Source organism: Amycolatopsis cynarae (assembly GCF_026802195.1).
GTDB lineage: Bacteria > Actinomycetota > Actinomycetes > Mycobacteriales > Pseudonocardiaceae > Amycolatopsis_E > Amycolatopsis_E rhizosphaerae.
Window position 1 is genome coordinate 2,038,854 of record NZ_CP113836.1, and the last position, 115,343, is coordinate 2,154,196.

Consider the following 115,343-nt stretch of genomic DNA (forward strand, 5'->3'; position numbering starts at 1 on the left):
CGTGTCGAGACCGGAGAGGACGACCTGCCCGCCGATCGCTCCGCGGACGAGGACGCCTCGGCGGGGGACCACGGTCCGGACGCGCTGAAGACCCGCGGAATCGTCTGCGGCGCCACGAACTTCGCCGAGGGCGACCTCGTCGTCGTCGCTCTCCCCGGTTCGGTGCTGCCCGGCGGGTTCGCCATCGCGCAGCGCAAGACCTACGGCCGCGTCAGCGACGGCATGATCTGCTCGGCCCGGGAACTGGGGCTCGGCGACGACCACAACGGCATCCTGGTGCTGCCGCCCGCAACCGCCTCGCCCGGCGACGACGCCCGCGCGCTGCTCGGGCTGGACGACACCGTCCTCGACGTCGTGCCCACCCCGGACCGCGGTTACGCGCTGTCGATCCGCGGCCTTGCCCGTGAGCTCGCGTGCGCCCTCGACGTGCCGTTCGGCGACCCGGCGAGCCTGGACCTGCCGGAACCCGAGGGCGAGGCCTGGCCGGTCCGCATCGAGGACCCGAGCGGGTGCAGCCGGTTCGTGCTGCGCCGGATCACCGGTCTGGACGCCGGTGCGCCGACACCGTGGTGGATGCGCCGCCGCCTGATGCTGGCCGGGATCCGGTCCATCTCGCTGGCGGTGGACGTCACCAACTACGTCATGCTCGAACTCGGCCACCCGCTGCATGCCTTCGACACCTCCTCGGTGAAGGGGGATCTGGTGGTGCGCCGGGCCAAGCCGGGCGAGAAACTGACCCCTTTGGACGATGTCGAGCGGACACTGGACCCGGACGACATGGTCATCGCCGACGACAGCGGGGTCATCTCGCTGGCGGGCACGATGGGCGGCGCGAGCACCGAGATCACCACCGAGAGCACCGACGTGCTGATCGAGGCGGCGCACTGGGACCCCCCGTCGATCAGCCGCACCGCCCGTCGGCACAAGCTGTTCTCCGAGGCGGCCAAGCGGTTCGAGCGGTTCACCGACCCGCAGGTGTGCGCGGTGGCCGTGGAGCTCGCGGCACGACTGCTGCGCCGGTACGGCGACGGCAGCATCCAGCCGGGCCGCACCGACGTCGGCCACGTCGAGCCGAACCTCCCGGTGACCATGCCGATCGATCTGCCCGACCGCGTCGCGGGCGTGCGGTACGACCGCGGGGTCACGGTGCGGCGGCTCGGCCAGATCGGCTGCAAGGTCACCGTCGGCACCTCCGACGAGGGCATCGCGCTGGTGACCGCGGTGCCGCCGAGCTGGCGTGGCGACCTGCTCCAGTCCGCGGACCTGGTCGAGGAGGTGCTGCGGCTCGAGGGGTACGACAGCATCCCTTCGACCCTGCCGCCGGCGCCCGCGGGTGCGGGGCTCACCGACACGCAGCGCCGTCGGCGCACCGTGTCCCGCGCGCTGGCCGCGGCCGGTTACGTCGAGGTCCTGCCGTTCCCGTTCATGTCCGCCGAGACCTGGGATGCCTTCGGGCTGCCCGAGGACGACGTCCGCCGCCGCACGGTGAAGGTGCAGAACCCGTTGGAGGCGGACAAGGACCAGATGGCCAGTTCGCTGTTGCCCGGTCTGCTGGAAACTCTGCAGCGCAACGTTTCCCGCGGATTCCGGGATCTGGCGCTGTTCCACATCGGACAGGTCGTGCTGCCCGGCGCCGCCCCGGTCCGGATGCCCGAACTCGGCGTCGAGCACCGTCCCGGTGACGAGGAACTCGCTGCGCTCGAGGCCGCGGTTCCCGCCCAGCCGGTGCATGTGGCCGTGGTGCTCACCGGGCAGCGGCAGCGTTCCGGCTGGTGGGGCTCCGGGGAAGCGGCAAACTGGGCCGACGCCGTCGAAGCGGCCCGCACTGTCGGCGCGGCCGCCGGTGTCGAACTGCGAGTGCGCGCCGCCGACCTGCTGCCCTGGCATCCCGGACGCTGCGCCCAGCTCATGGTGGGCGACTGGCCGGTGGGGCATGCGGGCGAGCTGCACCCGAAGGTGATCGAGGCGCTGGGCCTGCCCAAGCGGACCGTCGCCATGGAGCTCGACCTCGACGCCATCCCGCTGCCGGACGGGCGGCCCGCACCCGCGGTCTCGCCGTTCCCTCCCGTGCTGCTGGACGTGGCGGTCGTGGTGGACGCCAAGGTTCCCGCCGCGGACCTGGCCGAGGCGATCGCCGCCGGTGCCGGGGAACTGCTGGAGGATGTCGCGCTGTTCGACGTCTACACCGGTGACCAGATCGGTGCGGGTAAGCGGTCGCTGGCGTACAAGCTGCGCTTCCGCGCCCCGGATCGCACACTCACGGTCGAAGAGGCCACCAAGGCTCGTGACGCGGCGGTCGCCGAGGCGGCGGCCCGGTTCGGCGCTGCCCTGCGCGGCTGAGCACTGTTCGAGTGGGCCTCTCCGCCAACCGCGGAGGGGCCCACTCGTGTTTGTGCGGTCCACCTGGACCATTTACCGCAGGTGTTTGAGCGCTTCGCGGACGGAGAGCGCCGAAAGACCGGGGTGATCGGCGACGAAACCACGCACCCAGGCGGGGTCGGTTCTCGCGTACTGGCGTAAGGCCCAGCCGATTCCCTTGCGCAGGAAGAAATCCCGTTCGTCGATATTCGCTTCGATCGCGTGGGTCAGCAGGTCGAGATCGGTCTCCGTCTTCGCATCGAGCTGGCAGATGACGGCCGTCCGCCGTCGCCACCGATCCGGATCGGTGACCCAGCGGTGCAGGACCGTGCCGACCGCCCGCGGCTCGGCCCGCAACAGGGGGCCGATGCGGTGCACCGCGATATCGTCCACGTAGTCCCACCAGGCACCGGTGACGATGAGCTCGTCGTACAGCGGGAGCAAAGTGGAATCCTGCCAGCATGCATAGTGCCGGTACCCGGTCAGGTCGATGGCGAGGTACCGCTCCTCGCGGAAATCCGCTTCCCGCCACAGTTTTTCGACCGCGGCGACGAACGACCCCCGGTCCGGCAGGACGAATTCGGCGAACAGGCGCCGGGTGAGCCGGCTGCGGACGGGTTTGGGCACACCGCGAAAAGGCAGGGCGGACTTCATGTAGGCCTGCATCGCCGGCGCCTTCGCCTGGTCCCCGGACTGGGCCAGCCCGGCCCTGGCCGCGGTCACCAGCCGGTCCACGACATCCACCGGGTGAGCCTACCGGCAAGTTCCGACGAAGGTCGGGTGGCGGAAACCGCCGTGATCCGAGAGGTTGTTCGGCGACACTGCCCGATTCCTCGGAAAAGTGGGGGAAATGTCGACGAAAAGGATCAAAGTGAACAAACTCTGCTCGGCGGTCGCGGTGGCCGGCGTGCTCACGGCGGGTCTCGTGGCCGCGCCGTCTGCGAGCGCTTCCCCGGGCGGGGCGGAGTTCACGCCCGTGCCCATCGCCTGGGGGGACTGCTCTTCGTCCAGGCTGCAGAAGGCGGGCGCGCAGTGCGGTTATCTCGAGGTGCCGCTCGACTACGACAACCCGTCGGGCGCCAAGATCTCGCTGGCGGTGTCCCGCGTCCAGCACACCACGCCCCAGTCCCAGGGCGTGATGCTGGTCAACCCCGGCGGTCCCGGCGGTTCCGGCCTCGGCCTTTCGGTCCTGGGCAGGTACGTGCCAGGCCACGCGGGCGATTCCTACGACTGGATCGGCTTCGATCCCCGTGGGGTCGGCGCCAGCAAGCCCTCGCTGTCCTGCGATCCCGGTTACTTCGGCTACAACCGGCCGAACTACGTGCCGTCGACGCCGCAGCTCGAACAGACCTGGCTCGCCCGTTCGAAGGGGTATGCGGGAGCCTGCGCGAAGAACGGCGCACTGCTGTCGCACATGAAGACGACCGATGTCGCGCGGGACATGGACTCGCTGCGGAAGGCACTGGGTCAGCGGCAGATCAACTACTACGGCTTCTCCTACGGCACCTACCTCGGCCAGGTGTACGCCACGCTGTTCCCGGAACGGGTGAGGCGAATGGTGCTCGACAGCAACGTCGACCCGCGGAAGGTGTGGTACCAGGCCAATCTGGACCAGGACGTGGCCTTCGACCGCAACATCAAGATCTACTTCGACTGGATCGCCAAGTACGACGACGTCTACCACCTGGGCGGCACGGGCGCGGCCGTCGAGCAGTTGTGGTACTCGGAGCAGCGGAAGCTGAACCACGAACCGGCAGGTGGCGTGATCGGGCCCGACGAGTGGAGCGACATCTTCCTGCAGGCCGGCTACTACCGCTTCGGCTGGGAGGACCTGGCGAAGGCGTTCTCCGGCTGGGTCCACAACGGTGACTGGCAGACGCTGAAAGCGCTCTACGACGACACCAACAGCCCGGGCGACGACAACGGGTTCGCGGTCTACGCGGCTGTCCAGTGCACCGACGTGCAGTGGCCGGTCAGCTGGAACAAGTGGCGTGCGGACAACTGGCGCACCTACTTCCGGGCGCCCTTCGAAACCTGGGGCAACGCCTGGTACAACGCACCGTGCCTGAACTGGCCCGCCGCCGCGGGCAAGCCGGTGGAGATCAACGGTGCCAAGGTGTCGAGCGCACTGCTGATCGACGAGGAACTGGACGCCGCCACCCCGTTCGAAGGCAGTCTCGAGGTGCGCAAGCGGTTCCCGAACTCGAGCCTGATCGCCGAGCCGGGCGGCACGACGCACGCCGATTCGCTTTCCGGTGACGCGTGCGTGGACGACCAGGTGGCCGCCTACCTGGCCACGGGCAAACTGCCGGCGCGCAAGCTGGGCAACGGCCCGGACACCACCTGTGCGCCCCTGCCGGATCCGGTCCCGGCAGGCGCGGGCCAGGCCGCCGCAGCCGCCAAGGCGGCCTCGGCGCAGCCGTTCGAACTGCGGCACGCGCTGGTGAGTGCGGTCACCCGGTACTGACGCCCCCGGCCTCGCCGCCCCCACCCGCGAACCGGGGCGGCGAGGCCATCGCTCTCGGTATCTCCGGCGCCATCCCCAGCGCCATCCCGACTGCCGTTCCCAAAACGAGTCCCGCACTTCCACCTCCTGTGGCTGTTTGTAGCCGTGTTGTGGCCGAAGGTAGCGGGAGCCACCGACAATTCCGTTCCGTCCCCGTCCGGATGCGCTGGGTCACGAAAACTGTCGGGGGGTGTCGCTAGCGTGCGGGGCATGACCATCATCGAAGAGCACCGGACGACGATCCGGGCCAGCGAGAACACCTATTCCATCGAGGTCACCGCGCTGCCGGGCGGGGACCGCACCGACCGCCTCGTGGTGAGCATCGGTGGCACCGGGCCACAGGGCGAACCGGTCGCCGAAGGCCAGCTCGAAATCTCCGCTGGCGCCGCCGAGACGTTCGGCTCCCTGCTGTCGGAGACCCTGCGGCATCACGGCGCGCTCAGCGAGCCGGGGGCGCGAAGAGGCAGGCCGCGGGCCCTGCGGCACGGCCGCCCGTGGACGAGCGAACTCGACGCCGAACTCGAGCGCCGCTGGCTGGCCGGGGAAACCGTGGAAGAGATCGCCGCGCACCTGGAGCGCATTCCCGGCGGGATCCGGGCCCGTCTGCCTCGGGTGGGCTGCGATCCGGAGCGGCCGGGCGAGTACCTGCCGGAACCTCCCAGTCGCCGATCGCCGAGCGGACCGCGCGAGGACCCGTGACGCTGCCCGGGCACCAGTGGTGACGGTCCTCGGCTAGACAGGGAAAGGAGCCGGTCAAGGGAGGATCGGGATGGCAGGACGTCGATCGGTGACCAGGACCGCCGGGGCTGCCGGGGCTGCCGGGCCTGGCAGTGCTGCCAGGGCGGCCGGGGTCGCGGGCATCCTCGCGGCCGTGGTGCTCGTGGCGTCCTGCCAGGGCAACACCGGTTCGGCCCCGCCCAGTTCCTCCCCGGCCGCCGCTCCGGCACCGGGGACCGCGTCGGCATCGACGTCCGGTCCGGCGCAGGAGATCGGCGGCATCCCGCTGTACCAGCCCGCCGAGGTGGTCAGCAAGGCGGCGGGGTCGGCCGTGCTCCGCACGGGTGATCCGGTCGAGCGGGTCAAGGAGTTCTACGACCAGGCGGTCGAGCAGGGCGGATGGCAGGTCGTGTCCAAGACCGAAGCCGGCGGCACGGCGGCCTACGTGGTCAAGAAGCAGGGGCAGGGAGCCTCGTTGTCCCTCTCGCCGGCCCCTGACGGCCAGACACTGATCTCCATCAGCACCTATCCGTCGCCATGAGGGGGCCGGGGGAAGCGAGTGGGTCCTGGGCCGACGGCCGCAGGGGACGGATCACCGGATCCACGGGGACCGCTGATCCGTTCCCCGCGGCGGGGGGTCGCCCGATTTGCTGATCGCGGCGGCGGAGCGGAGCCTGTTGCGGTAGCGGCCAATCCTCGACCCCGATTGATTGATATTGCGTGGCGGTGCATAATCATTCGTATGACGGTGAAGGTCGCGGTGGCCGGGGCGAGCGGGTATGCGGGCGGAGAGGTCCTGCGCCTGCTGCTGGGGCACCCCGAGGTGGAAATCGGTGTACTGACCGCTGCCAGCAGTGCGGGCACTCAGCTCGGGCAGCACCAACCGCATCTGGCGCCGCTGGCCGGCCGGGTGCTGCGGGAGACGACGGCGGAAACCCTCGCCGGGCACGACGTGGTCTTCCTCGCCCTGCCGCATGGTCATTCGGCGGAGATCGCGGCGCAGCTCGGCCCGGAGGTGCTCGTGGTCGACCTCGGCGCCGACCACCGGCTGGCCGATCCGGCCGACTGGCGGCGCTGGTACGGCGGTGAGCACGCCGGCACCTGGCCCTACGGTCTGCCGGAGTTGCCAGGGGCGCGCGAGAAGTTGATCGGGACCAAGCGCATCGCGGTGCCGGGCTGCTTCCCGACCGGCGGTTCGCTGGCGCTCGCGCCGGCGCTGGCGGCGGGGCTGGTCAGGCCGGAGGTCCACGTGGTCGCGGTGACCGGAACCTCCGGGGCGGGAAAGAGCCTCAAACCGCACCTGCTGGGCTCGGAGGTGATGGGTTCCGCGAGCGCCTACGGGGTCGGCGGCACACACCGCCACACGCCCGAGTTCGCGCAGAACCTCAGCGCGGTCGCCGGGGAACGGGTCACCGTCTCGTTCACCCCGGTGCTCGCGCCGATGCCTCGCGGGATCCTCACCACCGCGAGTGCCCCCTTGGCCGCCGAAACGGACACCGCGGCCGCCCGGGCCGTGTACGAGAAGGCTTACGACGCCGAACCTTTCGTGCAGGTGCTGCCCGAGGGCGTCTGGCCGGCCACGGCGGCCACGCTGGGGTCGAACAACGTGCAGATCCAGGTCGCGGTCGATGCCGACGCCGGAAGGCTGATCGTGATCACCTCGATCGACAACCTGACCAAGGGGACCGCGGGCGGCGCGATCCAGTCCATGAACCTCGCGCTCGGCCTGCCGGAAACCACCGGCCTTTCGACTGTAGGAGTAGCTCCGTGACCGTCACCGGACCGAAGGGATTCCGGGCCGCGGGCGTGGCCGCCGGGATCAAGGAATCCGGCGCCCTCGACCTCGCGCTCGTCGTCAACGACGGGCCGCAGCACACGGCCGCGGGGGTGTTCACCCGCAACGCGGTGAAGGCCGCGCCGGTGCTGTGGTCGCAGGAGGTGCTGCGGCACCAGCGGCTGCGCGCCGTGGTGCTCAACTCCGGCGGGGCGAACGCGGCGACCGGGCCGGGGGGATTCCAGGACACGCACGCCACCGCGGAGAAGGTCGCCGAAGTGCTGGGGACCGGGGCGATCGACGTGGCGGTGTGCTCCACGGGCCTGATCGGCGAGCGCCTGCCGATGGATGCCGTGCTCTCCGGCGTGGTCACCGCGGTCGGGGCACTGGATCGCACGCGCGAGGCGGGCCTTGCCGCGGCCACCGCGGTGATGACCACCGACAGCGTGCCCAAGCAGAGCTGGAAGAGTCACAGCGACGGCTGGAGCATCGGCGGTTTCGCCAAGGGAGCCGGGATGCTCGCGCCGAACCTCGCCACGATGCTCGTAGTGCTCACCACCGACGCCGTGATCGCGCCGGAGGCGCTGGACGCGGCGCTCCGGGCGGCCGCCAGGGTCACCTTCGACCGGCTGGACGTCGACGGGGGCACCTCGACCAACGACACGGTGCTGGTGTTGTCCTCGGGGGCGAGCGAGCTGTCCCCGCGCGTCGACGACTTCACCGAGCTGCTCACCGCGGTGTGCCTCGACCTCGTGTATCAGTTGCGGGCGGACTCCGAGGGGGCGACCAAGGACGTCGACGTGATCGTGCGTGGCGCGGCCAGCGAGCAGGACGCGATCAACGTGGGCCGCACCGTGGCGGAGGACAACCTGGTGAAGACCGCGCTGTTCGGTTCGGACCCGAACTGGGGCCGGATCGCGATGGCGGTCGGCCGGTCCCAGGCCGAGGTGGATCCGAACACGCTGGCCATCGCGATCAACGGCGTCACCCTGTTCGCGAGTGGGACCACCGCGGCCGACCGCACCAAGGTCGACCTCGGTGCGCGTGCGATCGAGATCGCGATCGACCTGGGCATCGGGTCGAGCACGGCCACGATCTACACCACCGACCTCTCCCACGGTTACGTCGAAGAGAACAGCGCCTACTCGTCATGACCACGTCCGAAAACCTGGTCGCGGCGGACGACCGGCTGGCCACCGCCGCCGAGAAGGCCGGTGTGCTGATCGAGGCGCTGCCCTGGCTGCAGCGGTTCCACGGGGCGACCGTGGTGGTCAAGTACGGCGGCAACGCGATGATCGACGACGAGCTCAAGCAGGCCTTCGCCCAGGACATGGTGTTCCTGCGGATGGTCGGTCTGCGTCCGGTCGTGGTGCACGGCGGCGGGCCGCAAATCACCGCGATGCTCGAGCGCGTGGGCCTCGTCGGGGAGTTCAAGGGCGGCCTGCGGGTCACCACGCCGGAGACGATGGACATCGTGCGGATGGTGCTGGTGGGCCAGGTCAGCCGTGAGCTGGTCGGCCTGATCAACAGCCACGGCCCGTACGCTGTGGGCATCTCCGGCGAGGACGCACAGCTGTTCATCGCCGAGCGCAAGCAGGCCACGGTGGACGGTAGGCCGGTCGACGTCGGGCTCGTCGGCGAGGTCGCCTCGGTCAACCCGGACGCGGTGCTGGACATCGTCAACGCCGGCCGCATCCCGGTCGTGTCCACGGTGGCCCCCGATGCCGACGGCGTGGTGCACAACGTCAACGCCGACACGGCGGCGGGAGCGCTGGCCGCGGCGCTGGGCGCCGAGAAACTGGTCGTGCTCACCGACGTCGAGGGCCTGTACGCGAACTGGCCCGACCGGTCCTCCCTGGTCGACCGGCTACGCGTCGACCGGCTCGAACAGCTGCTGCCCACGCTGGCCAGCGGCATGATCCCGAAGATGGAGGCCTGCGTGCGCGCGGTGCGCGGCGGAGTCCGCAGCGCCCACGTGATCGACGGCCGCATCGCGCATTCGGTACTGCTCGAAGTCTTCACGTCCCGCGGCATCGGCACCATGGTGCTGCCCGAAGAGGAGTCCTGATGAACCAGATGACCTCCAACGCCGACGCGCAGGAGCACTGGCGGTCCGCCCTGATGGGCAACTACGGCACTCCGCAGCTGGCGCTGGTCCGCGGTGAGGGCGCCAAGGTGTGGGACGCCGACGGCAACGAGTACCTCGACCTGCTCGGCGGCATCGCGGTGAACGCGCTCGGTCACGCGCATCCGGAAGTGGTGCGCGCGGTGACCGAGCAGATCAGCCGCATCGGCCACACCTCGAACCTCTACCTCAACCCGGTCGCGGTGGAGCTCGCGGAGACGTTGCTGGACGTCGCGGGCCTGCACGGCAACGGCAAGGTGCTGTTCGTCAACTCGGGCGCGGAGGCGAACGAGGCGGCCATCAAGATCAGCAGGCTGACCGGCCGGACCAAGATCGTCGCCTGTGAGGGGGCCTTCCACGGCCGCACCATGGGTTCGCTCGCGCTGACCGGCCAGCCGTCCAAAAAGGAGGCCTTCGAGCCGTTGATGCCGGGCGTGGTGCACGTCCCGTTCGGCGACGTGGACGCGCTGCGCAGGGTTGTCGACACCGAAACCGCCGCGCTGGTGCTCGAGCCGATCCTCGGCGAGGCGGGGGTGATCCCCGCTCCCGACGGTTACCTCCAGGCGGCCAGGGAGATCACCAAGGAGGTCGGTGCCCTGCTGATCCTGGACGAGGTGCAGACGGGCATCGGCCGCACCGGGTCCTGGTTCGCCTTCCAGCGGGCCGGGATCGTGCCGGACGTGATCACGCTCGCGAAGGGCCTCGGCGGCGGGCTCCCGCTGGGCGCCGTCATCGGGGTCGGCGCGGTGGGCGACCTGCTCAAGCCCGGCCAGCACGGCACCACCTTCGGCGGCAACCCGGTGTGCTGTGCGGCGGGACTGGCGGTGCTGCGTACGATCGCCCGCGACAACCTCGTCGACCACGTTGCCGCACTGGGCAAGGATCTCGCCCACGGGATCGAGGAGCTCGCGCATCCGCTGGTCGGCGGTGTTCGCGGGGCGGGCCTGCTGCTGGGCATCGCCTTGCGGCAGCCGGTCGCCCCGGCCGTCGCGAAGGCCGCGCAGGAGGCCGGTTACCTGGTCAACCCGGTGGCCGCCGACGCCATCCGGCTGGCGCCACCCCTGATCCTGAGCCATGAGCAGGCCGAGGGATTCCTCGCCGCGCTCCCGGGCGCACTCGACAGTGCGGCCGGCACCACCGGTAAGGAATGACATGCCACGCCACTTTCTCCGCGACGACGACCTGACGCCCGAGGAGCAGCTCGCCGTCCTCGACCTCGCCGACGAGCTCAAGCGGGACCCGCTCGGCAACCGGGCACTGGGCGGACCGAAGTCCGTCGCCGTGCTGTTCGAGAAGAACTCGACCCGGACGCGGCTGTCGTTCGAGGTGGGCATCGCCCAGCTCGGCGGCAACCCGATCATCGTGGACGGCCGCTCGATGCAGCTGGGCCGCGAGGAGACCATCGAGGACACCGCGCGGGTGCTGTCCCGGTATGTGGACGCGGTGGTCTGGCGCACCTTCGCCCAGCAGCGCATCATCGCGATGGCCTCGGCGGCGACGGTTCCGGTGGTCAACGCGCTCACCGACGAGTTCCACCCCTGCCAGGTGCTGGCGGACCTCCAGACGATCCGGGAGCGCAAGGGCAGGCTGGCCGGGCTCACCCTGACCTATCTCGGTGACGGCGGCAACAACATGGCGCACTCGCTGCTGCTCGGCGGCACCACCGCGGGCCTGCACGTGCGGGTCGTGGCGCCCGAAGGCTTCCAGCCGCTGCCCGACGTGGTGGAGGCGGCGGGCAAGCGAGCGGCCGAAACCGGCGGCAGCGTGACCGTCCTGCAGGATCCGAACGCGGCGGTGGAGGGCGCGGACGTGCTCGTCACCGACACCTGGACCTCCATGGGCCAGGAGAACGACGGCCTGGACCGCGTGACGCCGTTCAAGAAGCTTCAGATCAACACCGAGCTGCTGGCGGAGGCCGCCGCGGAGGCGATGGTGCTGCACTGCCTGCCGGCACACCGGGGCTGGGAGATCACCGACGAGGTGCTCGACGGCCCGGCGAGCGCGGTCTGGGACGAGGCGGAGAACCGGCTGCACGCGCAGAAGGCGCTGCTGGTGTGGCTGCTTTCGCGGGAGGGTGCGTAACCGCATGGCTTCGCCGATGAGCCGGGCCGCACGCCAGGCCAGGATCACCGAGCTCGTGTCCACGATGGCCATCCGCAGCCAGACCGAGCTCGCGAAGATCCTGGCGGCCGAGGGGATCGAGGTCACGCAGGCCACGCTGTCGCGCGACCTCGACGAACTGGGCGCGGTGAAGCTGCGGGGCGCGGACTCCGGGGCACCGGTGTACGTCATTCCCGAGGACGGCAGCCCGGTCCGGGGGGTGCAGGGCGGCACGTCCCGGCTCTCGCGCCTGCTGGCCGAGCTGATGGTGTCGGTGGACGCCTCGGGCAACCTCACCGTGCTGCGCACGCCGCCCGGCGCGGCGCAGTTCCTGGCCAGTGCCATCGACCGGGCGGCGCTGGAGGAGGTGGTCGGGTCGATCGCGGGCGACGACACGGTGGCGGTGATCGCCAGGGAACCGCTGTCCGGCCGGGATCTGGCCGACCGGTTCACCGCACTGGCCCGACGCTCGTCTACTTTGGACGTAAGTGGCAATGGCAGGGAGAACGGGAATGGCTGAACGGGTCGTGCTCGCCTATTCCGGTGGCCTGGACACCTCGGTCGCCATCGGCTGGATCGGCGAGGAGACGGGGGCCGAGGTGGTGGCCGTGGCCGTCGACCTCGGGCAGGGCGGCGAGGACATGGAGACGATCCGCCGCCGGGCGCTCGCCTGCGGTGCGGTGGAGGCGGTCGTGGCCGACGCGCGGGACGAGTTCGCCGACGGCTACTGCCTGCCCGCGCTCCAGGCCAATGCGCTGTACATGGACCGCTATCCGCTGGTGTCCGCGCTGTCGCGCCCGGTGATCGTCCGGCATCTGGCGAAGGCGGCGAAGGAGTTCGGCGCCACGACGGTCGCGCACGGCTGCACGGGCAAGGGCAACGACCAGGTTCGGTTCGAGGTCGGCCTGGGTGCGCTCGTCCCCGATCTGAAGGTGGTCGCGCCCGCCCGGGACTTCGCCTGGACGCGGGAGAAGGCCATCGCCTACGCGGAAGCGCGTGACCTGCCGATCGACGTGACCAAGAGGTCCCCGTTCTCCATCGACCAGAACGTGTGGGGCCGCGCCGTGGAGACCGGATTCCTCGAGGACCTGTGGAACGCGCCCACCGAGGACGTCTACGCCTACACCGAGGACCCCGCGAACCACTTCGGTTCCCCGGACGAGCTGGTGATCACCTTCGACCGCGGGGTCCCGGTCGCGATCGACGGCGAGACGGTCACCATGCTGGAGGCGATCCAGCAGCTGAACCGCCGTGCCGGGGCGCACGGCGTCGGCAGGCTGGACATGGTCGAGGACAGGCTGGTCGGCATCAAGAGCCGCGAGGTCTACGAGGCCCCCGGCGCGATCGCCCTGATCACCGCACACCAGGAACTGGAGAACGTCACCATCGAGCGTGACCTGGCCCGGTTCAAGCGCCAGGTCGAGCAGCGCTGGGGCGAACTGGTGTACGACGGCCTGTGGTTTTCCCCGCTCAAGGAGGCTTTGGACGCGTTCCTCGCGCGAAGCCAGGAGCGGGTTTCCGGCGAGATCCGGTTGCGCCTGCACGGGGGCGCCGCCGTGGTCACCGGCCGGCGCAGCGACGAGTCGCTGTACGACTTCAATCTGGCGACTTACGACGAGGGCGACACCTTCGACCAGTCCCTGGCCAAGGGATTCGTCCAGCTGTGGGGCCTGCCGAGCAAGATCGCCGCCAAACGCGACCAGAAAGGCTGAAAAGAGCGTGGGAGACACAGGGCAGCCGGTGCAGCTGTGGGGCGGCAGGTTCGCCAGCGGACCGGCCGAGGCGATGGCGAGGCTGAGCGCGTCGACGCATTTCGACTGGCGTCTGGCGCCCTACGACATCGCAGGGTCCCGCGCGCACGCCCGCGTGCTGCGGAACGCGGGCCTGCTCACCGAGGACGAACTGAACGGGATGCTGGCCGCGCTCGACCGGCTCGCCGAGGACGTCGCGTCCGGTGCGTTCACCCCGGCCCCCGGGGACGAGGACGTCCACACCGCCCTCGAACGCGGGTTGCTGGAACGGGCCGGTGCCGAACTCGGCGGCAAGCTGCGCGCGGGCCGTTCCCGGAACGACCAGGTGGCCACCCTGTTCCGGATGTGGCTGCGCGACGCGGCCCGCCGGGTCGCCTCCGGCACGCTCGACGTGGTCGATGCCCTGATGGCGCAGGCCCGGCGGCATCCGGATGCCGTCCTGCCGGGACGCACCCATCTGCAGCACGCCCAGCCGGTGCTGCTGGCGCACCATCTGCTCGCGCACGCGCACGCGTTGCTGCGGGACGTGGATCGCCTGCGGGACTGGGACGGCCGCGCGGCGGAATCGCCGTACGGCTCGGGAGCGCTGGCCGGGTCCTCCCTCGGCCTCGACCCGGAGGCGGTGGCGAAGGAACTGGGGTTCGACACCAGCGTGGAGAACTCCATCGACGGCACCGCGTCCCGGGATTTCGCCGCCGAATTCGCCTTCGTGCTGGCGATGCTCGGCGTGAACCTTTCGCGCATCGCCGAAGAGGTCATCATCTGGAACACGGCCGAATTCGGCTACGTCACGCTCGACGACGCGTGGGCTACCGGTAGTTCGATCATGCCGCAGAAGAAGAACCCGGACGTCGCCGAGCTGACGCGCGGCAAGTCCGGCAGGCTTATCGGCAACCTCACCGGACTGCTCGCCACCCTCAAGGCGATGCCGCTGGCCTACAACCGGGACCTGCAGGAGGACAAGGAGCCGGTGTTCGACTCGGTGGAGCAGCTGGAACTGCTGTTCCCCGCGATCGCCGGGATGCTGGGCACGCTCACGTTCCACACCGACCGGCTGGCGGAGCTGGCCCCGGCCGGTTTCACGCTCGCCACCGACATCGCGGAGTGGCTCGTCCGGCAGGGGGTGCCCTTCCGGGTCGCCCACGAGGCGGCGGGGGAGTGCGTCCGGGTCGCGGAGTCGCGGAATGCGGGCCTGGAGGACCTCACCGACGAGGAGCTGGAGAAGATCCACCCGGCGCTGACCCCGCGGGTGCGCGAGGTGCTCACCGTGGCGGGCTCGGTCGCCTCGCGTGCCACCCGGGGCGGCACCGCTCCCGCACGCGTTGCCGAGCAGCTCGACCGGCTCGACGGGCGGGTGGCCGTCTTCCGGAAGTGGATCTCCTGAAGGGCCCGGTGACCGCAGGGCGGCGTAGCGGGCTCGGGGGCCCGGTCGGGTACACATGGAGTCTGTGAGGCCCCGAATCGATCACCTGGTGTATGCGACACCGGATCTGGAAGAAACCGTCGCCCGGCTGACCGCCCGCGGGGTGCGGCTCGGACCTGGCGGCCCGCACGTCGGGCTCGGCACGAGGAACTTCCTGACGGCGTTCGACGACGGCACCTACCTGGAGGTGGTCGGTCCGGACGTGGACCAGCCGGAGCCGGAATCGCCCCGTCCGTTCGGCATCGCCCACCTGTCCGGCCCGTGCCTGGTCACCTGGGCGGCCCGGGTACCGGATCTGGCCAGGGCCCAGCGGGACGCGGCGGCCGCCGGATACGTGTTGTGGGGGCCGCAGCCGATGTCGCGGCGACGGCCGGACGGTGTGCTGCTTTCCTGGGAACTGGCCTTCCCGCCCGACGGGGACGGGGTGGTGCCGTTTCTCATCGACTGGCGCGACTCGCCCCATCCGGCGGCGAGTGCGGTCCGGGGCGGGCGCCTCGCCGCGTTCCGTGCCGTCCACCCCGAGCCCGCGCTCGTCGTCGGCAAGCTGGACGCGTTGGGGCTCGCCCTACGCGTGGACCCGGGGGAGCGACCGGGCCTGACGGCCGAGCTGGCCCTGCCCACCGGTGAGGTCGTGGTGCTGCGGTGAGGCTGTTCGAACGGGAGGAACTGGCCGTCGATCCGGTCGAGCTGGCGCGGCTCCTGCTCGGTGCCGTGATCGAGACCACCTCGCCCGAGGGCGTCGTCGCCGCACGCCTGGTGGAGGTGGAGGCCTACCGGGGGCAGGACGATCCGGCTTCGCACTGCTACCGCGGTCGCACGCCCCGCAACGAGGTGATGTGGGGCCCGGCCGGTCACCTGTACGTCTACTTCGTCTACGGCATGCACTTCTGCGCCAACGTGGTCGGCAGGGCGGACGGCGAAGCCGGCGCCGTGCTGCTGCGCGGGGCCGAAGTGCTGTCGGGCACCGGGCTGGCCCGCGGCCGCAGGAAGGCCTCGCGGCGCGACGAAGACCTGGCCTGCGGGCCCGCAAGGCTGACCACCGCACTGGGCATCGGCCCCCAGCACAACGGGGCCGATCTGCTCGACCCGGCCTCGCCGGTGCGCCTGCTCACCGGCGACGAGGTGGCGCCCGGCCGGATCCTCAGCGGGCCGCGGGTCGGTGTCGCCGCCGCGATGGACACCCCGTGGCGGTTCTGGGTCGACGGCTCGGGCTCGGTGTCCGCGTACCGTCGGGGTGGACGCCGGGTGCCGCCGACCCGGCCATTGACCGATTGACCTGGTACGGGAGTATTCGAGGCGTGAGCGAACACATTCTCGACGAACTGTCCTGGCGCGGGCTCATCGCGCAGTCCACCGACCTCGACGCGCTGCGGAAGGACCTGGACGCCGGTCCGCTCACCCTCTATGGCGGCTTCGACCCGACCGCGGACAGCCTGCACGCCGGGAACCTGGTCCAGTTGCTGACGCTGGCCCGGTTCCAGCGCGCCGGTCACCGGCCGATCGTGCTCGCCGGCGGGGCCACCGGGCAGATCGGCGACCCCCGGGACGTGGGGGAGCGGACCCTGGTGAGCCGGGAGGTCACCGCGCAGCGGCTGGAGCGGATCCGCGGCCAGCTGACGAAGTTCGTCACCTTCGACGACTCACCCACCGGGGCGGTCATCGAGAACAACCTCAACTGGTTCGGCGAGGTCACCGCCCTGGACTTCCTGCGGGACGTGGGCAAACACTTCTCGATCAACGTGATGCTGTCCAGGGAGACGGTGCGACGCCGGCTGGCCTCGGACGGGATGTCGTACACGGAGTTCAGCTACCTGCTCCTGCAGTCCTACGACTACCTGCGGCTGTTCCGGAAGTACGGCACGAAGCTGCAGATCGGCGGCTCCGACCAGTGGGGCAACATCGTGGGCGGGGTCGATTACATCCGCAAGGTCGACGGGGCGGGCGTGCACGCGCTCACCACCCCGCTGGTGACCGACGCGGAGGGCCGGAAGTTCGGCAAGTCCACCGGCGGCGGGAACCTGTGGCTCGATCCGGCCATGACCTCGCCGTACGCGTGGTTCCAGTACTTCGTGAACGTCGCCGACAGCGAGGTCGTCCCCTACCTGCGCATGTTCACCTTCCTCAGCCGGGAGGAGATCGAGGAGTTGGAGCGGCTCACCACCGAGAAGCCCCAGCTGCGGGCCGCGCAGCGGAGACTGGCCGAGGAGCTCACCACGCTCGTGCACGGCGCCGACCAGACGAAGCAGGTGATCGCCGCGAGCCAGGCGCTGTTCGGACGGGGCGAGCTGGGCGAGCTCGACGAGCGCACGCTCGAGGCGGTCATGAGCGAGGTGCCCACCGGTGAGGTCCGTCTGCCCGACGAGCCCACGATCGTCGATCTGCTGCTCGCTCCCGGTCTGGTCGACAGCAAGGGGGCCGCGCGACGCACCGTGAAGGAGGGCGGCGCGTACGTGAACAACGTGAAGATCAGCGACGAGAACTGGCGGCCGGAGCCGGGCGACGCCCTGCACGGCAAGTGGCTCGTCGTGCGCCGGGGCAAACGGCACGCCAGCGGCGTGCGAATGCTGCCCTGACCTGCGATTTCACCGTTTAGAGACCCCCCTGTTCGGGCCGGCTTTCCTGGCGTGTAATCTTCTCTTCGTCGCCAGGGAGACCGGGCCGGCGGGGCGAGGAGCCCCAAGGCGCGGGGTACCAGGCAGAGGGCCACGAACCAAGCTCCCAGCAAGTGTGGTAGAGTGGGTGGTCCTGACGGACGAAGTCCACACCCCCCGATGAATCTCCGGATTGCCGGTAGGGTATGGTTCGTTCGCAGAAGCAAGAAGAGCTTAGAAGCAACTGCGGTTGCGTGTTGTTTGAGAACTCAACAGTGTGCTAATGAACTAAGCCAGTAGAGCTTTGTATATTTGAACCCTTTGGGTTCCTTTGAGATTGACTGTTTGAGTCGATCGGATTTTCTGACATTGTTGGAGAGTTTGATCCTGGCTCAGGACGAACGCTGGCGGCGTGCTTAACACATGCAAGTCGAACGCTGAAGCCACTTCGGTGGTGGATGAGTGGCGAACGGGTGAGTAACACGTGGGTAATCTGTCCTGCACTCTGGGATAAGCCCTGGAAACGGGGTCTAATACCGGATACGACTTCGCACCGCATGGTGTGGGGTGGAAAGTTCCGGCGGTGCAGGGTGAGCCCGCGGCCTATCAGCTTGTTGGTGGGGTGATGGCCTACCAAGGCGACGACGGGTAGCCGGCCTGAGAGGGTGACCGGCCACACTGGGACTGAGACACGGCCCAGACTCCTACGGGAGGCAGCAGTGGGGAATATTGCACAATGGGCGAAAGCCTGATGCAGCGACGCCGCGTGAGGGATGACGGCCTTCGGGTTGTAAACCTCTTTCGCCAGGGACGAAGCGCAAGTGACGGTACCTGGAGAAGAAGCACCGGCTAACTACGTGCCAGCAGCCGCGGTAATACGTAGGGTGCGAGCGTTGTCCGGAATTATTGGGCGTAAAGAGCTCGTAGGCGGTTTGTTGCGTCGGCCGTGAAAACTGGAGGCTTAACCTTCAGCTTGCGGTCGATACGGGCAGACTTGAGTTCGGTAGGGGAGACTGGAATTCCTGGTGTAGCGGTGAAATGCGCAGATATCAGGAGGAACACCGGTGGCGAAGGCGGGTCTCTGGGCCGATACTGACGCTGAGGAGCGAAAGCGTGGGGAGCGAACAGGATTAGATACCCTGGTAGTCCACGCTGTAAACGTTGGGCGCTAGGTGTGGGCGACATCCACGTTGTCCGTGCCGTAGCTAACGCATTAAGCGCCCCGCCTGGGGAGTACGGCCGCAAGGCTAAAACTCAAAGGAATTGACGGGGGCCCGCACAAGCGGCGGAGCATGTGGATTAATTCGATGCAACGCGAAGAACCTTACCTGGGCTTGACATGCATCAGACAGCCGTAGAGATACGGTTTCCCTTGTGGTTGGTGTACAGGTGGTGCATGGCTGTCGTCAGCTCGTGTCGTGAGATGTTGGGTTAAGTCCCGCAACGAGCGCAACCCTTGTCCTGTGTTGCCAGCGCGTAATGGCGGGGACTCGCGGGAGACTGCCGGGGTCAACTCGGAGGAAGGTGGGGATGACGTCAAGTCATCATGCCCCTTATGTCCAGGGCTTCACACATGCTACAATGGCTGGTACAGAGGGCTGCGATACCGCGAGGTGGAGCGAATCCCTTAAAGCCAGTCTCAGTTCGGATCGCAGTCTGCAACTCGACTGCGTGAAGTCGGAGTCGCTAGTAATCGCAGATCAGCAACGCTGCGGTGAATACGTTCCCGGGCCTTGTACACACCGCCCGTCACGTCATGAAAGTCGGTAACACCCGAAGCCCACGGCCCAACCCGTAAGGGAGGGAGTGGTCGAAGGTGGGACTGGCGATTGGGACGAAGTCGTAACAAGGTAGCCGTACCGGAAGGTGCGGCTGGATCACCTCCTTTCTAAGGAGCACAACACATCCATCCGATCCGCTTTTGGTGGTGAGTGGTGGAGTGGCCAGGCCTAGTGTCCGAATGTGGCACTGTCTGGGCGCTCAAGGAATTGTGGAACTACTGGTTTATGCCGGCGGCAGGGTTTGCTGTCCCGCGTGAGTACTGTTTCTGCCTGTTGGTGGGGGCGTGGAAAGTGTGTGGATGGGGTTCTGTTGTTTGGTGTTTGTTGGTGCACTGTTGGGTCCTGAGGCAACACGCCTGGGCCGGTTTTGCCGGTGGGTGGTTGTTTCTGGTGTGGTGTTTGAGAACTGTAGAGTGGATGCGAGCATCTTTGTGGTCAAGTTGTTATGGGCACATGGTGGATGTCTTGGCATCAGGAGCCGATGAAGGACGTGGGAGGCTGCGATAAGCCTCGGGGAGCTGCCAACCGAGCTGTGATCCGAGGGTGTCCGAATGGGGAAACCCAGCACCTGTTATGAGGTGTTACCTGCTGGTGAATATATAGCCGGTATGGAGGGAACGCGGGGAAGTGAAACATCTCAGTACCCGTAGGAAGAGAAAACAAGTGTGATTCCGTGAGTAGTGGCGAGCGAAAGCGGAGGAGGCTAAACCGTATGCATGTGATACCTGTCAGGGGTTGTGTGTGCGGGGTTGTGGGACCTGTCTTCCCAGATCTGACAGTCTGGGCGTGATGCTGCGCGGCTAGTGGAACAGCCTGGGATGGTTGACCGGAGTGGGTGAGAGTCCCGTACGCGAAAGTCGTGTTGGTGTTGTGTGATGGTGTTCCCGAGTAGCAGCGAGCTCGTGGAATTTGCTGTGAATCTGCCGGGACCACCCGGTAAGCCTAAATACTTCCTGGTGACCGATAGCGGACTAGTACCGTGAGGGAAAGATGAAAAGTACCCCGGGAGGGGAGTGAAAGAGTACCTGAAACCGTGTGCCTACAAGCCGTCAGAGCCTTTGGGTGATGGCGTGCCTTTTGAAGAATGAGCCTGCGAGTTAGTGCTGCGTGGCGAGGTTAACCCGTGTGGGGTAGCCGTAGCGAAAGCGAGTCTGAATAGGGCGTTTGAGTCGCGTGGTCTAGACCCGAAGCGGAGTGATCTACCCATGGCCAGGGTGAAGCGCCGGTAAGACGGTGTGGAGGCCCGAACCCACCAGGGTTGAAAACCTGGGGGATGAGTTGTGGGTAGGGGTGAAAGGCCAATCAAACTCCGTGATAGCTGGTTCTCCCCGAAATGCATTTAGGTGCAGCGTCGTGTGTTTCTCTCTGGGGGTAGAGCTACTGGATGGCCTAGGGGCCTTACCGGGTTACCGAAGTCAACCAAACTCCGAATACCAGAGAGTGAGAGCGCGGCAGTGAGACGGCGGGGGATAAGCTTCGTCGTCGAGAGGGAAACAGCCCAGAACACCGGCTAAGGCCCCGAAGTGTGTGCTCAGTGGGAAAGGATGTGGGATTGCCCAGACAACCAGGAGGTTGGCTTAGAAGCAGCCACCCTTGAAAGAGTGCGTAATAGCTCACTGGTCAAGTGGTCCTGCGCCGACAATGTAGCGGGGCTTAAGCACACCGCCGAAGCCGTGTCATTGACACAATAGATCCGCGCAGCTCTTTGTGGGTTGTGTGTAGTCGTGTTGATGGGTAGGGGAGCGTCCTGCATCCAGTGAAGCCGTGACGTAAGTTAGCGGTGGAGGGTGTGGGAGTGAGAATGCAGGCATGAGTAGCGAATGCAGAGTGAGAACCTCTGCCGCCGGATGACCAAGGGTTCCTGGGTCAAGTTAATCTGCCCAGGGTGAGTCGGGACCTAAGGCGAGGCCGACAGGCGTAGTCGATGGACAACGGGTTGATATTCCCGTACCCGCGTGTGTTCGCCCATAGCGAGGCGCCGGATACTAACCACCCGAGCTGGCTGCTGATCTTCGGATTGGTGGTTGGTGAGCGTGGGGCCTGATGGTGTAGTAGTTAAGCGATGGGGTGACGCAGGAAGGTAGCTCCGCCAGTGAGTGGTTGTACTGGTGTAAGCGTGTAGGCCGGAACGTAGGTAAATCCGTGTTCCATATGGGCTGAGACGTGATGCGTAGCCGTTGAGGTGAAGTAGAGTGATCCTATGCTGCCGAGAAAAGCCTCTAGCGAGAACATGTGTGGCCCGTACCCCAAACCGACACAGGTGGTCAGGTAGAGAATACTAAGGCGATCGGGTGAACTGTGGTTAAGGAACTCGGCAAAATGCCCCCGTAACTTCGGGAGAAGGGGGGCCAAAGCACTTGAAGCCCTTCGCGGGCTAGGGTGAGTTGGCCGCAGAGACCAGCGGAAAGCGACTGTTTACTAAAAACACAGGTCCATGCGAAGTCGTAAGACGATGTATATGGACTGACGCCTGCCCGGTGCTGGAACGTTAAGAGGACCGGTTAGCCTTTCGGGGCGAAGCTGAGAATTTAAGCGCCAGTAAACGGCGGTGGTAACTATAACCATCCTAAGGTAGCGAAATTCCTTGTCGGGTAAGTTCCGACCTGCACGAATGGCGTAACGACTTTCCGGCTGTCTCAACCACAGGCCCGGCGAAATTGCATTACGAGTAAAGATGCTCGTTACGCGCGGCAGGACGGAAAGACCCCGGGACCTTTACTATAGCTTGGTATTGGTTTTCGGTTCGGTTTGTGTAGGATAGGTGGGAGACTGTGAAGCGGGGACGCTAGTTCTCGTGGAGTCGTTGTTGAAATACCACTCTGATCGGATTGGGAATCTGAACCTCGGACCGTGATCCGGTTCAGGGACAGTGCCTGGTGGGTAGTTTAACTGGGGCGGTTGCCTCCTAAAGAGTAACGGAGGCGCCCAAAGGTTCCCTCAGCCTGGTTGGCAATCAGGTGTTGAGTGTAAGTGCACAAGGGAGCTTGACTGTGAGACTGACAGGTCGAGCAGGGACGAAAGTCGGGACTAGTGATCCGGCACCTCCTGGTGGAAGGGGTGTCGCTCAACGGATAAAAGGTACCCCGGGGATAACAGGCTGATCTTGCCCAAGAGTCCATATCGACGGCATGGTTTGGCACCTCGATGTCGGCTCGTCGCATCCTGGGGCCGGAGTAGGTCCCAAGGGTTGGGCTGTTCGCCCATTAAAGCGGCACGCGAGCTGGGTTTAGAACGTCGTGAGACAGTTCGGTCCCTATCCGCCGCGCGCGTAGGAGACTTGAGGAAGGCTGTCCCTAGTACGAGAGGACCGGGACGGACGAACCTCTGGTATGCCAGTTGTCACGCCAGTGGCATGGCTGGTTGGCTACGTTCGGAAGGGATAACCGCTGAAGGCATCTAAGCGGGAAGCCTGTTCCAAGATGAGGTCTCCCACCCCTTTGTGGGTTAAGGCCCCCTAGAGACGATGGGGTTGATAGGCCAGAAATGGACGCACAGTAATGTGTTTTCGAGTTGACTGGTACTAATAGGCCGAGGACTTGTCTACAAAGGTGCTACGCATCCACTCTATGGTTCTGAAACACCACGCGACCCTGTTTATTGGATAGTGGTTGTGTGTGATCATAATGTTTCGGTGGTCATGGCGGTGGGGAAACGCCCGGTTCCATTCCGAACCCGGAAGCTAAGCCCACCAGCGCCGATGGTACTGCACTCGAAGGGGTGTGGGAGAGTAGGACACCGCCGAACACCTTTTCCAAAGGGCCCGCTAGGATAGCCGGTTGGCTGCCCTAGCGGGCCCTTTGCGCATGTGCAGCTTGAGATGTTTCGAAGTTCGGTAGGAGGAACAGTGGCGGAGTTCGGACGGCGCGACTTTGAGGGCGACGCCGCGTCCGATCGCCCGCGACGCCGTGACTCGGGTCCCGACCAGCGCCGCACCGGCGCACCGCGTGGTGACAGGCGGGGGTTCGGCAGCGGTAAATCGGGGCAGTACGACCGCGGCAACGGTGGCCGCCCGCGTCAGCAAGATCGAGACGGCGGATACGACCGCCCCGATCGCCGGCGCGGCGAAGGCAGCGACAGCGGTGACCGTGGGTTCGCTTCACGCGGAGACCACCGCTCGGCCGAGGGCCGACGGGGAGGAGACCGCGGGGACCGACCCTCGTGGAGCAAGGACCGTGACCGATCCGGCGGCGATCGCCGGGACCGGCCCGCCTGGAACAACGATCGCGGGAATCCGCGGAGTGGCCGTGACGATGACCGGCGCTCGGGTGGCTTCCGCGACGACAGCAAGCGCTTTGGTGGTCCGCGTAGCGATGACCGGCGCTCGGGTGGCTCCCGCGACGACAGCAAGCGCTTTGGTGGTCCGCGTAGCGATGACCGGCGCTCGGGTGGCTCCCGCGACGACAGCAAGCGTTTCGGTGGCCCGCGCGATGAAGACCGGCGGTCCGGGGGCTTCCGGGATGACCGGAGGTCGGCCGGTCCCCGGGACACCGACCGTCGCGGCTTCCGCGATGACGGCCCCCGCTCCGGCGGGTTCCGGCAGGACGAGCGTCGTGGTGGATTCCGGGACGGCACCAAGCGCTTCGACGGCGGCCAGGGCCAGGAACGTCGCCCTGCCCGCGAGAGCGAGCGACAGGGCGGCTTCCGGGAGCGCCGTGACGAGAACCAGCGGTCCGCCGCGGCCCGTCACAACGACCGGCGCGGCCCGCGTGAGGACAACCGCCGTGCCCCCGAGCGCCGTCCGGCGCCTCGACGGGGCCTGGAGGACTCGCCCGCGGAGCAGACGGCCGAGGACGTGGCACTGGCCCGGGAACTGCTGGAGGCACCGGAGCTGCCCGAGGACATCGACTTCGCCGACCTCGACGAGGAAGCGCGGCGGGACCTGCGCACGCTGCCCCGGGGACTGGCCGAGACCGTCGGCAAGCACCTGGTGGCGGCCGGTGGCCTGATCGACACCGACCCGGAAGCGGCACTCGTGCACGCCCGTTACGCCAAGACGAAGGCGTCCCGGGTGCCGATCGTGCGGGAGGCGCTCGGCCTCGTGTCCTATCACGCCGGTCACTGGGCCGAAGCACTGTCCGAGTTGAGGGCCGTGCGGCGGATGACCAGGACCGACCAGCACGTCGCCGTGATCGCCGACGCCGAGCGTGCTCTCGGCCGGCCGGAGCGGGCGCTGGACCTGGCCAAGGAGGTCGCGGGCCGCCCGCTGCCGCGCGAGGTGGAGGTCGAACTCCGGATCGTGGCCGCTGGTGCCCGCCGTGACCTCGGCCAGCTCGACGCCGCGGTGGTTTCCTTGCAGGGAGACGACCTCGACCCGGCCAAGCGGGATCCGTGGAGTGCACGGCTGTTCTACGCCTACGCGGACAACCTGGCGGTGGCAGGTCGCCGCGAGGAGGCCGTGCGCTGGTTCCTGGCCGCGGCCGAGGCCGACACGGACGAACAGACCGACGCGGGCGAGCGCGCCGAGGAGCTGGCGAACCCGAAGCCTGCGGACGAGCCCGTCGAAGGACAGGATGACAGTTCGGATGAGCAAGCCTGACGACCTGGTGTCGTCGCTGTACGACGCCATGCTGCTCGACCTGGACGGCACCGTCTACCACGGTGCCCGTCCCATCCCCGGCGTCGCGGAGACGGTCCGCAAGCTGCGCGAGCGCGGGAATCGGGTCCGGTTCGTCACCAACAACGCCTCCAAGGCGCCGGGTGAGGTGGCCGCGCATCTGCGCGAAATGGCCATCGACGCCGAGGCCGCGGAGGTCAGCACGAGCGCCCAGGCGGGCGCCAGGCTGCTGGCCGAGCGGCTGCCCGGCGGAACGCCGGTGCTCGTCGTCGGCGCACCCGCGCTGGTGGCGGAGGTCGAAGCGGCCGGGCTGCGCGCGGTGCGCGAGGCAGGCGATGGCGTGGCCGCCGTGGTGCAGGGCCACTGGACCGAGACCGGCTGGCGGCACCTGGCCGAGGCCTCCGTGGCGATCCGGGCGGGCGCGCTGTGGGTGGCCTGCAACGTGGACGCCACCCTGCCCACGGAGCGGGGACAGCTGCCCGGAAACGGGTCCATGGTGATGGCTCTGCGGACGGCGACGGGCGCCGAGCCCGAGGTGGCCGGAAAGCCCGCTGCCCCGCTGTTGCGTACCGCCGCGGCCTCCGCCGGGGCGGTACGCGCCCTGGTGGTCGGCGACCGCCTGGACACCGACATCGCGGGCGCCGTGGCCGCCGGGCTCGATTCCCTCGCGGTGCTCACCGGGGTGGCCACCCCGGCCGGGCTGCTCGCGGCGGGTCCCGCCGAGCGCCCGCGCTACCTCGCGGCCGACCTCACCGCCTTGATCGAACCGGCGAGCGCGCTGGCGGTGGGGCCGCGGGAAGGATGGCGGGTCACCGCGGACGGCGGACGGCTCGTCGCCGCCTCCACCGGCTCCACCGATGCGCTGGACCTGCTCCGCGCGCTGTGCGGTGTCGCGTGGGAGTCGGGACACGCCGAGGTGGGCGCGGCCGATGACCGGGCGGCCGTGGCGCTGGCGGAGCTGGGGCTCGCGTCCGGCGCCGAGGCGATCGGTTAGCGTGGAGCCGTGCAACAGCAAAGTCCGTTCAGTGGGGCACCCCGCCCGGTGCCCGGGCCGCCGCCGGCCGCGCCGCAGCAGGCCGATCCGCGAGCGGGAATCGACGAGGCGATGGCCGGGCTCGAAAACCTGGACCGCGTGTCGCTGGCCGGGCACGTGGACCGGTTCGAGGCGGTCCACACCGAGCTGACCTTCGCCCTGTCCAGCATCGACAAGGTTTGAGCGATGCCCCGTAGGGCCCGCCTCGACGCCGAACTCGTCCGCCGGGGCCTCGCCCGGTCCCGTGAACAGGCCAGTGCGCTGATCGCCGAGGGCAAGGTGACCGTGCGCGGCATGGTCGCGACCAAACCGGCCACCGGAGTGGAGACCGGCGAGGCGATCGTCGTGCGCGGCGCCGGCGAGGACCCCGGCTGGGCTTCTCGCGGCGCCCATAAGCTCTTGGGCGCCCTCGAGGAATTCGAACCGCGCGGGCTGTCCGTTGTCGGGAAGCGATGCCTGGACGCCGGGGCGTCCACCGGGGGCTTCACCGACGTCCTGCTGCGCCGTGGCGCGCGGACGGTGATCGCCGCGGATGTCGGCCGCGGACTGCTCGACTGGCGGCTGCAGACCGACGAGCGGGTCGTCGTGCTGGACCGGACCAACGTGCGCAACCTCACCCCCGAACAGCTCGGCGGCCCGGTCGAGCTCGTGGTCGGGGATCTGTCGTTCATCTCACTGCGCCTGGTGCTGCCCGCGCTGGCCGCCTGCACCGTGCCCGGGGCCGATCTGCTGCCGATGATCAAACCGCAGTTCGAGGTCGGCAAGGAACGGCTGGGCAGCGGCGGCGTGGTGCGGGACCCGGAGCTGCGGGTCCAGGCGGTGCTCGAGGTGCTCGCCGCGGCGGAGGCGCTGGGCCTGCACGCGCACGGAGTGGTGGCCAGCCCGCTGCCCGGTCCTTCGGGCAATGTCGAGTACTTCGCCTGGCTGCGCCGAGCGGGGTCCGATGTGGACAGTGTGGAGAACATGGTGCGGATCGCGGTCGGAAAGGGCCCTCAGTGAACCGAGATCGCGAGGTGCTGCTCGTCATGCACCCCGACCGGGAGACCACCCGCGAGGCGGCCCAGAAGGTCGCTGCTCGCTTCGCCGCCGCGGGCATCGGCCTGCGGGTCACCGACGAGGAGGTGCGTGAGCTCGTCGAGCAGGGCGCCGACGGTGCGCGCTGCGCACTGGTCGCACCGCACGACCATCCGGCCGCCGGTGCCGAACTGGTGCTCGTGCTCGGCGGTGACGGCACCCTGCTGCGTGCCGCGGAGATCGCGCGCCCGGCCGGGGTCCCGGTGCTCGGGGTGAACCTGGGCCGGGTGGGTTTTCTCACCGAGGCCGATTCCGACGCGCTCGAAGAGACCGTGCACCGCGTGGTCGACCGCGACTACACCGTGGAGGAGCGCATGACGATCGACGTCAGCGTCTCCGTCGACGGCGAACTGGTCGCCGAAACGTGGGCCCTCAACGAGGCCAGCGTGGAGAAGAGCTCCCGCGAGCGGATTCTCGACGCCCTGATCGAGGTCGACGGGCGTCCGGTGTCCGCCTTCGGCTGCGACGGTGTGCTGTGTGCGACCCCGACCGGCTCGACCGCGTACGCGTTTTCCGCGGGTGGTCCGATCATCTGGCCCGATGTCGAGGCGCTCCTGGTCGTGCCGAGCAACGCGCACGCGATGTTCTCCCGGCCGCTGGTGGTGTCCCGCAGTTCCGTGATCACGGTCGGGGTGGACCCGCACGGTTCGCCCGCGGTGCTCACCTGCGACGGGCTGCGGCATTTCGACCTGCCGGGCGGGGCCGCCGTGCGGGTGGTGTCGGGCCGGGTCCCGGTGCGGCTGGCCCGGCTGTCGCCCGGGCCGTTCACCGACCGCCTGGTGCACAAGTTCGCGCTGCCGGTGAAGAGCTGGCGGGAACGTCACCCACGCTGATCGCCGGATCCGCTGTCGTTCTGTCGGCGGATGCGGCTACGGTGGGGGCCGTGCTGGCCGAGATGCGCATCCAGGGCCTCGGAGTGATCGAGGACGCCCTGCTCGAACTGCACCCGGGATTCACCGTGGTCACCGGCGAGACCGGTGCGGGCAAGACGATGGTGGTCAGCGGGTTGCACCTGCTCTCCGGCGGACGCGCGGAGGCATCGAAGGTGCGGAACGGGTCCGGAAAGGCGGTGGTCGAGGGCCGGTTCGAGGGCGTGTTCGCCGGGCACGTCGCCCGGATCGTGGCGAACGCGGGCGGTGAGGCCGACGACGACGGCAGCCTGATCGCGCTGCGCTCGGTGACCGCGGACGGGCGGTCGCGAGCACACCTGGGCGGCCGTTCCGTGCCGGTGAACGTGCTGGCCGACCTGGCCGACCGGCTGCTGGCGGTGCACGGGCAGAACGACCAGCTGCGGTTGCTGCGCCCGGCCGAACAGCGTGCCGTGCTCGACCGGTTCGCCGGGGAGTCGGTGGCCGCTCCGCTGCACCAGTACCGGGAGATCCGCGAAGAGTGGCTGTCGGTGGTGGCGGAACTGGCGCAGCGGCAAAACCGCTCGCGGGAGCTGGCCCAGCAGGCGGACCTGCTGCGGCACGGGCTCGACGAGATCGCCGCGGTCGATCCGCAGGCCGGGGAGGACGGCGAGCTCGCCGAACAGGTCAAGCGGCTCGCGGCGGCCGACGAGCTGCGCACCTCGGCGGGCGCCGCGCAGGCCGCGGTGACCGGCTCGCTCGACGGGGATCCGGACCAGCCGGGGGCACTGGGGCTTCTCGGTGAGGCACGCCGAAGGCTGGCCACCGCCGAGGACCCGGTGCTGCGGGAGCTGGAGCCGCGGCTCGCCGAGGCGGCGGTACTGCTGGCGGACGTCGGTGCGGAGCTGAGCACGTATCTGGACGGCCTCGACGCCGATCCGGAACGGCTCGAGCAGGTGCTCGCCCGGCAGGCCGAGCTGAAGAAGCTGACCCGCAAGTACGCGGCGGACGTGGACGGGGTGCTCGCCTGGGCGGCGGACGCACGGGCGCGGCTGTCCACGATGGACACTTCGGAGGAGGCGCTGGCGGAGCTCGCCGCGCGGCGCGACGAGCTGGCGGCCCGGCTGGCGGAGCGGGCGACGGCGGTGTCGGCGGCGCGCACCCGGGCCGCGGCGGAACTCGCCGAGGCGGTCACCACGGAACTGGCCGGGCTCGCGATGGGGCAGGCGCAGATCGAGGTGACGGTCCAGCGGCGGCCCGCGGACGCCGCCGATCCGCAGGCGCTGACCGTGGACGGGGAACTCGTGCACGCCGGTTCCGAGGGGATCGACGAGGTGGAACTGCTGCTGCGCGCCCACGCCGCGGCGCCGGCGCTGCCGGTGCACAAGGCCGCCTCCGGCGGTGAGCTGTCCCGGGTCATGCTGGCCATCGAGGTGGTGCTCGCCCACGCCGACACCGTGCAGACCCTGGTCTTCGACGAGGTCGACGCCGGGGTGGGCGGCCGGGCCGCGGTGGAGATCGGGCGCAGGCTCGCCCGGCTCGCGCGCAGCCACCAGGTGCTGGTGGTCACCCACCTGCCGCAGGTCGCGGCGTTCGCCGACCGGCATCTGGTGGTGGACAAGGGCACCGCGGAGGGGGTGACGCGCAGCGACGTGCGCACGCTCGAACCTTCGGAGCGGGTGCGGGAACTGGCGCGGATGCTGGCCGGGATGGAGGGCACCGAGTCGGGCCGCGCCCATGCCGAAGAGCTGCTCGCGGTGGCGGAGGCGGACAAGCTCGCGGCGGAGAAGGAGAGCAAGGCCCGGTCGTCGAAGAGCGCGCGCAAGCGCGGTTCGTCGCGGTAGCGCTTTCAAGGCGACACCCCCTTCCGGGGGAGGGACCTGGGAAGATCACGCACAGAAACACCCATTGTTACGGCGTGTTGAAACCGGGGTTGCGTTCCCCGTTTGTCACCATCACTCGCATGAAGCTCACCGGACTGCTCACGCGCCACACCGAAACCCTGCCCGGGATCACCGGGGTGGCCCGGGTGGACCGGCGCACCCGCGAGCTTCTTCGCCGGGTAGGCCCCGGCGACATCGTCGTGCTCGACCAGATCGATCTCGACCGCGCCACGGCCGGCGCGCTGGTCGAGGCCGGGGTTGCGGCGGTGCTCAACGCTTCGCCCTCGATCTCCGGCCGTTTTCCCAACCTGGGGCCCGAAATCGTGGTGGGGGCGGGCATCCCGCTGGTCGACGGGGTCGGTGCCGAGGTGTTCCACCGGCTCAAGGACGGTGCCAAGGTCCGCCTGCACGAGGGCGTCCTCTACGCGGGCGAGCGGCGGATCGCCTCCGGCGCCGAGCAGACCCCGGAGAGCGTCGCCGATCAGATGATCGAGGCAAAGGCGGGGATGTCCACCCAGTTGGAAGCGTTTTCCGCGAACACCATCGAGTTCCTGCGCCGGGAGCGCACGCTGATCCTGGACGGGGTCGGCGTGCCCGAGGTCCGGGTGCCGCTGCGGGACCGGCACGTCCTGGTCGTCGCCCCGGGCAAGGGGCACGCCGCGGAACTGAAGACGCTGAAGAAGTACATCGCCGAGCATCGGCCGGTGCTGATCGGCGTGGATGCCGGGGCGGATACGCTGCGGGAGCTGGGCTACCAGCCGGACATCATCGTCGGCGATCCCAGCGGGATCGACGCCGAAACCCTGAAGGCGGGGGCCGAGGTCGTGGTGCCGGCCCAGCCCGACGGGCACGCACCGGGGCTGGCCCGCATCCAGGACCTCGGGATCGGTGCGGTGACCTTCCCCGCCTCCGGGAACCCGGAGGACCTCGCCCTGCTCATCGCCGACCGCCACGAGGCGGGGCTCGTGGTCACCGTCGGTTTCCAGGCGACCCTGCGGGAATTCCTCGACCACGGCCGGTCGGGCTCCAACCCGTCCACCTTCCTCACCAGACTCAAGCTCGGCACGAAGCTGGTCGACGGCAAGGCGGTGGCGGCCCTGCACCGCAGCCGGGTTTCGCTCCCGGCGGTGCTGCTGCTGGTACTGGCCGCGCTCGCGGTGGTCGCGGTGGCCCTGCTGACCTCGAACGTCGGGGACGTCTACCTGCACACGCTGGCCGGCTACTGGAATTCGTTCATCGGCTGGCTCAAGGGGTTCTTCGCGTGATTTCCCTCCGGTACCACATCGTTTCGGTCGCCTCGGTGTTCCTCGCGCTGGCGGTCGGGGTAGTGCTCGGTTCGACCGCGCTGAGCGGTTCGCTGCTGTCCGGGCTGTCCGGCGAAAAGGGACAGCTCGCCAGCCAGGTTTCCGATCTGCAGGCCCAGCGCAACGCGCTCGACGCGCGGTTGACGGACGCGGACTCCTTCGCCGGTGCCATGGGGCCGAAGATCGTGCAGGGCGCACTGGACCAGCGCACCGTCGTCCTGATCACCACCGACACCGCGAGCCCGGCCGACCGGGACGCGGTGCGGCAGCTGATCCAGCAGTCGGGCGCGACCGTGACCGGCGAGCTGCAGCTGACCTCGGCGTTCACCGATCCGTCCAAAGCGGACCAGTTGCGGCAACTGGTGACGCGGCTGCAGCCCGCGGGTTCCTCCTTCCCGACCGCCGGTGACCCGGGCACCCTCGCCGGGGCGCTGGCCGGGTCGGTGCTGTTGCTCGACAAGCAGACCGCGCGGCCGCAGTCGACCTCGGCCGAGCTGGCGGCGGCGATCGGCGGACTCACCGACGGCGGTTTCGTCAAGGCGACGCAGGGCCTGGGCCCGGCGCAGCTGGCCGTCGTCCTCACCAGCGGGCAGGCCGCCGGGGATGGCGCGGGGGACCGCGCCGCCACCCTCGCCCGGTTCGCCACCCAGCTGGACCGCTCGGGGGCGGGCACGGTGCTGGCCGGTGATCCCGGTTCGGCGGAGGGTAGCGGAGCCATCGGTTTCGTCCGTGCCGACACCTCGGCCACCTCGGTGTTATCCACTGTGGACAACGTGAACACGGCGGCGGGCCGGATCGCGACCATCCTCGCGCTGAAGGAACAGCTCGACGGCGGTGCGGGCCGGTACGGCATCGCGGGCAACGCCCAGGCCCCGGCGCCGGGTGTCGCGCCCGCCCGCAGCTGACCCGCGAACAGCCCCTCAGGCTTGGTGGTCGTCTTCCGCTTCCCAGTCCTCGTCCTCGCGCAACTGATCGGCGCTCTCGTCCAGCAGCCGCCGGGACTGTTCGTCGAGGAAGGGGAGCAGCGCACCGCAGTCTCGGCACGCGCGGGCGAAGGGGGCGGTGAACTCGGGCCGGGGCTTGAAGAAGCCCGGACGGCGGAACTTCAGGCGCATGAGCCCGGGGCCGTACTGCCCCGGATTCGGAACCCTCAGCTGTCCGAGGGGGCTCAACCGATCCGAACCGCACATGGGGCAACGCATGCGGTGAGCCTATCGGCCGTGACCCGGGTCAGCGGCGGGTTTCGATCTTCAGGTCGCCCTTGAGCACAGTACGGATGTGGTCACTGGCGAGCAGGTCGTGCGGAGCGCCGAGTTCGATCGCGCTGGCCTCGTCGAGACGGGCCAGCTGGGAGGGCGTGAAGTCGACCTCCAGCGCGCCCAGGTTGTCCTCCAGTTGCCCGGGGGTGCGGGCGCCGATGATCGGTGCCGTCACGCCCGGGTTCTGCAGGGTCCAGGCCAGCCCGACCTGGGCGGGTGTGCGGCCCAGTTCCGTGGCGACCTCCTTCACGACCTCGGCGATGGCGAGGTTGCGTTCGGTGAGCGTGCCCAGGGCGAAGTTGAAGCTCTTGCGGGTGCCGTCGTCGGAGGCGACGTTCGCCGCGGTCAGGTCGGCGCGGCTGTACTTGCCGGTGAGCACCCCGCCGGCCAGCGGCGAGTACGGGATCACACCCAGCCCCATCTCGCGTGCCATGGGGATCAGGTCTCGTTCCCCGGCGCGGTCGGCCAGGTTGTATTCGATCTGCAGCGCGACCAGCGGCGACCAGCCGCGCAGGTCGGCGATCGCCTGCATGCGCGACACCTGCCAGGCCGGGGCGTTGGAGATCGCCACGTACAGGACCTTGCCCTGCCGGACCAGATCGTCCATGCCGCGCAGGATCTCCTCGACCGGCGTCGTGAAATCCCACACGTGCAGGAAGAGCAGATCGATGTAGTCCGTGTTCAGCTGCCGCAGACTGGCTTCCACCGACGTGAACAGGCTCTTGCGGTGAGCGCCCCCGGAGTTCGGATCGCCCGGCCGGCGCAGCGTGGTGTATTTCGTGGCCAGCACCAGGCTTTCGCGGTTGTCGCGGGTGAATTCGCCCAGCATGCGCTCGGAGCTGCCATTGGTGTAGGTGTTGGCGGTGTCGATGAAGTTGCCGCCGCGCTCGACGTAGAGGTCGAACAACTTGCGCGCATCGTCCTGCCCGGCGCCCCAGCCCCACTCGGTGCCGAAGGTCGCCGCACCGAGCGCCAGCGGTGAGACCCGCAGCCCGGAGCGGCCCAGCAGCCGGTAGGTGTCGAGGGTGAGCGGCATCGTGCCTCCTGTGCTTGTGATCTATTGGCGAAAACAAGTCTGCGGCCGCCACGAGCCGGGGATAAGGGAAGGAAGTTCCTGGGAACACCTTTCCTACCCGGGTTGTTGGCTCGAACGTGATCACTCGCACCGTGGAGACGACACAGGAGTTGGCCGCGTTCCTGCGGACCCGGCGCGAACGCCTCGACCCACTCGATTTCGGCCTGCCGTTGCGCCGGCAGGCCCGGCGGACCCCGGGACTGCGCCGCGAAGAGGTCGCCGAACTGGCTGGGATCAGTACCGACTACATCGTGCGGCTGGAACAGGGCCGTGGCCTGCGGCCCTCGGCGGACGTGGTGGAGGCGCTGGCCAGGGCGCTGCGCCTGACTCCCGACGAACGCGCCTATCTCTTCGGCCTGGCCCGACAGCGCCCCCGCGGCGACGGCAAGCTCGCCACCACCGCGGCGCCGTCGCTGGCCCGCCTGGTGGCCGACCTGTCGCCGCTACCGGCCATGCTGATGAACCACCGCTACGACATCCTGGCCTGGAACGGCGAAATGGCGAGGCTGCTCCTGGATTTCGACGCCCTGCCGTCGTCACAGCGCAATTCGATGTGGTTGTGCCTGATGCATCCGGCGATGCGTGAGCTCTATGTCGACCGCGAACGCGTCGTGCGACAGGGGATCGCGCACCTGCGTGCCGCCTGGGCCGCGCATCCGGAGGATCAGCCGTTGACCGACCTCATCACCGAATTCATCGCTCGTGACGACGAATTCGCGCGTTGGTGGGGTGAGCGAGACGTCGAGGTCAACGGCCGCGGGCGCAAGGAGCTGCGGCATCCCGAAGCCGGTGTGATCGCCGTGGACTTCGAAGTGCTCATGCCGCTTCAGGATCAGGACCAGCGGTTGCTGATCTACCGCGCCGCGGACGACGAGAGCCGGTCGGCATTGGACCGGTTGTGCGCAGGGTGACGCCGAGGTCCACCACCTCGCCGGAGTCGGCTGAGCCTGGCCTCAGGCGAGCATCGCCCCCCAGGCGCCGGTGAAACCGGGGAAGGTCTTCCCGACCGTCGCGGGGTTCTCGACGAGCACGCCGGGCACGCGCAGGCCCAGCACCGCCGCGGCCATCACGAGCCGGTGATCCTCGTAGGTGTGGAAGACGCCGCCGTGCAGCGGGGCCGGGGTGATCTTCAGGCCGTCCTCGGTCTCGGCGACCCCGGCGCCCAGGCCGGACAGCTCGGTGGCCAGCGCGGCCAGCCGGTCGGTTTCGTGCCCGCGCAGGTGCGCCACGCCGGAGATGACGGAGGGACCCTCGGCGAAGCACAGCATCGCCGCCACCACCGGGGTCAGCTCGCCCACCTCGTGCAGGTCCAGCCGGGCCCCGGGAATGCTGCCGGTACCGGTGACGGTCAGGCCCCCGGCGTCCAGTTCGACGCCCTGGCCCAGATCGGTGAGCAGCCCCCGTAGCCAGTCACCCGGCTGGGTGGTTTCCTCGGGCCAGCCCTCCAGGCGCACCCGGCCCCCGGCCACCGCGGCCGCCACCACGAACGGCGCCGCCGTGGACAGGTCCGGTTCCACGGTGTAGTCGGGGCAGGACAGCCGGGCGGGCGGCACGTGGAACTCGGTGCCGGAGCGCTCCGGCGCGGCGCCGAACCGCCGCAGCAGGTCGAGTGTCATCGCGATGTGCGGTTCGCTGGGCGGGGCGCCGCCGATCAGGCGCACCGTGACACCCGAGCCGAAGGACGGGCCCGCCAGCAGCAGTGCCGACAGGAACTGGCTGGAGGCGCGGGAATCCAGTTCCACCTTGCCACCGGCGATGCCGCCGTGGCCCCGCACCGTGAACGGCGGGGCGCCACGGCCCCCGTCGTCGATGTCCACGCCGAGTTCGGTCAGGGCCCGCAGCAGCGGGGCGATCGGCCGCCGGCGGATCGCCTCGTCCCCGTCGAACAGCACCGGCCGCGAGCCCAGGCCCGCCAGCGCCGGGGTGAACCGCGCTACCGTTCCGGCGTTGCCGAGCGCGACCGAGACCGGATCGGTACCCGAGGGCGCCATCGGCCGGACGAGCACGTCCTCCCCGCCGGGTTCGGTGGTGGCGCCGAGCGCGGTCAGCGCGCCCAGCATGAGCCGTGCGTCCCGGGAATCCAGCGGCCTGCGCACCAGGGTGGGCTCCGCGGACAGCGCGGCCAGGACGTAGGCCCGGTTGGTGATCGACTTCGAGCCGGGGACGCGCACGCTCGCCTCCAGCGGGCCGGACGCCACCGGTGCCGACCACGTGTTCGCTGTGTTTCCGGCCACGAATGCTTCTCCTCCTCGGGGAAACCTGCCTGTCGACATCGAACTATGCCGGTGAGGCAGGCGAACGTCCGGGGCAGGGTGCGATAGGGTGGAAGCCCGTGGGACTTCAGCCGCGGACAGCCAAGTACGTCTTTGTCACCGGAGGCGTCGCCTCCTCACTGGGTAAGGGACTCACCGCCTCGAGCCTGGGTCAACTCCTTACCTCCCGTGGCCTCCGGGTCACGATGCAGAAACTGGATCCCTATCTGAACGTGGATCCGGGCACCATGAACCCCTTCCAGCACGGCGAGGTCTTCGTCACCGAGGACGGCGCCGAGACCGACCTCGACATCGGCCACTACGAGCGGTTCCTCGACCGGGACCTCTCCGGCTCGGCCAACGTCACCACCGGGCAGGTCTATTCGGAGGTCATCGCCAAGGAACGGCGCGGGGAGTACCTCGGCGACACCGTCCAGGTGATCCCGCACATCACCGACGAGATCAAGCGGCGCATCATGGCCGTCGCGGAGTCCGACGGCACGGGCCTTCGCCCCGACGTGGTCATCACCGAGGTCGGCGGCACCGTCGGCGACATCGAATCGCTGCCCTTCCTGGAGGCCTGCCGCCAGGTGCGGCACGAGATCGGCCGCGACAACTGCTTCTTCCTGCACGTGTCCCTGGTGCCCTACCTGGCACCGTCCGGCGAGTTGAAGACCAAGCCCACCCAGCACTCCGTGGCGGCCCTGCGCAACATCGGCATCCAGCCCGACGCGCTGGTCTGCCGGGCCGACCGCGACCTGCCCGAGGACCTCAAGCGCAAGATCGGGCTGATGTGCGACGTGGACAACGAGGCCGTCATCGCCTGCCCCGACGCTTCGTCCATCTACGACATCCCGAAGGTCCTGCACCGCGAGGCGCTCGACGCCTACGTCGTGCGGCGGCTCGGCCTGCCCTTCCGTGACGTCGACTGGACGGTGTGGGGCGATCTGCTCGAGCGCGTGCACAATCCCGCCGAAACGGTGCGGATCGCGCTCGTGGGCAAGTACATCGACCTCCCCGACGCCTATCTTTCGGTGACCGAAGCGCTGCGCGCCGGCGGGTTCGCGCACCGGGCCAAGGTGGAGATCGTCTGGGTCGCTTCCGACGAGGCCACCACTCCCTCCGGCGCCGCCCACGCCCTGTCCGGTGTGGACGGTGTGCTGGTGCCGGGCGGGTTCGGCGTGCGCGGGATCGAGGGCAAGATCGGGGCCATCACCTACGCGCGCACCCGCGGCATCCCGGTGCTCGGGCTGTGCCTGGGCCTGCAGTGCATGGTCATCGAGGCGGCGCGCAACCTGGCGGGCATCGAAGGTGCCAACTCCGCGGAGTTCGACGAGACCACGGAGCCGGTGATCTCCACGATGGCCGACCAGAAGGACGTCATCGCCGGGGAGCGGGACATGGGCGGCACCATGCGGCTCGGCGCCTACCCGGCGAAGCTGCTGCCGGGTTCCCAGGTGGCCAAGGCCTACGGCACCACCGAGGTGTCCGAACGGCACCGGCACCGCTACGAGGTCAACAACGCCTACCGCAAGCGGCTCTCCGAAGCGGGCCTGGTGTTCTCCGGCACCTCGCCGGACAACCGGCTGGTGGAGTTCGTGGAGCTGCCGGAGGAGGTGCACCCGTTCTTCGTGGGCACCCAGGCGCACCCCGAGCTCAAGAGCCGGCCGACCCGGCCGCACCCGCTGTTCGACGCCTTCATCGCCGCCGCGGTGAAGTACCGCACCGCGGACCGGCTGCCGGTGGAGCTGCCCGAGCCCACGGCGAGCGTGCGGTGACCGAACCCGGCGCGCACGACTTCCCCGTCGTGTCCAGCACCGATGTCCACATCGGACGTGTGGTGGGGCTGCGGGTGGACGACGTGGTCATGCCGGGCGGGACGGTGGCCCGCCGCGAGGTGGTCGAGCACCTCGGTGCGGTGGCCATCGCCGCGCTCGACGACGAGGGCTCGCTCACGCTGATCCACCAGTACCGGCACCCGCTGCGCCGCCGCATCTGGGAACTGCCCGCCGGGCTGCTCGACGCCGACGGGGAGTCCCCGGTCGAGGCGGCCCGCCGGGAGCTGGTGGAGGAGGCCGGGCTGACCGCGGCACGGTGGGACACGCTGGTCGACGTGGCGGCCTCGCCGGGGTTCACCGACGAGGTGGTGCGCGTGTTCCTCGCCCGTGAACTGTCCGTTGTGGACCGTGACCCGCTCGGTCACGACGACGAGGAGGCCGACCTGGTGGTGCGCCGGGTGCCGCTGCCGGAGGCGGTCCGGATGGCGCTGGCCGGGGAACTGGTCAACGGGGCCACGGTGGCCGGTGTGCTCGCCGCGCACGCGGTGCTCACCGGCGGGCTCCCGGCCCGGGCGGCCGACGCTCCCTGGCCCGACCGGCCCACCACCTTCGCCCACCGCATCCGCTGAGCGGCGGGGGCCGCGCCCTGCTCGGGCGGTGGCTTCCCGCGCCGTGAGGGGTCCCCTCACAGTCGATACGACCAGGGTCCCGGCAAAGTCGTGTTGGGCCTGGTTGCAGGGCAGGCACGGTCTCTAGTTGATCATGTGGTTTGTCGAAGACCCTTGATCATGCGAGAGAGCCGTGCCTGCCGTTGCATCATGCCCCACCGTTGCTGGTTTTGATCGTCTGACCCCTGACGGGTCTGTTCCAGAGCCTGTGCAGGTGTGGGATCTGGCTGATCACCTGGATGTGGTGCCGGACCCGCGCAAACCCCGCGGTGTGCGCCATACGCTGCGCTCGATCCTGCTGATCGCCGCAGCGGCAGTGTGCGCGGGATGCCGTTCCTTTACCGCGATCGGCGAATGGGCCGCCGACGCCGCGCAAGCGGACCTGGCGCGGCTGGGAGCCCGCCACGACCGCAAAGCCAACCGACTGGTGGCACCGGACGAGGCCACCCTGCGGCGCACCCTGCAACAAGTCGACGGCGAGGCAGTGGACGCCGCGATCGGCGCCTGGCTGCAGGAACGCCTGGCCCAGCAACCCCAGCCCCAGAACAAGCGCCCCGCGATCGCGGTGGACGGCAAAACCGTGCGCGGCGGCCGCCGCCATGACGGCCGCCCGGTGCATCTTCTGGCCGCCTTCGACCGCGACAGCGGCACCGTGCTGGCCCAAGCCCAGCTACCCGGCAAAGACAGCGAAGTCGCCTGGTTCGCCCCACTACTGGACCGCATCGACCTCACAGGCGCCATCATCACCGCCGACGCCCTGCACACCACCGCCCACCACGCCCGCTACCTCACCGAACGCGGCGCCGACTACCTCTTCCCCGTCAAAGGCAACCGCCGCTACCTGCTGGACAAACTCATCCCCCTGCCCTGGACCACCACCCCCGCACACACAGACACCTGCACCGGGCACGGCCGCCACGAACGCCGCACCATCCAGGTCCTACCCACCCCAGAAGGCATCCGCTTCCCCCACGCCCGCCAAGTCTGGCGCCTACACCGCCACACCACCCACACCAACGGCCGCACCCACACCGAAACAGTCCTGGGCATCACCAGCCTGACCGACACACCAACCCAACTAGCCACCCACATCCGCGATCACTGGGGCATCGAAAACAGACTGCACTGGGTCCGCGACGTCACCTACGGCGAAGACACCTCCCGCATCCGCACCGGCACCGCACCCCGCGTCATGGCCAGCCTGCGCAACCTCGCCATCAGCACACACCGCCTCAACGGCGCCACCAACATCGCCGCCGCACTACGCCACACCGCCCGCAACCACAACCGACCACTCACCCTCCTCCACCTCCCCTAACACGACTTTGCCGGAACCCTGGCCGATACGACAGTGAGGGGACCCCTCACGGCTGCGCCCCCTCCTCCGCGGCGAGGGGCCCGAGGCGGCACGGGGTGCTTGCGGGCAGGGCTAGGGTCGAGGCCGTGGCGGACGTGGGGCGCGGCATCCCGGTGGCACAGGTGGTTACGGCCTATCTCGACCACCTCGCGGTGGAGCGCGGGACGGCCCGCAACACGCTCGACGGCTACGCGCGTGATCTTCGTCGTTACGTCTCGTACCTGGAGCGCGCCGGGGTCACCGACTTCGCCCGCATCGCCGAGGCCGACGTGACCGCCTTCGGTGCGGCCCTGCGGGAGGGCGACGGAGACCTTCCACGACTGGCCGCCTCGTCGGCGGCCAGGGCGCTGGTGGCGGTGCGTGGCCTGCACCGGTTCGCCCACCTCGACGGCATCACCGAGGACGACCCGGCCCGCGAGGTACGCCCGCCCGCCACGGCCCGGCGGCTGCCCAAGGCACTGCCGGTGCCGGACGTGCTCCGCCTGCTGGACATGCCCGGCACCGAGGGGGAGCGCGCGCTACGCGACCGGGCGCTGCTGGAACTGCTGTATTCCACCGGCTCACGGATTTCCGAGGCGGTCGGGCTCGACGTCGACGACGTGGACACCCGCGACCGCACCGTGCTGCTCGACGGCAAGGGCGGCAAGCAGCGGCTCGTCCCGGTGGGCAGGCCCGCGCTGGAGGCGGTCGAGGCCTACCTCGTGCGGGCGCGGCCGGTGCTGGCCCGGCGAGGCCGGGGTACCCCGGCGCTGTTCCTCAACGCCCGGGGCAGCCGCCTTTCCCGGCAGAGCGCCTGGCAGGTGCTCAAGACCAACGCCGAGCGGGCCGGGCTGTCCGCCGGGGTTTCCCCGCACACCCTGCGGCACTCCTTCGCCACCCATCTGCTGGAGGGCGGGGCCGATGTCCGGGTTGTGCAGGAGCTGCTCGGGCACGCCTCGGTGACCACGACACAGGTCTACACCCTGGTGACGGTGAACACACTCCGTGAGATATATGCTACCGCCCACCCTCGGGCCCTGGGTTGATCATCGCGCCGGCACGGCGAGCCGCTTTGGCGACAAACGTCCTGCCGAATAGGCTGCCGACGACCCGTCGAACGAGGAGCTTTCGCGCCATGTCGACAACTCAGCCACCGGCCAGCCCGGGCCCGGCCAGGTCGGCCGGCGCGAACCCCAGCCAGCTGACCATCGCAAAAGAGGGGGAACGCGAGGCCGTGGACAAGGCCGTGCCGCCCGCCAAGGTGAACGGCAAGCCCCAGGTGGGCCCGACCGGCAGACCGCTGCGGGCGATTCCCGATCCGCCGCTGCTCGAGCGGCACGGGCCCGCGCAGGTGCTCGCGATGTGCAACCAGAAGGGCGGCGTCGGGAAGACCACCTCGACCATCAACCTGGGTGCCGCGCTCGCCGAGTACGGCCGCCGGGTGCTGCTGGTCGACTTCGACCCGCAGGGTGCGCTCTCGGTCGGCCTCGGGGTGCAGCCGCACGAGCTCGAGCAGACCGTCTACAACGCGATCATGGAACGCGCGGTCACCGCCGACGACGTGCTGCGCAGGACCAAGATCGAGGGCATGGACCTGCTGCCGAGCAACATCGACCTCTCCGCCGCCGAGGTCCAGCTGGTGGCCGAGGTCGGGCGTGAGCACACCTTGCTCCGGGTGCTGCAACCGGTGCTGAGGGACTACGACTATGTTCTGGTCGATTGCCAGCCATCGCTCGGGTTGCTCACGGTGAACGCGCTCACGGCCGCGGACGGCGTGATCATCCCGCTGGAGTGCGAGTTCTTCAGCCTGCGGGGCGTGGCTTTGTTGATCGACACGATCGAGAAGGTACGCGAGCGCTTGAACCCCAAACTGGACATCACCGGCATCCTGGCCACCATGTTCGACCCGAGAACCCTGCACTCGAGAGAGGTCATGGCGCGGGTGGTCGAAGCCTTCGGCGATACCGTGTTCGACACGGTGATCAACCGCACCGTGCGGTTCCCCGAGACCACCGTGGCGGGCGAACCGATCACCACCTGGGCTCCCAAATCGGCCGGTGCGCAGGCGTATCGCGCGCTGGCCCGCGAGGTGATCGCTCGGTGAGCAGGCGAGCCTCCCTGCCCGGGGCTTCCGAACTCTTCCGCCTGACCAGCACTCCCTCCCCGGACTCGGCGCGTCCCGCCGAGGCGCCCCGCCCGGGCACCGAGGGACGCCGCGAGCAACTGGGCCGCGACGGCGCGGCGCGGCGGGGTTCGGGGCGGCAGAAGCACGACTCGAAGATCACGGTGTACGTGTCGGGTGAGGAACTGGTCGCGATGGAGCAGGCCCGGCTGGCGCTGCGCGCCACGTACGGGCTGGCGATCGACCGGGGCCGGCTGGTGCGCGAGGCGGTCGCGGTGCTGCTCGCCGATTTCGAGCAGCACGGGTCAGAGTCGGTGCTGGTCCAGCGGCTGCGGGAGGGGCAGCTCGACATCGAGGAAGCTTCCGGCTCGTGAGTGGCACAGGGGAGCCGGCTGGGGTGACCGCCCAGCCGGAGCCCGCCGCCGGCGAGGCTTCGCCGTCGAAGTTCAAGGTCCGGCTGGCCAATTTCGAGGGCCCCTTCGACCTGTTGCTGCAGCTGATCTCCCAGCACCAGCTCGACGTCACCGAGGTCGCGCTGCACCAGGTCACCGACGATTTCATCGCCTACACCCGAGCGCTGGGCCCGCAGTGGGACCTGGACGAGACCACCGAGTTCCTGGTGGTCGCGGCCACCCTGCTCGACCTCAAGGCGGCCCGGTTGCTGCCCGCCGCCGAGGTGGAGGACGAAGAGGATCTGGCGCTGCTGGAGGCCAGGGACCTGCTGTTCGCCCGTATCCTGCAGTACCGGGCGTACAAGCAGGTCGCGGAGCTGTTCGCGGAGCTGGAGGCCGGGGCGTTGCGCCGGTACCCGCGCTCGGTGGCGCTCGAAGAGCGGTACGTGGGCCTGCTGCCCGAGGTGATGCTCGGGGTCGACCCGGGGAAGTTCGCCGAGATCGCGCTCGCGGTGTTCCGGCCCAAGCCGCCGCCGACGGTGTCGCTGGACCACCTGCACATGGGGCGGGTGTCGGTGCGCGAGCACGCGGCGCTGCTGCGGGTGCGGCTGGCCGAGGCGGGCACCGCGACGTTCGGCGAACTGGTGGCGGACTGCGAGCACACGGTCGAGGTGGTGGCCCGGTTCCTGGCGCTGCTGGAGCTGTACCGCGAAGCGGCCGTGCAGTTCGACCAGGACGAGGCACTGGGCCCGCTCAGCGTGCGCTGGATCGGCGGTTCGCTCGAGCAGGCCACGGAAGCGGCGGAGCACGATCGTGCCCGCGTGGAGGAAGAGGAGTACGGGTGAGCCCCGAGGAGGAAGCGGCCCCGGCCGCGCGGGAGGCCGAGCCCGAAAGCATGGCGGCACCGGAGACCGAGACGGAACCGGAGAGGGAACCGGGGGCGGCAGGCGGCGAACCGGAGGCCGGGCCGGACCTGGTCGCCATGGACCGTGCGCTGCCCGACGTCGGTGACGACGCGACCCTCGAAGCGGCGCTGGAGGCGCTGCTGCTGGTGGTCGACTCGCCGGTGAACGAGGAAACGCTCGCCGCCACCCTCGGCCAGCCCGTGGCCAGGGTCACCCGGGCGCTGCGGGACATGGCGGCCCGGTTCACCGACCGCGGCAGCGGAATCGACCTGCGCCGCGCGGGCGAGGGCTGGCGGTTCTACACCCGTGACACCTACGCCCCGTTCGTGGAGAAACTCCTGCTCGACGGGCAGCGGTCCAAGCTGACCAGGGCGGCGCTGGAAACGCTGGCCGTGATCGCCTACCGCCAGCCGGTGACCCGTTCCCGGGTCGCGGCGGTGCGCGGCGTGAACGTGGACGGGGTGATCCGGACCCTGCTGGCCCGGGGCCTCATCGAGGAGGCGGGCACCGATCCGGAGACGGGTGGCACCCTGTACATGACGACCGAGTTGTTCCTGGAGCGGCTGGGGCTGTCGTCGCTGACCGACCTGCCCCCGATCGCCCCCCTGCTACCCGAAGTGGACGCCATCGATGACATCTGACCAAGCACCCGAGGGTGTCCGCCTGCAGAAGGTGCTGGCCAAGGCCGGTGTGGCCTCGCGCCGCGCCGCCGAGGAACTGATCGCCGGGGGCCGGGTGAGCGTGGACGGGCGGATCGTGCGCGAGCTGGGCCGCCGGGTCGATCCGGACACCGCGGTGATCCACGTCGACGGCAGCCGCGTCATCCTGCGCGAGGACCTGGTGTACCTGGCGATGAACAAGCCGCGCGGGGTGCACAGCACGATGACCGACGACCAGGGCCGCCCCTGCGTGGGCGACTACGTCCGCAACCGGGCGGAACGGCTGTTCCACGTCGGCAGGCTCGACGCCGAGACCGAGGGCCTGCTGCTGTTCACCAACGACGGAGACCTCGCGCACCGGCTGATGCACCCGTCGTACAACGTGCTCAAGACCTACCTGGCCGAGGTGGACGGCCTGGTGCCGCGCGGGCTGGGCAAGCAGCTGCGGGCCGGGGTCGAGCTGGAGGACGGCCCGGTCAAGGTCGACGCCTTCCGGGTCAAGGACATGCAGGCGGGCCGGTCCCTGGTCGAGGTGGTGCTGCACGAGGGCCGCAAGCACATCGTGCGGCGGCTGCTGGCCGAGGTGGGCTTTCCGGTGCGCAAGCTGGTGCGGACCTCGATCGCCGACGTCCAGCTCGGCGCGCAGAAGTCCGGCACGCTGCGCCGCCTGACGCGGCAGGAGGTCGCCGCGCTCTACCGGGCGGTCGACCTGTGAGCGCGGCCCTGTCGGTGACCGCCGATAGCATCGCCCGGTGATCGCGACCGAATCGGACACCACGACCCCGGCTCTCGACGTGCTGCGGCGCGTCTTCGGCTACGACTCGTTCCGCGGTGAGCAGGAAGCGATCATCGAGCACGTCGTCGCCGGGGGCGATGCGCTGGTGCTGATGCCCACCGGGGGCGGGAAGTCCCTGTGCTACCAGATCCCCGCCCTGGTGCGCGACGGCGTCGGAGTGGTCGTCTCGCCGCTCATCGCGCTGATGCAGGACCAGGTCGACGCGCTGCGCGCTCTGGGCGTGCGGGCCGGTTTCCTGAACTCCACCCAGGACTACCGGCAGCGCCGCGAGGTCGAGGAGGCCTTCCTCGCCGGTGAGCTCGACCTGCTCCACCTCGCGCCGGAACGGCTGCGGGTCGAGGCCACGGTGAACCTGCTCGAACGGGGCAGGATCTCGCTGTTCGCGATCGACGAGGCGCACTGCGTCTCCCAGTGGGGCCACGATTTCCGGCCCGACTACCTGGCCCTGTCCCAGCTGCACGAGCGATGGCCGCGAGTGCCGCGCATCGCGCTGACCGCCACCGCCACCCGGGCCACGCACGACGAGATCGCGACCCGGCTGAACCTGGGCGGGGCCAGCCACTTCGTGGCGAGCTTCGACCGGCCCAACATCCAGTACCGGATCGTGCCGAAGAACAGTCCGCAGAAGCAGCTGCTCGACCTGCTCCGCACCGAGCACGCCGGGGACACAGGCATCGTCTACTGCCTGTCCCGGGCTTCGGTGGAGAAGACGGCGGAGTTCCTGGTCGCCAACGGCATCGAGGCGCTGCCCTACCACGCCGGTCTCGACGCGGCCACGCGCGCCGCGAACCAGGCGCGGTTCCTGCGGGAGGACGGGCTGGTCGTGGTCGCCACGATCGCCTTCGGCATGGGGATCGACAAACCCGACGTGCGGTTCGTGGCGCACCTCGACCTGCCGAAGTCCGTCGAGGGCTACTACCAGGAGACCGGCCGGGCCGGGCGGGACGGGCTGCCCTCGACCGCGTGGCTGGCCTACGGTCTGGCCGACGTGGTGCAGCAGCGCAAGATGATCGACACCTCCGAGGGCGACGAGGCGCACCGGCGCCGCCTCTCCCGCCACCTGGACGCGATGCTCGCGCTGTGCGAGACGGTGGAATGCCGCCGCGTCCAGCTGCTCAACTACTTCGGCCAGTCCGGACAGCCGTGCGGCAACTGCGACACCTGCCTGTCCCCGCCCGAGTCGTGGGACGGCACCATCGCGGCGCAGAAACTGCTGTCCACCGTGTATCGGCTGCAGCACGAGCGGCGGCAGAAGTTCGGGGCCGGGCAGATCATCGACATCCTGCTCGGCAAGCAAAGCCCGAAGGTCGCCCAGTTCCGCCACGACGAGCTCACCGTGTTCGGCATCGGCAGCGAGCTGTCCGAGGGCGAGTGGCGGGGCGTGGTGCGCCAGCTGCTCGCGCAGGGGCTGCTGTCGGTCGAGGGGGACTACGGGACCCTGGTGCTGACCGAGGCCAGCGGCGAGGTGCTCGGCCGCCGTCGCGAGGTCCGGCTCCGGCGTGAACCGAAACGCGAACCCCGCGCGGCGAAACCCGCGAAGGCACGCCAGGCAGCGGTGGAGCTGCCCGAGGAGGCGGCCCCGCTGTTCGAACGCCTGCGGGCCTGGCGAGCCGCCACCGCGAAGGAGCTGGGCGTGCCCGCCTACGTCGTGTTCCACGACGCGACACTGCGCCAGATCGCCACGGAACGCCCGCAGACGGCGGCCGCGCTCGGCCGGGTGAGCGGAGTCGGCGAGAGCAAACTCGCCCGTTACGGCCAGCAGATCCTCGACACCCTCGCCGAGAACTGAACCCGCCGCCTGTCATCGCCCCCTGTGTCCCCCGCTCCGGCGGTTGTGTCCCATGCTGTGGCGCCTGAGTTCCACCTCCAGGCAGTGCCTGAGCGGGACCCAGCGTGCTGAGGGTGGGACTCACCCTGCTGAAGGTGGGACACAACGTGCTGGGGGTGGGACTCGCGGGGTCAGGTGCCGGGGCTGGCGGCCGCTTCGGCCGCCTGCCGCGGCTTGCGTTGCAGCGCGCGGGCCAGTGGCTCCACGATCCGGGCCGCGACCGGGCCCAGCACCGCCATGATCAGCACGTAGGCGGTGGCGAGTGCGGCCAGCTCGCCGTCGACGGCGCCCGCCGTGACGGCGAGCCCCGCGATGACGATCGAGAACTCGCCGCGGGCCACCAGTGCCGCGCCCGCACGGGCCCGGCCCAGCCTGCCCACCCCCTGCCTTCGCGCGGCCCACCAGCCGGTCGCCACCTTGGTCAGGGTGCTCACCACGGCCAGTGCGATCGCCCAGCCGAGCACGGGCGGGATCGAGGCGGGATCGGTGCGCAGCCCGAACACGACGAAGAACACCGCGGCGAACAGGTCGCGCAGCGGTTCGAGCAGGCGCGTGGCGTTTTCCGCGGTCGATCCGGAGACCGCGATGCCGAGCAGGAAGGCGCCGACCGCCGCCGACACCTGCATCGCCGAGGCGAGACCGGCCACCAGCAGGGCCGCACCGAGGACCTTGAGGAGGAACACCTCGCGGTCGGGCGAGTCGACCACGGCCGAGACGTACCGGCCGAACTTCAGCGCGACCAGCAGCACCACGGTGATCACCGCGAGCGAGACGCCCACCGCCTTCAACCCGCCGAGGAAGCTGACGCCGCCCAGCACGGCGGTGAGAATGGGCAGGTACAGCGCCATCGCCAGGTCCTCGAACACCAGGATCGACAGCACCACCGGGGTCTCCCGGTTGCCGAGCCGCCCCAGATCGCCCAGGACCTTGGCGATGATCCCGGACGAGGAGATGTAGGTCACCCCGGCCATCACCAGTGCGCCGAGCGGGCCCCACCCCAGGATCAGTGCCACCGCCGCGCCCGGGGCGGCGTTGAGCGCGATGTCGGCCAGCCCCGCCGGCCACGAGCGTTTCATCCCGGTGACCAGTTCGGCCGCCGTGTACTCGAGGCCGAGCAGCAACAGCAGCAGCACCACGCCGATCTCGCCCGCGAGGTGGGTGAAGCCGTCGATGTCGCGGAGGGGGAGGAAACCGCCTTCGCCGAAGGCCAGGCCGCCCAGCAGGTACAGCGGGATCGGGGACAGCCCGATCCTCGCGGCGAACCTGCCCAGTGTGCCCAGGCAGAAGAAGACCGCGCCGAGTTCGATCAAGGACAGTGCGGTGTGGTCCACGCGTTACCCGTTCTGCAGGATTCTCAGTGCGTTGTCGAGGCCTTCGGCGGTGCCGACCGCCACCAGGAGGTCCCCCGCGGTGAACGTGAAGTCCGGGGTGGGGGAGGGGTGGACCTGGCCTGCCCGCATCACCGCCACCACGGACACCCCGGTGCGGGTGCGCAGCGCGGTGTCGGCGAGGGTGCGCCCGTCGAACGGGGCGTGCGCCCTGATCGGCAGCTGCCGGGTGTGGATGCCCGGCAGGTCGCGGTGTTCCTCGGTGAGCTGTGCGACGAGCTGGGGCGCGCCCAGCAGGTTCGCCAGCGTGCCCGCCTCGTCCGCGGTCAGCGGCAGGGAGGCCAGACAGGCGTCGGGGTCGTCGGATTTGGACACGATCAGCTCGATCCGCCCGTCACGGGTGGTCACCACGCCGACGCGGCGGCCGGTGCGGAGGACGAAATCCTTGCGTACGCCGATCCCGGGCAGGGGGGTCACTTCTACGTTCACGATCACCACGCTACCGGTTTGCCCGGTTTGGGCCGGTGCCTTCGCCTCGCCGCCTGCCAGGCAGAATGGAACCCCGGTAAGCCGGTTGGCGGACGGTTCGCAGGCAAGGAGAGCATCGGTGACGGGAGCCCTACGAGGTGTGGTGGCGCTGGACGGCCCGTCGGGCACCGGGAAGACCACGGTGGCGCGCAGGCTGGCCGAACGGCTCGGCGCGGGGTACCTGGACACCGGCGCGATGTACCGCGTGATCACGCTGGCCGTGCTGCGCGCGGGGGTGGACCTCGCCGATCCGGAGGCCGTGGCGGCCAGCGCGCTGGACACCGTGTTCACCATCGGCACCAGCCCCCAGCGCCCGGAGATCGAGCTGGCCGGGGAGGACGTGGCGCTGGAGATCCGCGGCCCCGAGGTCAACTTCGCGGTGTCGCCGGTGTCGGCCGTGCCCGCGGTGCGCGAGCTGCTGGTGACGCGCCAGCGCGCGCTGATCGAGGAGGTGCTCACCGCGGTCGGCGGGATCGTCGTCGAGGGGCGGGACATCGGCACCGTGGTCGCGCCCGACGCGCCGCTCAAGGTCTACCTGACCGCCTCGGCCGAGGTCCGTGCCGCGCGCCGCAGCGCGCAGGACAACGCCGCCGGGCGTGACACCAGCCACGCCGACGCGCTGGCCTCGGTCGGCCGGCGCGACCGGCTGGACTCCAGCCGGGCCACCTCGCCGCTGCGCCCCGCCGAGGACGCGGTGCACGTCGACACCTCCGAACTGACCATCGACGAGGTCATCACGGCACTGGGCGAACTCGCCGGACGGCGGGGCCTGCTCACCGGTCGCACCGCCGGTGCCGCCGAGGCCGCGCGGTGACCGCGGAGGGCCTGCCGGAAGGGGCCGTCGGCTGGCTGCACGACTTCGGCAGGTTCATCGGCCGCGTGGGCTTCCGGCCCGCCTACCGGATCCGGGTCGTGGGGCTGGAGCGCGTGCCGCGCACCGGCCCGGTGCTGCTGATCGCCAACCACAGCTCGCTGGTGGAACCGCAACTGCTGTTCGGAATGTTGCCGCGGCGTTCGGTGTTCCTCGTCAAGGAGGAGATGTTCAGCGGGCCGGTGGGCTGGTTTCTCCGGCGCATCGGGCAGGTCCCGGTGCGCCGTGGCGTCCCCGACCGGTCCCCGCTGACCACCACCGCCCGGTTGCTGAGGGAGGGCGGCCTGGTGGGGGTGTTCCCCGAGGGCACCCGCGGTGAGGGGGACGTGGCCAGCGCCGAGCAGGGCGCGGCCTGGCTGGTGCGGGCGACCGGTGCGGTCGTGCTGCCGGTGGCGGTCCGGGGCACCCGGCGGCCCGCCGGGAGCGGACGGCGCTTCCGGCCCCGGGTGGACGTACTGATCGGGACGCCGTTCGAGCTGGCGGTAGGCAAGGGCAGGGCGGGCCTGGCCGAGGCCACCGAGCGGCTGCGGACGGAACTTGCGGCACTGGTGCGCACGCTGGACGAGCTGCGTGCGGTGCCGGAACAGGAAAAGAAAGCGAAGACATGACTGAAGTAGACGGCACCTGGGCCGACGAAGCGGAGTTCGCCGCGCTCGACGCCGCCGTGGACGAGGCCGCCGAGCGGGAAGACGCCCAGCTCAGCCAGCCGGTGCTGGCCGTGGTGGGCCGCCCCAACGTGGGCAAGTCCACCCTGGTCAACCGGATCCTGGGACGGCGGGAAGCCGTCGTGCAGGACGTGCCGGGCGTGACCAGGGACCGGGTCGCCTACGACGCGGTGTGGAACGGCCGCCGGTTCACCCTGGTCGACACCGGCGGCTGGGAGCCGGGCGCGAGCGGGCTGGCCGGTGCCGTCGCCGCGCAGGCCGAGCTCGCGATGTCCACTTCGGACGCCGTGCTGCTCGTGGTGGACGCCTCGGTGGGGGCGACCGCCACCGACGAGGCGGTCGCGCGCGTGCTGCGGCGGTCGAAGCGGCCGGTGCTGCTGGCCGCGAACAAGGTCGACGACGACCGGCTCATGGGCGACGTGGCGTCGCTGTGGTCGCTGGGGCTGGGCGAGCCGCTCGCGGTGAGCGCCCTGCACGGCCGCAGTTCCGGTGACCTGCTCGACGCGATCGTCTCGGCGCTGCCCGAGGCTCCCCGCGATGGGGAGCGTGGCACCGGGCCGCGGCGGGTCGCACTGGTCGGCAAGCCGAACGTCGGCAAGTCCAGCCTGCTCAACAAGCTCAGCGGCGAGCAGCGCGCGGTGGTGGACTCGGTCGCGGGCACCACGGTGGACCCGGTGGACTCGCTGGTCGAGCTGGACGGCCAGACCTGGCGGTTCGTGGACACCGCCGGGCTGCGCAAGCGGGTCAACACCTCCACCGGCACCGAGTACTACGCCTCGCTGCGCACGAAGTCCGCGATCGACGCCTCCGAGGTGGCGATCGTGCTGCTGGACGCCAGCGAGCCACTGTCCGAACAGGACCTCCGCGTGCTCACCATGGTGGTGGAGGCGGGCCGGGCCTGCGTGCTCGCGTTCAACAAGTGGGACCTGGTCGACGAGGACCGCCGCCACCAGCTGGAGAAGGAGCTGGACCGCGGCCTGGTGCGGGTGCCGTGGGCGGAGCGGGTGAACATCTCCGCGCTCACCGGCCGTTCGGTGCGCAAGCTCGCGCCGGCGCTGCGCACCGCGCTCGCCTCGTGGGACCAGCGCGTGCCCACCGGGCAGCTCAACGGCTGGCTCTCGGAACTCGTCGCGGCCACCCCGCCGCCGGTGCGCGGCGGCAAGCAGCCCAAGGTGCTCTTCGCGACGCAGGCCGCGATCCGGCCGCCGACGCTGGTGCTGTTCACCACCGGGTTCCTGGAGGCGGGCTACCGCCGGTTCATCGAGCGCAAGTTCCGGGAGCGGTTCGGCTTCGCCGGCACCCCGGTCCGCATCAACGTGCGCGTGCGGGAGAAGAAACCCAAGGGCGGCAAGAAGGGCAAGTAGCCCCCTAGGGCCTGATCCTCGCGCACCCTCCTCCTCGTGGGGGCGCCCAGTTCCGACGTGGAGAGAAGGTGTGACGGGTTGACCGTGCCCGCCGAGACGACAACCGAAAGATCAGAAAGCGCCTTCTCGGCGGGGAAGGCGGTGTTCTCCGGCGGCCCGGCGGCCGCGGAGCGGACCCTGCTCGACATCCTCGCCGAGACCGTCGCCGCGCAGCCCGGTGCGGCCGCGATCGACGACGGGACCGGGGTGCTCACCTACCGCAGGCTCGCCGAGGAGGCGGAGGCCGTGCGGCGGCGGCTGGGCGCGGCCGGGATCGGCGTGGGCGACCGGGTGGGCGTGCGGATCTCGTCCGGTACGGCCGCGCTGTACGTGGCGATCCTCGGGGTGCTCGCCGCCGGTGCGGCCTACGTGCCGGTCGATGCCGACGATCCCGAGGAACGGGCGGAGCTGGTGTTCGGCGAGGCGGGCGTGTGCGCCGTGCTCGGCGACGGGGGCGCGCTCACGCTCCGGGGCGAGCCGGGCAACGCGCCCGGCAGGCCCGGTCCGGGCGACGACGCGTGGATCATCTTCACCTCCGGTTCCACGGGGAAGCCGAAGGGCGTGGCGGTCACCCATGCCGCGGCCGCCGCCTTCGTCGACGCCGAGGCCGGGCTTTTCCTCACCGACGAACCGCTCGGGCCCGGCGACCGGGTGCTGGCCGGGTTGTCGGTCGCCTTCGACGCCTCGTGCGAGGAGATGTGGCTGGCCTGGCGGCACGGCGCCTGCCTGGTGCCCGCCCCGCGGTCCCTGGTGCGCACCGGCGTGGATCTCGGGCCGTGGCTGGTCGCCCAGCGCATCACGGTGGTCTCCACCGTGCCCACCCTGGCCGCGCTCTGGCCAGCCGAGGCGCTGGAAGAGGTGCGGCTGCTGGTGTTCGGCGGGGAGGCGTGCCCGCCGGAACTCGCCGAGCGGGTCGCTGTCGAGGGCTGCGAGGTGTGGAACACCTACGGCCCCACCGAGGCGACCGTCGTGTCGTGCGCGGCGCCGCTCACCGGTGAGGGCCCGGTCCGGATCGGCCTGCCGCTGGCGGGCTGGGAGCTGGCCGTGGTGGACGAGCGGGACGAACCGGTGGCGATGGGCGAGCCGGGGCAGCTCGTGATCGGCGGTGCGGGCCTGGCCCGCTACCTGGACCCGGACAAGGACGCGGAGAAGTTCGCACCGCTGCCGTCGCTGGGCTGGCGGCGGGCCTACCGCAGCGGTGACCTGGTGCGGGCCGAGCCGGAGGGGCTGCTGTTCCTCGGCCGGGCCGACGAGCAGGTCAAGCTCGGCGGGCGCCGCATCGAACTGGGCGAGGTCGACGCCGCGCTGCAAGCGCTTCCCGGTATCGCCGGGGCGGCTTCGGCGGTGCGCACCACGAAGGCGGGCAATCAGATCCTGGTCGGTTACGTCGTGCCCGGCGAGCCCGGCTTCGACACCGACGCCGCCTCGGTGCTCCTGCGGGACCGCCTGCCCGCCGCGCTGGTGCCGCTGCTCGCCGTGGTCGGCGATCTGCCGACCCGTACCTCCGGCAAGGTGGACCGCGCCGCGCTGCCCTGGCCGTTGCCCACCCTGTCCGATCCGGACGACGCGGGCCCGGGGAAGCTGACCGCGACCGAGGCGTGGCTCGCGGAGATGTGGGCCGAGATCCTCGGCGTGGCCGTGGCGTCCCCGGACGCCGACTTCTTCAGCCACGGGGGCGGCAGCCTCACGGCCGCCCAGCTCGTCGCCCGCATCCGCACCCGGCACCCCCAGGTCTCGGTCGGCGACATCTACCAGCGGCCGGCGCTGGGGGCGCTCGCCGCGCTGCTCGACGGGCTGAAGAGCGGCGAGACGGCCTACCGCGAAGTGGCGCCGGTCCCGGGCCGCACCGGTCTCCTGCAGGCGCTGCTCCTGCTGCCGCTGATGACACTGACCGGGTTGCGCTGGACCACCGTGCTGGCCGCCCTCTCCACCGCGCTCGGCCTGGCCGGGGTGGCCTGGGCGCCCTCGGTCCCGTGGTGGGCGCTGGCGGTGGCCTGGCTGGTGCTGTTCAGTCCGGCGGGCCGCATCGCGGTGGCCGCGGGCGGAGCGCGCCTGCTGCTGCGGGGCGTCCGGCCCGGCAGCTACCCACGCGGCGGAAGTGTCCACTTGCGACTGTGGACGGCGGAGAAGCTCGCCGAATTCAGCGGTGCCGCCGAGATTTCGGGCGCGTCGTGGATGACGCAGTACGCCAGGGCGCTGGGCGCCAAGGTCGCCAAGGGGGTGGACCTGCATTCGCCACCCCCGGTCACCGGCCTGCTCAAGCTCGGCCGGGGCGCGGCGATCGAGCCCGAGGTGGACCTGTCCGGCCACTGGGTGGACGGGGATCTGGTGCACATCGGCAAGATCCGGGTCGGCGCCGGCGCCAGGGTGGGGGCACGCAGCACCCTGTTCCCGGGCGCGCGCGTCGGCAAGGGAGCCGAGATCGCGGCCGGTTCGACCGTGGTGGGCGCGGTGCCCGCCGGGCAGCGCTGGGCCGGGTCTCCGGCCGCCCGCGACGGCCGGGGCGCGCTGCGGTGGCCGTCCAGCCGCCCGCCGCGCTCCCGCCGCTGGGCCTGGATCTACGCGGTGAGTTCGCTGCTGCTGGGACTGTTGCCCGCGGTGGCGGCCCTGCCCGGGATCGCGGTGCTGGCGTTCGCGCTGTCCGGCGGCCCGTCGCTCGGGCGCGCGCTGGCCGCGGTGCCCGCCGCCACGGTTGCCTACCTCGTGTCCTACGCACTGCTGGTGCTCGTCGGAGTGCGCGCCCTCGGCGTGGGCATGACCGGGGGATACCACCCGGTGCACAGCCGGGCCGCCTGGCAGGTGTGGGCCACCGAGCGGCTCATGGACATGGCCAGGACCGCGCTGTTCCCGCTCTACGCCAGCCTGTTCACTCCCGTGTGGCTGCGCCTGCTGGGCGCGAAGGTGGGCCGGGACGCCGAGGTGTCCACCGTCCTCGCCGTGCCACGGATGACCCAGGTGGACGACGGCGCGTTCCTCGCCGACGACACCATGGTGGCCGCCTACGAGCTCGGGAACGGCTGGCTGCACGTGGCCCCCGCCCGCATCGGAAAGCAGGCCTTCCTCGGCAACTCGGGGATGACCGCGCCGGGCCGCGCGGTGCCCAAACGCGGGCTGGTCGGGGTGCTCTCGTCCACCCCGCCGAAGGCGAAGAAGGGTTCCTCCTACCTGGGCATGCCTCCGATGCCGCTGCGGCGGGCCGTGGAGGCCGGGGACGCGACCCGGACCTACCGGCCGCCGAGGCGGCTCAAGGTGGCGCGTGCCGCCGTCGAGCTGTGCCGCGTCGTGCCGGTGATGTGCGGGACCGCGCTGGCCGTGCTGGTGCTCGCCGCCCTCCTGTCGCTGTGGACGACGGTGGGTCTGTGGGCGGCCGCACTGGCGTCGGGCGCGGTGCTGCTGGCCGCCGGTGTCGTCGCCGCCGCGCTCGCCACCGGGGCGAAATGGCTGCTGGTGGGCCGGTTCCGGGAGATCGACCATCCACTGTGGAGTTCCTTCGTGTGGCGGGACGAACTGGCGGACACCTTCGTCGAGGCACTCGCGGTGCCCTGGCTGATCGGCTCGCTCGGCGGGACGCCGCTGCTGGCGGCCTGGCTGCGCACGATGGGGGCCCGGATCGGCCGCGGCGTCTGGCTGGAGACCTACTGGCTCCCGGAGGCGGATCTGGTGCGCCTCGGCGACGGCGCCACCGTCAACCGCGGCTGCGTGGTGCAGACCCACCTGTTCCACGACCGGATCATGAGCATGAGCGAGGTCGCACTGGACGAGGGGGCCACGCTGGGCCCGCACGGCATCGTCCTGCCGGGCGCGACCCTCGGCGCGCGCACCACCGTCGGTCCCGGCTCACTGGTGACCCGCGGCGACACGGTCCCCGCCGATTCGCGCTGGCTCGGCAACCCGATCTCGGCCTGGGGGCGCTGAGGTGCGGGACAGCCTGGCCGCCCACGGGGACGACGGCTACCACGTCGGGCACTACGACCTGGAGCTGGACTACAAGGTCGGCCCCAACCGGCTGGCCGCGCGCGCGAAGATCAGCGCGATCGCCACGCGCCCGCTGACGGAGATCCGTCTCGACTTCGCCGGCTTCAAGGTCGGCGGCCTGACGGTGGACGGGCATCGCGCCCGGTTCGCCCGCCGGGGGACCAAACTGGTGGTGATCCCGCCGCGGCCCCTCGGTGCGGGGGCCCAGTTCACCGTCGAAGTGCGCTACACCGGCAACCCGCGGCCGATCAGCGGCCACTGGGGCGACATCGGGTGGGACGAGCTCACCGACGGCGCGCTGGTGGCGAGCCAGCCGATCGGCGCGCCCTCGTGGTTCCCGTGCAACGACCGGCCCGCCGACAAGGCCTCGTACCGCGTCACGGTGACCACCTCCTCGGCGTACACCGTGCTGGTGACCGGTGAGGAGGTTTCGCGGCGTTCGCGCGCCAGCACGACCACCTGGGTCTTCGAGCGGCGGGAGCCGACCGCCACCTATCTGATGAGTGTCCAGATCGGACGGTACGTCGAACTGGACCTGCCGTCTCCGGTACGGCAGCGCCTCGCCGTCCCGGCGCGGCTGGCGGCCGCGGCCGGGCACGACTTCGGCCGCCAGCCGGAGATGATGGCGCTGTTCGAGCGCCGGTTCGGGCCCTACCCGTTCGGCGAGTACGTCGCCGTGGTGACCGGGGACGAGCTGGACGACCCCATCGAGGCGCAGGGGATGGCGATCTTCGGCGCCAACCACGTCGACGGGCGGCGCGGGGCGGAACGCCTGCTCGCGCACGAGCTGGCACACCAGTGGTTCGGCAACAGCCTCACCGTCGCCGACTGGCGGCACATCTGGCTCAACGAAGGGTTCGCCACCTACGCCGAATGGCTGTGGTCCGAGGAATCCGGCGGTCCGGCGGCGGCCGAGCTCGCCGTGGAGGCGGCCCGGCGGATCGACGGCCTGCCCGGTGAGGTGCGCATCGGCGACCCGGGGGCGGCGCACCTGTTCGACGTGCGGGTCTACCAGCGGGGCGCGCTGACCCTGCAGGCGCTCCGTGAGCGTGTCGGCGACGAGACGTTCTTCGCGCTGCTGCGGTCGTGGGCGCACGAGCACCGGCACAGCGGCGTCACCACCCTTGAGTTCGTCGCGCACGCCGAACGGTACGCCGGGGCCGCCCTCGGCGGCTTCTTCGCGCACTGGCTGGAAAACCGCGCGTGATCCACCCGGGCGGCGGCTGGCCCGTGCCCGGCGGACCCGGCAGGCTCGGCCGGTGGGTGATTCCCGACAGCGACACCTCAACCAGGCCCTGCTCCGGATCCCGAGGCGCGCGGAGACCGCGGATCGCGCCACCCTGACCGCCACCTTCGTGGAGGCGGGCTCGTTCTCCGCGATGCTGCACTCCACCGACCACCAGATCGTCTACGGGCGGCGGGGAGCCGGGAAGACGCATGCCCTGCTGCATCTCGCCGATCTCGTCGAGCGCACCGGCGATCTCGTCGTCTACGCCGACCTGCGCACGATCGGCGCGTCGGGCGGGCTCTACGCCGACAGCAGCCTGAGTCCCGTGGTGCGCGGGACCCACTTGCTCATCGACACCCTGGAAGCCCTGCACGAGGAACTCCTCACCGCGATCGTCGAGCGGGACTCGGCGGGAGGACCGGGGCTGCTGCCCGCGCTGGACGCACTGGCCGAAGCCGCGACGGCGGTGCGGGTCGTCGGTGAGGTCGAGCAGGAGACGAAGATCGGCGGTACGGCGGAATCCGCGTACTCGGCCGAGTTTTCCCGCTCCCCCGGTGCGGGGGTGAGCGGCCGCCAGGCCGTCACGGCGGAGCGCAGCCTGCGGCGGCGGGGAACGGAACAGCACCACGTGGTGTTCGGGCCGGTCGGCCGGGCGCTGCGCGCCCTGACCCGGGCACTGGCGCCCGCCAGGCTGTGGCTGTTGCTCGACGAGTGGAGCAGCGTGCCGATCGACCTCCAGCCACTGCTGGCCGACCTGTTGCGCCGCAGCGTGCTGCCGGTCACCGGGATCACGGTGAAGATCGCCGCCATCGAACGCCGCTCCCGTTTCCGTGCCCCCTCGGCGTCGGGGGATCTGCAGGGCATCGAGGTGGGCGCGGACGCCGCGTCCGCGGTCAGCCTCGACGATTTCATGATCTTCGACGGTTCCCGGTCCCGTGCCAGGGAGTTCTTCGGCCGCCTGTTCTTCAACCATGCTTCGGTCCGGCTGGCCACCATGCTGGCCGACCCGCCCGCGGACGCGGACGCGTTCGTCGCGGAATGCTTCCGCGGCACCGCCTTCGCCGAACTCGTGCGGGCCGCGGAGGGCATTCCCCGCGACGCGATCAACATCGCCGCGCTGGCCGCGCAGTACGCCCACGACGAGCCGATCGGGCTGCGTGAGGTGCGGATGGCGGCACGCGACTGGTACCTGCGCGACAAGCAGGCGGCCATCGCGGCCGGCGAACCCGCCCGCCTCCTGTTGCGCGCCCTCGTCGACGAGGTGGTGGGCAGGCGGCGGTCGCGGACCTTCCTGCTGGAACAGGCCGCCGGGACCGGGCACGAACTCGTCGGGGACCTGGTCGACGCCCGGCTGCTCCACGTGCTGCGGCGCGGCCTCGTCGACGCCGACCACCCCGGAGCCCTCTACGACGGTTTCGCCATCGACTACGGGTGCTACGTGTCGCTGCTTCTCGACCACGACGCGACGGTCCGGCCGCGCGACCGCGGCGGCTGGCTCAGCTCGCCCAAGGGCCTGCCCCCGGACGGCTTCTCGTTCGGCAAGGCGGTCCTCGACCTCTCCCGGCTCGGCTGAGCCGGCCGCCGGTGACCTCGTTCCGCCGGTCGGCAGACCGCTATCCGGCCACGGTGCGCTTGCTCGGTACCAGCTTGTGCGGTTCGGTGTCGAGGTCGTCGAGGCCGAAGCTGATGATGCGGCGGGGGTGGATCCGGATGATCGCCCCGCCGATCCCGGCGGCCGAATCCGCCGGTTCCTCGATCGCCTCGCCGCGCCCCCGGATTTCCAGGCACCGGACCCGCCACGGCGACACGGAGGCGATGTCGTCGACCACGAACGCGACCTGCCCGTTGTCCGCCACATTGCGGAACTTCCGGCTGGCCGCCATGTTGTAGCCGCCGATGTCGATGGTCCGGGTGGCGGGGTTGTAGGCGAACCCCACCGGGCTGACCTGCAGCGTGCCGTCCGGCTGCGCGGTGGCCAGGCGCCCGAGGCGCTGGGTGGCGAGGTAGTTCAGTTCGGAATCGGTGAACGACATGGTGATCCCCTCCGGCGAGACCGGCCGGAACCTCCGGCCGGCACGTCCGCACCTCGGTGCGGTTGCTGAGCCCAGGATGCGACCTCCAGTCAGCTCGAGGTCAACCCCGTGAATCAGTTCGGCTCGCCGAGTGGGGTCGTGCAGAACGGGCCGCCGACGTAACGCGCTTCATCGCCGGTGAGGGCAGGCCCGGAGGTCTCGGCGGCGAACTTCTCGGCGTCGTCCAAGGCGCGGTAGCCCAGCGCCTCCGCTTCGGCCAGCGAGTAGATCCGCCGGGTGTTGCCGGAAACGCCCCAGACGATCCGGTAGCCCGGCGACGGGCAGGACAGGCACGCCTCGAACAGGCGGGCGCCGTCGTCGGGCGACAGCCAGGTGGACAACCCGCGCACCCCCGGAGGGCGTTCGAAACACGAGCCGATGCGCACGCAGATCACGTCCATCCCGAACCGGGAATGGTAGAGGCTGCCCAGCGCTTCCACGGCGGCCTTGCTCACCCCGTAGAAGGTGTCCGGCCTCGGTGACGAGTCCGCGGGCAGTTCCGGCTCCACCGCGCGGAAACCCACCGCGTGATTGCTGGAGGCGAGCACGATCCGGCCCACCCCGGCCCGCCGCGCGGCCTCCAGGACCACCTGGGTGCCGCCGATGTTGACCTCCAGGATGTCCGCCCAGCCGTTTTCCCGGCTGATTCCGCCCAGATGCAGGATCGCGTCGACGTCCTGGCAGGCGCGCGCCATCAGGTCCGGATCGGTGACCGACCCGGTGCGCACCTCGACCGCCTCGCCCGGTTCCGGCGGCGCCGGGGGCACCAGATCGAGCAGCCGCAGGATCCGGCCCTCGCGGCGGAGACGGGGACGCATCAGGGTGCCGACGACGCCGGAGGCGCCGGTGATCAGGACGCGCATGCCCATTCCTTTCCTTCGGTTGACGCGGGGAGTTCCTTGCCGCTCAACGGATTCCCGCCCGCCGCAGCCGCCGTCCCAGTTCGGCCGCGGCCTCGGTCAGCACTCCGGCCACGGCCAGTGCCTCCCCCTCGCCCGCCTGGTCGACGGGCAGGGAGCAACTGATCGCGTCGGTACCCGGAATGCGGTAGGGCACCACGGCGGCGACGCACCGGATGCCGGGGGTGCCCTCCTCGATCTCCTCGGCGAACCCGCGCCGGCGGGCCGATTCGCATTCGGCGAGCAACGCCTCCAGGGAGGTGATGGTGTTCGGGGTGAGCGCGGGCAGTCCTCCGGCGTACAGCGCGGTGATCTCGTGCGGAGTCAGTTCCGCGAGCAGTGCCTTGCCCAGCGCCGTCGCGTGCGCGGGCAGCGTCCGGCCCACGCGGGACACCAGACGGGTGGACCGGCGTGATTCGCGGGTTTCCAGGTACACGATCTCGGCGCCGTCGCGGCGTGCGTAGTGCGCGGTGAACCCGGTGCGTTCGCGGACGTCTTCCAGCGCCTCGGTGGCGAACGGGATGGCGGGATCGCGATCGAGGTAGGCGGTGCCGCAGATCAGCGCGCGCACGCCGAGGCGGTAGCGCGCGGTGCCGGGCTCGGCTTCGAGCCAGCCCGCCTCGTGGAGCGTGCGCAGCAGCCCGTGCAGGCTCGACCGGGGGAAACCGGTGCGGGCGTGCAGATCCGCCAGCGAGAGCCAGGCGTCCCGTGCGGCGAAGGCTTCCAGCAGTTCCACGGTGCGGCGTGCGGATTTCACCCCGGCCGGGAGTGCGGCGGGTTGCTCCATCCTGCCTCCGTTGACTGGTGACCCACGTCATACTAGCGTTTCCGAACTCGTTCACAACATGGTTTCCCGTTCACGAATATGAACAAGCGGAGGTGGGATGAAGGTCGTCGGCTATGCCTATCCCTGGGATGTGGCCGAGCCCGGGTTCGTCGAGCGGGTCCGCGAACTGGGCGTGGACGAAGTCGCCGTCGCCGTGTCGTACCACTCCGCGCGCGCCGCCACGCCGTGGTCACGGGAGCGCACCGCGGTCCTGGCCCGGCATGCCGCCCTGTACCGGCCGGTGCGGGAAGGCGCCTGGGAGCGGCTGTGTCCCGGGGTGCCCGACTGGGTGGAATCCCCGGATGCGGCGGGGGAGGCGATCGCGTTGCTCGGCGAAGCCGGGATCCCGGCCGCGGCCTGGCTCGTGCTCACCCACGATTCCAGGCTGGGCACGGAGTTTCCCGAGCTGACGGTGCGCAACTGCTTCGGCGAGCGCTATCCGTGGGCGCTGTGCCCGTCCCAGGACGAAGTGCGTGCCTACGCGGCGGCACTGGCCGCGGAATCGGTGACGGGACTGGAGATCTCGTCGGTCGTCCTCGAGGCGTGCGGCCAGCTCGGGGTGCTTCACCAGTGCCGGCACGAAAAAACCGACGCGGTGTGGTCGCCCGCGGTTGCCCGGCTGCTGTCCGTCTGCTGCTGCGACGCCTGCGCGCCCGGCTGTGAAACCGCGCTGCGCGAGGAGATCGGCAGGCTGATGGCGACCGGCGACCTCACCCTCGCCGAGGACCGCCTCGCGCCCGAGGTGCGTGAGCTCGTCCTGTCCACCCGGCGGGCCTCGGCGGACGCGTTGCGCCGGGCCGTGCTCGAGCACGTCGGCAGCGCAGTGGCGCTGCACGGCTCCGCCGACCCGTGGGCGACCGGGGCGCTGCCCGGGCTGACCCCGGCCGCGCCGGACGACGTGGACACCGTCGTGTTCCCGTGCTGGCGGCCCGGCGCGGACAGCCTCGACGAAATCGCGCGGGCCCGGGCCCTGCTGCCCTCCCGGGTGGCGGTGGGTGCCTACGTCACCGCGGTGGCGGCCGCCCCGGTCCCGGATCCGGGGGCCTACGTGGCGGAACTGGGCCGGGCCGGGGCGGACGAGCTGCACCTGTACCACCTCGGACTGGCCGGGCCCGGCCGCTGGGCGGACCTGCACGCGGCCGTGGCCGCGGCGCGCCTGTCCTGAGAGGCCGTCACGGCTCGGTGGAGCGGCTGCGGAGCTGCTCGCGCAGGTCGTCGATCTCGGCGCGGGCCGCGGCGAGATCGTCCTGCAGACCGAGGATGCGGGCCGCGGCCGCGAGCGAGTGGCCCTCGTCGAGCAGCGCCCGCAGGCGGTCGACGGTCTCCAGCTGGCGCCGCGAGTAACGGCGGTGGCCGCCGCCGGACCGTTCCGGCGACACGATTCCGGCGGCGTCCAGGCTGCGGAGGAAGGGTTGCTGCACCTCGAGAAGTTCGGCCGCCTGACCGATCGTGTAGGCCGGATAGTCCGGGTCGTCCAGCTTGCCCGTTCCGGCCACCGCGGCACTCCTTCGCCCTGTTTCCGCCACCGACCCGACGATATCCTCCGGTCGAGGATTGACACAATCTGCAGTGAGTGCTATAGAAAAAGTAGAGCGGTGAAACGACCGGGTGTCGAGCAGGCTGGACTTCCGGGGAGTGATCGCGATGACCGGATCGGACCTTCGGCCGAGGCAGGCCGGACAGGAGTTCGCGGACGTCGTGTTCGCGGACGAAGATCTCGTGCGAGCCGAGTTCGAGGCGATCGTGGCCGCCGGTTTCGGCGGGCCGGTGCCCAGGTTCCCGCTCCCGTCCCGGGGCCGTCGCCCCGACGGTTCCCCTCGGTCGCATCCCGTCCTGTGGCGTCGCGAGGCGGCCGCCCATCGCGGGGTCACCGCTCTCGTCCAAGCGCCGCGCTGGGTGCGGCAGCGCTCACCTCCGGGAACGCCGAACCGGCCGGACCCGAGGAGCGGAATCGGGAGGTGATGCCGTCCCCCGCCGTCCCGGCCGTCGGCCCCGCACTTTCCAGTCCTCACGGCCAGGCGGCCTTCGCCTGCGGCGTCTCGTGGCGCGTTCTCTCCAGGGGCCCTCGGACCGGGCGGCGGAAGCCGAGCAAGGAAAGCAACGCCTGAACGAAGGAGCCGGTGTGGCGGGCAGCAGCCCGCCACACCGGCGGAGGAGGGGCAATGACCGAGGATCCGTTGCAGGCCAAGCCCGACGGAGACCTGGCAGGGCAGTCCCAGCCGGTGGCCCTCGACCCGGACGACGAGCCGCGCCCCCTCGAAACAGCGGATGAGCCGGTCGAGGCCGATGTGGCCGACGTCGTGGACCAGCGCACGGCGGTCCGGCTCGCCGAGGACGAACCCTGGCCCTGAGGCAGGCCGGGAGGAGACGATGGCGGGCGAGGACCCCTACGCGGTGCTGGGAGTACGTCCGGACGCCGGTCTCACGGAGATCACGGCCGCCTATCGCGCGCTGGTGCGCCGGTTCCACCCGGACACGCCCCGGGCAGCCGAACCCGAGTGCCTGGCGGCGGTCATCGCGGCCTACCGGATCCTGCGCGACCCGGTGCGCCGCGCCGAGTACGACCGGCGGCGCGGCGTGACCCGCGGAGGTGTGACCGGCCGAGGTGTGAGCGTGCCGGTCCGGGTCCACCGCCCGCGCGACCACCCCGCACCGGAACCCGAACTGCGCGCCGGTCCCGTCCGCCGTCATCGGCCGTGACGCGGTGCTCATCTCCCCAGGGGAACTTCAGCGCGCCGGGCCCGCACCCGAGTCGTGGAGCGCGGCCGTCGCGTACTCCCAGAGCCGGTCCCCGGCCTCCGGGTCGAGGGCGTAGGCCGCCACGCCGCTGGGCATTTCCTCGTCGCCGCGCGCGATCGCGGCTTCCTGGTTGTCTTCGAAGTAGCGTCCGGTCACGCCCGCCACCAGGGGTGAGGCCGCCAGCAGCACCGAGGTCGCCGCGCCCTGGGCGGGGGACTTGTAGTGGGGCGGTTCGACCAGGTTGCCGTCGTCGTCCATCGCGCCGAGCGCCCGCATGGTCTCCTCGTCGAGGTGCCGGGAGAGCCTGGTGTGGATCCAGCCGGGCGCGAGCGCGTTGGCGGTGATGCCGTCGCTGGCCCACCGGCCCGCGCCGACGGCGAACAGCACGTCCGCGGTCTTGGACTGGGCGTAAGCCGTCCAGGGATCGTACGGGCGCCGCTCGAACTGCGGGTCGTCGAAGTCGAACGGCGACAGCAGGTGCGCGCCGGAGCTGACCACGACGAGCCGGGCCGACCCGGCTTCGCGCAGGCTGCCATGCAGCCAGGTGGCGAGGGCGAAATGCCCGAGATGGTTCGTGGCGAGCTGCAGTTCCCAGCCCTCGAGGGTGATCCGGCGCGTGGGGAGTGCCATGATCCCGGCGTTGGCGACGAGCACGTCGAGCGGCCCCCGCCATTCTCGTGCGAAGGCGGCGACGGACGACAGGTCGGCCAGGTCGAGCGCCGCCGCGCGCACCGCGCCCGCACCGGGCACGGCGGCCAGTTCGCGGAGCAGGGGTTCGGCGAGCGCCGGGTCACGGGTGGCGATCGTGACCTCGGCCCCGGCGGCGGCCAGTGCGCGGACGGTTTCGGCGCCGATCCCGGACGCGCCACCGGTGACGACGATGCGCCGCCCGCTCAGGTCGACGCCGTCGACGATTTCGGCGGCGGTGGTGCGGGCGTGGAACGGGGTGGTGAGGCGACGGTGGTCGCCGGTGGGAATGGTGGTGGTCACGGACTCGACGCTAGGCCGGTCACCCTGGATGATCTATGTTGCGGCGTCCGGAAAACTTTCGTGATCGTCCAAGGAGGCCGGGTCGTGGATCCGCTCGAAGACGTGCTGGCCCTGCTGGGCACCAAGGCACACCTGTCGACGGGGCTGCTCGCCGGAGGCCGGTGGGCGGTGCGGTTCCGCCCGCCCGAAGGCGTCAAGTTCAACACGGTCCGGCGTGGACGGTGCTTCCTGCGGGTCGAGGGGAGCGGCGAGCCGATCGCGCTGGCGGAAGGCGACTGTTACCTGCTGACGAAACCGGTGGCGTTCACGTTGTTCAGCGACCCGGATGCCGTTCCCCTGGAGGCGGGGCCGATCTTCGCCCGGGCCGAAGACGGCCTCGCGCGCACCGGTGAGGGGGAGGACGTACTCCTCATCGGCGGCCGTTTCTCCTTCGGTGAGCGGGCGAACACCCTGCTGCTCGACGGGCTGCCCGCCGTGATCCACGTTCCGTCCGGTACCGCCGAAGCGGACACGGTGCGGTGGGCGCTCGGCCAGATCGGCATGGAACTGCTGCACCGGCCGCTGGGCGCGACACTGGTCGCCGAACACCTGGCCGTGGTCATGTTCGTCCACATCCTGCGCCTGCATCTGGCGCGGGAGCCGAAACCGGCCTCGGGATGGCTCGCCGGCCTCGCCGACCCGGTGGTGGCCGCGGCGCTGACCGCGATGCACACCTCCCCGGCCCGTCCCTGGACCGTCGCCGAGCTGGCCAGGGCCGGTGCGGTGTCCCGGTCGGCGCTCGCCGCACGCTTCAAGGACGTCGTCGGTGCCGGACCGCTCGACTACCTGACCGGGTGGCGGATCGAACTCGCTTCCCACAGGCTGCGGAAGGGAACCGACACCCTCGCCGTCATCGCCCGCGACGTCGGCTACTCTTCGGAAAGCGCTTTCAGCACCGCCTTCAAACGGATCACCGGAATCTCACCCCGGGACTACCGCAAGGCACCCCCGACCGCCGGAGGCCTGCCTGGGGTGCGCCGCCGCCCGTCACGGCGCGGGGACGATGCCGAAGGCCCGGATCTTGCGGTAGATGGTGGCGCGTGACATGCCGAGGTCGGCCGCCGCCCGCTCCTTGTTGCCCTGGTTGGCCGCGAGGCTGCGCACGATCGCGTCGCGTTCGATCGTCTCCAGCTGGGTCAGCTGGCGCCGGACGACGGTGCGGCATTCCGCGGGGAGGTCGGTCACTTCGATCGTCCCGGCCCGGCGCCGCCGGGCGACCTGGGCCAGTACCGCACCGAGCTGGCGGACGTTGCCCGTCCAGGGCAGGCGCATGAGCTGGCGCAGACAGGCGTCCGAGGCCAGGAGATCCCGGCTGTTCGGGTGGCGGGCCAGCAGATTCGGCACCAGGCGGCGCAGATCCTCGATCCGGTGGCGCAGCGGTGGCACCTCGACCGTGTGCGCGAAGAAGGGCATCAGCCAGCCCTGGAGGTCGGCGCCGCGCGGCGCGTCGCCGAGCGTCACGGCGACCCAGGCCGGGGCCTGTGCCGGGGGCGCGCCCTGCCAGGCCGTGAACAGGTCGGTGAGGTGCCGCATCCCCTCGCCGGTCAGCGCGTCGGCGTGCCGCAGGATGACCACCGGGGAGTTCCCGCAGGCCACCTCGCCGGCCAGTGCGGTGGTCCAGGCCTCGGGGTCGTCCACCGCCTGGCAGTCCTGGAGCACCAGCTGACGGCCGGGGGCGTGCCTGCGGGCAACGGCCTGTGCCAGTGCCGTCTTGCCGGTGCCGCGCTCGCCGCTGAGCACCAGCCAGGTCCCGCCGGTGAAGCTCGCGTCCGCCGCGGCGCACGCCTGCCGCCAGGCCGGGCTGGTACCGACCACTCCCGGCAGTCGCAGGTCCGCCGGAAAGGCCGTGCGCCGGGAAGGGGCCTGGTTCTTCACCCGGAGCACCCCGCCCGCGAGCGTCGCCCCGCTGTACACCGGCCGGTATTCCAGCCGGGCGACCACCCCGGAGGGCAGGTCGGCCAGGACCGTGACCGGTTTGGCCGATCCCGTCACGTCGGCCGCATGGCTGATCAGCGCCGCCCGGTCGGTCACGTCGTAGAGCTCCTCGGCGTGGCTGTTGACCATGACCACGTCCTCGTTGACGGCCAGCACCGCTCCCGTGCCCCGGCGGCAGGCGGCGAGGTACTCGCGGAAGAGGCTCAGCTCCCGGGCTCCGGTGCCGGCCAGCATCGCCTCCTCGATCCGCTTGGCCGTCGTGCGCGCCAGCGTCAGCAGCAGCGGACTCGAAGGGTCGGCCCAGGACGTCAGGTCGAGGACACCGGCCAGGTGCCCCCGGATCGGATGGGAGATCGGCGCCCCGGCGCATTCGAAGGCCGCGAGACTGCTGTTGAAATGCTCGAACCCGGACACGAGCACCGGTTTCTGGCACTCCAGCGTGGTGCCGATCCCGTTGGTCCCCACCGACTCCTCGGCATAGCTGTACCCGGTGGCCAGCGAGATCCGGTCGAGGCCCGAGTTGAGGGCGCGGTCGGTGCTGAACCGGCTCACCACCAGGCCGTCCGCGTCGGTCAGCACGATGGCGACCGGCTGGGCGGCCAGCTCGGCGGACAGGTCGGCCAGCACCGGCCTGGCGCTGCGGGCCAGGAGGCTTTCCTCGTCGTGATCGGGGACGAAGACCGGATCGGGTTCGTCGGCGTCGACCCGGTGTTCGAGTGCGCGCCGCCAGGAGGCGGAGATGACGTCGCGGACACCGGGGAGCCCGGGTTCGGGCCGCGTCAGGAACTTCTCCCGCAGAACGCTCATCCGCCGCGAATCGGGCCGGTCTGCTTGGGTCACCACCGTCTCCTTTGACGTTGGAGGTGCTCGGTCACCGCACTGATCCCATCGTGGCGCAGTCCCGCGGGACCAGCAGTCTCACATTGAGACAGAAGTTGGCTGCGATCCGCAACACACTCTCCCCCGTCAGGACGCACGGCCGGGTGCCAGATCCCGCTTCCAAGGAGGCCGAATTGAGCAGGCAGAGTCTCACCAAGGCGCACAGCAAGATCACGGAGCTGTCGTGGGAGCCGACGTTCGCCACTCCCGCGACCCGCTTCGGCACCGACTACACGTTCGAGAAGGCACCCAAAAAGGACCCGTTGAAGCAGATCATGCGGTCCTACTTCCCGATGGAGGAGGAGAAGGACAACCGCGTCTTCGGGGCCATGGACGGTGCGATCCGGGGCAACATGTTCCGTCAGGTGCAGCAGCGCTGGCTGGAGTGGCAGAAACTGTTCCTGTCGATCATCCCGTTCCCCGAGATCTCCGCGGCGAGGGCGATGCCGATGGCCATCGACGCGGTGCCGAACCCGGAGATCCACAACGGACTGGCGGTCCAGATGATCGACGAGGTCCGGCACTCGACGATCCAGATGAACCTCAAGAAGTTGTACATGAACAACTACATCGATCCGGCCGGCTTCGACATCACGGAGAAGGCGTTCGCCAACAACTACGCGGGCACCATCGGCCGCCAGTTCGGCGAGGGGTTCATCACCGGTGACGCGATCACGGCGGCGAACATCTACCTCACGGTGGTCGCCGAAACCGCCTTCACCAACACGCTGTTCGTCGCGATGCCCGACGAGGCGGCCGCCAACGGCGACTACCTGCTGCCCACGGTCTTCCACTCGGTGCAGTCCGACGAGTCCCGGCACATCAGCAACGGCTACTCGATCCTGTTGATGGCACTGGCCGACGAGCGCAACCGCCCGCTGCTGGAGCGCGACCTGCGCTACGCCTGGTGGAACAACCACTGCGTGGTGGACGCCGCCATCGGCACCTTCATCGAGTACGGCACCAAGGACCGCCGCAAGAACCGCGAGTCCTACGCCGAGATGTGGCGCCGCTGGATCTACGACGACTACTACCGCAGCTACCTGCTCCCGCTGGAGAAGTACGGGCTGGTCATCCCGCACGATCTGGTCGAGGAGGCGTGGAACCGGATCACCAACAAGTTCTACGTCCACCGGGTGGCGCAGTTCTTCGCCACCGGCTGGCCGGTGAACTACTGGCGCATCGACGGCATGACCGACGCCGACTTCGAATGGTTCGAGGAGAAGTACCCGGGCTGGTACAACCAGTTCGGCAAGTGGTGGGAGGCCTACAACCGGCTGCGCTACCCGGGCCGCAACAAGCCGATCGCCTTCGAGGAAGTCGGCTACGAATACCCGCACCGCTGCTGGACCTGCATGGTGCCCTGCCTCGTCCGCGAGGACATGGTGGTCGACAAGGTCGACGACCAGTGGCGGACCTACTGCTCGGACACCTGCCACTGGACCGACAAGGTCGCGTTCCGGCCGGAGTACGAGGGCCGGGAGACCCCCAACATGGGCAGGCTGACCGGGCACCGCGAATGGGAGACGCTCCACCACGACCGGGATCTGGCCGACATCCTCACCGACCTCGGCTACGTCCGCGACGACGGCAGGACCCTCGTCGGGCAGCCCCACCTGGACCTCGACGACCCGAAGAAGCTGTGGACGCTCGACGACGTCCGGGGCATCCGGTTCGCGAGCCCGAACGTGACCCTCAACCAGATGACCGACCAGGAGCGCGAGGAGTGGGCCGCGGCGTACCGCGCCAACCCGAACGTCTCCGTCGGCTGACGGCGCGAGGACCAGCGGACGACGGTGGCGGCGGCCGGGCCGTCAGCGGGCTCTCGCCGCCGCCGTCCGCCCCGAGAAACGAGGAACCATGGGCGACAAGCATCGCATCTCCTTCGAGCCGGTCGACATCGAGATGGAGGTGGACGAGAACGAGAAGATCCTCGACGCCGCGTTCCGGCAGGGAATCCACCTCATGCACGGCTGCCGTGAAGGCCAGTGCTCGGCCTGCAAGTCCTACGTACTGGACGGCGAGATCCAGATGGAGCGCTACTCGACGTTCGCCTGCAACGACGCCGAGGTCGAAGAGGGCTACGTGCTGCTCTGCCGGGCGCACGCCTTCAGCGACTGCACCATCGAACTGCTCAACTTCGACGAGGACGAACTGCTCAACTCCGCGCCGCTGCAGGAGATCAGGACCGAGGTCCTGGAACTGGTCCCGCACACGCACGACATCGTCGGCCTCAAGCTCAAGCCGGTCGACCCGCCCGGCTTCGAGTTCAAGCCCGGCCAGTACGCCGACCTGATCATCCCCGGCACCGAGGAGCACCGGTCCTTCTCGATGGCGACGACCCCGGCCACCACCGGCCACCTCGAGTTCCTGATCAAGAAGTACCCGGGGGGCAGGTTCTCGTCGCTGCTCGAGAACGGGATCGAAGCGGGCGACACGATCCACCTGCGCGGCCCGTACGGCAACTTCACCCTGAAAAAGGGGCACGTGCTGCCGTTGGTGCTGATGGCGGGCGGTGCGGGCATGGCGCCCGTGCTCGGTCTGCTGCGGCACCTGGCCGACACCGGCGACACCCGCCGGATCCGCTTCTACTACGGCGCCCGCACCCCCGCGGACCTGTTCTACCTCGACGAGATCCGGGCGCTGGGAGAGCGGCTGCCCGACTTCGGGTTCGTCGTCGCCCTTTCCGAATCCGACGACGGCATCGGCCACTGCGGTGTCCCGGCCGAACGGGGGATGGTCACCGAGGTCGTCGAGGCCGGGGAGCCCGAACTGCACCGCTGCGAGGTCTACCTGTGCGGGCCGCCGCCCATGGTGGACGCGGCGCTGGCACTGGCCGCACGGCAGGGCGTTCCGGACGACCAGGTCTTCTACGACAAGTTCACCACGTCGGTCCGTGAGGACGAATAGGGCGGCCGGAGGTGCGAAAAGGGAGCCAACGACCAGGAGAGCGGGCAACCGCGAAAAACCCAGCACTCACCACAGTGGAGGGATGACATGGCGAGCACTGCAACTTCCGCGCCCAAGGGGCGCAGTTTCCCGAAGGTCGAGTTCACCGACTCCGAAGCCGGCGCGCTGGAGTTTCCCGGCAGCAAGAGCCGAAGCTACAACTACTTCCGCCCCGCCAAACTCCGGGCGACGGTCTACGAGGACGTGACCGTCGACGTGCAGCCCGATCCCGAGCGGCACCTGACCCAGGGCTGGATCTACGGTTTCGGCGACGGGCCGGGAGGCTACCCGAAGGAGTGGACGAAGGCGAAATCGTCCGACTGGCACGCCTTCCTCGACCCCAACGAGGAATGGGAACAGACCATCTACCGCAACAACTCCGCGGTGGTGCGCCAGGTCGCCCTCGGCCTGGAAAACGCCAAGCGCGCGGGCGCCTACGACGGCTGGAACCCGGCCTGGCAGAAGTTCGTCGCCCGCAACCTGGGCGCCTGGATGCACGCCGAGAACGGCATGGCGCTGCACGTGTTCACCTCGATCCAGCGGTCCGGGCCGACCAATATGATCAACACCGCGGTGGCCGTCAACGCGGCGCACAAGATGCGGTTCGCCCAGGACCTGGCCCTGTTCAACCTCGATCTGTCCGAATCGCTGGGCACCTTCGACGGTTCGGTGCACAAGCAGGTTTGGGCCTCGGCCGAGGAATGGCAGCCCACGCGCAAGGTCCTCGAGGAGCTCACCGCCGTAGGCGACTGGGCCGAACTGCTGTTCGGCGTCAACGTCGTCTTCGAGCAGCTGGTCGGACAGCTTTTCCGGTCGGAACTCGTCATGCAGATCTCCGCCAAGAACGGCGACTACATCACCCCGACCCTCGTCGGCACCGGCGAGTACGACTACAACCGGGACCTCGGCTACACCCGCGCCCTGTTCCGGATGCTCACGCGCGACGAGCAGCACGGCAGCGGCAACAAGGAGCTGTTCGGCCAGTGGTTGTCGGCCTGGGTGCCGCCGTGCCTTCAGGCCGCGCGGGCACTGCAGCCCATCTGGTCGCAGCCGGCGGAGAAGGTGCGCACCTTCGCCGACTCCTTCGGCGCGGCCAAGGAGAAGTTCGCCCAGCTGCTCGAGGAAATCGGGCTCGACGTGCCGAAGGAGTGGGAGAAGTGAGCGGTTCCCTGCAGTTCGGTTCGCAGGCCGGTTCCTCGAACATGTGCGGTGTCACCCTGATGAACACGCCGATCGGCCGGGTCGTCGCCGACGTGATGGCGACCAAGGAAGGCGTCGCCCTCGTGGAATACCCGTCCATGATCCGGGTGGACGGCAGAAAACTCCTGGAATTCGACTACGCGGAGCTGAGCGACGCCCTCGGCGAGCCGTTCGACGGCTCGATCTTCGAGGAGATCAGTTCCACCCACTACGGCCGCATGGTGCACCTGGACGACCGCACCCTGCTCTTCGCCAACCCCGAGGACGCCGCCGAGTACATCGGTTTCGACCTCCTCGCACACGGCTGACGCCGAACCGTCCGAGAAGAGCCGGCGCGGGGCCTCCGGAGGGAGGAGGCCCCGCGCCACGCCATCCACCGCACGCGAGCGCACCGAAGGGTGAGGTATTCCCATGTACGAGAAAGAGGGCGAGAAGTACTTCGTCGTCGACGGGCACGTCCACATCTGGGACGCCCGGGAGGCGAACATCAAGAACGTCCACGGCAGGCAGTTCATCGACTGCTTCTACGACTACCACCGCAACCTCAGCCCCGAGGAAGTCATCTGGGACTACGACACCTACACCTACTACGGCGCCGAACGCTTCCTGAAGGACGTCTTCGAGGACGGCTACGTCGACCACGCCATCTTCCAGGCGACCCTGCTGCGCGACTTCTACCACAACGGGTTCGGCCAGACCGAGGAGGCTTTCGGGCTCGCGCGGAAGAACCCGGACAAGCTGACCTACAACCACGCCTACGACCCGCGCGACGGCGAGGCCGGTCTCGCCCAGCTGCGCCGGGACGCGGAGCGGATGAACCTCAAGGGCGTCAAGCTCTACACGGCCGAGTGGCACGGCGACTCGCGCGGGTACAAGCTCGACGAACCGTGGTCGCGCCGGTACCTGGAGGAATGCCTCGAACTCGGCATCAGGAACATCCACGTCCACAAGGGACCGACGATCCGGCCGCTGGACCGCGACGCGTTCGACGTCGCCGACATCGACAAGGTCGCCACCGACTACCTCGACCTCAACTTCATCGTCGAGCACGTCGGACTCCCGCGCCTGGAGGACTTCTGCTGGATCGCGACCCAGGAGTCGAACGTCTACGGTGGACTCGCCGTCGCGATGCCCTTCATCCACGCCCGGCCCCGCTACTTCGCCCAGATCATCGGGGAACTGCTCTACTGGATCGGCGAGGACAAGATCCTCTTCGGCAGCGACTACGCGCTGTGGACGCCGAAGTGGCTCGTCGAAAGGTTCGTCGACTTCCAGATCCCCGAGGACATGGCGGAGTACGCGCCGATCACCACCGAACAGAAGAAGAAGATCCTCGGGCTCAACGCGGCCGCGTTGTACGGCATCGACGTGCCCCGGCAGTTCCGGCTGCCCGCCCCGGCCGCCCAGACCGCGGGAGCCGGCCCCCGATGACCAGCACGGTTCGGTCCGTGGAGGCCGCGATCCTCTCGGCACTGGCGACGGTGCTCGACCCCGAACTGGACCAGCCCGTGACCGAGCTCGGCTTCGTCCGGTCGGTGGCCATCGACGACGATGGCGTGGAGGTGCACCTGCGCCTGCCCACCTCGTTCTGCGCACCCAACTTCGCGTACCTGATGGTTTCCGACGCCTATGACGCGCTGGCGGCGGTGCCCGGGGCGGGGCGGGTCCGGGTGCTGCTGGACGATCACCACGATTCCGGCAAGATCAACGACGGCATCGCCGCCGGGCTCGGTTACGTCGGAACCTTCGGCGCCGAGGCGGAAAGCGGTCTCGGTGAACTGCGCCGCACCTTCCAGCGCAAGGCGCACCTCGCCGCGATGGAACGGTGCTGCCGGTCCGTCCTCGCGGGCGGTGCCTGGACGTTCGAGGAGCTGGCGCTCCTCGAACTGCTGGATCTGCCGGAAGGCCCGCTCAAGTCCGCCCTGCTGCGGCGGCGCGAGGCCATCGGGCTGCCCAACCACCCGCACGCCCGCGTGCTGGTCGACCACGACGGCAACCCGATCCCGCGGTCGGACGTGGCGCTCCGGCTGCGGCTGGCCGCGGCCACCCGCGTTTCCCTCGAAGGCAATGCCCATTTCTGCCGGGGCCTGCTCGCCACCCGCTACGGCTGTGCCGATCCTGCCGGTCCTGCCGATCCCGGAGCCGCCGCCACCGGCTTCGCCCCGGTCGTCACCAACACCAGGAGCCAGTCATGAAAGCCGCACAGGTCACCGGGTACCACCGGAACCTCGAACTGCGCGACGTCGAGGAGCCCAAGATCTCCGGGCCGCTGGACGTGGTGGTCAGGGTCGGTGCCGCCGGTGTGTGCCGGACCGACCTCCACATCCTCGAAGGACAGTGGGCGGAAAAGTCCGGCGTCACCCTGCCTTACACGATCGGACACGAAAACGCGGGCTGGGTGCACGCGGTCGGCGATGCGGTGACGAACGTCGCCGTGGGGGACAAGGTGATCCTCCACCCGCTGATGACGTGCGGCCTGTGCCGGGCCTGCCGCCTCGGCGACGACGTGCACTGCGAGAACTCGCGCTTCCCCGGAATCGACACCCACGGCGGCTACGCCGAGTACGTGCTCACCTCGGCCCGCTCCTGCGTCAAGCTCGACGACAGCTTGGAGCCCGCGGACGTGGCCGCGCTGGCCGACGCCGGGCTGACCGCCCAGCACGCCGCCGCCAAGGCGGCCAGGGTGCTGCGGCCCGGCGAAGTCTGCGTGATCATCGGCGCGGGCGGGCTCGGCCACATCGGTATCCAGTGCATGAAGGCGATGAGCGCGGCGACGCTCGTCGTGGTGGACCGCAATCCCGAGGCGCTCGCACTGGCCCGGCAGGTCGGTGCCGACGTCACCGTGGTGGCCGACGGGTCCCATGTGGACGCCGTCCTCGACCTGACCGGTGGCCACGGCGCCGAGGCGATCCTCGACTTCGTCGGCGAAGGCGGGTCGACCTCCGAAGGCGTCCGGATGCTGCGCCGCGCGGGCAACTACTACGTCGTCGGATACGGCGAGAACATCAACGTCCCGACCATCGACATCATCTCGACCGAAATCAACTTCATCGGCAACCTGGTCGGCTCGTACACCGATCTGCAGGACCTGATGGCGCTCGCCGCACAGGGCAGGGTGAAGCTGCACACCGCCCGGTACCGGCTGGACGAGTTCCAGCGGGCGATCGACGATCTGGCCGCGGGCAGGGTCCGCGGCCGCGCGATTCTCATCCCCTGATTCCGGTTCGCCCCATCTCGACATCAGTCGCACGGAAAGGAAGCAGGTCATCATGGCGAAACAGCTGCGGTTCAGCGACGATGCGCGGCGCCGCCTCGAATTCGGCGTCAACGCCCTGGCCGACGCGGTGAAGGTCACCCTCGGGCCCAAGGGCCGCAACGCGGTGCTGGAGAAGCTGACCGGCCCGCCGACCATCACCAACGACGGCGTGACCATCGCACGGGAGATCCAGCTGGGGGAGCCGTTCGCCAACATGGGCGCCCAGCTGGTCAAGGAAGTCGCGATGAAGACCAACGGTGCGGTCGGCGACGGCACCACCACCGCGACCGTGCTCGCGCAGGCCATGGTGCGGGAGGGCCTGGCCGCGCTCGGCGAGGGCGCCAACCCGATGCGGGTGCGCCGCGGTATCGAGGAAACCGTCGAAGTGGTGGTCGAATCCCTGCGCAAATCGGCGTCCCAGGTCACCGGCGAGGCCGAACTGGAGCGGACCGCGACGCTGGCGGCGAACGACGACGAACGGATCGGCCGGGCGATCGCGCAGGCGCTGGCCGCGGTCGGCCGGGACGGCGTCGTCGAAGTGGAGGAGTCCGGCGAACCCGGCCTGAAGGTCGAACTGGTGGACGGAATCGAGTTCGACCACGGGTACGTCTCGCCCTACATGGTCACCGACAAGGAGCGGATGGAGGCGAGTTTCGAAGCGCCGGTCATCCTGCTGACGAACAGGAAGATCAGCCAGGTGCAGGAGCTGATGCCCACGGTGGAGGCGGCCCGCCGCCTCGACCGGCCGCTGGTGATCCTCGCGGAGAACGTCGAAGGCCCGGCGCTGCAGATGATCGTCAGCGGTAACGTGCACGGCACCTTCCGTTCGGTCGTGGTGCGCGCGCCCGGCTTCGGGCACCGCCGGGTGGCGGAGCTGGAGGACCTGGCCGCCGCGCTCGGCGGACGAGTGGTCAGCGAGGATTCCGGGGTCACGCTGACCGAGGTCACCGAGCGGGACCTGGGGCGCTGCGAGCACATCACGGTGACCGAGGAGTCGACGACCATCCTCGGCGGCGCCGGCGACGAGACCCTCGTGCGGTCGCGGATCGAGCAGCTGGAGCAGCAGCTCAAGCGCGCCCGGATCGAGCACGACCAGGACAGCCTCCGGCTGCGCATCGCCAGGCTCTCCGGCCGCATCGCCGTCGTCCGTGTCGGCGCCGCGACCAGCGTCGAACTCAAGGAGCGGATGCTGCGCGTCGAGGACTCGCTGGCGGCCGCGCGGGCAGCGTTGGAGGAAGGCGTTGTCGCCGGGGGTGGCGCCGCGCTGGCCCAGGCCGCACGCCGCCTCGACTCCACCGGTCACGATGCCGACCTCGCGCAGGGGCGCGAGATCGTGCGCCTGGCACTCGGTGAGCCGCTGCGATGGATCGCGGCCAACGCGGGCTACGACGGCGGCGAGGTGCTGGCACGGGTGGCCGAGATGGAGAACGGGCGCGGGTTCGACGCGCTCACCGGTGAGTACGGCGACCTCTTCGCCGCGGGCGTCATCGATCCGCTCAAGGTGACCCGCTCGGCCCTGGAGAGCGCGGCGTCCATCGCGGCCCTGGTGATCACCACGGAGACCGCCATCGTCGAGGAGGTGCTGGTGAACCCCGGAGCGATCATCGCTCCCGGGGTCGGCGACCTCGCCGAAGGCATGGTCCGCCCGTCGAACATCTACTAATCCCGGCGGGTATGCCGTGAGGGGGCCCCTTGCCGTGAGGGGACCCCTCACGGTCGTATTTGCTGTGAGTGGGCCCCTCACGGGCCAGGTCGAGCATGAGGGAACTCCCTGACCATCCCGTCTCATTTTGACACCCTTGCCGAATGTGTGACCGGCTATTCTCGAGTCCGGGACAGGTTGTTTCCGGAACAATCCGGCGGACGAAGATTGGTGCTGTCGATGAAGGGTGAGGTCGTGCGGGACCACCGGGTCTGCCTGGAGCGTGCCTGCCGTGGCCTGATCCGGTCCGGCTGGCGGATCGACGTCCTGGACGGTGCGGACCAGGCCGATCAGCCGATGACGGCCAGTTCGCCCAGTTCCGACCAGTCGTCCTGCGCCAGCGTCGTGTTCACGATGCGCGGGGTCTCGGCGAGGAACCCCGGCAGTGTCCGCTGAGCGGCCTGGAAATGAGCGGACCGGACGTGTTCCGCGCCCGCCTCGCCGTCGCGGAATGCCTCGACCAGAACGTATTCCGCCGGATTCTCGGTGCTGCGGTACCAGTCGAACCACTGGCAACCCGGTTCGGCGCGGGTCGCCTCGGTGAACGCCCGTGAAATCTCGGGCCATTCCTCGGCGTGCTCCGGCTTGACGCGGAACTTGGCGGTAATGAAGATCATCGTGATCCCTCCGGTGAAACGAGCCCTTTTTCCGGCATTTCGTTCGTGTTTATAGCAGGCGAAACCGCGAGGAGCCGTCTCGATTTGAGACGAGGAGGTCACGCACAAAAAAAGGGCCCGGCCGTGTGGCCGGGCCCCGTCTGCTGTCCGTCAGCGCTTGAGGTGCTTGAGCGCCTTGGTCAGCGGGTCGGCCCACGGGGAGGCCAGATCCAGCCGCCGCAGTTCGTCGGCATGCTGGACGGCGGCCAACTCCGCCATCAGGCGGGCCCGCATCCGCTCGTCGTGCGCCGCGTTCGCGGCCCGCAGGGCGCGGCCCAGGCGGGTCTTGCGGAACGGGGTGACCCACGAAGCACGGGCCAGGTGGGCGGCGCGACGGGCGGCACGGTCCCGGGTGCGGGCCAGCGCGTCCCGCTCGTCGTCGCCCAGACCCAGCCGGGACAGGAACCGTTCCTTCAGCTCACGGCTGACCCTGGACCAGGTGCTGACCCGCTGGCGCGTGTGCCGGAGTTCGATGCCGAGCGCCAGGTGCAGCATGGTCACGCCGAGCACCGGTCCCAGCGCGACCCGCGCCAGGCCGGAGACGGGGCCTGCCAGGTCGAAGGCCATGTAGCCGGACGCGGCACACAGCGCCCACAGGATCAGGCGGGCCGGACCGGGCTTGCCGGTGCTGCGGATCCCGGCGCGCATGGCGAACCCGCACGCGATCAGCGCGACCTCCACCACGGCGAACATGGCGGCCCGCTCTTCGACGCTCGTGATCCCCAGCTTGATGCCGAAGAACCGCCACGAGGTGTCCACGGACACCAGCAGCGACATGAACGCCACGACGTAGAAGCCGAGCGAACCCTCCGGCGCCTTCCGCTTGGCCTTGGCGGGGGCCGCGGCGGTCGCGGTGCCCTGGCCGTCGGCGGCCTCCTCCGGCTCGGCCTGGGGTTCCGCGGCCGCATCCACCGTTTCGACGGTGCGGCCCTTGTCGAGTTCCGCCAGCATTTCGGCGGACATGCGCGGCAGGTCCCCGGTGTCGCCCAAGCCGCGCTCGGCGCGCCACTTGTTGACCTGGGTGGACACGTAGGACCGCTCGCGCTTGGGGTTGGCCACCACGCCGTAGGTCATCAGGAACGCCAGCACATCCGACGTCGACGGATGGACCAGGGCCTCACAGGCGTAGCGGATCCGCTCGTCCATGGTGTTCAACATGGCCAGACGGGCGGCGTGGGCCGCGCTGCTGAGGACGTCCGCGGACGCAGCCTGCTGTTCGCTCTCGGTTTCCATGTAGCTATCCCTGCTATTCGAGTGCTCGGGCGAACTCTTCGGGGTGACCGCCGGCGACCCGCAGCGCTGCGATGATCACCACCGACTGCGGGTTTCGTCGGCCGGGGCCGGCCGACGCGCGCAGTGGGGCTGCGGTCAGGGCCTTCCCGGCTCCGACCGCGGTAGGGGCCGGAACACAGGTCGGCTTGGACTCGGGCAACGGGAATCCTCTCGTTCTCGTCGTCGCGGTTCGTGATCATAGCGGGTCCGCGGCATCATCCGAATGGTCGTCCTCGAGATGTTCATCAGAACGCGATGTGACGAGAGAGAGGGCCCCCGCCCGATGCCGGACAGGGGCCCTCCTGCTGCGATCAGCGACGTCAGCCGTCGTTCTCCGAGGACGGGAGGTAGGCGCCCGGCACCTGGTCCGGCGCGAAGATCCGGTCCTCACCCGGGTAGGGCTGGGTGAACCCGTGCGCCTCGTACCAGGTGAAGTGGTTCATCTGCGCCGGGTTGGCGTAGTCGGGGACCGCACCCGGCCCGGACAGGCGCTGGTGCGTCTTCCACTCGTCCCACTGCGCCGCCACGGCCTGCTTGTCGGCCGGTACCGTGTCCGCCGAGGCGGCCGCGGCCACCGTGCCGGACACCGTGCTCTGCGGTGCGGGGGTATCCAGACCACAGGCGGGCGGGGTCTTCAGGCCACCGGTCAGCGAGGTTTGGTTGGGTACGGCGGTGAACGGCGTGAAGTCCGGCGCCTGGGTGAACGCCGCCCGCATCGGGGTGGCCGCGCTGTCCTTCTGGTTCATCGGCTTGACCCCGAGGATCTGCTCGATGGTCCGGATCATGGTGATCTGCGAGTAGTAGTGGCTGTCGACGACGCCGTGCTTCGCCCAGGGGCTGATGATCTGGATCGGGGCACGGTGGCCGTCGACGTGGTCGAGGCCGGCCTGGGAGTCGTCCTCCACCACGAAGATCGCGGAGTCCTGCCACCACTGGCTGTGCGAGATCTCGTCGACGATCCTGCCGACCGCCAGGTCGTTGTCCGCGACCTGGGCGGCCCCGTTCGCCGGACCACCGGTGTGGTCGCTGGAGAGCCAGAACATGTTCAGGTTGGCGGGACCGTTCTTCTCGAAGTCACGCTTCCAGATCTCGGCCCGGTAGATGTCCGGGACGCTGGTGTCGAACATCGGGAAGCCCTTCACCGACACGTCGTTGAGCGACGGGATCGGCGAGGTCGAGACCAGCGGGTAGGCGGTGTCCTGCCCGGTCGCCTGCATGTTCTTGGTGTCGCAGTACAGGTTCTGCCAGCTCGCACCGGCGGGCTTGGTCAGGAACTGCTGGAACTCGCCGAAGTTCCGGACGCTCTTGCCCGTCGCCTGCACACCCGTCCAGAGGAAGCCGGTGCGCTGGTGGCCGAGTGCGTCGTTCTCGGTGTCGTAGCTGCGGATGTACTCGCCTGCCGAGGACTCGGTGTACTCCGGGTTGTCGGCCTGCATCAGCCAGTTGTGCCCCTCGGCGGAGTTCGTGCCGATGTCGTAGGTGTTGTCGTAGAGCCCGAACTGCTGGGTCATCGCGTGCTGGTTCGGCGTCACGGCCTGGCCGAACTGCGCCAGTGACGGGTCGCCGTTGCCTGCCGGGATGTCACCGAACACCTGGTCGTAGGTCCGGTTCTCCTTGACGATCAGGAAGACGTGCTTGATCGTCGAGGGGTCGCCGAGCCGCAGCGGGACCGGCACCGGCTTCGCGTCCCCCTTGCCCTCGGTCAGCGTGACCGAGCCGCCGTGCCAGCCGTTCTGCGTGAAGACCTTGCCGGTCTCGGACCTGATGACCCCGTCGTCCGGCAGCGTGAACCGCTGCACGCTCGACGTCGTGTCGTGGGTGCCGTGCCCGGCGGCGCTGGTGGGACGGCGGGCGTCGATACCCCGGGTGTTGGAGACCACCACCTCGTTGCCGACGGTGGTGATCTCGGCGGGGAAGTAGTCCGTCGGGAGCAGGCCCACGTAGCTGACCGGTTCCTGCGGGCTCTGGTACCGGTAGACGGCGACCGCGTTGGCGCGGCCGAGCGTCACCAGCAGATGACCGTCGTCGGTGAGCGTGACCGCGTCGGGCTCGTAGCCCACCGAAGCCTCCGGCCACGGCTGGGTCGCAATGGTCTGCACCACCGCGTCGCGGTGGGTGTCGATCACCGACACGTCGTTGGTGGCGGTGTTGGTGACGAACAGCGCCCCGTTCTTGGCGTACAGGGCGGTCGGGTGCAGGCCGACGTCGATGCTCCCGGGCGCGGTGGCCGGGTTCGCCAGATCGATGACGCTGACCGTGCCGGTGGTGGTGGCCGCGGTGGACTGGTCGGCCGGGACCTGCGTGCCGTAGGAGTTGATGGTGGGCTCGCCCGGCTTCGCCGGACGGCCGCCCTCGTTGCTGACGTAGAGCTTGGTGCCGACCAGCGCGAGGTCGCGGGGGGCGTTGCCGACGGCCCAGCTCTGCTGGATGACCCCGGTCGCCGCGTTGATGGCGACCACGCGGTTCTGGCCGTTGACCGCGGAGTACACGGTGGAGCCGTCGGGCGAGAACACCGCCTGGCCCACCAGTGCGCGCTTGCTCCCGTCCGCCGCGATCTTGACGAAGACCGGGTTGGCGAGCGTGCCGTCCGGGTTCACGGTGAACTTGCGGTAGCCGTCGGCCTGCCCCAGCCACAGCTGGGAACCGTCCGGCGAGTACGTGGGGCCTTCTTGGCCCACGTCGTTGCCGCTGATGCGCAGGTTCGCCGCCGCGTTGTTGCCGACGAGCTGCTGCACACTCCAGTTCTTCAGGTCCACGACGGCGAGCGCCATCCCGCCGTCGGTGATCGAGGCCGCGAGGTGCGTCCCGTCCGGGCTCACCGAGGACGACATGATCTTGCCGTTGTTGAGGACGAGGCGGTCACCGTAGGGGGCGATGAACTGGTCGCTGGAGATGACCTGGCCCTGATCGGTCAGCTGACCCACCTGGTCCGTACCGAACTGGTGCGTCTGGGCGAGACCGATGCCGGTTCCGGCGGCGACGACGGCGAGCGTGGTCGTGCCCGCCGTCGCGAGGCGTACCTTGCGGCCGCCGCGTCTGCGGGGAAGGTCCGAACGGTCCTTCTCGGCACGCCGTCTGCGGCGTGTTACCTGCATGGGGTTATCCCTTCCGGTGGGTGGGGAGCAGTTCGACGTTGCCGTCGAACTGCCAGAGCGGGTTCGGTTCGTCCCCGGCCGGGGTCCGTACCTGGAAGTAGCCGTTCACTTCCTTCGGTCCGTCGCCGTCGGCCACGAACCGCCCGTCTGCGGTGACGTCGAGCTGGTAGATGGCCGTCCCCACGGCCTCGACGCCGGGGAGGTGCCAGGAAACGACGCAACGCCAGTCGTTGCCGGGTCCCTCGGGGGTGCGCAGGCCGCCGCCCCTGGTGCACGCCGCCGTGGCCCCCAGTTGCGCCTCGGTGACGTCGGGACGGTTGAGCTGGGCGGCCTGCAGGCGGTAGAGGTGGGCGAACGCGGTGGCGACCGAGTCCTGCACCTTGTCCTGCCCGATCCCGGTGCCGGTGACCCCGGCCGCCGGGCTGATGATCCCGATCGTCAGGGCGAGCAGCCAGGCCAGTGGCAACAGCCCCACGGTGACCGCGCGGCGCCCGGAGCCGTCCTGGGTCGGGTTGGTGAAGTCGCGCTTCAGGAAAAGCAGCCAGGCCAGCGCGGTCGCGGTCAGTGCCCACACCAGGCTCACCGCGAGGGAGATCAGCAGCGGGCCGAGCTGGACCGGACTGGTGAACAAGCCGTTCCACGCGATGAACGCGTAGCTGGGCAGCGCGAGGCGGACGCCGACCGGCAGCGGCAGCATCTGGGCCGCTTCCATCGCGAGTGCGACGACGACGGGCAGCAGCAGTCCCATCGGGGACCGTCCTAACGCGACGGACCCGAGCAGCCCGATCGCGGCCAGTGCGAGCGTCGGGGCGAGCACGCAGACCCAGGCGAGCAGGACCTTCCCGGCGGCGTCCCCGGGCGCCAGCAGGTGCCCGTCGAGGCCGGCGAGGGGCCGGTTGCCGACCGCCGCGACCCCGCCCGCCGCGCTGGAGAGGGCCAGCCCGGCCACGAGCAGCAGGATGACGGTGAGACTGGCCAGCGCCTTCGCGGCGAAAAGCCGCCGGGGCGACCGGATCGCCACCAGCAGGTGGCGCCAGGTGCCGAGCCGGTCCTCGGCGGCGAACACGTCACCGGCGACCACCGAGGTCAGCAGCGGAAGCGCCCAGGTGCCCGCGAAACCGAGCATCACCAGCGATCCGGCCCAGCCCGTGGCGCTCATCCAGCGGCCGAAAAGGGTGTCGACGGGAAGCGAGCTCTGCTGGCTCACCACGGCGACGAAAAGCGCCGGTGCGCTCCAGCAGGCGAGGACCAGCAGGCGCACGCGCCACTGTGCGAGCAGCTTGACCAGCTCGAAGCGGTAGGCGCGAGCCACCGTGACGGGGCGGGCGGCGACCGGTGGGGTGCCGGTGGTGGTCGCGGTCATCGGTCGGACTCCTGCTGCTCGGTGAGGGCGAGGAACGCGGCTTCGAGCGGGGACACCACGGGGGCGAGTTCGCGCACCGCGATGCCTTCGCGCACGAGCCGCACCACGAGTTCGTCGAGGGCGGGGACGAGCAGGCGCACCACGAGCACCTCGTCACCCCGCCGCACCGTGGCGTCCTCGACGACACGGACCCCCGGTGTGTCCTCGGCGAGCCTGCGGGCGGCTTCCGGATCCGAGGTCACCAGCCGGTAGTCGAGTTCACCGTTCTCGGCGGACAGCTTGTTCAGCGGACCGGAGAAGACGACCCGTCCGGTCGCGAGGATGGTGACCTCGGAGCACAGTGCCTCCAGGTCGTCCATCCGGTGGCTGGAGAGCACCACGGTGGTCCCGTCCGCCGCGAGCCGGGTGAGGACACCGTGGACGTGCCTTTTGCCCGCGGGGTCGAGGCCGTTGGAAGGCTCGTCGAGCACCAGCAGCCGTGGCCTGGTGAGCAGGGCGGCGGCGAGCCCGAGCCGCTGGCGCATGCCGAGGGAGAAACCCCGGACGCGGTCGTCCGCGACGTCGGTGAGCCCGACCTGGTCGAGCACGTCGCCGATCCCCGCCGTCCGCGCGTCACGGCCGCGGAGGGCGGTCAGGGCGGCGAGGTTCTGCCTGGCCGTGAGCGAGGGGTACAGACCGGGCCCGTCCACGAAACCGGCCACCCCGTCGGGGGCGGCCAGCGCCCGTCCGACCGGCGTGCCCAGGATCTCGAGACGGCCCTCGTCGGCGACGGACAGGCCCAGCAGCAGGCCGAGCAGCGTCGTCTTCCCGGCGCCGTTCGGGCCGACCAGCCCGTGGATTTGCCCCTGCGCCACATCCAGGTCGACGCCTTCGAGCGCAATGACCTCGCCGAAACACTGGGTGATCCCGCGCGCCCGGACCGCGAGAGTGGTGTCCATGGCTCCCTCTCTTCGTAACCTTCCGGGAACTTAGGGAGAGCAAATGACGCAGGCAGGGGTGTGAGTTGAACGCCCGGGGAACGGAGGACGACCGGTGTCGGACGCGTCGATGCCCTGTCATTGACGCTTATGTCCCCCTCGGGCCGGTGTCGGGTGCCCTGGAGGTGGCCCGGACCTTGAGAAAGCGCTTCAAAGGCGCCGCGCCACTGTCCACAGTGGCTGGTCACGGGCGGGAGAATCGGTGGTTCCCGCTTGGCTGGCGCGGCGACGCGGCCCTCGGCGCCCGGCTTTCGCTGGCACGGGCGTGCCGAGGACCGGTCGGTCTATCCCTGGTTCCTGTTACCCGCCGAACCGATCGTGCGATCCAGGAACGCCTGGATCCGCCCGTCGGTCGCCGCGGCGGTCCACAGTTCCCCGAGCGCGGGTTCGCTCAGCCCGTCGAGCCGTTCGTGCACCTCGCGACGGACCTGTGCCTTGGTGTAGCGGAAGGTGTCGGCGGGGAAGGCGGTGGCCAGCTCCTCGGCGACGGCCACCGCCCGGTCCAGCAGGGCGTCCGGTGCGCACAGTTCGTCGACCAGACCCAGCGCGAGTGCGGCTTCGGGATCGTGGTTGGTGCCGTCGAAGATCGTCTGACGCGCGCGGACCGGACCCAGGGTGAACCGCATGATTTCCAGTGCCGTCTCGGGGAACGGCACCCCGACCCGCAGCTCGGGGACGCCGATGACCCCGGTTCCGGAGGCCATGATCCGGTGGTCGCAGGCCGCGGCGAGCACGCAGCCCCCGGCGATCGCATGCCCGTTGATCGCGGCCACCATCGGTTTGCCGAGATCGAACACGGCTCGGAAGGCAGCGCTGAGCGCGGGCAGGAATTCCGCCACGTACGCGGCGCCGCCGTCCACGACGCGCCTGAGGTCGACGCCCGCGGAGAACGCGCGGCCGGCTCCGGTCACCACCACGGCCCGGGCCCCCTCCTGGCCGTCCAGTTCGCGCATCGTCCGCTCGATCGCCCGGCACAGTTCGGTGTCCAGTGCGTTGACCTTGCCGTGGGCCAGCCGCACCAGCGCGACGCCGCCCACCAGCTCGACCTCGGTCGTCACCACTGCGGGGGTTGTCCGAATCCGGGCGGCTGCTGCCCGTAGGCGGGCGGCTGCTGGACCGCCGGGGGCTGGTTGCCCCAGGCGAGCCAGCGGCCGGTGAGCGGCAGCGCCGCCAGGATCACGGTCGCGATCGCCGGGATCAGCACGATGAAGAGGCCGCCCGCGGTGGCGCCCATCATCTCGGCGTTGGAGAGGCGGGACGAGTAGATGCCGCTGGACCACACGGCGGCCAGGGCGATGATCCCCTGCGCGATCTGCACCGCGCTGCCGGTGAGGACGAGCCAGCGTCCCGGGGTCTTGCGCACGAACAGCAGCACCGCGCCCGGCCCGAGCGTGATCACCTCGATCACGTACGCGATCGCCTGCATCCAGCCGACCCAGGCCAGCTTCGTGTGCGCCAGCACGTCGAGCGTGCTGAAGTTGCGGATCGCGAAGATGACGCCGAAGAGCGCGCCCGCCGCGGCGAGCACACCGGCCGCGATCGCGGTACCTCCGCTGGGCTTCCGCTGGAGGTCGACACCACCCGGGTACTGCGGCATGCCGGGATACTGGCCCGGCGGTGGCGGAAAGCCTTCGGGAGGTGGGTACTGCCCCGGCGGAGGTGGAAAGGTCATCGGCATCCCTCGAACAGAACGGCGCTGCCGGAACCGGCCTCGCGCTGGCCTTCCGGATGGTACCCGCCCTAGTGGGCCGTGTTGTAGCAATTTCGCCCCGGTGGCTCACCGAAGTGATCACTGTTCGCGCATCGTCCGCTCGACCGCCCGGCACAGTGCGTTGACCTTGCCGTGGGCCAGCCGCACCACCGCGACGCCGCCCACCACCTCGACTTCGGTTGTCACCACTGCGGGGGCTGCTGGCCGTAGCCGGGAGGCTGGGGCGGAAAGCCGGGTTGCTGCTGCCCGTAGGCCGGGGGCTGTTGTGCGTAGAGAAGAGGTAGCTGGACCGCGGGCAGCTGGTTGCGCGAGGCGAGCCAACGGCCGGTGATCGGCAGTGCCGCCAGGATCGCGGTCGCGATCGCCATGGCCAGCACGAGGAAGATCCCGCCGGCGTTCCAGCTCATCATCGTGGCGCTGGGCAGGCCGCTCGACCACAGGATGATCAGGGCGATGATGCCCTGCGCGATCTGCACCAGGCTGCCGGTGAGCACGAGCCAGCGTCCCAGGGGCCTGCGCAGGAACAGCACCACCGCGCCGGGGCCGAGCGTGAGGACTTCGATCAGGTAGGCGAACGCCTGCGTCCAGCCGAGCCAGGTGAACCTCGTGCCGCCCAGACCGACCAGCAGGCCGAAGGTGTCGATCACGAAGGTGAGGGCGAGGGCGGAGCCCATCACGGCGAGCGCCCCGGCGGCGATCGCGGTGCCCGCGCTGGGGCGCGGCTGGATCGTCTGGTTCACTCCACCCGCGTACTGGGGCATGCCGGGGAACTGGCCCGGTGGTGGCGGCGGAAAACCTTGGTAACCGGGGTACTGCCCCGGCGGAGGCGGATAGGTCATCGACATCCCTCGCAAGGAGTGGCGTTGCCGGAACAGGCCACGCACTGGCCCCTGGATGCTACCTTCCGTAACGTGCCGTGATGGTGGGATTGTGCCTGGATGGCTCACCCAAGTGGTCATGGCGGCGCCGGCGCGGACGGGGAGTGCACGATGGAACCCTTGGGGGCCGGGGATCCGGTTCGGATCAGTGGTTATCGGCTGGAAGGCCGGCTCGGGGCGGGCGGTATGGGGCAGGTGTACCTGGGCACCTCCGCCGACGGCAGGCAGGTCGCCGTGAAGGTCATCCGCCGGGAACTGGTCGACGACCCGGAGTTCCTCGTGCGGTTCCGCCGGGAGGTGGCGGCCAGGATGGCGGTCTCCGGCAGGCACAGCGTTCCGGTGGTCGGAGCCGACCCCGACGGCGACCCGCCGTGGCTGGCCAGTGTGTACGTTCCGGCGCCGTCGCTGGCCGAAGCCGTCGCGGACCGCGGGCCGCTGCCCGAGGCCGAGGTGCTGCGGCTGGCCGCCGGGCTCGCCGAGGCGCTGAAGACGATCCACGAAGCGGGGCTCACGCACCGCGATCTGAAGCCCGGCAACATCCTGCTGGCCGAAGACGGACCGCGCGTGATCGACTTCGGGCTCGCGGTCAGCGTGGACAACACGGCGCTGACCAGGACCAACATGGTGATCGGCACGCCGGGGTACCTGGCGCCGGAGCGGATCAAGGGGGAGGAGGTGGGCCCGGCGTCGGACGTCTACTCCCTCGGCGCCGTGCTCACGTTCGCGGCCACCGGCCGGGCACCCCACGGTGACGGCTCGTTCGCCACACTGGTGTACCGGATCCTTTCCCAGGAGCCCGATCTGGCCGGGATCCACGGGGTCCTGCGCCGGGTGGTCAGCGCCTGCCTCGCCACGGAGCCGACGCTCCGGCCCGGCCCCGAGGGGATCCTGCGGATGCTCGCGGGCGAAACCGTTCCCCCGCCAGTCAAGCCGACCGCGAAGAATCCACCCGCGAAGAATCCGCCCACGAAGAAGATGGCCGGGCCGGGAGAGCGGCGTCCGATCCGCTGGGCAGTCGTGCGACGCAGGCTGGTCAAAGGGTTCTGGCTGTTGGTGGGCACCGCGGTCCTCGCCACCATCGCCGTCCTCGTCTGGCACAGCGTGAGAATCGAGTACCACCTTTTCGGCAAGGACGATGCCGCCCGGTATCTCGGCGTCTCGCCGGGAACGGTGTTCGAGACGGAGGAGTCCATCACCCCGGACGGAAACCATTTCGCGCACAGCTATCAGTGGAACCCGATCGGCGACGGCGAGCGGTCGGTCCTCTACCGGATCCATGAGTACGAGGATGCCGACGCCGCGGGGAGCAAGGTCCGGTTGCCTCCCGGGGCTTCGCTCGTTCCGCTGCCGAACGGCTCCAACGCGGTCATCCAATCCGGCAGCACCGGCTGCGTGCTTCAACTCCAGAACGACGATTTGCTGATCGAGGTCTACTTCACCCTGGACACCGCCAAGGGGGACAAGTGCGCCCCCGCCCACGACGCCGCGCGCCTCCTCGACGAGCGCCTGGGTGAGTTCCCGTGATGTCAGGTCCGGGAGAGGACGGAACACCGGCGGTTCAGCGGGGAGCCGAATCGGGCGGCAGCCGCAGTTGCAGCGACGCGAACAGGCGCAGCAGCGGGTCGTCCAGGTCGAGACCGGCCACCTCCGCGGCCCTCCGGACGCGGTGGCGCAGGGTGTTCGGGTGCACCCGCAGCCGGGCGGCGGCCGCACGGACGTCGCCGAGCGCGTCGAAGTAGGCCAGCAGGGAAGAGGCCAGCGCGGTGTCGTGCCGGGCGTCGTGGTCCCGCAGCGCCGTCAGCCGGGGATCCCGCAGGTGGGGCTGTTCCGCGAGGACGGCGAGCGTTTCGCTGACGAGGACCTGCGACCGGACGTCGGCGAGCGTCGCGACGTCGAGGTCCACATCGCGGCCCATCGCGTCGAGGACCCGGTCCGCCTCGCGGCGGGACGCACCCACTTCGTCCATTGTGGACACGGTGGCGCCGATACCCGCCCGCACCCGCATCCCCGGATGCCGGGCGGCGGCGCCCACGATCTCCTGGGTCAGGCCAAGCAGGGCGCGGCCCGCCTGCGGGGCCAGATCCGGCAGGAGCACGTAGCTGCGGTCGCCGAGCTGGCTGACCAGGGCACTGCGCCGGTAGGCCGCGGCGTGCACGGAGATCACCGCCGCCAGTGCCGAGCGCCGCAACTCCCATTCCGTCCGGTCAACCGGCTCGCCGTCGCGCACGGCGAAGGCCACGACCGCGACCGGTTTCCCGGGATCCGCCCCGATCTGCCGGGCCACCGAGGCCGCATCGCTGCGGCCGTCGAGCAGCGCCGCCAGCAGGTTCTCCCGCAACCGGGCGCTGGTCCCGGCCGGGCTGCGCCGCTGCACCAGGTGCAGCGCGACCACCCGTGCGGCGCCCGCCAGCGCCGGTTCGGCGCGCTCCGCCAGCGGGGCCGTCCCCTCCTGCACCCAGATCGCGCCCAGTGGCCGTCCGCCGGCATGCACCCCGACCGCCAGGCGGCGCCGGATGCCCAGGTCCGCCCGCTCCTCGACGCGCACCACCTCCCCGGTGGTGCGCAGCCTCTCGTAGACCCCCCACTCGTGCAGCATGGCCAGGTACTGTTCCGGTCCCTTCCTGCCGAGGATCGACAGCCTGCGCAGCTCGTCCACTTCGTCGGCGGAACGCGAGTACGCCAGCACGCGGCTCGCGGTGTCTTCGATGCTGACGCTGCCCCCGGTCAGCGCCGCGATCGTCTGGGCCAGGGCGAACAGATCGCCGACGGGCTCGGCGGCGTCGTCGTCCGTCCCGCCGTGCAGGGTGTCCAGCACCTCCCGCACGAGTGCCGCCAACTGCTCCCAGCGCGCTTCGGCCGCCACGGCGAGCAGTGCGACACCGGCGTCGGTGGCCGCGGCGCGCAGCAGGGGCAGCGCGGAGGGGGATTCGACCTTCACCGCGACACCGGCCGCGCGGTGCCGTCCCGCGGCCTTGATCAGGGGTAGCGCGGCGCGGCCCCGCGCGCCGATCACCAGTGCGAGGTCTCCGGGGCGCACTCCGGGTGTGTCGTCGGGCTCGACCACCACGACGTCCCGGATGTCGGTGTCCAGCCCGTCCGGGGCGGCCTCCAGTTCGACCAGCGAATCGCCCAGCGCGATCAGGACCTGCCGCAGGCTCATATCTTGTCCTTTCGGCCAAAGGGCTGGCGACAACCTTGGCGGAACGGACAAAGTCCGGCCGGGTTGGCGATTTTAGCGTTGCTCCCACAGGAAGCGAAGGGAGCAGTCGTGGATGCCGTGACCACCGTGCCGACCCCGGCCAACGAACCGGTGCTGCAGTACGCGCCGGGCAGTCCCGAGCGGGCCGGGCTCGAAGCCGCGCTCGCCGAACTCGGCGGGGAACGGTTCGAGTTCACCGCCACCATCGGCGGGCAGCAGCGCATGGGCGGCGGCCGCCGGGTCGACGTGGTGCAGCCGCACAACCACCGCGCCGTGCTGGGCACCCTCGCCTACGCGACGCAGCAGGACACCGAAGCCGCGCTGGCCGCCGCCCGCGCCGCGGCGCCCGCCTGGCGGGCACTGTCCTTCGACGACCGGGCGGCGATCCTGCTGCGGGCGGCCGATCTGCTGTCCGGTCCCTGGCGGGCGAAACTCAACGCGGCGACCATGCTGGGCCAGTCCAAGACCGCCTACCAGGCCGAGATCGACGCGGCCTGCGAACTGGCGGACTTCTGGCGGTTCAACGTGTCCTTCGCCCGCCGCCTGCTGGCCGAGCAGCCCGCCAGTTCGCCGGGCGTGTGGAACCGGACCGACCACCGCCCGCTCGAAGGCTTCGTCTACGCGATCACCCCGTTCAACTTCACCGCGATCGCGGGCAACCTGCCGACGGCACCGGCGCTGATGGGCAACGTGGTGCTGTGGAAGCCTTCCCCCACCCAGAGCCTGTCCGCGCACCTGACGCTGCGCCTGCTGGAGGCCGCGGGGCTGCCGCCCGGCGTGATCAACCTGTTGCCCGGCGACGGGGTCGCCGTCTCCGAGGTGGCCCTGAACGCACCGGATCTCGCCGGGATCCACTTCACCGGTTCCACCCGGACCTTCCAGCACCTGTGGTCCCGGGTCGGTGCCAACATCGCAACCTACCGCGCCTATCCGCGGCTGGTGGGGGAGACCGGCGGGAAGGACTTCGTGCTGGCGCACCCCTCGGCGGACCTCGACGTGCTGCGCACCGCGTTGATCCGCGGCGCGTTCGAGTACCAGGGGCAGAAGTGCTCGGCGGCGTCGCGCGCCTACCTGCCCGAATCGGTGTGGAAGCGGCTGAAGGACCCCTTCCTCGCCGAGGTCGAGGCCCTGACCGTCGGCGACGTGACCGACTTCGGAAACTTCATGGGTGCGGTGATCGACCGCCGAGCGTTCGACCGGCTCTCCGGCGTCCTGTCCCGGGCGCGGACGGACAGCGCGCTCGAAATCCTCGCCGGGGGCACCGCGGACGACACCGACGGCTTCTTCGTCCGGCCGACCGTGATCGCCTCCGGCGACCCCGCGCACGAGGTGTTCACCACCGAGTACTTCGGGCCCGTCCTCGCGGTGCACGTCTACCCCGACGCGGACTACGAGCGGGTGATGGCGCAACTGGAGGGCGCGGCACCCTACGGCCTCACCGGCTCGGTCATCGCCACCGACCGCGCGGCGATCGCCCGGGCCGCCGCCGAACTGCGGTTCGCGGCGGGGAACTTCTACATCAACGACAAGCCGACGGGAGCGGTGGTCGGCCAGCAGCCGTTCGGCGGCGGCCGCGCCTCCGGCACCAACGACAAGGCGGGCTCGATGCACAACCTCCTGCGCTGGGTCAGCCCCCGGTCCCTCAAGGAGACCTTCGTGCCCCCCACCACCGTCGCGTACCCGCACCAGGGCTGAGGCCGAGGAGGATCCCCATGCTGCGCAGTGTCCTGCTGGCCGCGGCCGGTTCGGCCGGATGCCGGTCGCTCGTCGAACGCACCCCGCTGACCCGGCCGCTGGTCGAACGGTTCGTCGCGGGGGACGCCGTGGACCAGGCCCTTCGGGTCACCGCCGCGCTGGCGGCGGACGGCCGTTTCGTGACGCTGGACCATCTCGGCGAAGACGTCACGGACGTCGCGACGGCCGAACTCACCATGCGGGCCTACGTCGAACTCCTGCGGCGCCTGGCCGACCACGGGCTGGCCGGCCACGCCGAGGTGTCGGTGAAGCTGTCCGCCGTCGGGCAGCGGTTGCCCGGCGGCGACCGGATCGCGCTGGACAACGCCCGGCGTATCTGTGCCGCGGCCGCTTCGGCGGGAACCACCGTCACGCTGGACATGGAGGACCACACGACGACCGACGCCACCCTGGGCACGCTGCGGGCGCTGCGGGAGGACTTCCCCTGGACCGGCGCGGTGCTGCAGGCCTACCTCAGGCGCACCGAACAGGACTGCCGCGACCTGGCAGGCCCCGGGTCACGTGTCCGGCTGTGCAAGGGCGCCTATGCCGAACCCGCTTCGGTGGCCTACCAGGAGAAGTCCGAAGTGGACCGCTCCTACGTGCGCTGCCTGCGGATCCTGATGGAGGGCGCCGGGTACCCGATGGTCGCCACGCACGATCCACGGGTGATCGCGGTCGCGGCCGAACTCGGCCGGGACCGCGCGGACTTCGAGTTCCAGATGCTCTACGGCGTCCGCGAACCCGAACAGCGCCGCCTCGCGCAGGCGCACCGGATGCGGGTGTACGTGCCCTACGGCGACCAGTGGTACGGCTATTTCATGCGGCGGCTGGCCGAACGCCCGGCGAACCTGGCGTTCTTCCTGCGCTCCCTGCTGCCGGGGTAGGCCTACTCCGCGTCATCCTTCGGGGCCGGCCGGGGGCCAGGGCGCCGGTGCAGGAGGTCGAAGCGGGACCACATGGCCTCCGCCGCTTCGATCGATTCGTTGGTGCGAACCGGATCGACGGCGGCCAGTTGCGCGACGACCGCCTGCACCAGCGCCATGCCCGCGGTGAGGGACGGGAAGAACGTCACGCCTTCGGCCGGGATCATCAGCACCCGTTCCGCCGCACCGGCCAGTGCGGGGCTGGCGGCGTCGGTGAGGACGAACACGCGGGCGCCGCGGTCGCGCGCTTCGTTCGCGGCGAGCACCGTGCTTTCGTACAGGCGCCAGAAGCTGATCGCCACGAGGACGTCGTCCTGGCCGAGCTTCGCCATGATGTTGGCGAGCTCGGCGTCCCCGTTCGTCACCGCGTGCACGTCGTAGCCCGCCAGCCGCGCATTGTGCGCGAAGGCTATGCCGACGGCCGAGTAGCTGCCGTCGGCGATCACCACGGTGCGGCGTGCTTCGGCGATTCCCTCGGCGACGCAACGGATCTCGTCCTCGTCGAAGCGCCGGTGCAGCAGGGCGAGACTGTCGAGGTCGCGGCGCAGCGAAGCGGAGGCGGGCGAGTCCGCCCCGTGGTGCTCCTCGGCCACCTGGGGGGCACTGAGCGATGACAGGTAGCGCGCCCGGAGCTCCTGCTGGAGCGCGGGCCAGCCCGCGAAACCCAGTGCCTGGGCGGTCCTGGTCACGGTGGCGACGTTGACCCCGGCGAGCTGGGCGAGCTCCCCGGTCGATCCGAACGAGGCCCGGCGCGGCTGGGACACCAGCACCTCGAGCACGGCTGCCGCCTTCGGCCGCAGTCCCCGCGGGGGCAGCCGGTCCCGCAGCCACTCCTCGAGACCGTCGTGGTTTTCCTTCTCGTTCACTGAAGCCTCCCGTCACGAGCACACCACAGCCCTCGACGAGGCCGCTTCCCGGGCCGGGGAGCTCTGTTACGAGTATGCAAACGATATTGCAAATAACCCTATCTGCATCATACGTTGTCGGAACTCTTGTCGCTCCGACCTCCAGGGAAGGCGTTGTCATGACGCTGCTGGCACGACTGGACCGGCTCCCGCTGAGCCGTCCGCACTACAAACTGCTCCTCATCGGCGGACTCGGATACACCTTCGACGGCATGGACTCGGCCGTGGTCGCGTTCCTCCTGCCCAGCGCGAAAGCGGTGTGGCGGCTGAGCAACGGTGAACTCGGGCTGATCGGTTCGGCGACCCCGTTCGGCTTCCTGTTCGGCGCGATCGCGGCGGGCCTGCTCGGTGACCGCATCGGCCGCAAGAAGGTCATGATGTTCGCGCTGGCCTTCTACGCGCTGTTCTCGGTGGTCGCCGCCATGGCACCGAACTACCAGATCTTCCTCGGGGCGCGGGTGCTCGCCGGTGCCGGGGCGGGGGCGGAAAGTGCCATCATCGCCCCGTTCCTGTCCGAGTTCGTGCCCGCAAAGCGGCGCGGCTGGTTCGTCGGCGCGCTGGCCGGGTTCTTCTCGTTCGGGTTCGTCGCGGCCGCGCTCCTCGGCCGGTTCGTCGTCTCGGCGATGCCCGAAGGCTGGCGCGTGGCGCAGGTGATCACCGCCGCGCCCATCGTGCTGCTGCTGTGGTGGCGCCGCTCGCTCCCGGAGTCGCCGCGTTTCCTGCTCGCGCAGGGCAGGCGCGCGGAGGCCGAGGAGGTCGTCGCGAAACTGGAGCGTGACGTGGAGAAGGCGACCGGCACGCAATTGCCGCCCGTCCCGTCCCAGGCCGTCGCCTCGCTCACCGAGACCCCGAAGGTCAACCTGCCGACCGCACTGAAGTTCCTGTGGAGCCCGGCCATGGCGCGGCGGACCGCGGTGATCTGGGTGGTCTGGTTCGTGATCACCTTTTCCTACTACGGCTTCTTCTCGTGGATCCCGACCCTGCTGATCGAACGCGGGATCACGGTGACCAAGAGCTTCGAGTTCTCGATCATCATCTACCTCGCGCAGGTGCCGGGCTACTTCTCGGCCGCGTGGTTGTCCGAGCGGTTGGACCGCAAGCACACCATCGCGCTCTACCTGGCCGGTTCGGCGGTCAGCGCGTTCTGGCTGAGCCAGATGAGCCTGCCGTGGAGCATCACCCTGGCCGGGGCGGTGCTGTCGTTCTTCCTCAACGGCACCTACGCCGGGGTGTACTCCTACACGCCCGAGGTGTTCCCCACCTGGATCCGCGCCACCGGCACCGGACTGTCCAGTGCCTTCGGCCGCGTCGGAAGCATCCTGGCACCCACCATCATCGGCGTGTTCGCGGCGAGCCTCGGCTTCGGCGGCGTCTTCGGCCTCACCACCGCCGTGCTGGCGGCCGGGGTGGTCTGCGTGGTCGTGTTCGGGCTGTCCACCGCCGGCCGTTCACTGGAGGAGCTGACCGAGCGCGGGGCGGCCGCGACCGTCACGGAGAAGCTGGCGAAATGACGGAACTGTCCAGAGTGGAGGATCAGGTGCGCGAGGAGATCGGGGTGCGGTTGTTCACCGTGCTGGCGTGGTTGCCCCGGCGGCGGGTCCTGCGCCGGGTGTACAGCAGCCACCCCGGGCAGTACCCGGTGGGCGGGGAAAAGAGTGTCGAGGTCGCCGAGGGCTGGCTGGCCCAGTGCATCGAAGGGCAGCGGCCCTACCTGGGAGCGGACCGCGCGGCGGTGCGCGAGGTGTTCGCCGATCACCGGCTGATTTCCGCGCTCGGCTGCGGCGCGGTCATCAACGTGCCCGTCGTCGAGGAGGGCAGCACGCTGGGTGCGCTGGCCATCCTCGACGCCGAGGGCAGCTACGACGAGGAATCGGTCGCGGCGGCGGTCGAGGCGGCTCCGCTCGCCGTCCCCGCGCTGCGCGCCGTCCTGCGGGAAGCGGGTGAGCTGTGAACGACTCGCTGCTGGTGCGCAACGCCCTGCTCCTCGACCCCGGGACCGGGGAATACCGCGAGGGCGACCTGCGGTGCGCCGAGGGCCGCATCGTCGAGACCGGGCCGGGACTGCGCGCGCCCGGCGTGCGCACCGTGGACGCCGACGGGGCCGTGGTGCTTCCGGGGCTCATCGACGCCCACGTGCACGTCACCGCGTTCACCGCGAACCTGGGCTCCCTGCCGGAATCCTCACCGTCCTATGTGGCCGCGCACAGCGCCCGGATCATGCGCGGCATGCTGGCGCGCGGTTTCACCACGGTCCGTGACGCCTCCGGCGCCGACTACGGGCTGGCCGACGCGCAGGCGGAAGGGCTGTTCCCCGGACCCCGCCTGCTGTTCTGCGGGCGGGCGCTGAGCCAGACCGGCGGTCACGGCGACACCCGCGGACGCGGCACGCACCGGCAGGACGACCATCCCTGCTGCGCGGGGCTGGGCCGGATCGCCGACGGTGTGGACGCCGTGCGGGCGGCGGCGCGGGACGAACTGCGCAAGGGAGCGCACCACATCAAGGTGATGGCCTCCGGCGGAGTCGCCTCGCCCACCGACCGGATCGACTCGACCCAGTACTCCGCCGAGGAAATCAGGGCCGTGGTCGAGGAGGCCGGGGCCGCCAACCGTTACGTGGCGGCGCACGCCTACACCGCACGGGCGGTGAACCGGGCGCTGGAGCTGGGCATCCGCTCCATCGAGCACGGCAACCTGCTCGACGACCGCAGCGTGGAGCTGTTCCGGGAACACGACGCGTTCCTGGTGCCGACGCTGGTGACCTACTGGGCCCTCAAACAGGAAGGCCGGGAGTACGGGCTGCCGGAATCGAGCTGGCGCAAGGTGGACGAGGTGCTCGGCGCGGGCCTGGCCGCGCTGGACCGGGCCGCCCGCGGCGGCGTGAAACTGGTCTTCGGCACCGACCTGCTCGGCGGGATGCACCGCCACCAGAACCACGAGTTCCGGTTGCGCGCCGAGGTGCAGCCGCCGCTCGAGGTGATCCGGTCCGCCACCTCGGTCGCCGCCGAACTGGTCGGCATGACGGGGGAAGCCGGCACGCTCGCCCCCGGCGCGCACGCCGACCTGCTGGTGGTCGACGGCGATCCGCTGGCCGACATCGGCGTGCTCGCCGAGCCGAAGCACCTCCGGCACGTCATCCAGGCGGGCCGGATCGTCGGCGGCCACGGCACGCCCTGAACGGGCCGGGGCCCTGGCCTGCTTTCCCATGAGGGGGCGCGCCTTCAAGGTGGCCTTGAGGGCGTTTATGACCCTGAAGGCGACCTTCAGGGCACCCCACACGGCAGCGTGGGACCCCTCACGGCCCTATCGCCGGGCGTGCGAGTGTCCGGTGTGGACGGTGAGGGGCACGTCGTTCGGCGGCGGCAGGGTGGTCCCGTCGCGCAGCAGGACCGGACCGACCGGCACCGGGGCGGACGACGGTGGTGGCGGCACCGGAGCCGGGGCGGGGGCGGGTTTCGGCGGTTCGGGTTGCGTGATGGCCGTGCCGTGGGCGGGCGGGGCCGGGTTCGGTACCCGTGACGCGGAAAGGTCCACCAGATCGGCCAGCCCCTTGTCCTCGTCCACCCTGGGCACGCCGAGCTTCGGCAGGCCGAGCAGGTCGAGCGCGGTCTTGGTGATCGAGGGATGCCACGACCAGCGGTGGTCGATGCCCGGCCGGACCCGGCCGCCGAACATCAGCAGTGGCACCCGGGGGCCGTAGGCGAGTTGCACGCCGTCCGGCGTGGTCTCCACGTTCGGGGTCGCGACGTGGTCGTCGTAGCCGCCCCAGTCGTCCCAGGTGAGCAGGAACACCGTCGAGTCCCACGCGCCGGCCTTCGTGATCGCGTCGACGATCCGCCAGACCGCGTCCATGCCCTCGGTCACGTTCGCGGGTGGGTGCTCGTCGAGGGGGGAGTCGTGCCACACCATGGACAGCGCGGGCAGCGAACCGTTCCCGGCGTCGGTGATGATGTCGGCCGACCGGGCGATGTTCGGCGAGCCCTTGAGTTGCCGGTAGAACTCGACGGGATAGCCGCTGGTGCCGGTGTAGGCCTTCCAGGTCACACCGTGGTCTCCGGCGTGGCCGGGCAGCGAGGGCAGGTCCCAGACCGGGGAAGGCTGGTTGCGGGGCGGATTCCGCAGGGTCGGCGTCTGCCCTCCGACGATGAGCAGATGATTCGGCGTGGAGTTGGTGCCGTAGCCCGCGCAGTGGTTTTCGAGGAAAGCACCGGAGGCCGCGAGCCAGGCGTAGAACGGCAGGTCCTTGACCGTGTCGAACTGGACGTGCGCGCCGGGGGACCGCTTGGTGAGCCAGCGGTAGTAGGCGTGCCGGTCGTGCGGCTGGTCCGATGCGGGCGGGTTGGGCGACACCGGCCAGCCGGTCGCGACGTTCGCGCCGAAGGCCGCCATGGACCGGAAGTAGTTGTCGGTGGTGTGGTTTTCCTGCACGAGGATGACCACGTGGGCCACGGGTCCGGTCGCTGCCATGGTGTGCCCTTTCGCGTCGTGTCCTCCTGTGCGAAGCCTCCCGCGCCGCCCCTGCCCTGTGCGGTCCTCGGGGATCAGCTCGTCTGCCCGGTCAGGACCCGGAGCAGGGCGGTGCCGTCGGGTGTGCCGAGGCCGGTGCACGGGTCCCAGCCGGGACCGGCCTGGTACGCGCCGTTGTTACCGCTGGTCACGTCGCGGAAGCCGGGTTGCGGCCTGCCCGCGCGCACCCCCTGGTAGAGCTGGGTGTGCACCAGTCCCAGCTTGCGGCCCATGGCCTGGGCGAGACGGCAGATCAGGGCGGCCCACAGCGGGGCGACCGCGCTGGTGCCGCCGACCACCGCCTTCTTCCCGTCGACCAGGATCTGGTAGCCGGTGGCGGGATCGGCGTTCCCGGACACGTCGGGCACACCCCGGCCCATGCCGCCGCCGGCGCGTGCGGGCACCCCCGCCGAGGTCTGGAAGCCGGGCGCGGGGAAGACGTCGCTCACCCCGCCGCCGGTCGCGCCGCCGCTCGGGTTGTTCCACACCGTTTCGGACTCGATAGTCGTGGGCGGGGTGGCTCGCAGGTTCGTGCCTCCGCAGGCGAGCACGTGCGGGCTGGAAGCGGGGAAGTCGGCATGCTGACCGCCGTCGGACTGCCCGTCGGTGCTGCCGTTGTCGCCGCTGGCGGCGCAGATCGTCACGCCGAGCGCGGCGGCGTCGGCGAAGACCTGGTCCATCGCGGCGCGGGCCTGGGCGGTCCACTGGTCTTCGGACTGCCCCCAGCTGATGCTGACCGCGGTGGGCGTCGGCGTCGCGTGCACCGCGGTCGCGACCGCGTCGAGGAAGCCCTGGTCGGTGTTCGGCGCGAAGTAGACGAGCTGATCAGCCTTCGGGGCAAGGGCTCCGGCGACCTCGATGTCGAGCATCACCTCGCCATCGGCGGAATTGGGGTCGCCGGTGGGGGCGTTCTTGCCGCCGTCGACCTCGACCGCCTTGACCTGGGGCGCCGGGATCTTGAGCCCGGCGAAATACGCGGTGAGGTCGGCCGGTTTGAAACCGCCGCCGAGTTCGATGATCGCCAGGGTCTGTCCGGTGCCGTCCGTGCCGGACGGGAAGGCGTACAGCGTGCCCAGCTGGTCCGGGGTGAACGACCGCGCGGCGGCGGGTTTGCCGCCGTGCAGCCGGAACTGGGCGCGGGCCTGCGGACGTTCGTCCAGGCCCAGCACGGCGACCACGATGCCGTCCAGCTCGGCGGGGATCCGCAGTTCGCCGCTGCGCGCGCGGTGCGCGATCGTCCCGCCCAGCGGGTCGGCGCTGCGGACCATGGTGAGTTCGGTGCCGAAGACGGCCGTCATCGCCTCGGCCGGGCCGCTGACCCGCACCCGGCGCGACCCCCGGTGGACGTCCGTGATCGTCAGGCCCGCCGCGGTGAGCACCTCGCGCACCGTCCGCAGATCCTCGTCGCTCGCGCCGTAGCGGACGGCGAGTTCGTGCGGAGTGATCGTTTCCGGCCCGGACACCATTGCTTCGCCCAGCTCGTCGCGACGCCGCAGCACCACCGTCGCCGAGACCGTCTCGGTCGGCTCGACGGGGCCGACGACCTCGGCGCCGGTCAGCTCCGCGCGGATACTGCCAGGAACGGGAACACGCTCAGCTTCGGTCACCCCTGCATGGTGCATCTTTTCGTAGCCGCTTCGCTACCGTCCGACACAAAGAGACCAAAGTTCGCGCCGCACTGGCCCCCCTACGCGGCTGTGAGGGGTCCCCTCACGGTCGTTTCCGCTCGTGAGGGGACCCCTCACGGCTCACTTCATCGGCACGTAGCCGTTGAACAGCGCGGCGCCGCGAGCGTCCTCCACCAGGACCCAGCTCTCACCGGGCCGTCCCCCGATCGCCTTCGCACCGTCCGGCAGCCAGGCCGCGAAGGTCCCGTTCGTCACGGTGATGGGAAACGGCTTCCCCTGGCCGAAGTCGGCCTTCATCGACGCCGCCGAGGGCGGCACGATGCCGACAAAGGGCACCTTCCCGCCCAGCTCGGGCACGGAGAGCCTGCGCGCCGGGATGGACTGGCCGATGAAGGTGTCGCGGTAGAGGTGGTAGGTGGTCCCGTTCGCGCCGGGTTCGGTGGTGCACGCCACCGTGTGACCCGCGTTCCGGCCGAGCACCACCCGGTATGCGCCGTTCTCGAGCAGGGCCCCCGGCTGATAGCTGTCCGCGTCGGCGGGCGGCTGGGCCACCTGGGCCAGGCATGTCCCGAGCGCCTGTCCCGCAGGCGACTTCCGGTCGGCCGCACGGTCGGTGACGCTCACCAGCGGAGCCGGAATTGCGGCGAGGTCCACCCTGGCGGTGGCCGATATGCGGCCGTCGATCACCGGGGCCGCGAACAGGTGCGTCTTCGCGGGATCGGTGTGCGTGAAGGCGGTGAACTGGTGGGCCGGGCCCTGGGGTTTCGCCATCGCCACACCCAGACCGTCGGGCATGCTCAACGCGAGCGAGTCCCATGAGGCGTCGGCGACCCCGGCGACCAGGCCGGTGCCGGTGTAGAACAGCAGCCTGGTCTTGCCCCCGTCCGTGCGGACGTCCGGGTTCGACAGCGTCGCCGTGGTGGCCGTCGTTTCGCAGAACATCGCTTTCCCGGCGGCGGTGAACGCCTCCACGACGTCGTCGCCTTCCGCGGCCGTGAACGTCGTGACCCATTTCGACCGGTCGGGCACGGCCGCGGTCTTGCCCGCCTTCTCCACCGCCGCCCAGCAGCGGTCGAGCCCGGTGCTCGGGGCGCCGCCGCCGTCCGACGCGGCGGACACGTCGTGGGACGGCCGGGCGAGCTGGGTCGCCGCCACGGCACCCCCGGCGAGCAGCGCGACGGCCGCCGCGACCGCCACCACCCGGCCGCGTTTCGGCGCCTCGGCGAACCCGGCCGCCACCTCGGCACGCAGCCGGGCGCGGACGTCGGGCGGAAGCTCGCGGCGCGGTGGCAAGGAAAGTTCGTCGGTCATTTCTCCTCCAGCAGGGCTCGAAGCTGCGTCCGCGCGCGGGACAGGTGTGAGCGGACGGTGACTTCCGCGACTGAGAGCAACGCAGCCGCGTCGGCGACGCTGACGTCCCCGAGCAGGCACAGCTCCACCACCTGGCGCTGGGCACGGGGCAGCGTCCGCACCATTGCGATCACCTCGCGCAGCCGGGCTTCCCCGTCGAGTTGCTCGGCCACCCGGTCGGCGTGGTCGGCGGCCTGGGGCGGCGACGGGATCCGTCGCAGCAGCCGCAATCGGCGGCCCCGCCCCCGGTTCTCGGTCCGCGCCAGGTTGCCCGCCACCGTGTACAGCCAGGGCAGCGCGCTCTCGCACACCAGTGGCACCTCCCGGCGTTTCCGCCAGGCGATCAGGAAGGTGTTCGAGGTCAGGTCCTCGGCCGCGGTCCAGGAGCCGGTCAGCCGGTAGGCGTGGTTCCACACCGCTTGGGCGTGGCGTTCGAACAGTGCGGTGAACGACGCTTCGTCGCCGTCCGCTGCGCGCTGCCAGAGATCGCCGTCCGTCTGCTCGCCGGCAGCCCTCACTGGCGTCCCCGCTTCGGTCAGTCGCATGGTCACACCCACTAGTTGCCGGGTGCGGGCGGAATGTTGTGCGGCCAGTTTGACCGTGGCCGGTCGTGCCCTCAAGGTCGACTTGAAAGCGTTTATGACTGATGACTCTGAAGGCGACCTGTCTCAGGAGCCGGGCCCGGGAGGAGGAGCGATGCGGCGCGACGCTCCGGACGACGTCGGCTATCCGGCCCACTCGGCACCCGGTTGCGGGGCGCTGGGGGAGCTGGAGGCGAAGCTGGTGGACTGCCGGGCGTGTCCCCGGCTGGTGGCCTGGCGGGAACAGGTGGCCGCGGTCAAGCGGAGTTCCTTCCGGGACTGGGAGTACTGGGCCAGGCCGGTGCCCGGGTTCGGACCCGCCGACGCGCCGCTGGCCCTCATCGGCCTGGCCCCGGCGGCGCACGGCGGCAACCGCACGGGCCGGATCTTCACCGGGGATCCTTCCGGGGAAGTGCTGTACGCGGCGCTGTACGAGGTCGGTCTGGCCTCCCAGCCCACGGCCACGCACCGGGATGACGGGCTGGCGCTGTACGGGGTGCGCATCACGGTGCCGGTGCACTGTGCCCCGCCGGACAACCGGCCGAGCGTCGGGGAGCGGGACACCTGCCGTCCATGGCTGGCGCGGGAACTGGAACTGTTGCGCCCCGGCCTTCGGGTGGTGGTGGCGCTGGGGGGATTCGCCTGGCAGGCCCTGCTGCCCGTGCTGGCGGACGCGGGCTGGTCGCTGCCGCGGCCACGGCCGAAGTTCGGCCACGGCGCGCAGGTTCTGCTGACCGATGCGCGGAGCGGGCGCGATCTGCACCTGCTCGGTTGCTACCACCCCAGTCAGCGCAACGTCTCCACGCACACGCTCACCACCACGATGTTGCACACCGTGCTCCGGCACGCCGCCCAGCTCGCCGGCGTGACCGGTCCCGGCCCGCGCCGGACTCCGTAAGCTGGGTCCGTGCGGACACGACCGACCCTGACCTGGGACGCGACCGGTGAACCGTGGCCGCGGACCCAGCGGCTCGACGAGGTCGCCGAGGTCGTCGGACGCGGTGGGGTCGCGGTGCTCAGCGGCGCCGGGCTGTCCACCGAGTCGGGCATCCCGGACTACCGGGGCGCCACGGGTACCCTGCGCCGGCACACCCCGATGACCTACGACGAGTTCGTGACCAGCGAAGACGGCCGCCGCCGCTACTGGGCACGCAGCCACGCCGGCTGGCGCACGATCGCGCGGGCCGCCCCGAACGACGGGCATCGGGCGGTCGCCGCGCTGCGGGCGCGGGGATACCTGTCGAGCGTCATCACGCAGAACGTGGACGGGCTGCACCAGGCGGCGGGCACACCGGAGGTGGTCGAGTTGCACGGCAGCCTGGATCGCGTGCTCTGCCTGGGCTGCGGCCGGACGAGCCCGCGCGGGGAACTCGACGCACGGCTGCGCGCGGCGAACCCGGGCTTCGAGGCGACGGCGAAGCGGATCAACCCGGACGGTGACGCCGAGCTCGCCGCGGAGGTGGTGCGGACCTTCCGGCTGGTCGGCTGCGGCGCGTGCGGGTCCGGCGTGCTGAAACCGGATGTGGTGTTCTTCGGCGAGAACGTGCCGAAACCGCGCGTGGACCTGTGCTACCGGCTGATCGACGAGGCCCGAGCGCTGCTGGTCCTCGGTTCGTCGTTGACGGTCATGTCGGGCCTGCGTTTCGTGCGGCACGCGGCAAAGACGGGCAAACCGGTCCTGATCGTCAACCAGGGGATCACCCGCGGGGACGCCCTGGTTGACGGTGCGGGTGGACCGCCCGCTCGGCCCCGCGTTGACCGAACTGGCCGGGCTGTTCACGGCTTGACCGGAGCCATCCGATTTCAGGCGGCGGTGGTGAGGGGTTCGGGTTCGCTGCGGTAGATGCGACCAGCCGGGGTCCAGGTCAGGAAATCCAGATACACGAACAACTCCGCCCGCGGCGGCTCCACCGGCCGCGCGACACCAAGGCACAGATCGGAGAACGCGTCTGCCCGCAACCCATCCAGGGTGCGTTCCTCACCCCGGCTCCGTAGCCCCCGGGCAACACGAGCCACCCGCGCATAGATGGTGGCGGCGATCTCCGTGGGGAGATAGGCATACAGGGTGGCCATCCCGTCGTCCTCGTGGCACAACTGAACGCTGCGGGACCGCTTGCGCTCCTCGCACCGCCGCGCGTGCCCGTCGGGGTCGACGCGGGCGACGGTCCTGTTCACCAGGCGCCGTACTGAGGTCGCGTCCCGCGTGGTGATCTTCCCGGCAACCTGTGCGTCGACTTCCCGAGCTTGGTCGTCGGTGAGGATCGAGGTCTGGTCGGCCACCTTCGACGCCCGATACGGATCCAGCGCACCCCGCCGCATGGCCTCGAACGTCGCGGGCAACCGCTGCGCCAGATCCCTCGCGAGTGACACCTGGCCCTCTGCCTGACGCACACCATAATACAATTCGAGAGCGACCTCCTTCGCCACCGAATCCGCAGCCCCCAACGCCGCCACCGCAGCCAGCTTCATCGCCTGACAAGCATTGGAACAGTTCTCGGCCGCCGCGATCAGCGACAACACGTCATCCCGGTCGAGTGCGGCGATGCGGTCGCACAGTTCCGGATCGGGCCCGGAAAACCCCCAGTTTATATTCGAACTTGAATTCGAACGAATCGAGGTGGATGCTGGGTGTCGCGCCCTCCTGTCCGAGCCCGGTCCTGGCAAACTCCACAAATACGCCATAGGGGAGCAGGGGTGAAAACGGTTCACCTGCCGCGTGCCTTTTCCGGACGAAAGTGGCAGTCTGTGCGACATGATCAGATCGATCCTGCTCGGCTGCCTCTCGGCGCTTGTGCTCGTCGCCGCCGGAGGTTTCGCCGCGACCGCCTCGGCCGAGGAAACTCCGTCGATCGTGGGCGGCACCAATGTGTCTACAAAGGACTTCCCATGGCTGCTCGCGCTCTACAACGGCAAGGGGAAGTTCAGTTGTGCCGGTGAACTCGTCGCCCCGGACAAGGTACTCACCGCCGGTCACTGCACGGGGGTGAGCACCGCGGTCCAGGGCCGTGACGACGTCACCAAGGGCGGCGGCACCACCTACCGGGTGGTCAAGGCCGAGCGCAATCCGGGCTTCAGGAACCTCGGCGGGCCTGCCGAGATCATGTACGGCGACGTCGGGGTGCTCACCCTCGACCGGCCGGTGCGGGGGGTGAAGCCCATCGGCTACGTCTCGCCCCGCGACGGCGGCCTCTACCGCGGGCGAGCCACCATCCTCGGCTGGGGCACGAACTACGACGGCGGCAAGATCGGGCATCTGAAGAAGGCCACCGTTCCGCTCGTCTCGAACTCCCTGTGCACCCAGGCCTACGGGTCGCAGGGATTCAAGGCCTCGCAACTGGTCTGCGCCGGTAACTGGACCAAGGGTGGCGTGGACGCCTGCAGTCACGACAGCGGCGGCCCGCTGCTCATCGCCGGCCGCGTCGCGGGCACCGTCTCCGGTGGTGAGAGCTGCGCCCAGCCCCACGAGCCCGGGACCTACGCGCGCCTCACCACCTTCTCCCGCTGGATCACCGCACACCTGCGTTAGAACAGGCGGAACCGGCGCCGCGGGGCGGGGGTTCAGCGGTTGGCCAGTTCGGCGAGCTGGTAGGCCAGCTTCCGGCGGAGGGCGGGGATCCGGCTGAGCACCCGCATCGCGGTGTTGCGCAGCAGCCGGGCCGGGCGGCTGCGCAGGCTCGCCATGCGGGTCATCCGGTCGGTGAAGGCGACCACGCCCAGGGCGACCGGGCGCCGCGTGCTTTCGTAGGTGTCCAGCAGGCCTTCCGGCTCGCCGTCCAGCACCCGGGCCAGCAGCCGCCCGAGGGCCACCGCGTCCTGGATGCCGGTGTTCATGCCTTGCCCGCCCGCCGGGCTGTGCACGTGGGCGGCGTCCCCGGCGAGGAACACCCGGCCTGCCCGGTAGTGGTCGGCCACGCGGTGGTGCACCCGGAACCGCGAGCTCCACAGCACCTCGTGCACCAGCACCTTGCCCTGCCGCGGGCCCCTGGCGTCGAGCAGGGCCTGCACGTCGGCGAGGCTCGGCGATTGCGGCGCCTGTGCGACGGTGGCCACCATCCGGTACCGGTCACCGGTTTCGCACGGCAGCGGCGCGACCACGGTGACGCCTTCCGGCGACAGGTTCAGGCTGACCTCCTCGCGGGCGAGTGGCCAGTCCATCCGCACGTCGGCCAGCACGAAGGAACTGGCGTAGGTGTCGCCGGTGAACCCGATCCCGGCCTGCTCGCGGACCAGGCTGTGCATGCCGTCCGCGCCGATCACGTAGCGGGCCCGGAGGGTGTGCGCGGACTCGTCCGCGCCGGTCACCGTGACGGTCACCCCGTCGGTGTCATTGCTGATCCCGGTGACCTGCCAGGGGCGCGTCACGTCGCCGCCCGCCGAGCGCAGCCGGGCCAGCAGCGCGGCTTCGGTGACGTCCTGCGGCACCATCAGGGTGTGCGGGTAGGCGGTGGGCAGGCCGTCGAACCGCACCGTGGCCAGGGGCCCGGCATCCGAGGCGCCGTCGCGCACCGTGAAGACCGGCACCACGACGCCCTCTCCGTGCAGTTCCCCGGCCAGTCCGAGTTCGTCGAGCACCTCCAGCGTCCTGGCGTGCACCACGCAGGCCCGTGAGGTGTTGGCCCCCTCGGCCTGCCGGTCGAGCAGGACGAAGTCGACCCCGGCGTCGGCCAGGGTGATGGCGGCGGCGAGTCCGGCGGGGCCCGCGCCGACCACGACCACCGACGTGCTTTCCGGGAGGCTGTCGCGCTGCGTGTTCATCATCTTCTCCTCGTTCCACGGGAATCCGATAGGTCAACTGGTGTTGGCCAACGCTTGTTGACGTAACTGTAGCCAGTGGGGTGCAGCGAAGTCAACAGGCGTTGGCCTACAATCGTTGACATGACTGAGGAGACTCCGGCCCGCCGCTCGGACGCGACGCGCGCCGCCATCAAGGAAGCCGCCCGGCGCCGCTTCGCGGCCGAGGGATACCGCAAGGCGACCATCCGGGCGATCGCCGCCGACGCCGGCGTCGATCCCGCGATGGTGATGCGCTACTACGGCAGCAAGGAAGAACTGTTCTCCGCCGCCGTGGAGGTCGACCTCGGACTGCCGGACCTGAACGCCGTGGCGCCCGGCGCCCTCGGCGAAGTGCTGACCCGGCAGTTCCTCACGCTCTGGGAACGGCCGCCCACCAGCGAAATCCTGTTGACCCTGCTGCGTTCCGCGGTCACCGACGAGGCGCTGGTGGCGAAGATCCAGCAGGTGTTCGTCGAGCAGGTTTCCCCCGCCGTGCTCCGCTTCGGCGATCCAGCGGACGGCCCGCGGCGGGCCGGACTGGTGGTCAGTCAGTTCCTCGGCCTCGCCCTGTGCCGCTACGTGCTCCGGCTGCCGCCGGTGGTCGCGCTGAGCGAAGAACGGATCGTCGCCGACGTCGCCCCCGTCATCCAGCGGTACCTGACCGGGGAAGCCTGAGCGGGCACGGCTTTTCTCGCGGAGGGCGCAGGCTCACCCGGAGCAGGCCACGGCGATGCTCACCGCGGCCATGACGGCCGTCGTGATGATGAACATGATGCTGACCGTCATGCCGAACACTCCTGTGGCCCGGTGGCGGCCCGCAGCGTGTGCGCGCTGGTTGGCGAGCACGGCCAGGGCGAGTTGCAGTCCGGCGAGCACGAGCGGCAGAAGGCAGTACTTCCACACGTAGCCGTGGCGCGCGAGCTCCACCCCGTAGGGATAGCGCCATTCGGCCATCGCCAGCGACGCGGGCAGCGGCATCATGAGCAGGGCGCGGAACACCGCCAGCATGCCGACGAAACCCAACAGTAAGCCCGCGAGGGTGAGGGCGAAGTCGACAATCGTGCGTTCCTGCCGCACCTCTGTCATCGGACAGCCTCCTCAGACAAAGAATGGTCGTGCGCGCGCGGACGCTCTCAGGCCGGAGCACCGATGAGGTAGCCGGTGCCGCGCACGGTGTGGATGAGTTGTGGTTCGTGCAGCTTGCGCCGCAACTGGCGGATCACGACGTCCAGCACGTTCGTCTCCGGGGCCGCCATCTCGTCCCAGGCGCAGCGGAGCAGTTCCTGCCGGGAAACCGGCGTTCCGGCGGTGCTCATCAACCGTTCCAGGACCAGGAACTCCTTGCGGGTCAAGGTCAAAAGCACCCCGCCCCGGCGCACCTCGTGCCTGCCGCCGTCCAGTTCGACGTCCGCGCAGCGCAGCACGACCGGCCGTTCGGTGCCGCTCGTGCCGCTGCGGCGGCACAGGCTGCGCACCCTGGCCACCATTTCCGCCATCGCGAAGGGCTTCGCCAGGTAGTCGCCGCCGAGGCGCAGGCCGTCGAGCCGGTCGGTCAGGCTGTCCCGTGCGGTCAGGAACAGCACCGGCACCGTCCAGCCGCGCTCACGCCGCCATCGCACGTACGGCAGGGCGTCGCCGGCGGGCAGCATCCGGTCGAACACCGCGCAGTCGTAGGAGTTGACGCCGAGAGCCTCGTCCGCGGCGGGCAGATCGGACGCGACGTCCACGGCGAACCCCGCGCCGCGCAGGGCGGCATCGAGGGCCAGCCGCAGATTGTCGTCGTCTTCGGTCACCAGCACGCGCACTCGTCCACGCTAGCGTGGCACCTCGGCCGGCATGTCCTCGACGGGCGAACTTTCCGGCTCCCCGACGGGTTTTCAGCCCGCCATGTCCATCAGCCAGCCCCGGTCGGCCGCCTTGACCCCGGCCTGGAACCGGCTGCGCGCCCCGAGCCGGTTCATGATGTCGGCGACCATCCGCCGGACCGTGCGCACCGAAATGCCCAGCCGGGCCGCGGCCGATTCGTCCGTGCTGCCCGAACACAGCAGGGCCAGCAGGTCCCGCTCCCGGCGGGTCAGCACGCCGTCCCCGGCCTCGGCCGGTTCCGAGGGGAGCAGCGGCACCGCGCCCTGCCAGATCCGTTCGAACAGCCCCACCGTCGCGGTCACCACCCCGGGCAACCGGAAAACCGCCGCGCCCGCCTGGTATCCGGTGCTCTCGCGGTCCGCGGGCAGCAGCGCGGAGCCCCGGTCGATCACCAGTGCCTGCATGGGGACCTCGGCGTCGGTGCGCACGTCCACCCCGGCGAGCGACAGGGTGCGCAGCGCGCTGGACAGGCGTGCCGAGTCGGGGCACAGCACCCGGTAGCGCACCCCCGGGCGCAGGCCCGTCCGCGCGATGCGGCGCAGCGCGTCGATCGGCCCGGAACCCGGGCCGTCGCTCATGATGAGCACCTCGTGGCGTGCCGACGCCAGGAGCGTGTCGATCTCGGCGTGGGCCGGGGCCGGGCGGCCCCCCACGACCAGGCTGAGTTTGGTGGTGCTCATGATTTCCCTCCCGTGCAGGACTTTTCGTTGGGCCGCGGCCAGTTCCGGGCCCGGCCCAACGCCGAGCTCGTCGAGCAGCAGTTTCCGGATCCGTTCGAAGGCGGCCAGCGCTTCGTCCGTCCGGCCGGCCCGGTGCAGGGCGAGGACGAGCCGCGCCCAGCTGCTTTCGCACCAGGGTTCCCGCTCGGTCAGCTCGCGCAGCAGCCTCGTCGCCTCGGTGGTCCGGCCCAGTTCGAGACAGGCGTCGGCCAGCAGGTGGTTCAGTTCGCGGCGCAGCTCGTTCAGCCGGGTCGCCGCCGCCGTCGCGGCCTCGAAGGCGAGCCCTTCGAACGGCTCGCCCCGCCACAGGGCCAGCGCGACGGAAAGCCGTTCGGCCGCGGTCTCGTACTCGCCGGCGGCCATCGCCGAGCGGGCGGACTCGGCGAGCGTTTCGACCTGGTCGCTGTCCCGCTCGCCGGGACAGACCCGGAGCCGGTAACCGCACGGCCCGCCCTCCAGCCGCTCGCCGAGGCTCCGGCGGAGCTGCCAGACGTAGCTGCGCAGATTGCGCACGGCGGAGGCGGGGACGGCCTGTTCATGCCAGATTGCGCCGATCAGCTGATCCACGCTGACCCACGCGTTAGCGTTCAGGAGCAACACGGCCAGCAGCGCGCCGGGTTTGGTGGCCCTCGGCTCGACGCGCGTGTCGCGCGACGGGCGTACCTGGAGCGGACCGAGTACGGAAAACTGCATGCGCTTACTTTCCATCGGCACACATGAGGATTTGATGACAGCGAACACAGCGGCGCGGGCCCGGGTGCTGATCGTCGAAGACGACGAGAACGTGCAGGTCGCGGTGGCCGCGCAGCTGCGGGGGGCCGGGCTCGAGGTCCGGACCACGGGCGCCATCGCGAGCGCGGACCAGGCCTTGCGCACGGATCGCTACGATTGCGTGGTGTTCGACCGGATGCTGCCCGACGGCGACGCCATCGGCTACGTCCACACCCGCCGCCAGCAGGGCTGGCAGGTGCCCGTGCTGTTCCTGACCGCGCGTGACGCCCTCGCCGACAGGGTCGCCGGGTTCGAACACGGCGGCGACGATTACCTCGTCAAACCGTTCGCCATGGCCGAGCTGACCGAGCGGGTACTCAACCTGTGCCATCGGTCGGGGATCGAGCGGCCCTCGGTGCTGGGCCACGGCGATCTCGTCGTGGACTGCGCCCGCCGCGAGGTGCGGCGGGCCGGGGTGCTGCTCACGTTGTCGAACAAGGAGTTCGCCGTGCTGGAATACCTCCTCACCCGGCCGGAGCAGGCGGTGGGGCGGGCGGATCTGATCGAGCACTGCTGGGACGAGCTGACCGACCCGATGGCCAACGTGGTCGAGGCGGTGGTCAAACGGCTGCGCCGCAAGCTGGGAGGACCGGAGTTGATCCACACCGTGCGCGGCGTCGGCTACCGGCTCGGCGCCTCGTGAACGGCTCCTCCGCCGACCGGCTGCGCAGGCTGCGCTGGGTGCTGACGGCCCTGTTCACCGTGACCAACGCCATCGGGCTGGTGGTGTTCGCCTGGATCGTGGTCGCGGGCGACAGCGAGCAGGGCGTCGCGAAGGTCGACGCCGACCTGGACCGCGTCACCTCCTCGGTCTCCAGGCTCGTCGACTTCGACGGCGGGGCCATCGGTTTCAGCCTCGTCAACACCGATCCGCTGAACGGCGACTGCCCCCAGTTCGCGATCATGCCGGGTGGCGCCCCCGCCTTCCAGGCGCACCTGTCCAGCCGCGTCTGCGTGCCGATGGACACCGGGGTGCTCAACGGGCTCGCCGCGGAGGCGGTGCGGGGCGGCAGGATGGTCCCCGGCTACCAGCGGGGTGTCGACGGCGAGCTGGTCAGGGTGCGCGCGATACCGCTGGTCAGCCGGGGCGGCAAGAGCATCGGGGCGGTGGTCGCGGTCGCGGACATGGGACCCCAGCAGCAGCACCACGAGCAGTTCGTGCTCATGGTGATCGGCGGATGCGTGGTGCTGATCAGCGCGCTCGGCTTCGCGGGCCACGTGCTGTCCGGGCGTTCGATCCGGCCCGCCGCGGCGGCACTGCAGCAGCAGGAGATCCTGCTCGCCGAGACGGCACACGATCTGCGTGCCCCGGTGGCCGCGCTGCGCGCGCTGGCCGAGGCGGCCCTGGACAACCCCACCCAGCGGGCCGACCTGCTGCCCCGCACGGTCCGGCTGGCCGCCACGATGGGCAGCATCATCGACGACCTCCTCGTCCGGGCGCGCCTGGCCGCCGGAGTGGAGCAGCTGGCCATCCAGCCGGTCTGGCTGGACCAGCTGGTGACCGGCCTGGTCGAGGACGCCCAGACCGGGGGCGCCCAGGTCACCGTCACCGCGGCACCGACCAAAGTGGACGTCGACCCGACGCTGGTGCAGCGCGCCATCGGCAACCTGCTGGACAACGCGGTGCGGTACGGGCGGAAGCCGGGGGAGGAGGCGATCGTGCACATCACCGTGGCCGGTGGCACCGTGACGGTCGCCGACCACGGTCCGGGCATCGACGCCGAAGCCGCGACCGACGCCTTCGACCGCTTCAGCAGCACCGGCGGGTCGTCGGGACTGGGCCTGTCCATCGTGCGCTGGGTGGCGCAGGCCCACGGCGGCACGCTGTCGGTGTACAACGCCGACGAAGGCGGCGCGATCTTCGAGCTACGGCTGCCGGTCAGCGGATCGTGATGCTCTGCCACGGCGGCAGGCTGACCCAGTCCCCGCCGAGCCGGTAGGCCAGGTAGTAGGTGTACTCGCCGGGCGGCGAAAGGTGGCCGTTGAGCACGAGTTCCCTGGGCACGGTGGTCAACTCGATGTTCGCCAGTTCCGGGAAATCGTGGAAGGCGCCCGTCCGGTCGCGCACCTTGACCGTCAGCCCCCGCAGTGTCACCGCCCGGTCCGCGCTGACGGTGAGGTGTGCCGAGACGTCCGGCCCCGTCTGGGTCAGGCTGAGCTGCCCGGCGATGGTCACCCCGGACGTGCTCGCGGGCGGGACCGGCACCAGGTCCGGTTCCCCGAGCCGGACCAGCGCGAAGACCACCACCGCCAGTACCGCGGCGGCGCCGGCCAGGTAGGGCCACAACGATCGTTTGCCGAACACCCCCTCAGCCTAGGGATCGGCGTCGTCGGGTCGGCGCCGATCCCCGCGGCCTGCTTTCCGGTTTGTTCCGGTAAGCGCTTTCGGGGTGAGGCAGGATCTGCCCTCTGCGCGGTAATGGTCACCGGCGGGCCGTGATCGGAGAAGAATGGGCGCATGAGCATTGAGGGCGGCGGTGCCGTGACCGGGGTGAGGCTGCTCGCCGAGGGACCGGTCGCCAGGGTCCACGTGGGGCGGGTGGCCGGTGCCGAGGTCGCGGTCAAGGTGTTCCCCGCCGGTTTCGACCGCGCCACCGCGGCGGCGCTGGACCGCGAGCGCAAGGCGCTCGACACCGTGCGGGCCGAGCGCGCGATCCTGCCCATCGACGGGGTGGCCGATCTGGACGGACGCTCGGGCGTGTGGATGGAGCTGTGCCGGGGTTCGCTGGCCGGGCTGCTCGCGCAGGGCGGCCAGGGCGGCACGCCACTTTCCGTGCCCGACGTCCTCGCCGTCGGATGGACGATCGCCACCGCGCTCGCGTCGGCACAGGCGGTGGGCGTGGTGCACGGCGGCGTCACTCCGCACAACGTGCTGTACCGCCTGTCCGGCGAACCGGTTCTCGCCGACTTCGGGACGGCCCTGCGGCGGCGGTTCCCCCGGGACCCGAAGTTGGCCGTGGAGTACGCGGCCCCGGAGACGCTGCGTGACGACACCCTGTCCGCGGCGTCCGATCTGTACGGGCTGGGTGCCGTGCTGTACGCCGCGTTGACGGGCGCACCGCCGTTCCCCCACGTCGCCGGGCAGCGGACCGGCGACCGGATCCTGCGGGTGCTGCGCGAGCCGGTGGCCCCGATCACCGCGGCCGGGGTCCCGGCCGAACTGTCCGAAGTGCTCTGCCGCCTGCTGGCCAAGGATCCGGCGGACCGGCCACGGGACGCGGCGGGTGTCGCGGAGTCGTTCGAGCGGCTGTACCGGACGGCGGCGGGGCAGCCCGCGGTCGAGTTCGACGACTTCGCCGCCGCCGTACCGCCCGCTCCCGTGGTCTTCCCGGCACCGGTCCCGCCTGCTGGACCGCCTGTGCTGCCTGTGCCGCCTGCTGTGCCGTCCGCTGTTTCCGCGGTGCCCGTGCCGTCCGGCGTTGCGAGCGGGGGTGGGCGAACGCTGGTCCGCACCTTCGACGGCTCGGCGCCTTCGCAGCCCGAAAGGCGGTCGCGGATCGGGCGGCGGCTCGCCATCCTGGTGGGCCTCGGGGTGGCGGTCGTGGGGCTGACCGCGGTGCCGGTGATCATCGCGCTGAACGCGCCGTCCCGGCAGCCCGCTGCCCCGGCGGCGGTGAACTCCGCCCCGCCCGCGCAGCCGCCGTCCTCGGCCGACCCGGCGCCGAAGGTGAATCTCGTCCTGGCCCCGCCCGTCGATCTGGGCACCACGGTCCAGCTGAACTGGAGTGCCGACGGCGAACTGGACTTCGCGGTGGTCGTCGCGGGTGAACGGATCGGCACGACGGTCCAGGTGGTCAACCGCCAGCACACCGCGTCGGTCCCGGTCGACCCGGCCCGCAAGTACTGCTTCCAGATCCGCGCGACCGACGGCACGCACATCTACACCAGCGACCCGGCCCCCCTCCGCGGCGCCCACTGCACCCGCTGACCCCCGCCCCAAGCCCATAGCGGGGCCGCGGATGCCTTTGACCGGGAGGGACACCCTTCAAGGCCACCAACGGTTACGGCGAGGTGGGGCGGCCCGGCCGGGGGAGCAGGGTGCGCGGCTCCAGCGCGGCGCGCAGCCGGGCGGGCACCGGGCGGGTGGCCAGGCCCCGGCGCAGTTCGCGGACCTCGGTCCAGGCACCGGCGACGGCGCCGTCGGACACCGCGGCACCCGACCACAGCGCGATGTCCAGCACCCCGGCCAGCCGGGCCATCGGTTCCCTGGCCCGTTCGCCGAGCACCGAACCCGCCGACTCCGCCAGGTCTCGCGGGGTCATCCCGATCCGGTAGGGCACGTTGTGCGCGCACAGCCGGTCTCGCGCCTCCGCCCACGCGCCGAGGACGCCATCGGCACCGTGGCGGCGCCGTCGGCGGCGGGCGCGGACGGCCTTCGCCAGCGGCACCCCGCCCAGCCAGCAGACCAGCGCCGCGGGCACGGCCGCGGTCATCGCCCACCACGGGTGCGAGCCGCCGCCGTTCGACGCGTCGCCGGCCTCCTCCTGCTGACCCGGCGGCAGTTGCGGCGGGAGCAGTTGGTTCTCGGGCGGCAACTGGTGGCGTGCCTGGGTGGCCGCCTTGTCCAGACCGGACTGCGGCCTCTCGGCGCGCCCCGCCGTCGCCGTCGGATCGAGCGGGACCCAGCCGACCCCGGCGACCGCCACTTCGGGCCACGCCAGCACATCCCGGTTGCGCACCACGTGGAAACCGCCTTCGGTTTCGGTGGACCCCTGGTAGCCGACCACCAGCCGCGCCGGGATTCCCGCTATCCGGGCCAGGACCACGTACGCGGCGGCGAACTGCTCGCTGGTGCCGCGCTTGGTTTCGGTGAGGAAGCGCCGCAGTTGCGGCCAGCCGTTGCCGGTCGGCAGGGTGTCGCCGACGGCGACCCGGTAGTTCTCGCCGAGGAAGCGTTCGAGCTGAAGGGCGGTCTGGAAGGTCGGCCGCAGCCCGCGCACCGCGTCGTGCGCCAGCTGGCTGATCTCGTCGGGCACCGCGCCAAGCCCGCCCAGCCCGCCCGCCAGCCGCGTGTCCACCTCGGCGGCGCCGAGGCGTCCGGCCTCGGCTTCCGGCGCCGACCAGGTCAGCGTGTACCGCGTTTCCCCGCCCCCCGCCGTGCTGAGCAGGGTGCCCGCGGACTGGTCCACCAGCGGAGCCGCGCCGTCCACGCTCACCGGGTTCGGCTGGCTCGGCAGCCAGGGGCCGGAGGAGTCCCGCAACCGGACCTCGGCACTGTCCACAGTGGAGCCCGGTACCGCGGCGAGGCGGGTGCCCATGCGCTGCAACCGGGTGTCGGCCGACCAGGTGGCTCCGTCGAAGTCGTCCAGCACCACCAGCCGCCACCGGCCGACGTCCGCGTCGCTGCGGTAGCGGAACACCTCCTGGCCGGGATCGGCCAACCGCGACGCGATCTCGTCGAGCGGGTTGGTGAGCCCGCCGGGCGGCGGGGGTGCCGGGTGGCCGTCGGCGAGGCGGTACGGCTCGCGGCTCGCCGGATCGAGGCCGCCGAGGGCGACGGCTCCGGCGAGAACCCCGATCACGGTGGGCAGGGCCAGCACGACGCCCGCCCACGACGGCGGCCGGACCGCGCCGGGCCGGGTGGACCGGGTGGACCGGGTGGTGGGCCGGGCGGCGCGGCCCGCCCACAGCAGCAGCCCGGCCGGGGCCAGGTAGGCCAGCGCGGCCAGCATCGCGGTGAGCCCGGTGAGGGCCTGGTACGCCTGGGCGAGCCCGGCCACGGCCAGGCTCGGCAGCAGCGCCGGGAGCGGTTTCCGCAACCGGAGGAGGATTTCCAGGCCGAGCGCCACGGCCAGCAGCACCGCCAGCGGGACGAACAGCACCTGCTCGGCGTCCGGCCGGGCGGGCAGGGTCGACTGCAGGGTGAGCAGCCAGCCCCGCGTCAGCCCGCGGCCGAGGCTGCCCATCGTGGCCGCGGTGGGCAGTCCGCCGGTGGTGGTCGCGAACAGCACGGATTCGATCAGCCCGAGCAGACCGGTCACGAGCACGAGGATCGGCCGCCACGGCACCAACGCCGTGCGTCGTGCGCACAACTCGTAACAGCCGTAGCCGAGGAGTGCGACCACGAGCAGCGGGATCACCAGTGCGGCCAGGCCGAACACCGGTGTGAACAGCAGCCCGGACACCACCGTGGCGCCGAGCAGCCCGGCGACGCCGGCGCGGCCGGCCGCGACAGGACGGGACATGTGCTCGTTCACCGGACCCCCACGGCATTCCATTTCGCCACGGCCTCGGCCGCGTCCCCTGCGGTGATCACCCCGGCGCTCCCGGAGGGCGCCCGCGTGCCGCCGAGCCGGATCACCGTGTCCGGCCGCCATCGGCTCGCCGTGCCGAGTTCGGTGTCCCGGCCGGTGACCACGACCAGGCAGCCGCCCGGCCGCGCCCCGGTGATCAGCGAAGCGGGGACGAGCGGCGCGTCCTCCGCGGCGTTCCGGGACACCAGGCACAACTCGTCCAGCAGCACCCTGGCCACCCGCAGGCCGCTGTCGACCGGGGTGCTGGTGCCGCTGGAGGTGATCAGACGGCAGTACTGTCCCTCCGACGCCGCGGCGTACAGCAGCGAGGCCGCCACCTCGACGGCCTCCTCGAACTCCTCCGCGCTCAGCGCGGCGGGCCTGGTGTCCAGTACCACGGTGAAGCGCGGCTGGGCCGGATCGGCGTATTCGCGCACCATGAGCCGTCCGGTCCGCGCGGTGGCCTTCCAGTGCAGGTAGCGGACTTCGTCGCCGATCACGTACTCCCGGACCGCGAGTAGGTCCACCGAACCGCGCAGGGGCGGGTCGGTGATCGGCCCGTCGTGGTGGTGGCGGGGATGCCCCTCCCGCGCCGGATGAACCGGGTGGAGCCGGGGATACGACCACAGGTACGCGGTGCTGCCCACCCTCGCCTCGCCCCGGGCGAGGCCGAAGGGGTCGGACCGGTTCAGCACCAGCGGTCCCACCTGGAGCCTGCCGCGCGAGGCGGTCGGAAGCTCGTAGTGGTAGGTGGCCGCGGCACCGGGAGCGAGCGGGCGGACCGCGACCTCGTGCACTTCGGAGCCGACGCGGTCTCCGGCGGCGAA

100 protein-coding genes, 3 rRNA genes and 1 pseudogene (2 of these 104 cut by a window edge) are annotated in these 115,343 nt (G+C 70.6%); 69 read left to right on the plus strand and 35 right to left on the minus strand.

Annotation, left to right across the window (positions count from 1 at the left end):
• A protein-coding gene (pheT, locus tag ORV05_RS09670) for a phenylalanine--tRNA ligase subunit beta (RefSeq protein ID WP_268758113.1) crosses the window boundary here: on the plus strand, positions 1 to 2,340 show its 3' portion. It extends 201 nt beyond the left edge of the window; the window shows 2,340 of its 2,541 coding nt (coding positions 202-2,541); the start codon falls outside the window, past its left edge; the stop codon is at positions 2,338 to 2,340.
• 72 nt (positions 2,341 to 2,412) lie between these two features.
• Here the strand turns inward: pheT and ORV05_RS09675 are convergent, their stop codons facing one another.
• Positions 2,413 to 3,102 (minus strand): DNA alkylation repair protein, encoded by a 690-nt coding sequence (locus tag ORV05_RS09675; RefSeq protein ID WP_268758114.1) that lies wholly within the window; start codon positions 3,100 to 3,102, stop codon positions 2,413 to 2,415.
• Positions 3,103 to 3,229: 127 nt separating this feature from the next.
• On the opposite strand from ORV05_RS09675, the gene ORV05_RS09680 reads away from it, so the two are divergent.
• The 17 genes from ORV05_RS09680 to rrf all read left to right on the plus strand — a co-directional run bounded on the left by ORV05_RS09680 (position 3,230) and on the right by rrf (position 22,870).
• Positions 3,230 to 4,825 carry an alpha/beta hydrolase gene (locus ORV05_RS09680; RefSeq protein ID WP_268758115.1) on the plus strand — a complete coding sequence of 532 codons (1,596 nt, stop codon included), beginning with the start codon at positions 3,230 to 3,232 and terminating at the stop codon, positions 4,823 to 4,825.
• A gap of 249 nt (positions 4,826 to 5,074) precedes the next feature.
• The gene (locus tag ORV05_RS09685; RefSeq protein WP_268758116.1) at positions 5,075 to 5,563 is read left to right on the plus strand and encodes a helix-turn-helix domain containing protein; all 489 of its coding nucleotides are present in this window, start codon (positions 5,075 to 5,077) and stop codon (positions 5,561 to 5,563) included.
• A 70-nt stretch (positions 5,564 to 5,633) separates the two neighbouring features.
• Positions 5,634 to 6,122 (plus strand): hypothetical protein, encoded by a 489-nt coding sequence (locus ORV05_RS09690; RefSeq protein WP_268758117.1) that lies wholly within the window; start codon positions 5,634 to 5,636, stop codon positions 6,120 to 6,122.
• A gap of 201 nt (positions 6,123 to 6,323) precedes the next feature.
• Complete coding sequence (gene argC, locus ORV05_RS09695) at positions 6,324 to 7,352, plus strand: N-acetyl-gamma-glutamyl-phosphate reductase (protein ID WP_268758118.1); 1,029 nt, start codon at positions 6,324 to 6,326, stop codon at positions 7,350 to 7,352.
• Complete coding sequence (argJ, locus tag ORV05_RS09700) at positions 7,349 to 8,509, plus strand: bifunctional glutamate N-acetyltransferase/amino-acid acetyltransferase ArgJ (RefSeq protein WP_268758119.1); 1,161 nt, start codon at positions 7,349 to 7,351, stop codon at positions 8,507 to 8,509. Before argC ends, argJ begins: the two co-directional genes overlap by 4 nt.
• Positions 8,506 to 9,423: an acetylglutamate kinase gene (gene argB / locus ORV05_RS09705; RefSeq protein ID WP_268758120.1), complete on the plus strand. Its 918-nt coding sequence runs from the start codon at positions 8,506 to 8,508 to the stop codon at positions 9,421 to 9,423. Before argJ ends, argB begins: the two co-directional genes overlap by 4 nt.
• Positions 9,423 to 10,631, plus strand: a complete 1,209-nt coding sequence (locus tag ORV05_RS09710; protein WP_268758121.1) for an acetylornithine transaminase — start codon at positions 9,423 to 9,425, stop codon at positions 10,629 to 10,631. Before argB ends, ORV05_RS09710 begins: the two co-directional genes overlap by 1 nt.
• Position 10,632: 1 nt before the next feature.
• A complete protein-coding gene (argF, locus tag ORV05_RS09715) occupies positions 10,633 to 11,562 on the plus strand; it encodes an ornithine carbamoyltransferase (protein ID WP_268758122.1) in 930 nt (309 codons plus the stop codon).
• 16 nt (positions 11,563 to 11,578) lie between these two features.
• Positions 11,579 to 12,100, plus strand: a complete 522-nt coding sequence (locus ORV05_RS09720) for an arginine repressor (protein WP_268759745.1) — start codon at positions 11,579 to 11,581, stop codon at positions 12,098 to 12,100.
• The gene (locus ORV05_RS09725) at positions 12,093 to 13,292 is read left to right on the plus strand and encodes an argininosuccinate synthase (protein ID WP_268758123.1); all 1,200 of its coding nucleotides are present in this window, start codon (positions 12,093 to 12,095) and stop codon (positions 13,290 to 13,292) included. The genes ORV05_RS09720 and ORV05_RS09725 overlap by 8 nt, the downstream gene beginning before the upstream one ends.
• Before the next feature lie 73 nt (positions 13,293 to 13,365).
• The gene (gene argH, locus ORV05_RS09730) at positions 13,366 to 14,715 is read left to right on the plus strand and encodes an argininosuccinate lyase (RefSeq protein ID WP_268759746.1); all 1,350 of its coding nucleotides are present in this window, start codon (positions 13,366 to 13,368) and stop codon (positions 14,713 to 14,715) included.
• Between the two features lie 88 nt (positions 14,716 to 14,803).
• Positions 14,804 to 15,400, plus strand: a complete 597-nt coding sequence (locus ORV05_RS09735) for a VOC family protein (protein ID WP_268758124.1) — start codon at positions 14,804 to 14,806, stop codon at positions 15,398 to 15,400.
• The gene (locus ORV05_RS09740; RefSeq protein ID WP_268758125.1) at positions 15,397 to 16,029 is read left to right on the plus strand and encodes a DNA-3-methyladenine glycosylase; all 633 of its coding nucleotides are present in this window, start codon (positions 15,397 to 15,399) and stop codon (positions 16,027 to 16,029) included. Before ORV05_RS09735 ends, ORV05_RS09740 begins: the two co-directional genes overlap by 4 nt.
• Positions 16,030 to 16,052: 23 nt before the next feature.
• The gene (gene tyrS / locus ORV05_RS09745; RefSeq protein ID WP_268758126.1) at positions 16,053 to 17,327 is read left to right on the plus strand and encodes a tyrosine--tRNA ligase; all 1,275 of its coding nucleotides are present in this window, start codon (positions 16,053 to 16,055) and stop codon (positions 17,325 to 17,327) included.
• 387 nt (positions 17,328 to 17,714) lie between these two features.
• Positions 17,715 to 19,233 (plus strand): 16S ribosomal RNA (locus tag ORV05_RS09750).
• 326 nt (positions 19,234 to 19,559) lie between these two features.
• Positions 19,560 to 22,670: ribosomal RNA gene (locus tag ORV05_RS09755) — 23S ribosomal RNA — on the plus strand.
• A gap of 83 nt (positions 22,671 to 22,753) precedes the next feature.
• A 5S ribosomal RNA gene (rrf, locus tag ORV05_RS09760) occupies positions 22,754 to 22,870 on the plus strand.
• The 16S, 23S and 5S rRNA genes sit together here, the layout of an rRNA operon.
• A 352-nt stretch (positions 22,871 to 23,222) precedes the next feature.
• On the opposite strand, the gene ORV05_RS09765 is transcribed toward rrf, so the two are convergent.
• Positions 23,223 to 23,813: a hypothetical protein gene (locus ORV05_RS09765; protein WP_268758127.1), complete on the minus strand. Its 591-nt coding sequence runs from the start codon at positions 23,811 to 23,813 to the stop codon at positions 23,223 to 23,225.
• A gap of 105 nt (positions 23,814 to 23,918) precedes the next feature.
• On the opposite strand from ORV05_RS09765, the gene ORV05_RS09770 reads away from it, so the two are divergent.
• From ORV05_RS09770 to ORV05_RS09805, 8 genes are all read left to right on the plus strand, one after another.
• On the plus strand, positions 23,919 to 24,662 hold the full coding sequence (locus ORV05_RS09770) for a tetratricopeptide repeat protein (RefSeq protein WP_268758128.1): 744 nt from the start codon (positions 23,919 to 23,921) through the stop codon (positions 24,660 to 24,662).
• On the plus strand, positions 24,649 to 25,674 hold the full coding sequence (locus tag ORV05_RS09775) for an HAD-IIA family hydrolase (RefSeq protein ID WP_268758129.1): 1,026 nt from the start codon (positions 24,649 to 24,651) through the stop codon (positions 25,672 to 25,674). The genes ORV05_RS09770 and ORV05_RS09775 overlap by 14 nt, the downstream gene beginning before the upstream one ends.
• Before the next feature lie 9 nt (positions 25,675 to 25,683).
• Complete coding sequence (locus tag ORV05_RS09780) at positions 25,684 to 25,896, plus strand: hypothetical protein (RefSeq protein ID WP_268760094.1); 213 nt, start codon at positions 25,684 to 25,686, stop codon at positions 25,894 to 25,896.
• Positions 25,897 to 25,899: 3 nt separating this feature from the next.
• Positions 25,900 to 26,712, plus strand: a complete 813-nt coding sequence (locus ORV05_RS09785; RefSeq protein ID WP_268758130.1) for a TlyA family RNA methyltransferase — start codon at positions 25,900 to 25,902, stop codon at positions 26,710 to 26,712.
• 26 nt (positions 26,713 to 26,738) lie between these two features.
• On the plus strand, positions 26,739 to 27,620 hold the full coding sequence (locus tag ORV05_RS09790) for an NAD kinase (RefSeq protein ID WP_268759747.1): 882 nt from the start codon (positions 26,739 to 26,741) through the stop codon (positions 27,618 to 27,620).
• Between the two features lie 50 nt (positions 27,621 to 27,670).
• A complete protein-coding gene (gene recN, locus ORV05_RS09795; RefSeq protein ID WP_268758131.1) occupies positions 27,671 to 29,479 on the plus strand; it encodes a DNA repair protein RecN in 1,809 nt (602 codons plus the stop codon).
• 119 nt (positions 29,480 to 29,598) lie between these two features.
• Positions 29,599 to 30,783, plus strand: a complete 1,185-nt coding sequence (steA, locus tag ORV05_RS09800; protein WP_268758132.1) for a putative cytokinetic ring protein SteA — start codon at positions 29,599 to 29,601, stop codon at positions 30,781 to 30,783.
• On the plus strand, positions 30,780 to 31,727 hold the full coding sequence (locus ORV05_RS09805; protein WP_268758133.1) for a copper transporter: 948 nt from the start codon (positions 30,780 to 30,782) through the stop codon (positions 31,725 to 31,727). Before steA ends, ORV05_RS09805 begins: the two co-directional genes overlap by 4 nt.
• A gap of 15 nt (positions 31,728 to 31,742) precedes the next feature.
• On the opposite strand, the gene ORV05_RS09810 is transcribed toward ORV05_RS09805, so the two are convergent.
• Positions 31,743 to 31,937 (minus strand): hypothetical protein, encoded by a 195-nt coding sequence (locus tag ORV05_RS09810; RefSeq protein WP_268758134.1) that lies wholly within the window; start codon positions 31,935 to 31,937, stop codon positions 31,743 to 31,745.
• Between the two features lie 115 nt (positions 31,938 to 32,052).
• Complete coding sequence (locus tag ORV05_RS09815; RefSeq protein ID WP_268758135.1) at positions 32,053 to 33,117, minus strand: aldo/keto reductase; 1,065 nt, start codon at positions 33,115 to 33,117, stop codon at positions 32,053 to 32,055.
• Positions 33,118 to 33,233: 116 nt separating this feature from the next.
• Between ORV05_RS09815 and ORV05_RS09820 the strand changes: the two genes are divergently transcribed.
• Entirely contained in the window at positions 33,234 to 34,067 is an 834-nt protein-coding gene (locus ORV05_RS09820; protein ID WP_268758136.1) for a helix-turn-helix domain-containing protein, read from the plus strand.
• A 42-nt stretch (positions 34,068 to 34,109) separates the two neighbouring features.
• On the opposite strand, the gene aroA is transcribed toward ORV05_RS09820, so the two are convergent.
• Positions 34,110 to 35,429 (minus strand): 3-phosphoshikimate 1-carboxyvinyltransferase, encoded by a 1,320-nt coding sequence (gene aroA, locus ORV05_RS09825; RefSeq protein WP_407652735.1) that lies wholly within the window; start codon positions 35,427 to 35,429, stop codon positions 34,110 to 34,112.
• Positions 35,430 to 35,488: 59 nt separating this feature from the next.
• On the opposite strand from aroA, the gene ORV05_RS09830 reads away from it, so the two are divergent.
• The 10 genes from ORV05_RS09830 (at position 35,489) to recQ (ending at position 45,853) form a co-directional block, all read left to right on the plus strand.
• The gene (locus ORV05_RS09830) at positions 35,489 to 37,186 is read left to right on the plus strand and encodes a CTP synthase (protein WP_268758138.1); all 1,698 of its coding nucleotides are present in this window, start codon (positions 35,489 to 35,491) and stop codon (positions 37,184 to 37,186) included.
• Positions 37,183 to 37,815, plus strand: coding sequence for an NUDIX domain-containing protein (locus ORV05_RS09835; protein WP_268758139.1), 633 nt, complete (start codon positions 37,183 to 37,185; stop codon positions 37,813 to 37,815). The genes ORV05_RS09830 and ORV05_RS09835 overlap by 4 nt, the downstream gene beginning before the upstream one ends.
• 253 nt (positions 37,816 to 38,068) lie before the next feature.
• Positions 38,069 to 39,172 carry an ISAs1 family transposase gene (locus ORV05_RS09840; protein ID WP_268754146.1) on the plus strand — a complete coding sequence of 368 codons (1,104 nt, stop codon included), beginning with the start codon at positions 38,069 to 38,071 and terminating at the stop codon, positions 39,170 to 39,172.
• Positions 39,173 to 39,333: 161 nt separating this feature from the next.
• Positions 39,334 to 40,236 (plus strand): site-specific tyrosine recombinase XerD, encoded by a 903-nt coding sequence (gene xerD, locus ORV05_RS09845; RefSeq protein WP_268759748.1) that lies wholly within the window; start codon positions 39,334 to 39,336, stop codon positions 40,234 to 40,236.
• Between the two features lie 89 nt (positions 40,237 to 40,325).
• Complete coding sequence (locus ORV05_RS09850; RefSeq protein WP_268758140.1) at positions 40,326 to 41,294, plus strand: ParA family protein; 969 nt, start codon at positions 40,326 to 40,328, stop codon at positions 41,292 to 41,294.
• Positions 41,291 to 41,686 (plus strand): cobyrinic acid ac-diamide synthase, encoded by a 396-nt coding sequence (locus tag ORV05_RS09855; protein ID WP_186382482.1) that lies wholly within the window; start codon positions 41,291 to 41,293, stop codon positions 41,684 to 41,686. Before ORV05_RS09850 ends, ORV05_RS09855 begins: the two co-directional genes overlap by 4 nt.
• A 23-nt stretch (positions 41,687 to 41,709) precedes the next feature.
• A complete protein-coding gene (locus ORV05_RS09860; RefSeq protein WP_268758141.1) occupies positions 41,710 to 42,549 on the plus strand; it encodes a segregation and condensation protein A in 840 nt (279 codons plus the stop codon).
• 50 nt (positions 42,550 to 42,599) lie between these two features.
• Positions 42,600 to 43,250: an SMC-Scp complex subunit ScpB gene (gene scpB / locus ORV05_RS09865; protein ID WP_407652780.1), complete on the plus strand. Its 651-nt coding sequence runs from the start codon at positions 42,600 to 42,602 to the stop codon at positions 43,248 to 43,250.
• On the plus strand, positions 43,240 to 43,983 hold the full coding sequence (locus ORV05_RS09870) for a pseudouridine synthase (RefSeq protein ID WP_268758143.1): 744 nt from the start codon (positions 43,240 to 43,242) through the stop codon (positions 43,981 to 43,983). The genes scpB and ORV05_RS09870 overlap by 11 nt, the downstream gene beginning before the upstream one ends.
• A 37-nt stretch (positions 43,984 to 44,020) precedes the next feature.
• Positions 44,021 to 45,853 carry a DNA helicase RecQ gene (gene recQ / locus ORV05_RS09875; protein ID WP_268758144.1) on the plus strand — a complete coding sequence of 611 codons (1,833 nt, stop codon included), beginning with the start codon at positions 44,021 to 44,023 and terminating at the stop codon, positions 45,851 to 45,853.
• 170 nt (positions 45,854 to 46,023) lie between these two features.
• Here recQ and ORV05_RS09880 read toward each other — a convergent pair whose 3' ends face one another.
• Positions 46,024 to 47,223: a cation:proton antiporter gene (locus tag ORV05_RS09880; RefSeq protein ID WP_268758145.1), complete on the minus strand. Its 1,200-nt coding sequence runs from the start codon at positions 47,221 to 47,223 to the stop codon at positions 46,024 to 46,026.
• Positions 47,224 to 47,226: 3 nt separating this feature from the next.
• Positions 47,227 to 47,709 carry a cation:proton antiporter regulatory subunit gene (locus ORV05_RS09885; RefSeq protein ID WP_268758146.1) on the minus strand — a complete coding sequence of 161 codons (483 nt, stop codon included), beginning with the start codon at positions 47,707 to 47,709 and terminating at the stop codon, positions 47,227 to 47,229.
• 139 nt (positions 47,710 to 47,848) lie between these two features.
• Here ORV05_RS09885 and cmk point away from each other — a divergent pair, with 139 nt between their 5' ends.
• The 6 genes from cmk to ORV05_RS09915 all read left to right on the plus strand — a co-directional run bounded on the left by cmk (position 47,849) and on the right by ORV05_RS09915 (position 57,463).
• Complete coding sequence (gene cmk, locus ORV05_RS09890; protein WP_268759749.1) at positions 47,849 to 48,562, plus strand: (d)CMP kinase; 714 nt, start codon at positions 47,849 to 47,851, stop codon at positions 48,560 to 48,562.
• Positions 48,559 to 49,227 carry a lysophospholipid acyltransferase family protein gene (locus ORV05_RS09895; RefSeq protein WP_268758147.1) on the plus strand — a complete coding sequence of 223 codons (669 nt, stop codon included), beginning with the start codon at positions 48,559 to 48,561 and terminating at the stop codon, positions 49,225 to 49,227. The genes cmk and ORV05_RS09895 overlap by 4 nt, the downstream gene beginning before the upstream one ends.
• A complete protein-coding gene (gene der, locus ORV05_RS09900; RefSeq protein WP_268758148.1) occupies positions 49,224 to 50,648 on the plus strand; it encodes a ribosome biogenesis GTPase Der in 1,425 nt (474 codons plus the stop codon). The genes ORV05_RS09895 and der overlap by 4 nt, the downstream gene beginning before the upstream one ends.
• Before the next feature lie 78 nt (positions 50,649 to 50,726).
• A complete protein-coding gene (locus tag ORV05_RS09905) occupies positions 50,727 to 54,602 on the plus strand; it encodes a Pls/PosA family non-ribosomal peptide synthetase (protein WP_407652737.1) in 3,876 nt (1,291 codons plus the stop codon).
• Entirely contained in the window at positions 54,559 to 55,869 is a 1,311-nt protein-coding gene (locus ORV05_RS09910) for a M1 family metallopeptidase (protein WP_407652781.1), read from the plus strand. The genes ORV05_RS09905 and ORV05_RS09910 overlap by 44 nt, the downstream gene beginning before the upstream one ends.
• Positions 55,870 to 55,921: 52 nt before the next feature.
• Complete coding sequence (locus ORV05_RS09915; protein WP_268758150.1) at positions 55,922 to 57,463, plus strand: hypothetical protein; 1,542 nt, start codon at positions 55,922 to 55,924, stop codon at positions 57,461 to 57,463.
• Positions 57,464 to 57,503: 40 nt separating this feature from the next.
• Here the strand turns inward: ORV05_RS09915 and ORV05_RS09920 are convergent, their stop codons facing one another.
• From ORV05_RS09920 to ORV05_RS09930, 3 genes are all read right to left on the minus strand, one after another.
• Positions 57,504 to 57,923: a PPOX class F420-dependent oxidoreductase gene (locus ORV05_RS09920; RefSeq protein WP_268758151.1), complete on the minus strand. Its 420-nt coding sequence runs from the start codon at positions 57,921 to 57,923 to the stop codon at positions 57,504 to 57,506.
• A gap of 113 nt (positions 57,924 to 58,036) precedes the next feature.
• Entirely contained in the window at positions 58,037 to 58,831 is a 795-nt protein-coding gene (locus ORV05_RS09925) for an NAD-dependent epimerase/dehydratase family protein (protein ID WP_268758152.1), read from the minus strand.
• A 37-nt stretch (positions 58,832 to 58,868) separates the two neighbouring features.
• Positions 58,869 to 59,648 carry an IclR family transcriptional regulator gene (locus ORV05_RS09930; protein WP_268758153.1) on the minus strand — a complete coding sequence of 260 codons (780 nt, stop codon included), beginning with the start codon at positions 59,646 to 59,648 and terminating at the stop codon, positions 58,869 to 58,871.
• Between the two features lie 97 nt (positions 59,649 to 59,745).
• On the opposite strand from ORV05_RS09930, the gene ORV05_RS09935 reads away from it, so the two are divergent.
• Complete coding sequence (locus ORV05_RS09935) at positions 59,746 to 60,852, plus strand: hypothetical protein (protein WP_268758154.1); 1,107 nt, start codon at positions 59,746 to 59,748, stop codon at positions 60,850 to 60,852.
• Between the two features lie 7 nt (positions 60,853 to 60,859).
• On the opposite strand, the gene ORV05_RS09940 is transcribed toward ORV05_RS09935, so the two are convergent.
• Positions 60,860 to 61,183 carry a MerR family transcriptional regulator gene (locus tag ORV05_RS09940; RefSeq protein WP_268758155.1) on the minus strand — a complete coding sequence of 108 codons (324 nt, stop codon included), beginning with the start codon at positions 61,181 to 61,183 and terminating at the stop codon, positions 60,860 to 60,862.
• Positions 61,184 to 61,331: 148 nt separating this feature from the next.
• On the opposite strand from ORV05_RS09940, the gene ORV05_RS09945 reads away from it, so the two are divergent.
• The 3 genes from ORV05_RS09945 to ORV05_RS09955 all read left to right on the plus strand — a co-directional run bounded on the left by ORV05_RS09945 (position 61,332) and on the right by ORV05_RS09955 (position 62,387).
• Positions 61,332 to 61,649, plus strand: coding sequence for a hypothetical protein (locus ORV05_RS09945; protein WP_268758156.1), 318 nt, complete (start codon positions 61,332 to 61,334; stop codon positions 61,647 to 61,649).
• Between the two features lie 200 nt (positions 61,650 to 61,849).
• A complete protein-coding gene (locus ORV05_RS09950) occupies positions 61,850 to 62,038 on the plus strand; it encodes a hypothetical protein (RefSeq protein WP_268758157.1) in 189 nt (62 codons plus the stop codon).
• A gap of 19 nt (positions 62,039 to 62,057) precedes the next feature.
• A complete protein-coding gene (locus ORV05_RS09955; RefSeq protein ID WP_268758158.1) occupies positions 62,058 to 62,387 on the plus strand; it encodes a J domain-containing protein in 330 nt (109 codons plus the stop codon).
• Between the two features lie 27 nt (positions 62,388 to 62,414).
• On the opposite strand, the gene ORV05_RS09960 is transcribed toward ORV05_RS09955, so the two are convergent.
• Positions 62,415 to 63,416: an SDR family NAD(P)-dependent oxidoreductase gene (locus tag ORV05_RS09960; protein WP_268758159.1), complete on the minus strand. Its 1,002-nt coding sequence runs from the start codon at positions 63,414 to 63,416 to the stop codon at positions 62,415 to 62,417.
• Positions 63,417 to 63,500: 84 nt separating this feature from the next.
• Between ORV05_RS09960 and ORV05_RS09965 the strand changes: the two genes are divergently transcribed.
• The gene (locus ORV05_RS09965; RefSeq protein WP_268758160.1) at positions 63,501 to 64,499 is read left to right on the plus strand and encodes an AraC family transcriptional regulator; all 999 of its coding nucleotides are present in this window, start codon (positions 63,501 to 63,503) and stop codon (positions 64,497 to 64,499) included.
• On the opposite strand, the gene ORV05_RS09970 is transcribed toward ORV05_RS09965, so the two are convergent.
• Entirely contained in the window at positions 64,443 to 66,230 is a 1,788-nt protein-coding gene (locus tag ORV05_RS09970; protein ID WP_268758161.1) for a sigma-54-dependent Fis family transcriptional regulator, read from the minus strand. The genes ORV05_RS09965 and ORV05_RS09970 overlap by 57 nt on opposite strands.
• A gap of 173 nt (positions 66,231 to 66,403) precedes the next feature.
• Between ORV05_RS09970 and ORV05_RS09975 the strand changes: the two genes are divergently transcribed.
• From ORV05_RS09975 to groL, 8 genes are all read left to right on the plus strand, one after another.
• Positions 66,404 to 68,041 (plus strand): ferritin family protein, encoded by a 1,638-nt coding sequence (locus ORV05_RS09975; RefSeq protein ID WP_268758162.1) that lies wholly within the window; start codon positions 66,404 to 66,406, stop codon positions 68,039 to 68,041.
• 88 nt (positions 68,042 to 68,129) lie between these two features.
• Positions 68,130 to 69,179, plus strand: a complete 1,050-nt coding sequence (locus ORV05_RS09980) for a 2Fe-2S iron-sulfur cluster-binding protein (protein WP_268758163.1) — start codon at positions 68,130 to 68,132, stop codon at positions 69,177 to 69,179.
• Positions 69,180 to 69,266: 87 nt separating this feature from the next.
• Positions 69,267 to 70,379, plus strand: coding sequence for an aromatic/alkene monooxygenase hydroxylase subunit beta (locus ORV05_RS09985; RefSeq protein ID WP_268758164.1), 1,113 nt, complete (start codon positions 69,267 to 69,269; stop codon positions 70,377 to 70,379).
• Positions 70,376 to 70,726: a propane 2-monooxygenase effector subunit MimD gene (mimD, locus tag ORV05_RS09990; RefSeq protein WP_268758165.1), complete on the plus strand. Its 351-nt coding sequence runs from the start codon at positions 70,376 to 70,378 to the stop codon at positions 70,724 to 70,726. The genes ORV05_RS09985 and mimD overlap by 4 nt, the downstream gene beginning before the upstream one ends.
• Positions 70,727 to 70,829: 103 nt before the next feature.
• Entirely contained in the window at positions 70,830 to 71,849 is a 1,020-nt protein-coding gene (locus ORV05_RS09995) for an amidohydrolase family protein (RefSeq protein WP_268758166.1), read from the plus strand.
• Positions 71,846 to 72,613, plus strand: coding sequence for an iron-sulfur cluster assembly protein (locus tag ORV05_RS10000; protein ID WP_268758167.1), 768 nt, complete (start codon positions 71,846 to 71,848; stop codon positions 72,611 to 72,613). Before ORV05_RS09995 ends, ORV05_RS10000 begins: the two co-directional genes overlap by 4 nt.
• Positions 72,610 to 73,635 carry an NAD(P)-dependent alcohol dehydrogenase gene (locus ORV05_RS10005; RefSeq protein ID WP_268758168.1) on the plus strand — a complete coding sequence of 342 codons (1,026 nt, stop codon included), beginning with the start codon at positions 72,610 to 72,612 and terminating at the stop codon, positions 73,633 to 73,635. The genes ORV05_RS10000 and ORV05_RS10005 overlap by 4 nt, the downstream gene beginning before the upstream one ends.
• 52 nt (positions 73,636 to 73,687) lie before the next feature.
• The gene (gene groL / locus ORV05_RS10010) at positions 73,688 to 75,337 is read left to right on the plus strand and encodes a chaperonin GroEL (protein ID WP_268758169.1); all 1,650 of its coding nucleotides are present in this window, start codon (positions 73,688 to 73,690) and stop codon (positions 75,335 to 75,337) included.
• 329 nt (positions 75,338 to 75,666) lie between these two features.
• Here groL and ORV05_RS10015 read toward each other — a convergent pair whose 3' ends face one another.
• The 8 genes from ORV05_RS10015 to ORV05_RS10050 form a co-directional block, all read right to left on the minus strand.
• Positions 75,667 to 75,993: a putative quinol monooxygenase gene (locus ORV05_RS10015; protein ID WP_268758170.1), complete on the minus strand. Its 327-nt coding sequence runs from the start codon at positions 75,991 to 75,993 to the stop codon at positions 75,667 to 75,669.
• Positions 75,994 to 76,143: 150 nt separating this feature from the next.
• On the minus strand, positions 76,144 to 77,265 hold the full coding sequence (locus ORV05_RS10020) for a hypothetical protein (protein ID WP_268758171.1): 1,122 nt from the start codon (positions 77,263 to 77,265) through the stop codon (positions 76,144 to 76,146).
• A gap of 359 nt (positions 77,266 to 77,624) precedes the next feature.
• Complete coding sequence (locus ORV05_RS10025) at positions 77,625 to 80,399, minus strand: bifunctional YncE family protein/alkaline phosphatase family protein (protein ID WP_268758172.1); 2,775 nt, start codon at positions 80,397 to 80,399, stop codon at positions 77,625 to 77,627.
• Positions 80,400 to 80,403: 4 nt separating this feature from the next.
• Positions 80,404 to 81,762, minus strand: coding sequence for an ABC transporter permease (locus ORV05_RS10030; protein WP_268758173.1), 1,359 nt, complete (start codon positions 81,760 to 81,762; stop codon positions 80,404 to 80,406).
• Entirely contained in the window at positions 81,759 to 82,700 is a 942-nt protein-coding gene (locus ORV05_RS10035) for an ABC transporter ATP-binding protein (RefSeq protein WP_268758174.1), read from the minus strand. The genes ORV05_RS10030 and ORV05_RS10035 overlap by 4 nt, the downstream gene beginning before the upstream one ends.
• Positions 82,701 to 83,023: 323 nt before the next feature.
• Positions 83,024 to 83,797, minus strand: a complete 774-nt coding sequence (locus tag ORV05_RS10040; RefSeq protein ID WP_268758175.1) for an enoyl-CoA hydratase/isomerase family protein — start codon at positions 83,795 to 83,797, stop codon at positions 83,024 to 83,026.
• Entirely contained in the window at positions 83,794 to 84,336 is a 543-nt protein-coding gene (locus ORV05_RS10045) for a hypothetical protein (protein ID WP_268758176.1), read from the minus strand. Before ORV05_RS10045 ends, ORV05_RS10040 begins: the two co-directional genes overlap by 4 nt.
• 296 nt (positions 84,337 to 84,632) lie before the next feature.
• Complete coding sequence (locus ORV05_RS10050) at positions 84,633 to 85,289, minus strand: hypothetical protein (RefSeq protein ID WP_268758177.1); 657 nt, start codon at positions 85,287 to 85,289, stop codon at positions 84,633 to 84,635.
• A gap of 150 nt (positions 85,290 to 85,439) precedes the next feature.
• Between ORV05_RS10050 and ORV05_RS10055 the strand changes: the two genes are divergently transcribed.
• On the plus strand, positions 85,440 to 86,852 hold the full coding sequence (locus ORV05_RS10055) for a serine/threonine-protein kinase (protein ID WP_268758178.1): 1,413 nt from the start codon (positions 85,440 to 85,442) through the stop codon (positions 86,850 to 86,852).
• A 34-nt stretch (positions 86,853 to 86,886) separates the two neighbouring features.
• On the opposite strand, the gene ORV05_RS10060 is transcribed toward ORV05_RS10055, so the two are convergent.
• Positions 86,887 to 88,488: a PucR family transcriptional regulator gene (locus ORV05_RS10060; RefSeq protein ID WP_268758179.1), complete on the minus strand. Its 1,602-nt coding sequence runs from the start codon at positions 88,486 to 88,488 to the stop codon at positions 86,887 to 86,889.
• A 108-nt stretch (positions 88,489 to 88,596) separates the two neighbouring features.
• Between ORV05_RS10060 and pruA the strand changes: the two genes are divergently transcribed.
• Positions 88,597 to 90,222, plus strand: a complete 1,626-nt coding sequence (pruA, locus tag ORV05_RS10065; RefSeq protein WP_268758180.1) for an L-glutamate gamma-semialdehyde dehydrogenase — start codon at positions 88,597 to 88,599, stop codon at positions 90,220 to 90,222.
• A gap of 17 nt (positions 90,223 to 90,239) precedes the next feature.
• Entirely contained in the window at positions 90,240 to 91,148 is a 909-nt protein-coding gene (locus tag ORV05_RS10070; protein WP_268758181.1) for a proline dehydrogenase family protein, read from the plus strand.
• Between the two features lie 2 nt (positions 91,149 to 91,150).
• Here ORV05_RS10070 and ORV05_RS10075 read toward each other — a convergent pair whose 3' ends face one another.
• On the minus strand, positions 91,151 to 92,053 hold the full coding sequence (locus ORV05_RS10075; protein WP_268758182.1) for a MurR/RpiR family transcriptional regulator: 903 nt from the start codon (positions 92,051 to 92,053) through the stop codon (positions 91,151 to 91,153).
• Positions 92,054 to 92,211: 158 nt separating this feature from the next.
• On the opposite strand from ORV05_RS10075, the gene ORV05_RS10080 reads away from it, so the two are divergent.
• Genes ORV05_RS10080 through ORV05_RS10090 form a run of 3 tightly spaced genes read left to right on the plus strand, consistent with a single transcriptional unit; the run spans position 92,212 to position 95,266 of the window.
• Positions 92,212 to 93,603, plus strand: coding sequence for an MFS transporter (locus ORV05_RS10080; protein WP_268758183.1), 1,392 nt, complete (start codon positions 92,212 to 92,214; stop codon positions 93,601 to 93,603).
• On the plus strand, positions 93,600 to 94,043 hold the full coding sequence (locus ORV05_RS10085; RefSeq protein WP_268758184.1) for a GAF domain-containing protein: 444 nt from the start codon (positions 93,600 to 93,602) through the stop codon (positions 94,041 to 94,043). Before ORV05_RS10080 ends, ORV05_RS10085 begins: the two co-directional genes overlap by 4 nt.
• Positions 94,040 to 95,266: a metal-dependent hydrolase family protein gene (locus ORV05_RS10090; protein ID WP_268758185.1), complete on the plus strand. Its 1,227-nt coding sequence runs from the start codon at positions 94,040 to 94,042 to the stop codon at positions 95,264 to 95,266. Before ORV05_RS10085 ends, ORV05_RS10090 begins: the two co-directional genes overlap by 4 nt.
• A gap of 126 nt (positions 95,267 to 95,392) precedes the next feature.
• On the opposite strand, the gene ORV05_RS10095 is transcribed toward ORV05_RS10090, so the two are convergent.
• The 4 genes from ORV05_RS10095 to ORV05_RS10110 form a co-directional block, all read right to left on the minus strand.
• Entirely contained in the window at positions 95,393 to 96,556 is a 1,164-nt protein-coding gene (locus tag ORV05_RS10095; protein WP_268758186.1) for an alkaline phosphatase family protein, read from the minus strand.
• 74 nt (positions 96,557 to 96,630) lie between these two features.
• On the minus strand, positions 96,631 to 98,202 hold the full coding sequence (locus ORV05_RS10100; RefSeq protein WP_268758187.1) for a S53 family peptidase: 1,572 nt from the start codon (positions 98,200 to 98,202) through the stop codon (positions 96,631 to 96,633).
• A 141-nt stretch (positions 98,203 to 98,343) separates the two neighbouring features.
• On the minus strand, positions 98,344 to 99,534 hold the full coding sequence (locus ORV05_RS10105) for a hypothetical protein (protein ID WP_268758188.1): 1,191 nt from the start codon (positions 99,532 to 99,534) through the stop codon (positions 98,344 to 98,346).
• The gene (locus ORV05_RS10110; protein ID WP_268758189.1) at positions 99,531 to 100,118 is read right to left on the minus strand and encodes an RNA polymerase sigma factor; all 588 of its coding nucleotides are present in this window, start codon (positions 100,116 to 100,118) and stop codon (positions 99,531 to 99,533) included. Before ORV05_RS10110 ends, ORV05_RS10105 begins: the two co-directional genes overlap by 4 nt.
• Before the next feature lie 151 nt (positions 100,119 to 100,269).
• On the opposite strand from ORV05_RS10110, the gene ORV05_RS10115 reads away from it, so the two are divergent.
• Together ORV05_RS10115 and ORV05_RS10120 are read left to right on the plus strand one after the other, a co-directional pair.
• Entirely contained in the window at positions 100,270 to 101,052 is a 783-nt protein-coding gene (locus tag ORV05_RS10115) for a uracil-DNA glycosylase (protein WP_268758190.1), read from the plus strand.
• A 9-nt stretch (positions 101,053 to 101,061) separates the two neighbouring features.
• Positions 101,062 to 101,941: pseudogene (locus tag ORV05_RS10120) on the plus strand (NAD-dependent protein deacetylase).
• A gap of 16 nt (positions 101,942 to 101,957) precedes the next feature.
• Here the strand turns inward: ORV05_RS10120 and ORV05_RS10125 are convergent.
• Positions 101,958 to 102,674 (minus strand): DUF222 domain-containing protein, encoded by a 717-nt coding sequence (locus ORV05_RS10125; protein ID WP_268758191.1) that lies wholly within the window; start codon positions 102,672 to 102,674, stop codon positions 101,958 to 101,960.
• Positions 102,675 to 102,906: 232 nt separating this feature from the next.
• Between ORV05_RS10125 and ORV05_RS10130 the strand changes: the two genes are divergently transcribed.
• Entirely contained in the window at positions 102,907 to 103,680 is a 774-nt protein-coding gene (locus tag ORV05_RS10130) for a S1 family peptidase (RefSeq protein ID WP_268758192.1), read from the plus strand.
• A gap of 32 nt (positions 103,681 to 103,712) precedes the next feature.
• Here ORV05_RS10130 and ORV05_RS10135 read toward each other — a convergent pair whose 3' ends face one another.
• Positions 103,713 to 104,909 (minus strand): FAD-dependent monooxygenase, encoded by a 1,197-nt coding sequence (locus ORV05_RS10135; protein WP_268758193.1) that lies wholly within the window; start codon positions 104,907 to 104,909, stop codon positions 103,713 to 103,715.
• A 120-nt stretch (positions 104,910 to 105,029) separates the two neighbouring features.
• Between ORV05_RS10135 and ORV05_RS10140 the strand changes: the two genes are divergently transcribed.
• Positions 105,030 to 105,602 (plus strand): TetR/AcrR family transcriptional regulator, encoded by a 573-nt coding sequence (locus tag ORV05_RS10140; RefSeq protein ID WP_268758194.1) that lies wholly within the window; start codon positions 105,030 to 105,032, stop codon positions 105,600 to 105,602.
• 33 nt (positions 105,603 to 105,635) lie between these two features.
• Here the strand turns inward: ORV05_RS10140 and ORV05_RS10145 are convergent, their stop codons facing one another.
• The 3 genes from ORV05_RS10145 to ORV05_RS10155 form a co-directional block, all read right to left on the minus strand.
• Entirely contained in the window at positions 105,636 to 106,013 is a 378-nt protein-coding gene (locus ORV05_RS10145) for a hypothetical protein (RefSeq protein WP_268758195.1), read from the minus strand.
• Between the two features lie 47 nt (positions 106,014 to 106,060).
• On the minus strand, positions 106,061 to 106,732 hold the full coding sequence (locus ORV05_RS10150; protein WP_268758196.1) for a response regulator transcription factor: 672 nt from the start codon (positions 106,730 to 106,732) through the stop codon (positions 106,061 to 106,063).
• A gap of 72 nt (positions 106,733 to 106,804) precedes the next feature.
• Positions 106,805 to 108,205 (minus strand): BTAD domain-containing putative transcriptional regulator, encoded by a 1,401-nt coding sequence (locus ORV05_RS10155; protein ID WP_268758197.1) that lies wholly within the window; start codon positions 108,203 to 108,205, stop codon positions 106,805 to 106,807.
• A 34-nt stretch (positions 108,206 to 108,239) separates the two neighbouring features.
• On the opposite strand from ORV05_RS10155, the gene ORV05_RS10160 reads away from it, so the two are divergent.
• Positions 108,240 to 108,926: a response regulator transcription factor gene (locus tag ORV05_RS10160; RefSeq protein ID WP_268758198.1), complete on the plus strand. Its 687-nt coding sequence runs from the start codon at positions 108,240 to 108,242 to the stop codon at positions 108,924 to 108,926.
• Positions 108,923 to 110,176, plus strand: coding sequence for a sensor histidine kinase (locus tag ORV05_RS10165; RefSeq protein WP_268758199.1), 1,254 nt, complete (start codon positions 108,923 to 108,925; stop codon positions 110,174 to 110,176). Before ORV05_RS10160 ends, ORV05_RS10165 begins: the two co-directional genes overlap by 4 nt.
• Here ORV05_RS10165 and ORV05_RS10170 read toward each other — a convergent pair.
• Positions 110,163 to 110,588 (minus strand): hypothetical protein, encoded by a 426-nt coding sequence (locus ORV05_RS10170; RefSeq protein ID WP_268758200.1) that lies wholly within the window; start codon positions 110,586 to 110,588, stop codon positions 110,163 to 110,165. The two genes, ORV05_RS10165 and ORV05_RS10170, sit on opposite strands and share 14 nt — an antisense overlap.
• A 153-nt stretch (positions 110,589 to 110,741) precedes the next feature.
• On the opposite strand from ORV05_RS10170, the gene ORV05_RS10175 reads away from it, so the two are divergent.
• Positions 110,742 to 112,211: a serine/threonine protein kinase gene (locus tag ORV05_RS10175; protein WP_268758201.1), complete on the plus strand. Its 1,470-nt coding sequence runs from the start codon at positions 110,742 to 110,744 to the stop codon at positions 112,209 to 112,211.
• Between the two features lie 73 nt (positions 112,212 to 112,284).
• Here ORV05_RS10175 and ORV05_RS10180 read toward each other — a convergent pair whose 3' ends face one another.
• Both ORV05_RS10180 and ORV05_RS10185 read right to left on the minus strand, forming a co-directional pair.
• Positions 112,285 to 114,480: a transglutaminase family protein gene (locus tag ORV05_RS10180; protein ID WP_268758202.1), complete on the minus strand. Its 2,196-nt coding sequence runs from the start codon at positions 114,478 to 114,480 to the stop codon at positions 112,285 to 112,287.
• Positions 114,477 to 115,343, minus strand: partial view of a DUF58 domain-containing protein gene (locus ORV05_RS10185; protein WP_268758203.1) — the 3' portion only. Its footprint extends 258 nt past the window's final position; 867 of the gene's 1,125 nt are visible here — the last part of the coding sequence; the start codon falls outside the window, past its right edge; the stop codon is at positions 114,477 to 114,479. Before ORV05_RS10185 ends, ORV05_RS10180 begins: the two co-directional genes overlap by 4 nt.

Excerpts from the sequence above, each read along its gene's own strand:
- ORV05_RS09685 (WP_268758116.1), top strand. The coding sequence starts at position 5,075 with ATGACCATCATCGAAGAGCACCGGACGACGATCCGGGCCAGCGAGAAC.
- ORV05_RS09690 (WP_268758117.1), top strand. The coding sequence starts at position 5,634 with ATGGCAGGACGTCGATCGGTGACCAGGACCGCCGGGGCTGCCGGGGCT.
- argC (WP_268758118.1), top strand. The coding sequence starts at position 6,324 with ATGACGGTGAAGGTCGCGGTGGCCGGGGCGAGCGGGTATGCGGGCGGA.
- argB (WP_268758120.1), top strand. The coding sequence starts at position 8,506 with ATGACCACGTCCGAAAACCTGGTCGCGGCGGACGACCGGCTGGCCACC.
- ORV05_RS09710 (WP_268758121.1), top strand. The coding sequence starts at position 9,423 with ATGAACCAGATGACCTCCAACGCCGACGCGCAGGAGCACTGGCGGTCC.
- argF (WP_268758122.1), top strand. The coding sequence starts at position 10,633 with ATGCCACGCCACTTTCTCCGCGACGACGACCTGACGCCCGAGGAGCAG.
- ORV05_RS09720 (WP_268759745.1), top strand. The coding sequence starts at position 11,579 with ATGAGCCGGGCCGCACGCCAGGCCAGGATCACCGAGCTCGTGTCCACG.
- ORV05_RS09725 (WP_268758123.1), top strand. The coding sequence starts at position 12,093 with ATGGCTGAACGGGTCGTGCTCGCCTATTCCGGTGGCCTGGACACCTCG.
- argH (WP_268759746.1), top strand. The coding sequence starts at position 13,366 with ATGGCGAGGCTGAGCGCGTCGACGCATTTCGACTGGCGTCTGGCGCCC.
- ORV05_RS09775 (WP_268758129.1), top strand. The coding sequence starts at position 24,649 with ATGAGCAAGCCTGACGACCTGGTGTCGTCGCTGTACGACGCCATGCTG.
- ORV05_RS09785 (WP_268758130.1), top strand. The coding sequence starts at position 25,900 with ATGCCCCGTAGGGCCCGCCTCGACGCCGAACTCGTCCGCCGGGGCCTC.
- ORV05_RS09790 (WP_268759747.1), top strand. The coding sequence starts at position 26,739 with ATGCACCCCGACCGGGAGACCACCCGCGAGGCGGCCCAGAAGGTCGCT.
- steA (WP_268758132.1), top strand. The coding sequence starts at position 29,599 with ATGAAGCTCACCGGACTGCTCACGCGCCACACCGAAACCCTGCCCGGG.
- ORV05_RS09810 (WP_268758134.1), bottom strand. The coding sequence starts at position 31,937 with ATGCGCCTGAAGTTCCGCCGTCCGGGCTTCTTCAAGCCCCGGCCCGAG.
- ORV05_RS09815 (WP_268758135.1), bottom strand. The coding sequence starts at position 33,117 with ATGCCGCTCACCCTCGACACCTACCGGCTGCTGGGCCGCTCCGGGCTG.
- aroA (WP_407652735.1), bottom strand. The coding sequence starts at position 35,429 with ATGTCGACAGGCAGGTTTCCCCGAGGAGGAGAAGCATTCGTGGCCGGA.
- ORV05_RS09850 (WP_268758140.1), top strand. The coding sequence starts at position 40,326 with ATGTCGACAACTCAGCCACCGGCCAGCCCGGGCCCGGCCAGGTCGGCC.
- scpB (WP_407652780.1), top strand. The coding sequence starts at position 42,600 with ATGGCGGCACCGGAGACCGAGACGGAACCGGAGAGGGAACCGGGGGCG.
- ORV05_RS09870 (WP_268758143.1), top strand. The coding sequence starts at position 43,240 with ATGACATCTGACCAAGCACCCGAGGGTGTCCGCCTGCAGAAGGTGCTG.
- der (WP_268758148.1), top strand. The coding sequence starts at position 49,224 with ATGACTGAAGTAGACGGCACCTGGGCCGACGAAGCGGAGTTCGCCGCG.
- ORV05_RS09920 (WP_268758151.1), bottom strand. The coding sequence starts at position 57,923 with ATGTCGTTCACCGATTCCGAACTGAACTACCTCGCCACCCAGCGCCTC.
- ORV05_RS09925 (WP_268758152.1), bottom strand. The coding sequence starts at position 58,831 with ATGGGCATGCGCGTCCTGATCACCGGCGCCTCCGGCGTCGTCGGCACC.
- ORV05_RS09930 (WP_268758153.1), bottom strand. The coding sequence starts at position 59,648 with ATGGAGCAACCCGCCGCACTCCCGGCCGGGGTGAAATCCGCACGCCGC.
- ORV05_RS09935 (WP_268758154.1), top strand. The coding sequence starts at position 59,746 with ATGAAGGTCGTCGGCTATGCCTATCCCTGGGATGTGGCCGAGCCCGGG.
- ORV05_RS09945 (WP_268758156.1), top strand. The coding sequence starts at position 61,332 with ATGACCGGATCGGACCTTCGGCCGAGGCAGGCCGGACAGGAGTTCGCG.
- ORV05_RS09950 (WP_268758157.1), top strand. The coding sequence starts at position 61,850 with ATGACCGAGGATCCGTTGCAGGCCAAGCCCGACGGAGACCTGGCAGGG.
- ORV05_RS09955 (WP_268758158.1), top strand. The coding sequence starts at position 62,058 with ATGGCGGGCGAGGACCCCTACGCGGTGCTGGGAGTACGTCCGGACGCC.
- ORV05_RS09980 (WP_268758163.1), top strand. The coding sequence starts at position 68,130 with ATGGGCGACAAGCATCGCATCTCCTTCGAGCCGGTCGACATCGAGATG.
- ORV05_RS09985 (WP_268758164.1), top strand. The coding sequence starts at position 69,267 with ATGGCGAGCACTGCAACTTCCGCGCCCAAGGGGCGCAGTTTCCCGAAG.
- ORV05_RS09995 (WP_268758166.1), top strand. The coding sequence starts at position 70,830 with ATGTACGAGAAAGAGGGCGAGAAGTACTTCGTCGTCGACGGGCACGTC.
- ORV05_RS10000 (WP_268758167.1), top strand. The coding sequence starts at position 71,846 with ATGACCAGCACGGTTCGGTCCGTGGAGGCCGCGATCCTCTCGGCACTG.
- ORV05_RS10005 (WP_268758168.1), top strand. The coding sequence starts at position 72,610 with ATGAAAGCCGCACAGGTCACCGGGTACCACCGGAACCTCGAACTGCGC.
- groL (WP_268758169.1), top strand. The coding sequence starts at position 73,688 with ATGGCGAAACAGCTGCGGTTCAGCGACGATGCGCGGCGCCGCCTCGAA.
- ORV05_RS10015 (WP_268758170.1), bottom strand. The coding sequence starts at position 75,993 with ATGATCTTCATTACCGCCAAGTTCCGCGTCAAGCCGGAGCACGCCGAG.
- ORV05_RS10020 (WP_268758171.1), bottom strand. The coding sequence starts at position 77,265 with ATGGAAACCGAGAGCGAACAGCAGGCTGCGTCCGCGGACGTCCTCAGC.
- ORV05_RS10025 (WP_268758172.1), bottom strand. The coding sequence starts at position 80,399 with ATGCAGGTAACACGCCGCAGACGGCGTGCCGAGAAGGACCGTTCGGAC.
- ORV05_RS10030 (WP_268758173.1), bottom strand. The coding sequence starts at position 81,762 with ATGACCGCGACCACCACCGGCACCCCACCGGTCGCCGCCCGCCCCGTC.
- ORV05_RS10035 (WP_268758174.1), bottom strand. The coding sequence starts at position 82,700 with ATGGACACCACTCTCGCGGTCCGGGCGCGCGGGATCACCCAGTGTTTC.
- ORV05_RS10045 (WP_268758176.1), bottom strand. The coding sequence starts at position 84,336 with ATGCCGCAGTACCCGGGTGGTGTCGACCTCCAGCGGAAGCCCAGCGGA.
- ORV05_RS10050 (WP_268758177.1), bottom strand. The coding sequence starts at position 85,289 with ATGACCTATCCGCCTCCGCCGGGGCAGTACCCCGGTTACCAAGGTTTT.
- ORV05_RS10055 (WP_268758178.1), top strand. The coding sequence starts at position 85,440 with ATGGAACCCTTGGGGGCCGGGGATCCGGTTCGGATCAGTGGTTATCGG.
- ORV05_RS10060 (WP_268758179.1), bottom strand. The coding sequence starts at position 88,488 with ATGAGCCTGCGGCAGGTCCTGATCGCGCTGGGCGATTCGCTGGTCGAA.
- ORV05_RS10070 (WP_268758181.1), top strand. The coding sequence starts at position 90,240 with ATGCTGCGCAGTGTCCTGCTGGCCGCGGCCGGTTCGGCCGGATGCCGG.
- ORV05_RS10080 (WP_268758183.1), top strand. The coding sequence starts at position 92,212 with ATGACGCTGCTGGCACGACTGGACCGGCTCCCGCTGAGCCGTCCGCAC.
- ORV05_RS10085 (WP_268758184.1), top strand. The coding sequence starts at position 93,600 with ATGACGGAACTGTCCAGAGTGGAGGATCAGGTGCGCGAGGAGATCGGG.
- ORV05_RS10095 (WP_268758186.1), bottom strand. The coding sequence starts at position 96,556 with ATGGCAGCGACCGGACCCGTGGCCCACGTGGTCATCCTCGTGCAGGAA.
- ORV05_RS10105 (WP_268758188.1), bottom strand. The coding sequence starts at position 99,534 with ATGACCGACGAACTTTCCTTGCCACCGCGCCGCGAGCTTCCGCCCGAC.
- ORV05_RS10110 (WP_268758189.1), bottom strand. The coding sequence starts at position 100,118 with ATGCGACTGACCGAAGCGGGGACGCCAGTGAGGGCTGCCGGCGAGCAG.
- ORV05_RS10115 (WP_268758190.1), top strand. The coding sequence starts at position 100,270 with ATGCGGCGCGACGCTCCGGACGACGTCGGCTATCCGGCCCACTCGGCA.
- ORV05_RS10130 (WP_268758192.1), top strand. The coding sequence starts at position 102,907 with ATGATCAGATCGATCCTGCTCGGCTGCCTCTCGGCGCTTGTGCTCGTC.
- ORV05_RS10135 (WP_268758193.1), bottom strand. The coding sequence starts at position 104,909 with ATGAACACGCAGCGCGACAGCCTCCCGGAAAGCACGTCGGTGGTCGTG.
- ORV05_RS10140 (WP_268758194.1), top strand. The coding sequence starts at position 105,030 with ATGACTGAGGAGACTCCGGCCCGCCGCTCGGACGCGACGCGCGCCGCC.
- ORV05_RS10145 (WP_268758195.1), bottom strand. The coding sequence starts at position 106,013 with ATGACAGAGGTGCGGCAGGAACGCACGATTGTCGACTTCGCCCTCACC.
- ORV05_RS10155 (WP_268758197.1), bottom strand. The coding sequence starts at position 108,205 with ATGCAGTTTTCCGTACTCGGTCCGCTCCAGGTACGCCCGTCGCGCGAC.
- ORV05_RS10160 (WP_268758198.1), top strand. The coding sequence starts at position 108,240 with ATGACAGCGAACACAGCGGCGCGGGCCCGGGTGCTGATCGTCGAAGAC.
- ORV05_RS10175 (WP_268758201.1), top strand. The coding sequence starts at position 110,742 with ATGAGCATTGAGGGCGGCGGTGCCGTGACCGGGGTGAGGCTGCTCGCC.